This is a genomic window from Streptomyces sp. NPDC039462 (assembly GCF_055639375.1).
Map to the genome: position 1 here is coordinate 2,108,586 of NZ_JBVKAO010000001.1, position 108,330 is coordinate 2,216,915.

At 71.4% G+C, this 108,330-nt stretch carries 109 protein-coding genes and 3 pseudogenes (2 of these 112 running past the window's edge); 53 read left to right on the forward strand and 59 right to left on the reverse strand.

Going from position 1 to position 108,330, the window contains the following annotated elements; genetic code table 11:
- Both ACZ7LU_RS08515 and ACZ7LU_RS08520 read right to left on the reverse strand, forming a co-directional pair.
- Positions 1–105: the 5' portion of a class I SAM-dependent methyltransferase gene (locus tag ACZ7LU_RS08515; RefSeq protein ID WP_470977161.1), read on the reverse strand. The gene continues 624 nt to the left of window position 1, outside the view; the window shows 105 of its 729 coding nt (coding positions 1–105); its start codon is at positions 103–105; its stop codon lies beyond the left edge, outside the window.
- 1 nt (position 106) lies between these two features.
- Entirely contained in the window at positions 107–1,345 is a 1,239-nt protein-coding gene (locus tag ACZ7LU_RS08520; RefSeq protein WP_471916142.1) for a lycopene cyclase family protein, read from the reverse strand.
- Positions 1,346–1,541: 196 nt separating this feature from the next.
- Between ACZ7LU_RS08520 and ACZ7LU_RS08525 the strand changes: the two genes are divergently transcribed.
- On the forward strand, positions 1,542–2,306 hold the full coding sequence (locus ACZ7LU_RS08525; protein ID WP_471916143.1) for a ZIP family metal transporter: 765 nt from the start codon (positions 1,542–1,544) through the stop codon (positions 2,304–2,306).
- 10 nt (positions 2,307–2,316) lie between these two features.
- Here the strand turns inward: ACZ7LU_RS08525 and ACZ7LU_RS08530 are convergent, their stop codons facing one another.
- The gene (locus ACZ7LU_RS08530) at positions 2,317–2,706 is read right to left on the reverse strand and encodes a VOC family protein (protein ID WP_398304865.1); all 390 of its coding nucleotides are present in this window, start codon (positions 2,704–2,706) and stop codon (positions 2,317–2,319) included.
- Positions 2,707–2,858: 152 nt separating this feature from the next.
- Here ACZ7LU_RS08530 and ACZ7LU_RS08535 point away from each other — a divergent pair, with 152 nt between their 5' ends.
- The 6 genes from ACZ7LU_RS08535 (at position 2,859) to ACZ7LU_RS08560 (ending at position 7,755) form a co-directional block, all read left to right on the forward strand.
- Entirely contained in the window at positions 2,859–3,782 is a 924-nt protein-coding gene (locus tag ACZ7LU_RS08535; RefSeq protein WP_471916144.1) for a LysR family transcriptional regulator, read from the forward strand.
- A gap of 110 nt (positions 3,783–3,892) precedes the next feature.
- Positions 3,893–4,078 (forward strand): hypothetical protein, encoded by a 186-nt coding sequence (locus tag ACZ7LU_RS08540; protein WP_398304257.1) that lies wholly within the window; start codon positions 3,893–3,895, stop codon positions 4,076–4,078.
- Between the two features lie 11 nt (positions 4,079–4,089).
- Entirely contained in the window at positions 4,090–4,797 is a 708-nt protein-coding gene (locus ACZ7LU_RS08545) for a hypothetical protein (protein WP_471916145.1), read from the forward strand.
- Entirely contained in the window at positions 4,794–5,750 is a 957-nt protein-coding gene (locus tag ACZ7LU_RS08550; protein ID WP_471916146.1) for a DUF6895 family protein, read from the forward strand. The genes ACZ7LU_RS08545 and ACZ7LU_RS08550 overlap by 4 nt, the downstream gene beginning before the upstream one ends.
- The gene (locus tag ACZ7LU_RS08555) at positions 5,747–6,676 is read left to right on the forward strand and encodes a DUF6895 family protein (RefSeq protein WP_398304264.1); all 930 of its coding nucleotides are present in this window, start codon (positions 5,747–5,749) and stop codon (positions 6,674–6,676) included. Before ACZ7LU_RS08550 ends, ACZ7LU_RS08555 begins: the two co-directional genes overlap by 4 nt.
- Positions 6,673–7,755, forward strand: coding sequence for a serine hydrolase domain-containing protein (locus tag ACZ7LU_RS08560; RefSeq protein ID WP_471916147.1), 1,083 nt, complete (start codon positions 6,673–6,675; stop codon positions 7,753–7,755). Before ACZ7LU_RS08555 ends, ACZ7LU_RS08560 begins: the two co-directional genes overlap by 4 nt.
- A gap of 27 nt (positions 7,756–7,782) precedes the next feature.
- Here the strand turns inward: ACZ7LU_RS08560 and ACZ7LU_RS08565 are convergent, their stop codons facing one another.
- Entirely contained in the window at positions 7,783–8,937 is a 1,155-nt protein-coding gene (locus tag ACZ7LU_RS08565) for a SagB/ThcOx family dehydrogenase (RefSeq protein WP_471916148.1), read from the reverse strand.
- 94 nt (positions 8,938–9,031) lie between these two features.
- Positions 9,032–9,160: a hypothetical protein gene (locus ACZ7LU_RS08570; protein WP_471916149.1), complete on the reverse strand. Its 129-nt coding sequence runs from the start codon at positions 9,158–9,160 to the stop codon at positions 9,032–9,034.
- Between the two features lie 271 nt (positions 9,161–9,431).
- Here ACZ7LU_RS08570 and ligD point away from each other — a divergent pair, with 271 nt between their 5' ends.
- From ligD to ku, 3 genes are all read left to right on the forward strand, one after another.
- The gene (gene ligD / locus ACZ7LU_RS08575; RefSeq protein WP_471916150.1) at positions 9,432–10,379 is read left to right on the forward strand and encodes a non-homologous end-joining DNA ligase; all 948 of its coding nucleotides are present in this window, start codon (positions 9,432–9,434) and stop codon (positions 10,377–10,379) included.
- Between the two features lie 48 nt (positions 10,380–10,427).
- A complete protein-coding gene (locus ACZ7LU_RS08580) occupies positions 10,428–11,399 on the forward strand; it encodes a hypothetical protein (RefSeq protein ID WP_471916151.1) in 972 nt (323 codons plus the stop codon).
- A gap of 152 nt (positions 11,400–11,551) precedes the next feature.
- A complete protein-coding gene (gene ku / locus ACZ7LU_RS08585; protein WP_471916152.1) occupies positions 11,552–12,541 on the forward strand; it encodes a non-homologous end joining protein Ku in 990 nt (329 codons plus the stop codon).
- 16 nt (positions 12,542–12,557) lie between these two features.
- On the opposite strand, the gene ACZ7LU_RS08590 is transcribed toward ku, so the two are convergent.
- Positions 12,558–13,295 (reverse strand): NIPSNAP family protein, encoded by a 738-nt coding sequence (locus tag ACZ7LU_RS08590; RefSeq protein WP_471916153.1) that lies wholly within the window; start codon positions 13,293–13,295, stop codon positions 12,558–12,560.
- A gap of 113 nt (positions 13,296–13,408) precedes the next feature.
- On the opposite strand from ACZ7LU_RS08590, the gene ACZ7LU_RS08595 reads away from it, so the two are divergent.
- Positions 13,409–14,428: a helix-turn-helix transcriptional regulator gene (locus tag ACZ7LU_RS08595; RefSeq protein WP_468559772.1), complete on the forward strand. Its 1,020-nt coding sequence runs from the start codon at positions 13,409–13,411 to the stop codon at positions 14,426–14,428.
- Here ACZ7LU_RS08595 and ACZ7LU_RS08600 read toward each other — a convergent pair.
- From ACZ7LU_RS08600 to hemC, 7 genes are all read right to left on the reverse strand, one after another.
- On the reverse strand, positions 14,415–14,954 hold the full coding sequence (locus ACZ7LU_RS08600; RefSeq protein ID WP_468559770.1) for a hypothetical protein: 540 nt from the start codon (positions 14,952–14,954) through the stop codon (positions 14,415–14,417). The genes ACZ7LU_RS08595 and ACZ7LU_RS08600 overlap by 14 nt on opposite strands.
- Positions 14,951–16,453, reverse strand: a complete 1,503-nt coding sequence (locus ACZ7LU_RS08605) for an ATP-binding protein (protein WP_471916154.1) — start codon at positions 16,451–16,453, stop codon at positions 14,951–14,953. Before ACZ7LU_RS08605 ends, ACZ7LU_RS08600 begins: the two co-directional genes overlap by 4 nt.
- Positions 16,450–17,178, reverse strand: coding sequence for a response regulator (locus tag ACZ7LU_RS08610; RefSeq protein WP_471916155.1), 729 nt, complete (start codon positions 17,176–17,178; stop codon positions 16,450–16,452). The genes ACZ7LU_RS08605 and ACZ7LU_RS08610 overlap by 4 nt, the downstream gene beginning before the upstream one ends.
- A gap of 64 nt (positions 17,179–17,242) precedes the next feature.
- On the reverse strand, positions 17,243–18,538 hold the full coding sequence (locus tag ACZ7LU_RS08615; RefSeq protein ID WP_471916156.1) for an acyltransferase family protein: 1,296 nt from the start codon (positions 18,536–18,538) through the stop codon (positions 17,243–17,245).
- Between the two features lie 23 nt (positions 18,539–18,561).
- Positions 18,562–19,383: an SGNH/GDSL hydrolase family protein gene (locus ACZ7LU_RS08620; RefSeq protein ID WP_471916157.1), complete on the reverse strand. Its 822-nt coding sequence runs from the start codon at positions 19,381–19,383 to the stop codon at positions 18,562–18,564.
- A gap of 136 nt (positions 19,384–19,519) precedes the next feature.
- On the reverse strand, positions 19,520–20,461 hold the full coding sequence (locus tag ACZ7LU_RS08625; RefSeq protein ID WP_471916158.1) for a trypsin-like serine peptidase: 942 nt from the start codon (positions 20,459–20,461) through the stop codon (positions 19,520–19,522).
- 197 nt (positions 20,462–20,658) lie between these two features.
- Positions 20,659–21,594 carry a hydroxymethylbilane synthase gene (hemC, locus tag ACZ7LU_RS08630; RefSeq protein ID WP_471916159.1) on the reverse strand — a complete coding sequence of 312 codons (936 nt, stop codon included), beginning with the start codon at positions 21,592–21,594 and terminating at the stop codon, positions 20,659–20,661.
- 271 nt (positions 21,595–21,865) lie between these two features.
- Here hemC and ACZ7LU_RS08635 point away from each other — a divergent pair, with 271 nt between their 5' ends.
- A complete protein-coding gene (locus tag ACZ7LU_RS08635; RefSeq protein ID WP_471916160.1) occupies positions 21,866–22,378 on the forward strand; it encodes a GNAT family N-acetyltransferase in 513 nt (170 codons plus the stop codon).
- Positions 22,379–22,418: 40 nt separating this feature from the next.
- On the opposite strand, the gene ACZ7LU_RS08640 is transcribed toward ACZ7LU_RS08635, so the two are convergent.
- The 4 genes from ACZ7LU_RS08640 to ACZ7LU_RS08655 form a co-directional block, all read right to left on the reverse strand.
- Complete coding sequence (locus tag ACZ7LU_RS08640) at positions 22,419–23,963, reverse strand: MFS transporter (protein ID WP_471916161.1); 1,545 nt, start codon at positions 23,961–23,963, stop codon at positions 22,419–22,421.
- A gap of 12 nt (positions 23,964–23,975) precedes the next feature.
- Positions 23,976–25,535: an MFS transporter gene (locus ACZ7LU_RS08645; protein ID WP_468084629.1), complete on the reverse strand. Its 1,560-nt coding sequence runs from the start codon at positions 25,533–25,535 to the stop codon at positions 23,976–23,978.
- 185 nt (positions 25,536–25,720) lie between these two features.
- Complete coding sequence (locus ACZ7LU_RS08650; RefSeq protein WP_398304319.1) at positions 25,721–26,314, reverse strand: sigma-70 family RNA polymerase sigma factor; 594 nt, start codon at positions 26,312–26,314, stop codon at positions 25,721–25,723.
- 128 nt (positions 26,315–26,442) lie between these two features.
- Positions 26,443–27,162 carry a hypothetical protein gene (locus ACZ7LU_RS08655; RefSeq protein WP_471916162.1) on the reverse strand — a complete coding sequence of 240 codons (720 nt, stop codon included), beginning with the start codon at positions 27,160–27,162 and terminating at the stop codon, positions 26,443–26,445.
- A gap of 235 nt (positions 27,163–27,397) precedes the next feature.
- Here ACZ7LU_RS08655 and ACZ7LU_RS08660 point away from each other — a divergent pair, with 235 nt between their 5' ends.
- The gene (locus ACZ7LU_RS08660) at positions 27,398–28,243 is read left to right on the forward strand and encodes an alpha/beta fold hydrolase (RefSeq protein ID WP_471916511.1); all 846 of its coding nucleotides are present in this window, start codon (positions 27,398–27,400) and stop codon (positions 28,241–28,243) included.
- A 48-nt stretch (positions 28,244–28,291) separates the two neighbouring features.
- Here ACZ7LU_RS08660 and ACZ7LU_RS08665 read toward each other — a convergent pair whose 3' ends face one another.
- The 6 genes from ACZ7LU_RS08665 to ACZ7LU_RS08690 form a co-directional block, all read right to left on the reverse strand.
- Positions 28,292–29,548, reverse strand: a complete 1,257-nt coding sequence (locus ACZ7LU_RS08665; protein WP_471916163.1) for a cation:proton antiporter — start codon at positions 29,546–29,548, stop codon at positions 28,292–28,294.
- A 4-nt stretch (positions 29,549–29,552) separates the two neighbouring features.
- A complete protein-coding gene (locus tag ACZ7LU_RS08670) occupies positions 29,553–30,038 on the reverse strand; it encodes a cation:proton antiporter regulatory subunit (protein ID WP_398304328.1) in 486 nt (161 codons plus the stop codon).
- Between the two features lie 69 nt (positions 30,039–30,107).
- Entirely contained in the window at positions 30,108–31,652 is a 1,545-nt protein-coding gene (locus ACZ7LU_RS08675) for an ATP-dependent DNA ligase (RefSeq protein WP_471916164.1), read from the reverse strand.
- A 68-nt stretch (positions 31,653–31,720) separates the two neighbouring features.
- Positions 31,721–32,248, reverse strand: a complete 528-nt coding sequence (locus ACZ7LU_RS08680; protein ID WP_471916165.1) for a cupin domain-containing protein — start codon at positions 32,246–32,248, stop codon at positions 31,721–31,723.
- A 511-nt stretch (positions 32,249–32,759) separates the two neighbouring features.
- Positions 32,760–33,293 carry a phosphoribosyltransferase gene (locus ACZ7LU_RS08685; RefSeq protein WP_471916166.1) on the reverse strand — a complete coding sequence of 178 codons (534 nt, stop codon included), beginning with the start codon at positions 33,291–33,293 and terminating at the stop codon, positions 32,760–32,762.
- A gap of 124 nt (positions 33,294–33,417) precedes the next feature.
- Positions 33,418–34,605, reverse strand: coding sequence for a hypothetical protein (locus ACZ7LU_RS08690; RefSeq protein WP_471916167.1), 1,188 nt, complete (start codon positions 34,603–34,605; stop codon positions 33,418–33,420).
- A gap of 414 nt (positions 34,606–35,019) precedes the next feature.
- Here ACZ7LU_RS08690 and ACZ7LU_RS08695 point away from each other — a divergent pair, with 414 nt between their 5' ends.
- Positions 35,020–35,433, forward strand: coding sequence for an SsgA family sporulation/cell division regulator (locus ACZ7LU_RS08695; protein WP_468084637.1), 414 nt, complete (start codon positions 35,020–35,022; stop codon positions 35,431–35,433).
- A 15-nt stretch (positions 35,434–35,448) separates the two neighbouring features.
- Here ACZ7LU_RS08695 and ACZ7LU_RS08700 read toward each other — a convergent pair whose 3' ends face one another.
- The 4 genes from ACZ7LU_RS08700 to ACZ7LU_RS08715 all read right to left on the reverse strand — a co-directional run bounded on the left by ACZ7LU_RS08700 (position 35,449) and on the right by ACZ7LU_RS08715 (position 39,293).
- Positions 35,449–36,462 (reverse strand): Gfo/Idh/MocA family protein, encoded by a 1,014-nt coding sequence (locus ACZ7LU_RS08700; protein ID WP_471916168.1) that lies wholly within the window; start codon positions 36,460–36,462, stop codon positions 35,449–35,451.
- A gap of 94 nt (positions 36,463–36,556) precedes the next feature.
- Positions 36,557–37,780, reverse strand: a complete 1,224-nt coding sequence (locus ACZ7LU_RS08705) for a D-alanyl-D-alanine carboxypeptidase family protein (protein WP_468559740.1) — start codon at positions 37,778–37,780, stop codon at positions 36,557–36,559.
- A gap of 177 nt (positions 37,781–37,957) precedes the next feature.
- A complete protein-coding gene (locus ACZ7LU_RS08710; RefSeq protein ID WP_468084640.1) occupies positions 37,958–38,449 on the reverse strand; it encodes a glutathione peroxidase in 492 nt (163 codons plus the stop codon).
- A 67-nt stretch (positions 38,450–38,516) separates the two neighbouring features.
- Positions 38,517–39,293, reverse strand: a complete 777-nt coding sequence (locus ACZ7LU_RS08715; protein WP_471110163.1) for an ABC transporter permease — start codon at positions 39,291–39,293, stop codon at positions 38,517–38,519.
- Between the two features lie 118 nt (positions 39,294–39,411).
- On the opposite strand from ACZ7LU_RS08715, the gene ACZ7LU_RS08720 reads away from it, so the two are divergent.
- The 3 genes from ACZ7LU_RS08720 to ACZ7LU_RS08730 all read left to right on the forward strand — a co-directional run bounded on the left by ACZ7LU_RS08720 (position 39,412) and on the right by ACZ7LU_RS08730 (position 42,013).
- Positions 39,412–40,497, forward strand: coding sequence for an S-(hydroxymethyl)mycothiol dehydrogenase (locus tag ACZ7LU_RS08720; RefSeq protein WP_471110160.1), 1,086 nt, complete (start codon positions 39,412–39,414; stop codon positions 40,495–40,497).
- On the forward strand, positions 40,497–41,153 hold the full coding sequence (locus ACZ7LU_RS08725; RefSeq protein WP_471916169.1) for an MBL fold metallo-hydrolase: 657 nt from the start codon (positions 40,497–40,499) through the stop codon (positions 41,151–41,153). The genes ACZ7LU_RS08720 and ACZ7LU_RS08725 overlap by 1 nt, the downstream gene beginning before the upstream one ends.
- Before the next feature lie 143 nt (positions 41,154–41,296).
- Positions 41,297–42,013 carry a DUF2470 domain-containing protein gene (locus tag ACZ7LU_RS08730; RefSeq protein WP_468714247.1) on the forward strand — a complete coding sequence of 239 codons (717 nt, stop codon included), beginning with the start codon at positions 41,297–41,299 and terminating at the stop codon, positions 42,011–42,013.
- Here ACZ7LU_RS08730 and ACZ7LU_RS08735 read toward each other — a convergent pair.
- Positions 41,978–42,265, reverse strand: coding sequence for a YkvA family protein (locus ACZ7LU_RS08735; protein WP_471916170.1), 288 nt, complete (start codon positions 42,263–42,265; stop codon positions 41,978–41,980). The two genes, ACZ7LU_RS08730 and ACZ7LU_RS08735, sit on opposite strands and share 36 nt — an antisense overlap.
- Positions 42,266–42,340: 75 nt before the next feature.
- Between ACZ7LU_RS08735 and ACZ7LU_RS08740 the strand changes: the two genes are divergently transcribed.
- Positions 42,341–42,934: a cysteine hydrolase family protein gene (locus tag ACZ7LU_RS08740; protein WP_471916512.1), complete on the forward strand. Its 594-nt coding sequence runs from the start codon at positions 42,341–42,343 to the stop codon at positions 42,932–42,934.
- A gap of 67 nt (positions 42,935–43,001) precedes the next feature.
- Here ACZ7LU_RS08740 and ACZ7LU_RS08745 read toward each other — a convergent pair whose 3' ends face one another.
- Both ACZ7LU_RS08745 and ACZ7LU_RS08750 read right to left on the reverse strand, forming a co-directional pair.
- Entirely contained in the window at positions 43,002–44,393 is a 1,392-nt protein-coding gene (locus tag ACZ7LU_RS08745) for a HEAT repeat domain-containing protein (RefSeq protein ID WP_471916171.1), read from the reverse strand.
- A gap of 45 nt (positions 44,394–44,438) precedes the next feature.
- Positions 44,439–45,677 carry a lactonase family protein gene (locus ACZ7LU_RS08750; protein ID WP_471916172.1) on the reverse strand — a complete coding sequence of 413 codons (1,239 nt, stop codon included), beginning with the start codon at positions 45,675–45,677 and terminating at the stop codon, positions 44,439–44,441.
- Between the two features lie 250 nt (positions 45,678–45,927).
- On the opposite strand from ACZ7LU_RS08750, the gene ACZ7LU_RS08755 reads away from it, so the two are divergent.
- Complete coding sequence (locus ACZ7LU_RS08755; RefSeq protein WP_471916513.1) at positions 45,928–46,572, forward strand: TNT domain-containing protein; 645 nt, start codon at positions 45,928–45,930, stop codon at positions 46,570–46,572.
- Between the two features lie 5 nt (positions 46,573–46,577).
- A complete protein-coding gene (locus ACZ7LU_RS08760) occupies positions 46,578–46,811 on the forward strand; it encodes a hypothetical protein (protein ID WP_471916173.1) in 234 nt (77 codons plus the stop codon).
- A gap of 12 nt (positions 46,812–46,823) precedes the next feature.
- Here the strand turns inward: ACZ7LU_RS08760 and ACZ7LU_RS08765 are convergent, their stop codons facing one another.
- Both ACZ7LU_RS08765 and rpmF read right to left on the reverse strand, forming a co-directional pair.
- Positions 46,824–48,029, reverse strand: coding sequence for a GTP-binding protein (locus ACZ7LU_RS08765; RefSeq protein ID WP_471916174.1), 1,206 nt, complete (start codon positions 48,027–48,029; stop codon positions 46,824–46,826).
- A gap of 5 nt (positions 48,030–48,034) precedes the next feature.
- Positions 48,035–48,205: a 50S ribosomal protein L32 gene (rpmF, locus tag ACZ7LU_RS08770; protein WP_398304371.1), complete on the reverse strand. Its 171-nt coding sequence runs from the start codon at positions 48,203–48,205 to the stop codon at positions 48,035–48,037.
- 209 nt (positions 48,206–48,414) lie between these two features.
- On the opposite strand from rpmF, the pseudogene ACZ7LU_RS08775 reads away from it, so the two are divergent.
- Together ACZ7LU_RS08775 and ACZ7LU_RS08780 are read left to right on the forward strand one after the other, a co-directional pair.
- Positions 48,415–49,170: pseudogene (locus ACZ7LU_RS08775) on the forward strand (MerR family transcriptional regulator); the annotation flags it as partial.
- Positions 49,171–49,379: 209 nt separating this feature from the next.
- Entirely contained in the window at positions 49,380–50,609 is a 1,230-nt protein-coding gene (locus ACZ7LU_RS08780; protein WP_471916175.1) for a glycosyltransferase, read from the forward strand.
- 123 nt (positions 50,610–50,732) lie between these two features.
- On the opposite strand, the gene ACZ7LU_RS08785 is transcribed toward ACZ7LU_RS08780, so the two are convergent.
- From ACZ7LU_RS08785 to ACZ7LU_RS08795, 3 genes are all read right to left on the reverse strand, one after another.
- Positions 50,733–51,758, reverse strand: a complete 1,026-nt coding sequence (locus tag ACZ7LU_RS08785) for a glutathione S-transferase family protein (protein WP_471110141.1) — start codon at positions 51,756–51,758, stop codon at positions 50,733–50,735.
- A complete protein-coding gene (locus ACZ7LU_RS08790) occupies positions 51,755–52,057 on the reverse strand; it encodes a hypothetical protein (protein WP_471916176.1) in 303 nt (100 codons plus the stop codon). The genes ACZ7LU_RS08785 and ACZ7LU_RS08790 overlap by 4 nt, the downstream gene beginning before the upstream one ends.
- Before the next feature lie 85 nt (positions 52,058–52,142).
- Positions 52,143–53,642 carry a cytochrome P450 gene (locus ACZ7LU_RS08795; protein WP_471916177.1) on the reverse strand — a complete coding sequence of 500 codons (1,500 nt, stop codon included), beginning with the start codon at positions 53,640–53,642 and terminating at the stop codon, positions 52,143–52,145.
- A gap of 108 nt (positions 53,643–53,750) precedes the next feature.
- Between ACZ7LU_RS08795 and ACZ7LU_RS08800 the strand changes: the two genes are divergently transcribed.
- On the forward strand, positions 53,751–54,359 hold the full coding sequence (locus ACZ7LU_RS08800) for a TetR/AcrR family transcriptional regulator (RefSeq protein WP_471916178.1): 609 nt from the start codon (positions 53,751–53,753) through the stop codon (positions 54,357–54,359).
- On the opposite strand, the gene ACZ7LU_RS08805 is transcribed toward ACZ7LU_RS08800, so the two are convergent.
- Together ACZ7LU_RS08805 and ACZ7LU_RS08810 are read right to left on the reverse strand one after the other, a co-directional pair.
- Complete coding sequence (locus tag ACZ7LU_RS08805; RefSeq protein ID WP_471916179.1) at positions 54,349–55,029, reverse strand: HAD family hydrolase; 681 nt, start codon at positions 55,027–55,029, stop codon at positions 54,349–54,351. The genes ACZ7LU_RS08800 and ACZ7LU_RS08805 overlap by 11 nt on opposite strands.
- 4 nt (positions 55,030–55,033) lie before the next feature.
- The gene (locus tag ACZ7LU_RS08810) at positions 55,034–55,792 is read right to left on the reverse strand and encodes a DeoR/GlpR family DNA-binding transcription regulator (RefSeq protein ID WP_471916180.1); all 759 of its coding nucleotides are present in this window, start codon (positions 55,790–55,792) and stop codon (positions 55,034–55,036) included.
- Positions 55,793–55,865: 73 nt separating this feature from the next.
- Here ACZ7LU_RS08810 and ACZ7LU_RS08815 point away from each other — a divergent pair, with 73 nt between their 5' ends.
- Positions 55,866–57,059, forward strand: coding sequence for an MFS transporter (locus ACZ7LU_RS08815; protein WP_471916181.1), 1,194 nt, complete (start codon positions 55,866–55,868; stop codon positions 57,057–57,059).
- A gap of 137 nt (positions 57,060–57,196) precedes the next feature.
- The gene (gene murJ / locus ACZ7LU_RS08820) at positions 57,197–58,789 is read left to right on the forward strand and encodes a murein biosynthesis integral membrane protein MurJ (RefSeq protein ID WP_471916182.1); all 1,593 of its coding nucleotides are present in this window, start codon (positions 57,197–57,199) and stop codon (positions 58,787–58,789) included.
- A 61-nt stretch (positions 58,790–58,850) separates the two neighbouring features.
- On the opposite strand, the gene ACZ7LU_RS08825 is transcribed toward murJ, so the two are convergent.
- The 3 genes from ACZ7LU_RS08825 to ACZ7LU_RS08835 all read right to left on the reverse strand — a co-directional run bounded on the left by ACZ7LU_RS08825 (position 58,851) and on the right by ACZ7LU_RS08835 (position 61,550).
- Positions 58,851–59,984, reverse strand: coding sequence for a hypothetical protein (locus tag ACZ7LU_RS08825; protein WP_471916183.1), 1,134 nt, complete (start codon positions 59,982–59,984; stop codon positions 58,851–58,853).
- Positions 59,985–60,207: 223 nt separating this feature from the next.
- Positions 60,208–60,966, reverse strand: coding sequence for a cysteine hydrolase family protein (locus tag ACZ7LU_RS08830; protein WP_471916184.1), 759 nt, complete (start codon positions 60,964–60,966; stop codon positions 60,208–60,210).
- Entirely contained in the window at positions 60,966–61,550 is a 585-nt protein-coding gene (locus ACZ7LU_RS08835; RefSeq protein WP_471916185.1) for an isochorismatase family protein, read from the reverse strand. The genes ACZ7LU_RS08830 and ACZ7LU_RS08835 overlap by 1 nt, the downstream gene beginning before the upstream one ends.
- A 243-nt stretch (positions 61,551–61,793) precedes the next feature.
- Here ACZ7LU_RS08835 and ACZ7LU_RS08840 point away from each other — a divergent pair, with 243 nt between their 5' ends.
- Positions 61,794–62,792 (forward strand): GlxA family transcriptional regulator, encoded by a 999-nt coding sequence (locus ACZ7LU_RS08840; RefSeq protein WP_468084660.1) that lies wholly within the window; start codon positions 61,794–61,796, stop codon positions 62,790–62,792.
- Between the two features lie 46 nt (positions 62,793–62,838).
- Here ACZ7LU_RS08840 and ACZ7LU_RS08845 read toward each other — a convergent pair whose 3' ends face one another.
- Entirely contained in the window at positions 62,839–64,779 is a 1,941-nt protein-coding gene (locus ACZ7LU_RS08845; protein WP_471916186.1) for an ATP-binding protein, read from the reverse strand.
- A gap of 321 nt (positions 64,780–65,100) precedes the next feature.
- On the opposite strand from ACZ7LU_RS08845, the gene ACZ7LU_RS08850 reads away from it, so the two are divergent.
- The 4 genes from ACZ7LU_RS08850 to ACZ7LU_RS08865 all read left to right on the forward strand — a co-directional run bounded on the left by ACZ7LU_RS08850 (position 65,101) and on the right by ACZ7LU_RS08865 (position 70,376).
- Positions 65,101–66,870 carry an ABC transporter ATP-binding protein gene (locus ACZ7LU_RS08850; protein WP_471916514.1) on the forward strand — a complete coding sequence of 590 codons (1,770 nt, stop codon included), beginning with the start codon at positions 65,101–65,103 and terminating at the stop codon, positions 66,868–66,870.
- A 219-nt stretch (positions 66,871–67,089) separates the two neighbouring features.
- Positions 67,090–67,902, forward strand: coding sequence for a maleylpyruvate isomerase family mycothiol-dependent enzyme (locus ACZ7LU_RS08855; protein WP_471916187.1), 813 nt, complete (start codon positions 67,090–67,092; stop codon positions 67,900–67,902).
- A 245-nt stretch (positions 67,903–68,147) separates the two neighbouring features.
- The gene (locus ACZ7LU_RS08860) at positions 68,148–68,999 is read left to right on the forward strand and encodes an alpha/beta fold hydrolase (protein WP_471110118.1); all 852 of its coding nucleotides are present in this window, start codon (positions 68,148–68,150) and stop codon (positions 68,997–68,999) included.
- A 231-nt stretch (positions 69,000–69,230) separates the two neighbouring features.
- Complete coding sequence (locus ACZ7LU_RS08865) at positions 69,231–70,376, forward strand: serine hydrolase domain-containing protein (protein ID WP_471916188.1); 1,146 nt, start codon at positions 69,231–69,233, stop codon at positions 70,374–70,376.
- A gap of 85 nt (positions 70,377–70,461) precedes the next feature.
- Here the strand turns inward: ACZ7LU_RS08865 and ACZ7LU_RS08870 are convergent, their stop codons facing one another.
- Positions 70,462–71,382 (reverse strand): NADP-dependent oxidoreductase, encoded by a 921-nt coding sequence (locus tag ACZ7LU_RS08870; protein ID WP_471916189.1) that lies wholly within the window; start codon positions 71,380–71,382, stop codon positions 70,462–70,464.
- Between the two features lie 67 nt (positions 71,383–71,449).
- Positions 71,450–72,055, reverse strand: coding sequence for an NADPH-dependent FMN reductase (locus ACZ7LU_RS08875; protein ID WP_468560032.1), 606 nt, complete (start codon positions 72,053–72,055; stop codon positions 71,450–71,452).
- A gap of 271 nt (positions 72,056–72,326) precedes the next feature.
- On the opposite strand from ACZ7LU_RS08875, the gene ACZ7LU_RS08880 reads away from it, so the two are divergent.
- From ACZ7LU_RS08880 to ACZ7LU_RS08890, 3 genes are read left to right on the forward strand one after another with little or no spacing between them, the layout of a single operon-like run.
- Complete coding sequence (locus tag ACZ7LU_RS08880; protein ID WP_471916190.1) at positions 72,327–73,190, forward strand: ABC transporter substrate-binding protein; 864 nt, start codon at positions 72,327–72,329, stop codon at positions 73,188–73,190.
- Between the two features lie 39 nt (positions 73,191–73,229).
- Positions 73,230–73,559, forward strand: coding sequence for a DUF952 domain-containing protein (locus ACZ7LU_RS08885; protein WP_468307248.1), 330 nt, complete (start codon positions 73,230–73,232; stop codon positions 73,557–73,559).
- A 44-nt stretch (positions 73,560–73,603) separates the two neighbouring features.
- The gene (locus ACZ7LU_RS08890) at positions 73,604–74,239 is read left to right on the forward strand and encodes a M15 family metallopeptidase (RefSeq protein WP_471916515.1); all 636 of its coding nucleotides are present in this window, start codon (positions 73,604–73,606) and stop codon (positions 74,237–74,239) included.
- On the opposite strand, the gene ACZ7LU_RS08895 is transcribed toward ACZ7LU_RS08890, so the two are convergent.
- Together ACZ7LU_RS08895 and ACZ7LU_RS08900 are read right to left on the reverse strand one after the other, a co-directional pair.
- Positions 74,182–74,952 (reverse strand): MerR family DNA-binding transcriptional regulator, encoded by a 771-nt coding sequence (locus ACZ7LU_RS08895; protein ID WP_471916516.1) that lies wholly within the window; start codon positions 74,950–74,952, stop codon positions 74,182–74,184. The two genes, ACZ7LU_RS08890 and ACZ7LU_RS08895, sit on opposite strands and share 58 nt — an antisense overlap.
- Before the next feature lie 38 nt (positions 74,953–74,990).
- Entirely contained in the window at positions 74,991–75,605 is a 615-nt protein-coding gene (locus ACZ7LU_RS08900; protein ID WP_471916191.1) for a CGNR zinc finger domain-containing protein, read from the reverse strand.
- Positions 75,606–75,661: 56 nt separating this feature from the next.
- On the opposite strand from ACZ7LU_RS08900, the gene ACZ7LU_RS08905 reads away from it, so the two are divergent.
- Positions 75,662–76,048 (forward strand): PPOX class F420-dependent oxidoreductase, encoded by a 387-nt coding sequence (locus tag ACZ7LU_RS08905; protein WP_398304430.1) that lies wholly within the window; start codon positions 75,662–75,664, stop codon positions 76,046–76,048.
- Between the two features lie 30 nt (positions 76,049–76,078).
- Here the strand turns inward: ACZ7LU_RS08905 and ACZ7LU_RS08910 are convergent, their stop codons facing one another.
- The gene (locus tag ACZ7LU_RS08910) at positions 76,079–77,230 is read right to left on the reverse strand and encodes a hypothetical protein (RefSeq protein WP_470977014.1); all 1,152 of its coding nucleotides are present in this window, start codon (positions 77,228–77,230) and stop codon (positions 76,079–76,081) included.
- A 142-nt stretch (positions 77,231–77,372) separates the two neighbouring features.
- On the opposite strand from ACZ7LU_RS08910, the gene ACZ7LU_RS08915 reads away from it, so the two are divergent.
- Positions 77,373–79,340 carry a M13 family metallopeptidase gene (locus ACZ7LU_RS08915; protein WP_471916192.1) on the forward strand — a complete coding sequence of 656 codons (1,968 nt, stop codon included), beginning with the start codon at positions 77,373–77,375 and terminating at the stop codon, positions 79,338–79,340.
- 37 nt (positions 79,341–79,377) lie between these two features.
- On the opposite strand, the gene ACZ7LU_RS08920 is transcribed toward ACZ7LU_RS08915, so the two are convergent.
- Complete coding sequence (locus ACZ7LU_RS08920) at positions 79,378–80,247, reverse strand: alpha/beta fold hydrolase (protein WP_471916193.1); 870 nt, start codon at positions 80,245–80,247, stop codon at positions 79,378–79,380.
- A gap of 196 nt (positions 80,248–80,443) precedes the next feature.
- On the opposite strand from ACZ7LU_RS08920, the gene ACZ7LU_RS08925 reads away from it, so the two are divergent.
- The 3 genes from ACZ7LU_RS08925 (at position 80,444) to ACZ7LU_RS08935 (ending at position 84,045) form a co-directional block, all read left to right on the forward strand.
- Positions 80,444–81,283, forward strand: coding sequence for a VOC family protein (locus ACZ7LU_RS08925; protein WP_471916194.1), 840 nt, complete (start codon positions 80,444–80,446; stop codon positions 81,281–81,283).
- Between the two features lie 83 nt (positions 81,284–81,366).
- Positions 81,367–82,290 carry a SigB/SigF/SigG family RNA polymerase sigma factor gene (locus ACZ7LU_RS08930; RefSeq protein WP_471916517.1) on the forward strand — a complete coding sequence of 308 codons (924 nt, stop codon included), beginning with the start codon at positions 81,367–81,369 and terminating at the stop codon, positions 82,288–82,290.
- A gap of 147 nt (positions 82,291–82,437) precedes the next feature.
- Positions 82,438–84,045, forward strand: a complete 1,608-nt coding sequence (locus tag ACZ7LU_RS08935; protein WP_471916195.1) for a metallophosphoesterase — start codon at positions 82,438–82,440, stop codon at positions 84,043–84,045.
- Here the strand turns inward: ACZ7LU_RS08935 and ACZ7LU_RS08940 are convergent.
- Positions 84,035–84,679: a TetR/AcrR family transcriptional regulator gene (locus ACZ7LU_RS08940; RefSeq protein WP_471916196.1), complete on the reverse strand. Its 645-nt coding sequence runs from the start codon at positions 84,677–84,679 to the stop codon at positions 84,035–84,037. The two genes, ACZ7LU_RS08935 and ACZ7LU_RS08940, sit on opposite strands and share 11 nt — an antisense overlap.
- Positions 84,680–84,782: 103 nt before the next feature.
- Between ACZ7LU_RS08940 and ACZ7LU_RS08945 the strand changes: the two genes are divergently transcribed.
- Positions 84,783–85,247 carry a nuclear transport factor 2 family protein gene (locus ACZ7LU_RS08945; RefSeq protein ID WP_471916197.1) on the forward strand — a complete coding sequence of 155 codons (465 nt, stop codon included), beginning with the start codon at positions 84,783–84,785 and terminating at the stop codon, positions 85,245–85,247.
- The gene (locus ACZ7LU_RS08950) at positions 85,244–86,131 is read left to right on the forward strand and encodes an SDR family oxidoreductase (protein WP_468084676.1); all 888 of its coding nucleotides are present in this window, start codon (positions 85,244–85,246) and stop codon (positions 86,129–86,131) included. The genes ACZ7LU_RS08945 and ACZ7LU_RS08950 overlap by 4 nt, the downstream gene beginning before the upstream one ends.
- A gap of 33 nt (positions 86,132–86,164) precedes the next feature.
- Here the strand turns inward: ACZ7LU_RS08950 and ACZ7LU_RS08955 are convergent, their stop codons facing one another.
- Entirely contained in the window at positions 86,165–86,770 is a 606-nt protein-coding gene (locus ACZ7LU_RS08955; protein ID WP_468084677.1) for a Dps family protein, read from the reverse strand.
- Positions 86,771–87,012: 242 nt separating this feature from the next.
- Here ACZ7LU_RS08955 and ACZ7LU_RS08960 point away from each other — a divergent pair, with 242 nt between their 5' ends.
- The gene (locus tag ACZ7LU_RS08960; protein ID WP_468307223.1) at positions 87,013–88,380 is read left to right on the forward strand and encodes a dihydrolipoyl dehydrogenase family protein; all 1,368 of its coding nucleotides are present in this window, start codon (positions 87,013–87,015) and stop codon (positions 88,378–88,380) included.
- A gap of 5 nt (positions 88,381–88,385) precedes the next feature.
- Positions 88,386–89,534 (forward strand): low temperature requirement protein A, encoded by a 1,149-nt coding sequence (locus ACZ7LU_RS08965; protein ID WP_471916198.1) that lies wholly within the window; start codon positions 88,386–88,388, stop codon positions 89,532–89,534.
- Positions 89,535–89,597: 63 nt separating this feature from the next.
- Here ACZ7LU_RS08965 and ACZ7LU_RS08970 read toward each other — a convergent pair whose 3' ends face one another.
- Together ACZ7LU_RS08970 and ACZ7LU_RS08975 are read right to left on the reverse strand one after the other, a co-directional pair.
- Positions 89,598–90,320, reverse strand: a complete 723-nt coding sequence (locus tag ACZ7LU_RS08970; protein ID WP_471916199.1) for an alpha/beta fold hydrolase — start codon at positions 90,318–90,320, stop codon at positions 89,598–89,600.
- A 114-nt stretch (positions 90,321–90,434) separates the two neighbouring features.
- Positions 90,435–91,448 (reverse strand): alpha/beta hydrolase, encoded by a 1,014-nt coding sequence (locus ACZ7LU_RS08975; RefSeq protein WP_468307213.1) that lies wholly within the window; start codon positions 91,446–91,448, stop codon positions 90,435–90,437.
- A 330-nt stretch (positions 91,449–91,778) separates the two neighbouring features.
- Between ACZ7LU_RS08975 and ACZ7LU_RS08980 the strand changes: the two genes are divergently transcribed.
- The 6 genes from ACZ7LU_RS08980 to ACZ7LU_RS09005 all read left to right on the forward strand — a co-directional run bounded on the left by ACZ7LU_RS08980 (position 91,779) and on the right by ACZ7LU_RS09005 (position 98,538).
- Positions 91,779–93,683 carry an amidohydrolase gene (locus ACZ7LU_RS08980; RefSeq protein WP_468307210.1) on the forward strand — a complete coding sequence of 635 codons (1,905 nt, stop codon included), beginning with the start codon at positions 91,779–91,781 and terminating at the stop codon, positions 93,681–93,683.
- A 105-nt stretch (positions 93,684–93,788) separates the two neighbouring features.
- A complete protein-coding gene (locus ACZ7LU_RS08985) occupies positions 93,789–94,451 on the forward strand; it encodes a hydrolase (RefSeq protein ID WP_398304468.1) in 663 nt (220 codons plus the stop codon).
- Between the two features lie 10 nt (positions 94,452–94,461).
- Positions 94,462–94,992, forward strand: coding sequence for a DoxX family protein (locus ACZ7LU_RS08990; protein WP_471916200.1), 531 nt, complete (start codon positions 94,462–94,464; stop codon positions 94,990–94,992).
- Positions 94,973–95,710: a YoaK family protein gene (locus ACZ7LU_RS08995; RefSeq protein WP_471147566.1), complete on the forward strand. Its 738-nt coding sequence runs from the start codon at positions 94,973–94,975 to the stop codon at positions 95,708–95,710. Before ACZ7LU_RS08990 ends, ACZ7LU_RS08995 begins: the two co-directional genes overlap by 20 nt.
- Positions 95,711–95,934: 224 nt before the next feature.
- Complete coding sequence (locus ACZ7LU_RS09000; protein WP_471916201.1) at positions 95,935–96,852, forward strand: pirin family protein; 918 nt, start codon at positions 95,935–95,937, stop codon at positions 96,850–96,852.
- Positions 96,853–98,028: 1,176 nt separating this feature from the next.
- Entirely contained in the window at positions 98,029–98,538 is a 510-nt protein-coding gene (locus ACZ7LU_RS09005) for a hypothetical protein (protein WP_471147571.1), read from the forward strand.
- A gap of 271 nt (positions 98,539–98,809) precedes the next feature.
- Here ACZ7LU_RS09005 and ACZ7LU_RS09010 read toward each other — a convergent pair whose 3' ends face one another.
- Both ACZ7LU_RS09010 and ACZ7LU_RS09015 read right to left on the reverse strand, forming a co-directional pair.
- A complete protein-coding gene (locus ACZ7LU_RS09010; protein ID WP_471147573.1) occupies positions 98,810–98,989 on the reverse strand; it encodes a hypothetical protein in 180 nt (59 codons plus the stop codon).
- Between the two features lie 247 nt (positions 98,990–99,236).
- Entirely contained in the window at positions 99,237–99,572 is a 336-nt protein-coding gene (locus ACZ7LU_RS09015; RefSeq protein WP_471147575.1) for a hypothetical protein, read from the reverse strand.
- A 97-nt stretch (positions 99,573–99,669) separates the two neighbouring features.
- Between ACZ7LU_RS09015 and ACZ7LU_RS09020 the strand changes: the two genes are divergently transcribed.
- Positions 99,670–100,584, forward strand: a complete 915-nt coding sequence (locus tag ACZ7LU_RS09020; protein WP_469204387.1) for an MBL fold metallo-hydrolase — start codon at positions 99,670–99,672, stop codon at positions 100,582–100,584.
- A 210-nt stretch (positions 100,585–100,794) separates the two neighbouring features.
- Here ACZ7LU_RS09020 and ACZ7LU_RS09025 read toward each other — a convergent pair whose 3' ends face one another.
- The 3 genes from ACZ7LU_RS09025 to ACZ7LU_RS09035 form a co-directional block, all read right to left on the reverse strand.
- Positions 100,795–101,457 (reverse strand): TetR/AcrR family transcriptional regulator, encoded by a 663-nt coding sequence (locus tag ACZ7LU_RS09025; protein ID WP_471916202.1) that lies wholly within the window; start codon positions 101,455–101,457, stop codon positions 100,795–100,797.
- Between the two features lie 41 nt (positions 101,458–101,498).
- On the reverse strand, positions 101,499–101,669 hold the full coding sequence (locus tag ACZ7LU_RS09030) for a hypothetical protein (protein ID WP_470976957.1): 171 nt from the start codon (positions 101,667–101,669) through the stop codon (positions 101,499–101,501).
- Between the two features lie 619 nt (positions 101,670–102,288).
- Entirely contained in the window at positions 102,289–102,789 is a 501-nt protein-coding gene (locus tag ACZ7LU_RS09035; RefSeq protein WP_471916203.1) for a hypothetical protein, read from the reverse strand.
- 317 nt (positions 102,790–103,106) lie between these two features.
- On the opposite strand from ACZ7LU_RS09035, the pseudogene ACZ7LU_RS09040 reads away from it, so the two are divergent.
- Positions 103,107–103,307 (forward strand): annotated as a pseudogene (locus tag ACZ7LU_RS09040) (hypothetical protein); the annotation flags it as partial.
- Between the two features lie 24 nt (positions 103,308–103,331).
- A complete protein-coding gene (locus ACZ7LU_RS09045; protein WP_471916538.1) occupies positions 103,332–103,505 on the forward strand; it encodes a hypothetical protein in 174 nt (57 codons plus the stop codon).
- Between the two features lie 63 nt (positions 103,506–103,568).
- Here the strand turns inward: ACZ7LU_RS09045 and ACZ7LU_RS09050 are convergent, their stop codons facing one another.
- Complete coding sequence (locus ACZ7LU_RS09050; RefSeq protein WP_471916204.1) at positions 103,569–104,450, reverse strand: sigma-70 family RNA polymerase sigma factor family protein; 882 nt, start codon at positions 104,448–104,450, stop codon at positions 103,569–103,571.
- Positions 104,451–105,383: 933 nt separating this feature from the next.
- Here ACZ7LU_RS09050 and ACZ7LU_RS09055 point away from each other — a divergent pair.
- Together ACZ7LU_RS09055 and ACZ7LU_RS09060 are read left to right on the forward strand one after the other, a co-directional pair.
- Positions 105,384–106,334 (forward strand): alpha/beta hydrolase, encoded by a 951-nt coding sequence (locus tag ACZ7LU_RS09055; RefSeq protein WP_471916205.1) that lies wholly within the window; start codon positions 105,384–105,386, stop codon positions 106,332–106,334.
- Positions 106,335–106,436: 102 nt separating this feature from the next.
- Positions 106,437–107,279, forward strand: a complete 843-nt coding sequence (locus tag ACZ7LU_RS09060; protein ID WP_471916206.1) for an alpha/beta fold hydrolase — start codon at positions 106,437–106,439, stop codon at positions 107,277–107,279.
- Between the two features lie 324 nt (positions 107,280–107,603).
- On the opposite strand, the gene ACZ7LU_RS09065 is transcribed toward ACZ7LU_RS09060, so the two are convergent.
- Positions 107,604–108,008: a hypothetical protein gene (locus ACZ7LU_RS09065; RefSeq protein ID WP_471916539.1), complete on the reverse strand. Its 405-nt coding sequence runs from the start codon at positions 108,006–108,008 to the stop codon at positions 107,604–107,606.
- Positions 107,988–108,330: pseudogene (locus ACZ7LU_RS09070) on the reverse strand (YceI family protein) (its annotated part continues 42 nt past the right edge of the window); the annotation flags it as partial. The gene ACZ7LU_RS09065 and the pseudogene ACZ7LU_RS09070, both read right to left, overlap by 21 nt.

Sequence of the window (108,330 nt, forward strand, 5' to 3'; positions counted from 1 at the left end):
GCGCAGGTGGGCGTGGTAGCCGGGGTTGACGGCGACCAGCCGGTCGTAGGTGCGGGCGGCGTGGTCGAACGCGGCGGACAGGCCGTCGTCGCGCAGCACGGTCATGTCAGTTCTCTTTCCGGTCGGCTGGACGGCCCGTCGTGCCGGGGGAGCGGGCGAGAGTAGCGCGGTGCTTGGGCAGCAGAGGCAGTTCGAGGGCGGTGCGCAGCATGGGGCGCACGGGGGTGCGCAGTCCGATGGACAGATCTTCGCGGGTACTGGTGCGTCCGTCGAGGAAGCGGAGCAGCCGCTCCATGGGCACCTGGCGGAACAGGCCGGTGAAGAACTCCGCCCCGCTGACGCGTCCGGTGTGCAGGGCCCGCAGCAGGACGGCGTCCATGCCCCGTGACCAGGGTGAGTGGGCGGCGGGCGGCCGGGGAGTCCGGCCCTGCCGGCAGGCGGCGGCGATGGTGTGGGCCTGCCGTTGGACGGCGGCGAAGGTGTATCCGGTCGAGGGGCGTGTGGCTCCGCCCGCGGTGCCGATGCGGAAGACGGAAGGGCTGGTGCGGCGCGGGAAGCGCGCGTCGGTCATGGGAATGACGCCGTGCTCCACCCGCGTGACCTCGTAGCGCTCCAGGGCCAGTTCGTGGGACAGGTACCGGCGCAGGGCGGCGTCGTAACTCTGGTCGTCCAGGACCTGGCGGGAGAACTCGGTGTACTCCACCAGGGCCTGACAGGGGCTCATGGGCAGGGCGTAGACGAAGGAAAGACCGTGGGCGGGCTGCGGCGTGCGGAAGTCCATCAGGTCCGCGACCCGCGGGTCGAAGGCCGGGCGGTCGGTCGTGACGAACCAGCCGCGGAAGTGCTGCAACAGCGTGGTGCGCCCCGGCGGAAGGACCCGCAGGGGACGGGAGTCGAACACCCAGCGGGCCCGCAGCGCGCGGGGCTGCCCGGCCTGGGGACGCAGGTGGATCTCGGCGCCGCGCTCCAGTTCGCGGATGTTCTCGACCACCCCGTCGAGCCGGACCACGTTCGGTTCGACGGCCAGCCGGTCGCCGACGAGGGACTCGAAGGACGTGGAGCGCAGCATCTTGTAGCGCAGCGGGGCGGGCGAAGCGGCGACGGCGGCGCCGTCCGGGGCTCTGACCCGCAGGGTGTCCCAGGCGGCCGTCAGGGCGGAGTCGAACGCGCCGCCCGGCTCCTCCCAGAAGCACCAGGTGCGCTCGGCCGGCCTCAAGGGGCCCGCCGGGGCATCGACCAGCACCACCGAGGGCGTTTGGCCGCCGGAGCCGACGCCGGCCAGGTGGTACGCCAGCGAGAGCCCGGCCGCGCCGGCCCCCACGATGGCGATCTGCGTGTCGAGCATGAACCCCCTCGCCGGTCGTCCGGCCGGTCACTGTGCCGCGCACCCTGGAATGCGCCGTGCTGTGCACAGCATTCCGTACGAGATCGCCGCATGGATGCACCACCGCGGGCAAATCTCATCATCACGGGTGAATGGGGTCCGTGTGTGCCGTCAGTGCATGAGCGTGGCGGTCTATGTGTCGGGTACACGGGTCCGCATGGAAGACGTCGTACAGGCTGGACTGTGGGGACTCGTGGCGGGCTCCGCGCTGTTGCTCGGGGCAGGGGTGGGGTACGGGCTGCGGGTGCCGCAGAAGCTCGTGGCGACGGTCATGGCCTTCGGAGCGGGGGTGTTGATCTCGGCTGTCTCCTTCGAGCTGGTCGGGGAGGCGTACGAGCAGGCGGGGCTCGCCCCCGCGGTCATCGGCACGCTGGGCGGCGCCGCGGCCTACACCGCGGGCAACGCGTGGCTGGCGCGGCGCGGCGCCCGGCACCGTAAACGCTCGGGCCACCGGAGTTCCCAGGCGCAGCCCTCTGAGGCACAACAGGCCGGGTCGGGGACGGCGTTGGCGTTCGGTGCCCTGTTGGACGGAGTGCCGGAGTCCGCGGTGATCGGGGTCAGCCTGCTCGACGGTGGCGCGGTCAGTCTCGTGACCGTGGCGGCGGTGTTCCTCAGCAACGTCCCCGAAGGACTGTCGAGCGCGGTGGGCATGAAACGGGCCGGCCGCGGCCGCCTGTACGTCATGGGCGTGTGGGGAGCGATCGCCGCGGCGTGCGCCGTGTCCGCGGTGCTTGGTTACGCCGTGGTCGGTGGCTTCTCGACCTCCGTCATCGCGGCGGTGACGGCGGTGGCCGCCGGGGCGATCCTCGCCATGGTCGCCGACACGATGATCCCGGAGGCGTTCGAGGACACGCATCTGGCCATAGGGCTGATCACCGTGAGCGGCTTCCTGGTCTCCTTCGCGCTCTCCCACGCGGGCTGAGCGCTCCCGGTCAGTCCTCTTCCGGGTACCAGCGCAGTTCCACGGTGTTGCCGTCCGGGTCCTGGACGTAGAGGGAGATCGCGGTGCCGCGGGCGCCGAAGCGCTTGCCGGGACCGTCGACGACCGTGAAGACGCCGGAGTCGATGACCTGTTGCCAGTCGAGCGGCTCCACCACGAGGCAGATGTGGTCGACGTTGGAGCCCTTCGGCTCCCCGTCGGGTCCCTCGACGAGGTCGATGATGGTGGTGGGGCTGACCCGCACGGAGGGGAAGGGGACCTGGCCCGCGCGCCATTCCTCCACCCGTACCGGGTCCAGTCCCAAGGGGCCGGTGTAGAAGGCGAGCGAGCGCTCGATGTCGGCGACGTTGAGGACGAGGTGGTCGAAGGCGATCACACGCATGAGGGTCTCCGTGCGGTCGAGGGCACCGGGGTGCGAGGTGCGGGCCGGCCGGCGACTGCCGTGGCCCGTTGGTGAGTTCAGCATCGCCGAACGGCGATCCATCGGTCCAACGCATGTTTGTCATCCGATCCATCGTGAATCACGATGGATCGATGGATCTCCAGCAGATGCGTTATGTCCTCGCCGTGGCGGAGACCGCGAGCTTCACCCGCGCGGCCGAGCGGTGCCACGTCGTCCAGTCCGCGCTCAGTCACCAAGTGGCCAAGTTGGAGAAGGAGTTGGGGGCCCGGCTGTTCGACCGGACCAGCCGCCGGGTGCGGTTGACCGCCGCGGGAGAGGCGTTCCTGCCCGCGGCCCGGCAGGCGTTGGAGGCGGCGGAGCGGGCCCGGGCTGAAGTGGCGGCGGCCACCGGTGAGATACGGGGTCGGCTGACCGTCGGCTCGATTCCCACTGTCGCGGCCGTCGACCTGCCGGCCGTGCTGCGCGACTACCGCAAGCGCTATCCGGAGGTGCGGATCACGCTGCGGGCGGGCTCCAGCGAACGGCTGGTGGAGCAGGTGCGCGAAGGGGCGCTGGACGCGGCGTTCCTCGGCGTACAGCCGGGGTTTCGCCCCCAGGGTGTCCGGGACCACGAACTCGCCCACGGGCAGCACGTCGCCGTGGTCGCCCCGGAACACCCGCTGGCCGCGGAGCGGGAGGTGGACCTGCGCCGCCTCGTCGAGGAGGTGTTCGTCGACTTCGCCGAAGGCAGTGCGGCGCGCGCCCAGTCCGACGAGGCGTTCGCGGCGGCAGGGCTGCGGCGCGAGGTCGCCTTCGAGGTGTCCGGCGTCGAGCTGATGGCCCGGATGGTCCGCCACGGACTGGGTGTCGCCCTGTTGCCCGCGCTGTTCTCCGTCGAGCTGCACGGCCTGCGGAGCGTGCCGGTCACCAACGGACCCGTACGAGTGGAGCGCCTGGTCTGGAGCCGGTTCACGCCGTCACCGGCGGCCGCAGCTTTTCTCGCGCTGGTGGGGGTGGGTGGAACTACCGGCGTGCAGTGCGCGCCCGGACCCGGTCCGGTGAACTGGCCGGAATGAGCTTGAACGTTGTATGTCATTGCCGGTTTTGCGCCAGTTGCGTGTTGGGGACGGCTGCGGTCCACTGGAAGTGGAAGCAGACATTCCGTTCCGCATCAGGGGATGATGGCATGACGAACGAGTACGAGCTCCGGGACAGCACCAAGGTTTCGGAGACCGACATCGAAGAGGCCCTCAACCCGGGCGAAAGCCAGGGCTTTTACCGTGACAGCCGCGAGTGCGCAGCACTGGCCCTCGCCGGCGGCCAAGGCGGGGTGCTCCTGTCGCCCCCGACGCCACGGCCGAAGAAGCGCTGAAGGGCAACCAGATGGAGCAGCCCGGCACTTTGACGCCTTTGACGGGCGCGGTGCGGGAACTCGCCTCCAACGTGGTCTCCGCTCTGGAGAGCGGGGGCCACTCCCGGATGTCCGCCGGCCCGGCGGTCACCACCGGGGACGACGACCTCGGCCTCGCCGCGGTCCGCGTCCTGGGGGCGGACGTCCTGCTGCCGAGCGTTCTGCACGGCGCCCCACCCGCCCCTGTCGACCTGGCGGTCTGCGAGAAGGCGGTGCTCGCCCACCCGCCAGGCCCCGACGCCTCGGTCACCTCCCGCTGGACCCACTGGGCGATGACCCGCACGCTGCGGCGACTGGGCGCACCGGCGGCCGGCACTCCCCCCGGTGACATCGAGCCCGACGCCGCCTGGCTGGACGACCTCCCCTGGCAGGCGCTCACCCACCAGCTGTCCCTGCTGGCCCCGCTCGCCGTACCGGACGCCGACAGCGCGGTGGCCCGCGCCGCGGCGGGCCGCACCCTCGACATCGCCCGGGGCTTCGTACGCGCCGTACGACGCCGGGGCTGGCTCCAGGCGGCCGGCGTCGGACGCTGGCTGGCCCTCCTCGACGACGTGCCCGAGACGCTGGGCCTGGCCGCCGGGCTGGATTTCGTGACCCTCATGGGCGGCGACGACCCACGCGTCTCACTGCACCTGCACGCCGCCCGGCTCCTGCGCCCCGCGAGGCTTGGAGCGCCGTGACCTCACCGGTGACGACCGAGGTGCGACGGCTGGCCGACAGCGCACTCGGCTGGCTGTCCGACCACCGCGACGGCTTCCGGCTCGGCGACGACGCCCTCGAACCGGACGCCGACGTCAACGGCTCCTGGAAACCTGTCGGCGAACTGGCCCAGATGTGCCTGTGCGTCCGCCGCGCCACCCGGCCGGGCACGACGGCGCACGACACCGCCGCCGACCTGCTCCGGCATGCCTGGCGCGAGACCCGCGACGGTGCCCTGTTCCTCGACGTGCAACGGCTCGAACCCTGGGCCTCGTACCCCTTCGAGGTGTACGCAGCGTTCGCCTCCGCCGGCCTGCGCAACCCGGCGTACGAGCGCTTCACCGCCACCCTGGTCCGAACCCGGGCCTGGCGGACGACGGAACAGCTCCCGAACCGCCTGCTCAGCGTGCTCAACTCCGAGTTCCGCACCGGCCTCACGCCCCACGAGGCCACCTCCGCCGCACTCCGCCGCACCTGGCTGGGCGGCCTGCCCGAGCCGTGGGCCTTCGAGCGGACCGCCGGATACACCCTCACCCACGTCGTCTACCACCTCACGGACTGGGGCCACGCCCCGCACCGCGTGCCCGAGGACATCGCGGCATACCTGCACGCCTGGTTGCCCGCCTGGCTCGACAGCTGCGTGGAAGCCGGACTCTGGGACCTGAGCTGCGAACTGCTCGCCGTCGCCGCATCCCTCCCCGACCCCCCGGCGCCCGAACTCACCGACGACGCCTGGCGGGCCCTGGCACTGGCGCAGGACACCTCCGGAGCACTGCCGGAGACGGACCGCGGACCCCACGGTGAGGAGGTCCCGAGGGTCTTCGCCAACTGCTACCACTCCACACTCGTCGCGGCCTTCGCCGCCACCCTGACCGCCGCCCGTCGTGCCGAAGCACCGGACAGCGACGCGACCCACCGAGGAGTGCCGCAATGACCGCCGCCAGCACCCGTCTTGTCCACACGGTCGGAGTGAAAGCCATCGAATGGCTCTTCGCGCACCGCGACGGGTTCCGGCTGCAACCCGACGCTGACCCCGAGACCGGATTCCTCGAACGGTTCAAACCCGTCGGCGAACTCGCCTTCATCTGCACAGTGCTCTTCCGCGAAGGGGTCGCCGGCTCCCGCCAGGCCGACCTGGCCCGCCGGCTGATCGACCACGCCTGGCGGGAGGTCCTGGACGGCGGGCGGATGCTGGTGCGCGGCCAGCGCACCGAACCGATCTCCCCGATCCCCTTCGAGACCTACATCCCGTTCCGTGAACTCGGCTACAGCCAGCCCGAGCTGGAACGGGCGATCCTGCTCAACCACCGGCTGACCGGCTATGCCGCCCTCGAGGTCCTACCCGTCCGGAGACTCGCCCTCAGCGCGTTCGAACGGCGCTTCGGGCTCACGCCGACCCTGCCCGAGGACGAGGCGTTCCGCCGGACATGGCTGGCACGCCGCCCGGAGCCCTGGACCGTCGACACCCGCACCGCCTACGACATCACCCACACCGTCTTCCACCTCACCGACTGGGGCGAGCGACCGGAGGGCCTGCCGGCCGACGTCGCCGACCACCTGAGCCAGTGGCTGCCGGTCTGGCTGGACGACTGGCTCGACCTGGAACGATGGGACCTGCTCGGCGAACTGCTCGTCGTCGACGCCTGCCTGCCCGACCCCACCCTCGACGCGCCCTCCTGGGAGGGCTTCGCCGCCGCCCAGCAACCCGACGGGGCCATGCCCGCGGTGCGCGCCATGCCCGAAGGCGACCCCGAGGACGTCTTCGACGTCGTCTACCACTCCACCCTGGTCGCCGCCTTCGCCTCCGTCCTCGCCACCTCGCGGGCCATGGGCCGGCTCACCGCCGAGGCCCCCGCGTGAACCGCCCCGGCCACCAGCACGGCCGGTACAGCGACGACGCCCGACTCCTCGACGCGGCCGTCACGTCCGTCGACTCGCCCGACGTCGTGTTCGCGCTCTCCCGACACGGCCACCGCACCGTCCGCAGCGGCGGCACCGCGCCCACCACACCCGTACCGCGCGAGCGACTCCGGTACGAGATCGGATCGGCGTCCAAGACCTTCACCGGCCTGCTCCTCGCCGACCTCGTCCACCACGGCGTACTGTCCGGCAACGACCCGGCCGTCTCCCTGCTTGACCCCGCCAGACCACCGGGGCCGCGCCCCACCACCCTGACGCACCTCATGACCCACACCTCCGGACTGCCGCCGCTGCCCGCCGACTTCTACCCCCAGGCCCTGCCCCGCTGGTCCACCAACCCCTACGCCCACTACCCGCCCGAGCGGGTCGTCCGCGCCTTCCTGCGCGCCCGCCCGCGCCACCGGCCCGGCACCCGCTGGCGCTACTCCAACTTCGCCGTCGCCGTCCTCGGACACACCCTCGCGGCGGCCACCGCAACCCCCTGGGAACACCTGCTGACCGAGCGCGTCCTGCGCCCCCTCGGCCTCCTCGACGGAACCGCCCTGCGCCCCACCGGCCCCGGCATCGACGCCACCGGCCACCGCGCCGACGGCACCACCCCCACGCCGCCCCTCCGCATCGGCGGCTTCCAGGCGGCCGGCGCCGTCCGCGCCACCCCCGACGCCCTGCTCACCTTCCTCGAAGCACACCTGCGCCCCGACGGCTCATCGCTCGCCGCCGCCCTCCAGGAGGTGCGCCGCCCGCTGCTGCGCCGCGGCTGGAACCACGCGCACACCCACACCGCGGCCTGGTTCCACCACCCCGCCGACGGCGGAACCATGTACTTCCACATGGGAGCCACCAGCGGACAGACCGCCTTCCTGGGCTTCCGCCCCGACAGCGGCACCGCGCTCGTCGCCCTGTCCACCCGCCGCCACAGCCGCCGGGACACCCTCGTCCCGACCGCCTACGCCCTGCTCGGCTCGCTGACCGGCGGTCTTCCGTCGAACGCCGCTCCTTATGGCGTGAACGTTCGTTGATCCGTGGGGTCACCACCTTCGTGGACTTCAGCCTCCAGGCGGCCGTCGACCACCGGGCGTGACGAGACGCGTGGCGCCGAAGGTCCCGACGGTGGCGGTCGGCGGCGCCTCCGTGGGCTCCGGATGCGGAGGCCCTGCGGCGAGGACGTACAGCGGGGTGTGGCCGGTGTTGTCCAAGGTGCAGCGCTCGGCCAGCGCGGAGTCCCGGAAAGCGCCGGTCTGGGCGGGACCCAGGCCCAGCGCGGTCGCGGTCAGCGCGAACGTCTGCCCGAGATGGCCCGCGTTGAGCAGGGATACGCGGTAACAGCGCGGCGTCGGATACTTCACGCTCATCCGCTCCAGCCTGGCGGCCAGGACCACGAGGAAAGAGGCCGCCCCGGCCCACTCCTGGTCGGCGCACAGGTGGGCCGCCTCGTCGCGGGACAGGCCCTCGGTGAGCAGCTCCAGAGAGTGCTGGAGACCGTTGTAGTGATACCAGCCGGGCGCCACGCCGGTGACGTTGCGCACCCCGACGTAGGCGTCGAGTTCCTGGCGCGCGCCGCCTTGCGGGCTGGTGCGCAGGTACAGGGCGCCGAGTCCGCAGTCGATGAAGTGCACCGGGCCGAATGACGCGGCCAACAAGGTGGCCAGCACGTCCAGCGGCACGGGGGAGTCGGTGAAGTCCCGCACGGTGCGTCGGGCGTAGAGCACCTGCCCGTACGGAACCGACAGGTCCGCCGGGGGCCGGGGCAGCAGGACGCGGGGCGCGTCGGGGTATCCGGTGAATACCCCCACGGCAGCGGGCCCTTCCTGCCCTTCGTGCTCTTCTCCCTCGGTCCGCTCAGAAGTGGCCTGCTCAAGGTCGTCGTACACGTCCTGAGTGGTGTAGTGGAAGAACGACGCCTCGGGCGACCAGGTGCTCCAGTGCCGGGCGATCTCGTCGTCGCGTACCGCCCGGGGGTCGTCCTCGGCCAGCAGCACCCCGGCCTCGATCAGAGCCGCGACGGCGTCGGCGACGGTGTCAGGGGTGAGGTGGTCCAGGGCCTCGGCGGCCTCCTGGGGCGTCGTCCACTCCTCGAAGGCGGACAGGATCTCGGACACCGCCGGGTGCAGCGTGGTCGGTGTGCCGTGCGGGTAGGGGTGCAGCACGAACATGCCTGCGTGCCAGTAGCAGGTCAGACCGCGCGAACGACGCAGCCGCAAGGGGACTCCCGGAGGCGATGCGGGCGGATGAGGGAAACGGGGCCGGAGCCCGTGGGGGGAGCGCCGGCCCCTGGATCTGCCGTCAGGCGCGGAGCTACCGTCGGGCGTCGTTGCCGGCCGCCTTCGCCACCCAGCGCCAGCGCCACTGCCAGTGAGGGTTGTTGCCGTGGACCTGCCGGTCGGCGCGCACCATCGTCCGGGCCTGGATCGGGACCTTGCGCATCGAGTCGTCACCTCCTTCCCGCGAGTCGGCGTTCACCTGCGTGCTTCCCGCGTACGAGGGAGGAGAAAGGTCGACTGCCGCGAAACCCATCGAGAGGATGGACGGGAAGCATTGCTACGCAAAGTCGCGAGAGGATTACTCGGTGTGCGTAAACCGTGCGCCCCCGTACCACCGCCGCGGCGGGGACGGTGCCGGGGGCGGCGGGGCCGACCGGGCGAGATGGGCCGACGGCGCGCATGAACGCGACCGGATGGGGCGAGGGCTGACAAGCATGACCCCCCTGCCGCGCATCGCCCCCATGCTCGCCACCCCGGGTTCGCTGCCGCCCCCGCAGAGCGAGCACCTGTGGAGCACGGAGACCAAGTACGACGGGCAGCGCGCGGTCGTGTACCTGCCCGGCGACCACACCGTGCTGATCCGCTCGCGCTCCGGCGAGGACATCACCGCCGCCTACCCCGAACTCCACGCCCTGGCCGACGTCCTGGGCGACGTGCCGGCGGTCCTGGACGGGGAGATCGTCGTCTTCGACGAGGCGGGCCGTTCCAGCTTCGCGCTTCTCCAGCCCCGGATGGGGCTGGCCGGCTCCCCGGCGAAAGCCGCCCGCCTCGCCGCGCAGGCCCCCGCGCACCTCGTCCTGTTCGACGTGCTCTTCCTAAACGGCCAGGACCTCACCCGCATGCCCTACACCCACCGCCGCGCCACTCTGACGCAGCTGGTCGAGACCGGGCCGGGCTGGTCCATCCCCACAGCCGTCACCGGCCACAGCCGCGAGGCCCTGGAACTCGCCCACGCGCAGGGTCTGGAAGGCATCGTGCTGAAGCGGCTCGACTCGGTCTACGAACCCGGCAGGCGCTCACCGGCCTGGCTCAAGATCAGGAATGTGCGCACCGTGGACGCGGTCGTCGGCGGCTGGCTGCCGGGGCAGGGGCGCCTCGGCGGTCTGCCGGGCGCGGTCCTGGTCGGGGAGTACGAGGACGGGGTCCTGGTCTACCGGGGGAGTGTGGGCACGGGGTGGAGCGAGCGGGAACGCGCCGAGCTCGCCCGGCTCCTGGACGTCGCCGCCATCGACGACTGCCCCTTCACGCCCGCACCCGCCGTGCCCGGCGCCAGATGGGTCCTGCCCCGGCTGGTCGCCGAAGTCCGCTACGCCACCCGTACCCGGGCCGGACTTCTGCGCCATCCGGTATGGCACCGACTGCGCCCGGACCTGGCCCCCTAGGGGCGACCCGAAGTGCACGGAGACGCGGCTCGGGGGAGGCTGAGGAGGATGCGGCGCAAGAGTGCGAAGGACAGTGAAGAGCGCGACGTGGAGAGTGTGCTCGACGAGCTCTACGCCACCGCGCCGCCCCGCTTCGTCTCCCGCCGTGAGGAGTTGGCCGCGCGGGCCAGGACGGAAGGACGCGCGGCGGACGCCCGGCGGATCCGTGCCGCCCGCCGCCCGACCCTCGCGGCGTGGGCGGCGAACCTGCTGCTGCACTCCCGACCGGAAGAGAGCCGACGGTTCCTCGACCTCGGGCAGGAGTTGCGCGAGGCGTACCGCACCCTGGACGCGGCCGAGATCAAAGAGCTGTCCAAGCAGCGCGGCAGCGTCGTCGCGAGCCTGTCCCGACAGGCTGCCGAGCTCGCCAGGGACGCCGGGCACCGGCTGTCGGACGCGGCGCAGCAGGACGTCGCCTCCACCTTGCACGCCGTACTCGCCGATGAGGACGCGGCAGACCAGTGGGCGACGGGACGTTTGGAAAGCGCCCTCACCCCGCCCGCGGAATTCCCGCCCTCCGGCATCACCGGCACCGCAGGCGCGCGGCCGAAGTCGGCCCGGCCCAAGGGCACCGCGCAGCGGTCACGCGCAGGGACAGGGACGGACGCGGGGAAGCGGCCCGCCAGGGCGAAGGATGAACTCGCCGAGCGGCGCCGTCAGAAGCAGGAAAGGCGCGCACAAGAGGCCCGCGAGGCCGCCGAAGCGGCGGACGAGCAGCTGCGCGAGCGGCACGCCGAACACCGGGACGCCGAAGAGGTGCTGCAGGAGGCTCGCGACCGGCACGAGGAGGCACGCCGGCAGGTGACCGCGGCCGAGGAACAGCTGCGTCGGGCACGGGAGGAGCTGCGGCGGGCCGACCGGGCAGAGCGGGACGCCGAGGAACGGAGCCGGGAGGCGGCTGACGCCGTCGCCGGGGCCGAACAGGCGGCTCGGGACGCCGCCCGGGAAGCTGAACGCCTGCGCGGCGGCTCCCGTACGTAGGCGGCTCCCGCACGTGAGCGGCCCCCACACGTAGGCAGCCCTGCACATAGGTGGTCCCACTCGCCCACTCGCCCGCTCCCAGCGAGCGCTCCCCGCGCGGGAGTGCCAGCGTGGGCAGCAGGGACTTCGACACATGAGGGGAGCAGGCGCTCATGGCACGCGCGATCTGGACCGGGGTGATCACCTTCGGGCTGGTCAGCGTGCCGGTCGGCCTGTACACCGCGGTCGAGAACCACACGGTCCACTTCCACCAGCTGCAACGCGGCACCACCGACCGGATCCGCAACCGGCGCGTCAACGAACGCACCGGAAAGGAAGTGCCGTCCGAGGACATCGTGAAGGGCTACGAGGCGGCCGAGGGCGAGTACGTCGTCATCGAGCCCGACGAACTGGACGAGATCGCCCCGGGCCGCTCCCGCACCATCGACATCAGCGACTTCGTCGACCTGGACGACATCGAGCCGGTCTACTTCGACCGTACGTACTACGTCGCCCCGCGCGGCAAGGACCACGCCAAGGTGTACGGGCTGCTGCGGGAGGCGCTGGCGGAGGTGGGCAAGGCCGGGATCGCGACGTTCGTGATGCGCGGCAAGCAGTACCTGACCGCGCTGCGCGCCGACGACAAGGTGCTGGTGCTGCAGACCCTGCACTGGGCGGACGAGGTGCGCGACCCGGGCGAGGAACTGCCGGAACTGCCCTCGGGCCAGGTGGGCAAGGGCAAGGAGCGGGACATGGCGGTTCAGTTGATCGACGCCTTGGACGCGCCGTGGGAGCCGGCCAAGTACCACGACACGTATCAGGAGAAGGTGCGGGAGTTGGTGCGCGCGAAGGCGGAGGGCCAGGAGATCGAGGCCGCGGAGGAGGCGCCGCAGGCCACCAACGTCGTCGACCTGATGGAGGTCCTGCAGGGCAGCCTCGACCAGGCCCGTGGCACCAAGAGCAAGAACGCGGCGAAGAGCAGAGACTCGGCGAAGAGCAAGCCCAAGCCCGGGAAAGCGACCGAACTTCAGCAACTCAGCAAGAGCGAGCTGTACCAGCGAGCCACGGATCAGGGCATCGATGGGCGCTCCAAGATGAGCCGGGACGAGCTGATCGACGCGCTCGCCGGAACCGGCCGCCGCCGCGGCAAAGGCGCCGCCTGACCACGGCTGTTACATATCAGAGGAGCGAACGGCCCGTGGGCGCGAGTCGCAGGGTCCTGGGGGCTTCCGTCTGCTCCCGTTCGATGCCCGGCAGGATCTCGTCCCGAGCGAGCGGGTGAGCGAGCACGTCGGCGAGGTGCCGGCGGTACGCGCTCTCGTCGGGGTACGACGTGAGGACCACGGTGACGTTCGCCCCGGTGCGGACGGGCAGCCGGGCGAAGGTGTTGGGGGCCGTCTCCGTGGTGAGGGCGGCGAAGGGCGCGGGTCCCGTCGCGCGCAGCACGGGGAGGAGCCTGTCCCGTATCAGCGCGCTGCCAGCGGCCCGGCCGGGCGCGAAGGACCACACCGTGGCGCAGACGAACCGTTCGGGGGCCGGAGCGCCGATAGGAGCCCGCCCGGCGGGGGAGACGGCCAAACCGTCGTGATTCGACAAGGGGCGCAGCAACAGGACGTCGTCGGAGTCGGCCATGGTGTCGTTGGCCTGCGGGCCGTGCTCCGCCCAGACGGGGCCCCCGTAGAAGGCGGTCAGCGCGCGGCGCCGTGTCGCCATGTCCTGGAAGCCGCGCAGCCAGACGAAGCGGTCCGGGTCGTCGAGGTCACGGAACTGGCCGAGCACTCGCATCCCCGCCGCTTCCTGCGTCTCGACGAACTCCCGGTCGAACAGCTCGATGAGCTCGTCGCGACGGCCGGGGCGCAGCGTGTACTGGCGAAGCTCGATGACGGCGGGACGGCTGGAAGTCTCGGCGAGAGACACGCGGCAGGCTCCTTCGTGGCGTTCGATGCGGCGGTCAGTTGTTGGGGGCTGGGCACCGACGGTAGGGCGGCCTTGTGCCAGGGGCTGTCAGGGTTTACGGGGAGAATGCGGCCATGTCTGCCGGTCGACTGCTGTCAGTGCTGCTGTTGCTGCAATCCCGCGGCCGCATGTCCGCGCGGGGGATCGCCGACGAGCTGGGCGTGTCCGTGCGGACCGCGTACCGCGACGTGGCCCGGCTGCAGGCCGCCGGGGTGCCGGTCTACGCGGAGCCGGGCCGCAACGGCGGCTATCAGCTGCTCGACGGCTACCGCACGCGCCTGACCGGGATGAGCGAGGGCGAGGCAAGGGCGCTGTTCTTCGCCGGGCTGCCAGGACCCGCCGCGGACCTGGGGCTCGCGGAAGAGGTGGCCGCGGCACGGCTCAAGCTGCTGGCCGCGCTGCCCACGGGAGCGCGCGAGGAGGCGGCGCGGACCGCGGCGGTGTTCCACCTGGACGCTCCGGCCTGGTACCGGGAGCCCGAACCGGCGCCGTACCTCACCTTGTTCGTCGACGCGGTGCTCGGCCGTAACGTGGTGGACGTGCGCTACCGGCGGTGGCGCGCGCCGCAGGAAGTACGGCGTCGGCTCCGCCCGTACGGTCTCGTGCTCAAGTCGGGCGTCTGGTACCTCGTGGCCGCCACGGAGAGCCGGACCGCGACCTACCGCGTCACCCAGGTCCTCGACGCGGCCCTGAGCGACGAGCGGTTCGACCGACCGCCCGACTTCGACCTGGGCGCCTACTGGGCCTCCTATCTCGACGACTTCGAGAAGCGCCGTTTCACCGGCACGGCCACGGTCCGTCTCTCGCCGAGGGGACGCCGACGGCTGCCGGACAACCTTCCCCCGGAGGTGGTGCGGGCCGTCGAGTCCACCGCGACCCCTGTCGGCGACGACGGATGGACCGAGGCGGTCATCCCGACGGAGAGCACCGAGCACGCCTGCGGTGAGCTGCTGCGACTCGGTGTCGACGTCGAGGTCGTCGCTCCGGCGGAACTCCGCCGGGCCATGGCCGACACGGTGAACGCACTCGCCGGAACGTACGACGCCGACAGGGGCGAGGGGCCTGACGAGGTGCGGGACGTCATGAGTCGGTGAGGGGATGGGCGTTGCCGTTGGCGTCGCAGCGTACGGTCCACGGGCTCGGGGCGCGGCCGAGGTTCTCGTGGAAGCGGACGTCCACGGTCGTGGGAGCCCGGCCCCCGGGCACGTCGGCGTGGGCGGCGGTGCAGGTGAGCTGGCTGACGGCGGCGACCTGGAGTTCCTTGATGTTCACAGGGAGATAGACGTCGACCGTGCCGGTGGTCGCGGTCGCCGTCAGGCGGCCGTTCATCGAGGGGACCTCGCTGATCAGGCCGCGTTCGCGTTCCGCGCTGGTGGGGCCTTCCAGGAGGAGGTCCAGGGCCTGCTGCGGACTGAGCGGGCGGTCGGCAGGACGGGCGGCGGCGCGCAGGCCGTACGGGCCCACGAAGTAGAGGCGTGCGAAGTCGGCACCGGTGCCGGGGCGTTGGATCCCGGAGGCAGAGGCGCCCGCCTTCTCGGGAGCGGTGGGGCTGATCCCGCAGCCGGCCGCCAGCAGCAGCACCGGGACGAGCAGGGAGAGCAGGGGGAGGCGATTTCTCATGGCTGCTGTTCCTCCGCGTCGGGGACTGGGCCGGAGAGAGGGAGGGTCAGCGTGAACTCCGCGCCGCCCTCGGGCGAGTTGGCGGCGGTGAGGGTGCCGTGATGCAGGCGTACGTTCTCGGCGGCGATGGCCAGGCCGAGTCCGCTGCCCTCGGACCGGGCGCGGGCCGCGTCCGCCTTGTAGAAGCGGTCGAAGACGTGCGGCAGGACGTCGTGGGGAATGCCGGGACCGTGATCGGTGACGGTGACAGTCACCCTGTCACCGTCACCGTCGGTCCCCGCGGTCGCCCACGCCCGGACGACGACCGGCGGGGCCCCGTGCCGCAGCCCGTTGCCGATCAGGTTGGCCAGCACGACATCGATGCGCCTCGGATCGACGGATACGCGCACGTCCTCGGGCACCTCCACCACGACCTGCCCCGGCGGCGTCCGCCAGCCGCGCAGCTGCACGGTCTTCTCGACGAGCGTGCGCAGGTCGACGTCGTCCGGGTGCAGGGCGGCGGCGCCCGCGTCGAAGCGCGACACCTCCATCAGGTCCTCGACCATGCGGGCGAGCTTGCGGGTCTCGTCACTGATGAGGAGGACGGCGTCGGCGGTGTCCGGAGGCAGGACCCCGCTCTGCGCGTCCTCGTCGAGGACCCCGGTCACCGCGGTCATGGCGGCCAGCGGTGTCCGCAGTTCGTGCGCGACGTCGGCGGCGAAGCGGCGTGCGGTGGCCTCCATGCGGCGCAGTTCGGCGTCGTCCTTCTCCAGGTGCGCCGCCATCGTGTTGAAGGTGCGGGTCAGGTCGGACAGTTCGTCGTGGCCGGTCACCGGGAGCCGCGTGCCGAGCTCGCCCGAGGCGATCCTCTCGGCTCCGTTGCGCAGTCCTCGGACGGGGCGCAGGACCCGGCGGGCCGCGATCAGAGCCGGCGCCAGGGCGATGACCAGCGCGGGGACGGCGCCCGCCTGCGCCGCCGTGACCAGCGCCGAGATGTCCGCCTTGTCGCCGTCGAGGGAGAAGGTGGCGTACACGACCAGGCCGGACGCGGCACGCTCGTCGTCCGGGTGGTCTGCGGCGTAACCGACAGGCATGCCGATGACGAGCCAGGGGGCGCCGTCACGCTCGATCCGCTGTCGGACCGCCGAGTCCTGCCGCTCCCCGACCGCGGCGCGCAGGGCCGCGGGAATCGCCGTGCTCTGTGGGGCGCCCGGGGCCGTCACGGGTGGGCCGCCCCGGTAGGACGCGGCGGTGTGCCAGTCGCGGGAGCTGCCGGCCCTGTCGAGCTGGAGGGTGAAGTTCCGCAGGTCCTGTGCGGTCGGCGGGAAGGGCAGGTCGGGGGCGAGGGAATCGACCTGGGCACGCAGGTCGTGGACCGCGTTGTCCTGCGTACGATCGAGGATCGCGGACCGGGCCTGGCGGAACGTGAGAGCGGCGGTGATCAGCGCGCTGAGCGCCGACACGAGCAGGAAGGCGACGACGAGGCGTACGCGGAGCCCTCGCGGGGGGCGCGGCCTCATGACGGTACGGGACCGAAGCGGTAGCCGAAGCCTCGTACCGTCTGGATGTACACCGGATGGCGCGGGTCGTCCTCGACCTTCCCGCGCAGCCGCATGACGCAGGCGTCGACGAGGCGGGCGTCGCCGTAGAAGCTGTGCTCCCACACCTGTTCCAGCAGCAGCTGGCGGCTGAAGACCTGGCCGGGCGCGGCGGCCAGGAAGAGCAGCAGCTTCAACTCCGATGGCGCCAGCGGAACTTCATGACCGTTCTTGGACACCAGAAGCGCGCTGCGGTCGAGGGAGAGGTCACCGTGGCGTTCCGGAGTGACCGGTCCCGCGTACGCGTTCTGCCCGGCCCGCGGGGGATCGGCCACGGGGTCCTGCGGCACCACGCGCCGCAGGACCGCCTTCATCCGGGCCTCGATGACTTCCCCGCTGGCGGGCTTGACGATGTAGTCGTCCGCGCCCGCCTCCAGGCCCACGACCAGATCGATGTCGTCGCCACGCGCGGAGAGAATGATGATCGGCAGTTGCCGGGTCTCGCGGATGCGGCGGCACACCTCCAGGCCGGAGATGCCGGGCAGCATCAGATCGAGCAGCACCAGATCGGGCCGGAACCGCTCCAGAGTGAGCAGGCCGGTCTCGCCGCTCGCCGCCACCTCCAGTTCGTGCCCCCGGCGCCGCAGCGCCAGCGTCACCCCTTTCTGCACCGCGGGATCGTCCTCGATCAACAGAACTCGTGGCATGGCGATGCGCTCTTCTCCGGGTGCGTATTAAGGCGTGTGCATGTATTGATGTTTGCCTCCTTCTTTACCATTTGTCGCCGTGGGCGAGTTCCGGGGCGCAGGCGGCGAGCCGGGTGATGTCCACGGACCCGGCCCCGGACCGTGGCTCGGGAATCACCGCCCACAGAGCGGCCAGCGCGGCGAGGGCGGCCAGGAGTGCGAGCGCTCCGGAACGGCCATGTGCCCAGCGGGCGCGGAACCGCACGGGGTCTTCCACCAGGTACTTGGAGAGGGTGGCGGCCGCGACGGAGACGGCGACGACGATCGCGGTACGGTCCCAGCCCGCCGTGCCCAGGCGCTCTTCGCTCAGCAGGACGTACACCGGCCAGTGCCACAAGTAGAGGCTGTAGGAGATCGCGCCGAACCAGCGGAGCGGGGTGCTGCCCACGATCCGGCCGACAGGGCTGTCCGGGGTGTGCGCGAGGCAGCCGATGAGCAGGGCCGCGGCCAGCGCGTGGAGGAAGAGTCCGCCCCGGAACAGGGAGGGGGAGTTCTGCCCGTCGGCGAGCAGCCAGTACGTCGCGATCCCGCAGGCCAGGGCCAGGGCCGCCCAGGATGCGGCCCGCGCCCCGAGCCGCGCCACGAGGCGGGAGGCCGGCCCGGTCGCCATCAGCGCGCCGAGGAGCAGCGAGAAGGCGCGCGTGTCCGTACCCTCGTACACGCGCGTGGTGTCGACGGGCCCGGTGAAGGCGATCATGAGCGCCAGCGAGGCCGCGGCCCCGGCGGCGGCCACGACGGCGACCCGCACCCCCACGGCCCGGGGACCGCGGGGGCGCCGGCCGCGCGCCAGCAGCCAGAGGACCGGCGGCCAGACGAGGTAGAACTGCTCCTCGACCGCGATGCTCCACAGGTGGCTGAACACGCGGGTGTCGGCGGAGTCCCAATAACCGACCTGGTCGGCGATGAAGTGCCAGTTCGCGAGGTTGCCGAGCACCCACGGGGTGTCGTCGAGCCCGAAGCGCAGCAGGGCGGGCGAGCCGAAGGCCCACACCAGGAGCAGGGTTCCCGCGAGCGCCACGGCGAGGGCGGGGAACAGGCGGCGGGCGCGCCGCCCCCAGAAGGCGACCAGGTCGACGCGGCCGTCGCGGGCCGTCTCCTTGAGGAGCAGACCGGTGATCAGGAACCCGGACAGGACGAAGAACAGGTCCACGCCGAGGAAGCCGCCGCTGAACCGGCCGGCGTGGAAGAGCAGCACGCCGAGGACGGCCAGCCCGCGGAGACCGTCCAAGGGCGCGATATGACGGCGGGGCGGGGACGCCGCGGAGGCGGAGCCGGGGACGGCGGTGGATGCGGGGGACAGGGCAGGGGCGGGCGCGGGCATGGGCTTCTTTCCGGATGGCGTGACTACTTGCAGCCCAGCGAGCTGTAGACCTTGTCGCCGGTCCACGAACCGGTGGCCCACCGGTCGGCCGGGGCGGGCGTGAAGGAGTGCAACCGGCCCAGCTCCTTGCTCAGCCACTGCGCGAAGGCGGCCGAACCCTGCTGGCAGGAGTGGATGCCGTCCTTGCTGCGCTGCGCCTTGGGAGCACCGCTGTCGGTGCCCCACAGGGCGGAGGCGTCGAGGAAGCGGACCTTCCCCTGGTGCCGCTCGGCCACCGCTTGGGCCGATTTCGCGGCTGTCTTGATCTCGGCCTCGTGCGGCTTGTAGAAGTCGTCGATCTTGAAGGGCGGCGCGGTGACGAAGACGAGTTCGGCGCCGGCGGCACCGACCTTCTCGGCCAGCTTCTCGTAGGCGGCACGCTGTTCGCCGGGCTTGCCCCAGTCGTAGGTGGTGATCTGGTACGCGACGACGTCCGGCTTGAAGGACGTGAGCTCCTTGGGCAGCTGGTCCCAGGTCGGCTCGGCGATCTCACCGATGACGCCACCGCCACCGTCGGCAGCCATCGACTTGAAGGGCGCGCCGTCGGCCCGCAACGCTGCGCCGAGAGCCGGGGCCTCGGCTCCGGCGATGGAGTCGCCCATCCACAGGACCCTGGGTGCGTTCGCCTTCGAGTCCGTGTCCGTGTTCTTGCTCCGGTCGCCGGAGCCGGAGCCGGAGCCGGAGTCGCCGTTGCCGCCACCGCAGGCGGCGAGAGCGGCGATGCTCACCGCCGCCACGAGGGCGATCGCAGTCGTGCGCCACAGGGGGCGTCGGGGGCGGGGGGAAGGAGTGTTCTCGGTGTTCATGTCGTCCAGCAGAACCCGCAGAACCGCAGATCAGGGGCGCTGTCATCGTTTCATCATCTACCGGGAGCCCTCCCGTCACACCTGACGAGAAGTCCTGTCACACACCGCCGCCGCCCCCTCCGCACGTACGGCCGTGTCAGCTCTGCTGAGCCCGGTCGTACACCTTCTTGGCCGTGGCCCCCAGCACCTCTCCGTACATCTTGGTCGGCGTCAGGTTGTCCAGCGAGCTGTTGACCGAGACGAGGACGCCCTTGCCGGTGGTCGCGTCGAAGTCGGCCAGCCACGGGCCGCCGCTTGAGCCGCCGCTCATGTCGCAGGGGATGACCTGCTTGCCGTGCTCCTTCTTCGCCGTACCGACGCAGCGGAGGAGTTCCTCGCCGAGCTGCGGGCGGGTGGCGGAGTAGCCGAAGGAGGAGATGGTGCCGCCGACGGGACGGTTGAACGCGATGGGCTGGCCGCCCACGACGTCGGTGAGCTTCTTGCCGTCCTTGCCGGCGTCGACGGTCAGCGCGGACATGTCGTTGACGGAGTCCACCTGCCAGGTGCGCGGGGTCGCCGCCCGGCGGACCGCGAACGCGCCGTGCGGCGCCTTGCCCTTGCTGTAGCCGGGGACGAAGACCATCGAGAAGTTGGTGTTGTAGGGGGAGGAGCCCCGGCGTACGCAATGAGCCGCCGTCATGACGGCGGAGCGGTTGGCGCTCTTCACCGCGGTGGCCGTGCACCAGGTGTCGGCGCCGCTCGCGTTGACGAAGAAGAGCCGGCCCACCGTCTTCAGGGCGGTGCCGCGCCACGGCTTGGCCTTCGGCCCGGTGGGGCCGAGGTCCACCGACTTCCCGACGGCCTTCATGCGGGCGGGCGTCCAGTAGGCGAGGGCGTCCTTGCGCTCGTCGGCGGTGAACTTCAGGACGGAGACCGGGTCGGCGGCGGTGGTACGGGTCTGCGGGGTCGCGGTCGCGGTCGTGGCTGTGACGGCCGTCGCCGGGATCGTGACGGCGAGGGCCAGGGCCGTAACGGCCACGGCGCGTCCCGTGGCGCGGGCGCGCGGACGCCGGGGCACGGAAGCGATTGTCTCGGGCATGGTGAAGGTCTCCTCGGTGGCCGCACACGGCGGATCGCGGCGGACGGGCTGTCGGTCGGTCCGCCGTGCAAGAGGAGGCAACCGGCTGTCCGGTTGGCGCTGTCGTCGTTCTGTGACAGAAGCGCGGATCACCCGCCGCGCATCTGCCGTGTCTGCCGCATCTCCCGCGCCCCGTCCGCGGGTTCACCCGGCACCGCTCAGTGGGCGATACCGTCGATCAGCTCGCGGGCGCCCTGACGCAGCAGCGCCACGGCCACGGACGTGCCGAGCGTCGCCGGGTCGAGCGGGCCCGCCCACTCGTGCGCGTTGAGCACCGTCTTGCCGTCGGGCGTGAACACGCAGGCGCGCAGCGACAGGTCCCCGCCACGCTCCGAGCGCGCGTACCCGGCGATCGGCGAGTTGCAGTGGCCCTGCAGCACGTGCAGGAACATGCGCTCGGCGGTCGCCTCCCGCCAGGCGTCCTTGTCGCCCAGGTCCGTGACGGCGTCGATGGTCGCGGTGTCGTCCTCGCGGCACTGCAGCGCGAGGATGCCCGCACCGATCGGCGGGCACATCGTCTCCACCGACAGGATCTCGCTGGCCAGCTCGGGGCGGCCGATGCGGTCCAGGCCCGACTGGGCGAGCAGCAGGGCGTCGGCGTCGCCCGCGGCGAGCTTCTCCAGCCGGCGGCCCGCGTTGCCCCGCATCGGGACGCACTGCAACTCCGGGTGCGAAGCGGCGAGCTGCGCGACGCGACGGACCGACGACGTGCCGATGCGGGTCCCCGCGGGCAGCTCGTCGAGCGTGAGCCCGCCGGGGTGGATGAGCGCGTCCCTGATGTCGTCCCGCTTCAGGAACGCGGCGAACGTGGTGCCCGCGGGCAGCGGCCGGTCCGCCGGCACGTCCTTCACGCAGTGCACCGCGAGATCCGCCTCACCGGCGAGCAGCGCGGCGTCGACCTCCTTGGTGAAGGCCCCCTTGCCGCCGAGCGCCGCCAGATCGCCCATCCAGCGGTCCCCCGAAGTGGTGACCGGCACGACCTCGGTACGGATACCGGGGTGCAGCGCGGCGAGTTCGGTGCGGACGCGCTCCACCTGGGCGAGGGCCATGGGGGAGGAGCGGGAGACGATACGGATCAGCTCAGGAACGGACATGCGGTCCACGATAAGGGCTCCGAAGGGGTGCCTCGGACAGGCGTCCAACTGATCAAAGGACCTTCGGTGCGGGTGAGTTGGGATACGGGAGGCGGACGGTACGACCTTTCGGCCATTCGAGGGAGCGTTCCGACACCGCGTCGCGGCGCTTCGAGCGCGCCCACGGGGGTCGCTCCGGGCCGGTGCTTCGGCGTGCGCGAGCAGCGGCCGCCTCATAGCGTGAGGCGCAGAGAGCCGCGGCCCGGCGCCGCGCCCGCCCCCTGGAGGCCCCATGTCCCACTCCGCCGCGCCGGACCACCCCTCCGTGCCGGACCACTCCGCCGCGCCCGACCATCCGGCCGGAATCGGTCTCGCGCCGATGACGGCCGCCCATCTGGCCGACGTCCTCGCCCTGGGCCGCCGGGTCTACGACACGTCCGTGAAGCCGTACACCTCCTGGTCGCTCTCCGCGATCGCGAGGCACCTGGACAGCGAGGCGTCCGCGTGCTGGGTCGCGCTGGACGGGGACCACCTCGCGGGCTTCGTGCTCGGCTCGATGGGCTTCGACCAGCGCTCCGACTGGGGCAACCTGGAGTGGATCGCCAGCGCCCCCGAGTACCAGGGACAGGGCATCGCGAGCCGGCTGGTGAAGGCCTGCTGCGCGACGCTCACGGAGGCGGGAGCGAGCGCCGTCGTGACCGACGTCGAGTCCCGCAACACTGTGTCGTCGGCCCTGATGCGGCGCAACGGCTTCGAGGCGAGCGTGTCGGTGACGTTGTTCGTACGCGAGACACCGTCCCGCTAGCCGTGTCCACCAGTCACTGCGCGCACTCCGGTCACTCCGGTCACTCCGCGGGACGCTCCCCGGGCTCCAGCGGAGGCGCCTGAAGGTCGCAGCAGGTCTTGCACCGCGGTTCGTTGCCGCGTGCGCCGTGCCAGGCCGGCGGGCTCGGTCTGACGAACAGCGCGGCGGCCGCCGCCGCGAGGACGAACAGGGCCGCGCAGCCCACGGCGGCCTTGCCGAAGGCGGTGTCCAGCGCGTCAGGATCCGCGTACGCCGTGCCCGAAAGCCCGACCGCGAGCGGCAGTCCGGCGACGACGAGCAACTGCGCGATGCGCGCCGCCGTGTTGTTGACGCCGCTGGCGAGCCCCGCGCGGCTCGCGTCCACCGAGGCCAGCACGGTCGCCGTGAGCGGTGCCACGAACACGCTCATGCCGAGGCCGAGGACGACCACCGCGGGCAGCACGTCGGTGACGTACGCCGCGCCGGGCCGCACCCGCAGCATCAGGAGCACCCCGGCGGCCGCCACCAACGGCCCCGCGACGAGCGGCAGCCGCGGGCCGAGACGCCGTGCCAGGTCACCGGCGGACGCGGACAGGAGCAGCATCAGGACGGTGATCGGCAGCGTCGCCGTGCCCGCCTCCAGGGCGTCGTACCCGAGCGTCGTCTGCAACTGCACCGGCAGCATGAACAGGATCCCGCCGATGGCCGCGTACAGGCACAACGTCATGACGTTGGCCGCGGTGAACAGGCGGGAGCGGAACAGTTCGAGGGGCAGCATCGGATTCCGCCTGCGGTGCTCGACCACGATGAAGACGCCGCCCGCCAGGAGACCCAGCACCCCCGGCAGGGCCACCCCGCCCGCCGACGTGTCACCGGACGCGCCGATCAGCGAGAAGCTGACGCCGGCGAGGAACAGCGCCGCCAGGCACGCGCCGGTGACGTCGAACGGCCGTCGGGAGGCCGCCTCGTCGCGGCTCTCCGGCACGTGCCGCGCCGCGAACAGCACCAGCGCGGCCAACGGCACGTTGATCAGGAAGATCCACCGCCAGCCGGGCCCGTCGATCAGCCAGCCGCCGAGGAACGGGCCGACCGCTCCTGCCACACCACCGAGCCCTGACCACGCGCCCACCGCACGGGCCTGGTCCTCCGGGCGGTACGAGGCGCGGACGAGCGCCAGCGAACCGGGTGTCAGGAGTGCCCCGCCGACGCCTTGCAGGGCACGCGCCGCGATCAGCGTCCCGGCGTCCTGCGCGAGGCCGCACAGCGCGGACGCCGCCGCGAACCACACCACCCCGATGACGAGCGTGCGCCGCCGCCCGACGCGGTCGCCGAGCGCTCCGCCGAGCAGCAGCAGAGCCGAGAGCGTGAGCATGTAGGCGTTGACGACCCACTGGAGGGCGGAGATCGACGCGTCGAGGTCCCGGCCGAGCGTCGGCAGGGCGACGTTGACGACGGTGCCGTCGAGCAGGGCCATGCCCGAGGCGAGCACCGCGCAGCCGAGGACCCAGCGGCCGCGGGCGGAGGCGAGCACGACTCCGCCACCGTCACCACTGCCGGAGTCCGGGGCCGCGCCCGGAGCCGGAGCAGGAGCCGGGCCCGAAGTCATCGCGTCACCGCCCTACATGTGGACCGCGCCACTGCCTGTCTCCGTCGGCGCGGGCGGCCCCTTGCGATACAGGACGACGGTGACCACGAGGCCGATCGCGAAGAAGAGCGCCGACCACCAGTACGCGGTCGAGTATGACTGCATCGCCGCCTGCTCCTCCACCTGCGGTGTCGGCTTCCTGCCCACAAGGTAGTTGGACGCCGCGGTCGTGGCGAGCGTGTTGAGCAGGGCCGTGCCGATGGAACCGCCCACCTGCTGGCTGGTGTTGACCATGGCGGAGGCGACGCCCGCGTCGTGCGCCGCGACACCGGCGGTCGCCATGCTCATCGCCGGGGCGAAGATGAGGCCGAGGCCGAGGCCGGCGACCAGCAGCGGCGGAAGCACATGGGCGGCGTATCCGCTGCTGACGTCGAGGGCGGTCAGCCAGGCCATGCCGGCGGCCGAGAGCCCCATGCCGAGCGGCACGATCGGTTTCGCGCCCATCCGCGGCAGCAGGTTGTTGGTGGTCACCACGGAGGCCACCACCATCACCGCGACCATGGGCAGGAAGGCCAGCCCGGTCTTGACGGGCGTGTACTCCAGGATCTGCTGCAAGTAGTACGTGAGGAACAGGAACACTCCGAACATGCCGGCGCCCGAGATGAACATCGCGAGGAACGACGCCCCGCGGTCCCGGTCGAGAACCACCCGCAGGGGCAGCAGCGGATGGGCCGCGCGCGTCTGCCACCAGGCGAACACCGCCAGGAGTACGGCGCCGACGACGAGGAAGCCCCAGGTGAGCGCGTCGCTCCAGGCGTGTGTCTCCGCGTTGGAGAAGCCGTAGACGATGCAGAAGAGGCCGGCCGACACCAGCAGCGTGCCGGGCACGTCCAGCTTGGGCCGGTCCGGCGGCGCGCCCGCGTGCAGCAGGCGCGCGCCGCCCACCATGGCGACCGCGGCGAATGCCAGGTTCACGTACAGGCACCAGCGCCAGTCCAGATACTCGGTGAGTACGCCGCCGAGCAGCAGCCCCACCGCGCCGCCCGCGCCGGCGATCGCGCCGTAGATGCCGAACGCCTTGGCGCGCTCGCGGGGATCGGTGAACGTGGTCGTGAGCAGCGACAGGGCGGCGGGCGCGAGTAGCGCGCCGAACACGCCCTGCAGCGCCCGGGCCGCCACCAGCATCGAGAAGCTCGTCGCCGCGCCGCCGAGCGCCGACGCCACCGCGAAGCCGGCGAGACCGGCGAGGAAGACGATCTTGCGCCCCACCAGGTCGGCGATGCGCCCGCCGAGCAGCAGCAGGGAGCCGAAGGCGAGCGCGTACGCGGTGACGACCCACTGGCGGTTGCCGTCGGTGAACCCCAGGTCCCGCTGGGCCGAGGGCAGCGCGATGTTCACGATCGTCGCGTCGAGGACGACCATGAGCTGCGCGATGCCGACCACCGCGAGGATCAGCCAGCGGTGCTCGTGCCGACCGCCTCCGCTGTGTGGCACGGAGGCTCCCCCGGGTGGCACGGAGGCGGACGGTCCGGTGTCGCGTGCGGAGCCTGGCACCGGGGCGGGCTCCGGCGCGGGCACGGCTTCACGGTCCATGGCGATGGCCTCCAAACGCCCCCGAACCACGCTAAACGCCCTGCTCGGAGCCCGCGACCGGGATCGTCGCGGCACCGAGCCGGACCTGCACGGGGAGGCTCGTCGCGCACCGTGCCGGACCTCCACGGGGAGGCCCGGCACGGTGGTGCGGAACCGCCGAGCGGCGACCAGCGCGTGGCGGACCGCTATGCGGCGTGGTCCGCCGCGAGCAGCAGCTCGCTCACCCGCTCCCGGGCGCGGGCCACCCGCGAGCGGACGGTGCCGATCGGGCAGCCGACGGCGGCCGCCGCGTCCGCGTACGGCAGCCCGGCGAGCTGGGTGAGGACGAACGCCTCGCGGCGCGGCGCGTCGAGCGTCTCCAGGAGGTCGAGCAGGGCCACGCCCTCCTCGAACCCGGGCAGGCCGCGTGGCTGGGCCCGCTCAGCGGCCGCCTGCCAGTCGCCGGTGTCGGCGATCCGCGGCCGGGATGCCGCTGTGCGGAAACGGTCGGCGACGGCCCGGCGTGCGATGGCGAGCAGCCAGGTGCGCGCACTGGACCGGGCGGCGTAGCCGGGCAGCGCGGTGAGGGCCCGCAGGTACGTCTCCTGGGTCAGGTCGTCGGCGGCGTGCAGGTCGCCGCTGAGGTGGGCGACGAAGCGCCAGACGTCGCGGCGTGTGGCCTGCACGAACTCTTCGAATGCCCGGGCGTCGCCGTCGCGCGCCGCCAGCGCCCACTGGGTGATTTGGTCGTCACGGCTCCGGTCCGCGTCGGTCCGGGACCGCACAAGGGTATGGGTCATCGCAAAAGGTCCTTCGGTGAAGGGAGGAAGGAGTTCGGGAAGCGGCGTGGACGCACGGCGGGGGAGTGGATCCGCCCCGCGTGCGCGGACGCCGAAGATCCGCCCGGCACCGAAGGGTGCGGGCGGTGTCAGGAACTGGCCGGAAGGACCGGCGGACCTCTGCGTGAGACGACGTACTGGAGAAGGACCCCGCGCAGCCGCGGCACGGGTACGAGGGCGCCGACGTGGGGCGGCGCCGGCGGCAGGGACGCGACGAGGATCGCGAGAACGAGCCGCAGCGGGACGAAGACGGCCGCGGCGAGAGCGCGTCCGGTACGGAAGGCCGCGGCCTCACCGCGCCACAGCCACAGGGCGCAGATCAACGCGGCGACGACGTGGGCGAAGAACATGCCGAGGCCGCTGTGCCCGAACACGGACATGACCCAGTGGGAGATGCCCTCGTCCGGCATCGCGGCCCCGTACATGGCGGCGCCGGACGAGCCGGCACCGGACGGCGGCACGGTCGTCGGCATCGCGTGGTTGAGGTGGTTCATGCCGTCGTCGGGGTGGGCCCGCGCCGCGCCCGGCGGCCCGCTCCCGTCCGTCGGGGCAGCCATCCGCTGTGCCAGGCCGAACAGTTCGTGCAGGCACAGCTGGGCCGCGACCGTGGCGCCGGTGACGGCCACCGCGCCGCGCTCACGCCCGGTGAGCCACCACGCGGCGGCCACCGTGGCCGCGAACGCGTAACCCACCGCCCACCAGGGCAGCGCGGCACCGGACATGACCGTGTGGCCGAGGGCCGTCGCCACCACGCACACGGCCGCGAACATCGCGGCTCGTGCGAGACGGAACCCGGGCCCTGAGGTCATGGGGAGCATCGTGCCAGGCGGCGGCCCTGCGTGGGGCGGCGAGTCCAAGAGATGCCCGAAGTGCCCGTATAGCGCGCGCAACCGCCAAAACCCCTTGACGTGATGTGTACGCAACGAAAATGATCTCGTCCAGTGGTCGGCATTGCCGAACTGCGTTCGTCCATGCACCACTTGGCACGTTCACCGCGTGCCACCTCAAGAGATCACCACGTACCACCTCACGATGGGAATGCCGATGCACCTGCGCCCCGCCGTCCGGTCCCTGCTGACCGCCGCGGCCGCCCTCGCCCTCGGAGTCGTGGGCCTCGCCGCCCCCGCCCACGCGTCACCCGCCGCCTCCGCGCCGACCTCGGTCCTGGACATCCCGCCCCGCGGCGCCAACGACTGGTCCTGCAAGCCTGACCCGGCACATCCCGAGCCGGTCGTCCTGGTCAACGGCACGTTCAAGCTGATGGCGGAGAACTGGGCCACGCTCTCGCCGAAGCTGAAGAAGGCGGGCTACTGCGTCTTCGCGTTCAATTACGGAAAGCTGGCGACCGCTCCGGTCCCGCGGTCGGCCGCCGAGCTGAAGGACTTCGTGGAGGCCGTGCGCGGCGCCACGGGCGCGGCGAAGGTGGACCTCGTCGGGCACAGCCAGGGCGGCATGATGCCCCGTTACTACGTGAAGTTCCTCGGCGGCGCGGACAAGGTCGACGACCTGATCGGCCTCGTCCCGTCCAACCACGGCACGACCAACCCGCTGACCAAGCCGCTCGGCGACCTCGCGTGCCCCGCGTGCCTCGACCAGATGGCGGGCTCCGAGCTGCTCACAAGGCTCAACGAGGGCACCGAGACACCGGCGGGGCCCGACTACACGGTCCTCACCACGCGGTACGACGAGATCGTCATCCCGTACACGAGCGCCCTGCTGAACGGGCCGAAGGAATACGCCACCAATGTCGTCCTGCAGGACCGCTGTCCGCTGGACCCGTTCCTGCACGACCAGGTGACGAAGGACCCGGTCGCCGCCCAGTGGGTCCTCGACGCACTGGGCCGGAAGGGTCCGGCCGACCCGGACTTCCGGCCCAGATGCCTCGGCTAGCGGCGCCGCTCCTCGCGTAGGCGATCGCCCCCAGGGTGCCTGCGGTGCCTACGGCCGGTCGGCCACGTCCTGCCCGTCCAGGACCTCGACCGTGTCCCGGGACACCGGCACCTCGGGGGTTCCGCCGCCGACGGTGCCGCGGCGGCGTGCGAGGACCCCGCCGACGTACCCCGCGACGGGCTGCGTGTACCGGGCGGTCAGGGGGCCGACGATCACCAGGATCAGCACGTACGCCGTCGCCAGCGGTCCGAGCGACGGCTCGATGCCCGCGGTGACCGCGAGCCCCGCGATGACGATGGAGAACTCGCCCCGCGCCACCAGCGCACCACCGGCCCGCCAGCGGCCCTTGACCGAGATGCCCGCGCGGCGGGCCGCCCAGTACCCGGTGGCGATCTTCGTCAGCGCGGTGACGACGGCGAGCGCGAGCGCGGGCAGCAGCACCGGCGGAATGCTCGTCGGGTCGGTGTGCAGCCCGAAGAAGACGAAGAAGACGGCCGCGAAGAGGTCCCGCAACGGCGCGAGCAGCGTGTGCGCGCCCTCGGCGACCTCGCCGGACAGCGCGATGCCGACCAGGAACGCGCCGACGGCGGCGGACACCTGGAGCTGTTGCGCGATGCCCGCCACGAGGATGGTCAGGCCGAGCACCACGAGGAGCAGCTTCTCCGGGTCGTCGCTGGAGACGAACCGGGAGATGAGCCGCCCGTACCGCACCGCGATGAAGAGGACGATCCCCGCGGCGCCCAGCGCGATGGCGAGCGTGAGACTGCCCGCGGCCAGTCCCACACCGGCGAGCAGGGCGGTGATGATGGGCAGGTAGACGGCCATCGCCAGGTCTTCGAGTACCAGGACGCTGAGGATGACCGGGGTCTCGCGGTTGCCGAGCCGGCCGAGGTCTCCCAGGACCTTGGCGATGACACCGGACGAGGAGATCCAGGTGACACCGGCGAGTACGACGGCGGCGACCGGGCCCCAGCCCATGAGCAGCGCGGCGACGGCACCCGGCAGGGCGTTCAGCGTGCAGTCGACCAGGCCGGCCGGGTACTGCGTCTTGAGATTGCTGACGAGGTCGTTGGCCGTGTATTCGAGGCCGAGCATCAGGAGCAGCAGGATGACGCCGATCTCGGCGCCGATCGCGACGAACTCCTCGCTCGCGCCGAGCGGCAGCAGGCCGCCCTCGCCGAACGCGAGGCCGGCCAGCAGGTACAGCGGGATCGGCGAGAACCGGAAACGCCCCGCGAACCGGCCGAGCAGCCCGAGGGCGAGGATGATCGCGCCGAATTCGATCAGAAAGACAGCGGAGTGCATGCGATCACTCCCGCCCGAGTATCGTCGCGGCGGTCTCCACGCCTTCGCGCGTCCCGATGACGATGAGGGTGTCCCCGCCGGCCAGCCGGAAGTCGGGCGCCGGCGAGGGAATGGCCTCGGCCCGCCGCAGCACGGCCACGATCGAGACGCCGGTCTCGGTCCGCATCCGGGTCTCGCCGAGCAGCCGCCCGTTCCAGTGCGAGGTGGCCGACAGCAGCACGCGCTCGGCGACCAGGCCCAGGTCGGTGGTGTGCAGCAGGGTCGGACTGTGGTGGGAGGGCATCAGGGCGTCGATCAGCGCGTCGGCCTCGCCCGAGCTCAGCCGCAGCGACAGCGCGCACTCGTCGGGGTCGTCGGACCGGTAGGCGCTCAGCGTCCGCGCACCGTCCCGGTGCGCGACCACCGACAGACGCCGCTGTTCCCGGGTCGTGAGGTCGTACCGGATGCCGATGCCTGGGAGCGGCGTACGGCTGAGTCGTGAGGCGGGCACAGCTTTTCCCCTTGCGTGATGGATGATCTCCCCCGGCTGTCACCCTATCGGGGCCAAGGATTGGCAAAATCACGCCGGGGCGGGGCCGCCCCGAAGGACCGTCTCGACCGAGTCCGCCTCGTCGGGAGACTTGTCCTCGCGGTAGCGCACGACCCGGGCGAAGCGGAGCGTGACGCCCGCCGGGTAGCGGGTGGACTTCTGGAGTCCGTCGTAGGCGATCTCCACGACCAGTTCGGGCCGCACCGTCACGACGTAACCGTTCTCCTCGACCGCCAGCTCCTGGAGGCGCTCGGTCTGCCAGGCGAGCATCGCGTCCGTCATCCCCTTGAACGTCTTGCCCAGCATGGCGAACGTGCCGTCGGGCCGACGTGCGCCCAGGTGCAGGTTGGAGAGCTTGCCGGTGCGGCGGCCGTGGCCCCACTCGGCGGCCAGGACGACCAGGTCGAGGGTGTGGACGGGTTTGACCTTCAGCCAGGAGGCACCCCGGCGGCCCGCGCTGTAGGGAGCGTCGAGCCCTTTCAGTACGACCCCTTCGTGGCCGCGCCCCAGCGTCGCCTCGAAGAACTCCTGGGCCTCGCCGCGCTGCCGCTCGTCGGCCGGGTCCGCCACGAGCGTGCGCCGCACCCGCATCGGCTCGGGCACCAGCGCCGCCAGTTCCGCGTGGCGCTCGGTGAACGGTAGGTCGAGCAGGTCACGACCGGCCACGGACAGGGCGTCGAAGAAGACGGGGGAGAGCGGCAGCCCGGCCGCCGCCGTCGACACGTCGACGCGTGAACCGACGCGCCCCGCGATCTCCTGGAACGGCCGCGGCCGCCCGTCGGCGTCCAGCGCGATGACCTCGCCGTCCAGGATGAAGTGCGACCCCTCCAGACCGAGGGCCGCGGAGGTCAGCTCGGGGAGCCGGTCGGTGATGTCGTCCAGGGTGCGGGTGTAGACGCGTACGGCGTCCCCGTCCCGGTGGACCTGCACGCGGATGCCGTCCAGCTTCTCCTCGACCGCGCACGCCCCCAGCTTGTCGATGCCCTCCGCGACCGAGGCAGCGCTGTGCGCCAGCATCGGCAGGACCGGGCGGCCCACGGTCAGCCGGAACTCGTCCAGGGCCGCCGCCCCGTCCGCCAGCAGCGCCTGGGCGACCGGGGCCACGGAACCGGCGAGCATCACCGAACGCCGCACGGCGTCCGCCGGGGTCCCCGTGGCGAGCGCGAGCCCCTCGACCGCCACCGCGTCCAGCGCCCCCTGCCGGACCTCGCCGGTCAGCAGCCCGAGCAGGAACCGCTGCTCGTCGGCGGTCGCGGCGCCCATCAACTCGCCGACGAGACGCTTGCGTTCGGCCTGCGACCCGGCGCCCGCCACCGAACCGATCGAGGTGAGCGCCGCGTCCACTCCGCGTACCGTGAGCGTCGCCTCGGCGGCGGGCGGCACCGTGTGCTTGAGCGTGCTCCAGCCGATGCCGAGCCGGCCCTGGGGCAGCCGGCCCGACAGATAGGGGATGGCGATCGGCACGTCGTCCGGCTCCGCGGCCCGGAACAACTCGGCGAGCAGGGCGATCTTCCGGGACCGCGCCGAGGTGGCGGCCACTTCCTTGGACACGTGTGCGAGCCGGGCGAGCAGCATGAGGCCATCCTGCATCGCGACGGGGCGTGGCGCATGGCCGGACACGGCGCCCGACCGCACACGCAGAGTCACTCCGCCCCGGGCTCGAAGTCCTCGGTGTCCTCGGTGAAATAGCTGTCGTGCCGGATACGGAACTCCTTGAGCTCTTCGGCGCCGCGCCGCGCCACTTCCGCGACCTGCTCGAAGTACTCCTCGCGAGGGGCGCCGGGGGAGAACAGCATCAGCATGGACGTGGGCTCGTCGGTCACGTTCTTGAAGGCGTGCAGGCCGCCGACGGGGACGTACAGGAAGTCGCCCTCGCGGCCCGTCACCCACTTCTCGCCGTTGTAGAGCTCCAACTGGCCGGAGAGGATGTAGAAGGACTCCGACATGGCCTTGTGGAAGTGCGTCTTGGCTCCCGCGGACCGCGGAGCCAACTCCGACTTGTAGAGCCCGAATTCGCCGCCGGTCGACTCATGGGTGGCGAGGTAGTGCGTGGCCCCGCCCGGCGAGGAGATGTCCGGCGGGGTGTCGGCCGTACGGAAGGACGCGTTCACCTCGCCCTTGGTGCCGTGGTAGCGGGGCGGGGGGTACGAGAGGTTGTTCGGGTAAGACATGACGCACTCCAGTGCCGGGGGCCCACCGGGCGGCGGACCTTCACCTGCATGCTCGTCCCGGCGCCTGCGGGGCGGTATCCGGCCGGAGGTCGATCTTGTGACGGGGCGGGGAGGAGGACTGGGGGCTGGGGGGACGAGGACCGGCGACCTAGGACTGCGGGCTCGGTCGAGACCGGGGCCCCCACCTCCGGCACACTCCGCCATATGGGTACCCGCCTGGCGGCCGGAAACCCTTGGCTCAAGAAAACGACCGGTGGAGGAAGGCGGAAGGCGGTGCCCGCGCCAGCGAAGTGGTCCGGCACATCGTGGTGCACGACGTGCCCGGTGGACGGTTTGACACGGCGGACAGTGCCGGCCCAGGGGGCCACTATGTCCGGGGAGTGCCCGGCCGCCCACATGTCGCTGTGGGACCCATGGATCAAGAGCGTCGGGCAGGCCGCATGGACCGTCGCCCGGCGGCTCACCAACGGCGGGGCTGGTGATGTGACCGGAAGTATCCGCCGAGCTGGGACTACCCATGCCAGGGCGGAAGTTCAGCGGCGGTGACGATGCTGCGGACACCCAGGTTCGCCCGCTGGGCCGGGGCGGTCTGATCGACGACGACGGAGCAGCCGGCCCACTGCCCGCCGCACTCCTCAACCATCGACCGGACGGCCGACGCCTGGCTGTCCGTCTCGATCCAGTCGTCGACCAGCAACACTCGGTCCCCGGGGCCTACCGCAGTCCGTTGCAGACGCAGCTCCTGACGCGTGCCCCGGTAGTCGGGCTCGCTGCGTCGGGTGGCCTTCTCTCCCGGCAAGAGCCCGTCCCGCTTACGCACTGGCAAGAAACCGACGCCCAGTTCCACGGCCGCTGCCGCTCCGAGCAGGAACCCCCGCGACTCGACCCCACAGATCACCGTGACGTCGCCGTCCCTGAACGGGCAGATCAGCTCGTGGACAATCGTGGCGAGCGCCACGGAGTCACGGAAGATCCGCCAGACGTCTGCGTGGCCCTCGATCCACCGGAAGTGCTCAAGGGCGAGGGTGCGTGCGGAAGACGTCATGATCGAGAGTCTGCGGATGAATCAGGCGCTCAGGCAACCGGATTCCACGGGGCCGCCGGGTGGCTGCTCATCGGCATCGGCATCGGCGTCGCTGCGGTTGCCTGGCCGGGGTCCGCCCGCCCCGTCACACGGCGTGGAAGTTCTTGGCGGCGGGAAAGATGACGCGGGTGCAGCCGCGCCGGGTGGTGATGTCGTCGACGTAGGCGTGGAACAGGGAATTCAGCGCCTTGTGGCCGAGGATGTTGTCGTACAAGAAGTCGACGGTAAGGGTGTGCAGGGCGGGCTTGCCGTCGCAGATGGAGGATGCCCACCATATGCCGTCCCCGCCTCCCGCCGTTCCCGGCTTGAGCCTCTTGTCGTCGCTTCTCTCCTGGAAGCCCACGGATCCTGCCTCAGCACCGAAGTAGGACATCGTGCGCAGCCACCAGGGCGAGCCTGTGAGTGCGTGCCGGGCGTACTCGCGCTGGTCGACGTCCAAGGTCTCGGCGATGGCTCGCACCTGGCTGGGGCCCACGGCCAGCAGGCATCCTTCGGCGGGGTTCGCACTGCGGGCGGGGACCGTGAGGGCGCGGTCGGGCAGTCGGGCCTGTCCCTGTTTCTTGGCCAGTCGGCCGGCCCAACGGCAGGAACCAGTGGCCGAGACGGCCGGGCGCAGCTTCGATGGGGCCGGGATCATCTGCTCGGGCAGAGCCGGTAGTTCGGTTCGACAGTTGATCCGTTGGGTGAGCTGCTGCGTGGCCGAGCGAGCGAGGCGAGCCAGGCGCCGGCGGTCATCGGCGGAGACTTCCGGGTAGAGAGCCACGGCGGTGACATTCAGCAGTTTCGGCGCCGCTCGGCCGCTGCCGAGGCCGCACTCGGCACGAACCGTGGTGCGGAAGTTCGTGTACGAGCCCAGCCTGCCGTCGCCCAGCGGCCACTCTTCGGGTTTGCGGTCGGCGACCGCGGTGACGTCGCGCTTCGGGCGTCCCCCTTCGCGAGTGAAGAACGGGGAGCCCTTGTCGCCGATCTTGTTGACCGGCTCGGAGTCATCACTGCTCCTGACGATCAGCCGGAACAGTTCGGCGGGCCTGTGCGAGCCACTCACCCTGTAGACGGTGCAGGCGCTGGGCAGATGCCGCACGTCGAGCCGATAATCGTTGTCGTCGTCGGACTGCGCCCGCATCATGCCGCCCTGCAAATCCATCACCTGTGCCCCCGAAACCAGGTGGTCGCAGGCCGCGGCGATGTCGCGTTCGCCGGCAGATCGGTCGCGGAAGTCGTCGATGGTCAGCCAGCCCGCGTACAGGCTCAGCCCGATCCCGCCGACGGCCATCGTCAGCCACAGCCGGCGCCGGCCCGCACCCGTCATGGTTTTCCCCCGCCGCTCCCGTTCACGGCAACTGCCGTGCCGATCACCGAGCTTAGGGGCCTCGTGCCCGCCTCCGCGCCGAGATCGTCGGCGATCAGGCGTGGGGAGTGAGTGGGCACGCGTAGGCCGCGTGGCTGATGTTTCTCGGAGGCACGCGTGTACTCGCTTGTGGCGGGCACCCGACGGGCGTGTTGGTCGACTCCGCCGAGTTCGAGACTCCAGGTGCCAGATGTCCGGCCAATGAGAGAAGAGTGATGTAGGTCACATGGAAAATTCGACATCGTGGCGTAATACCGCCCCTCCCTGAGGGGTCATAAGGGCACAGGCGCCCGGAACCGCAAGACCGAGCACTGGAAACATCAGAAGTGGAGTCCGCTCATGGCCGTCACCCTCGAACAGCCCGCCCGTGCCCGTCTCGTCACCCCCGAGGGTCGTGAGCGTGCCCTGCCCGTGGTCCTGCGCTACTCGGCGGAGGATCCGCTGGCCGTCCAGATGACCTTCCCTTCGCAGGCCTCGCTCGATGGCGCGGAGGTCACGTGGATCTTCGCGCGGCAGCTCCTCGAGGAGGGCCTCACGGCGCCGGCGGGCAGCGGTGACGTGCATGTCTGGCCGTGCGGGAGGGCCCGCACGGTCCTGGAGTTCCACTCCCATCAGGGTCTCGCGCTGGTGCAGTTCGACAAGATCGCGCTGCGCCGTTTCCTGGTGCAGTCGTACGCCGTGGTGCCCGCGGGCGGCGAGAGCGAGGGAATCGACTTCGACGAGGGACTGTCGCGCCTGCTCGGCGGTGTCTGAGCGCTCCGCTGGACGTCAGTGGTACAGCGCGGGCCGCTGGGTCATCTCCACAGTCACCCGCGTGCAGGTGTTCAGCGCCGCGACGCCCGCCTCCGCGACGGCCGCGGCCGCGTACCCGTCCCACGCGCTCGGCCCCGTGACCCGGCCGTCCCGGGCGGCGGCGACCCACGCCCGCACCTCACGGTCGTACGCGTCGGCGAACCGGACCACGTAGTCCTGCGCGATCTCCTCGTGCGTGCGGCCCGCCGACCGGACGACCATCGTGTGCGCGTCGCCGAGCCGGGCGCTGCCGCGCTCGCAGACCGCCTCGCACGCCACCTCGTAACCGAATCCGCAGTTGACGAAGACCTCCACGTCGACGACGGCGCCCCCCGACGTCTCGAAGAGCACCAGCTGCGGGTCGAGCAGCCCGTTCGGGGCGTCCGCCGACGGCGTGGGCCGCACCGCCGTCACCGCGGTGATCTCCTGGCCGAGCAGCCACCGTGCCGCGTCGATCTCGTGGGAGACGGAGCTGCTGATCAGCATGGATGAGGTGAAGTGCGGGGGAGACGACACGTTCCGGTGACGGCAGTGCAGCAGCAGGGGACGGCCGAGGCGCCCGGAGTCGAGGAGCGTCTTCAGGGCCACGTACTCGGCGTCGTACCGGCGCATGAATCCGACCTGTATCAGCCTGCGTCCCAGCCGGGTCTCCGCCTCCACGACTCGCAGGGCCGAGGCGGAATCAGGGGTGAGGGGCTTCTCGCAGAGCACCGGGAGGCCGCGCGCGCACGCCGCGAGCAGCGCCTCCTCGTGCGCAGCCTCCGGCGATGCCACCAGGACCGCCTCCACCCCGGGAGCGCCGAGCGCCGCCGACGCCTCGCGGTGCACGGACACTCCCTCGCGTCCCGCCACCGCCGCCTCCGCCCGTGCCGTATCGGGATCCGCGACCGCGACCACGCGGGCCCCGCCCACCGTCTCGCCGATCCGCCGCACGTGATCGGCGCCCATGTGGCCCGCTCCCAGCACGGCCACCCCCAGCAGATCGCTCACCCCGAGCCCTCCCCGCGTCCGCGTACTGGACGACACCAGCCGCACCCGATCCACCTACACCCCCCACGTACCCCATGGATCCCGGGAGGCCGTCCTAGTCCACGGCGCGTTCGGGGTCCGTGCGTCGGGCCACCGTAGCCCTCCGGCGCCGGACTGTCCGCCGCCGGGCCGCCACGACACAGCCTGCGAGCAGGACGACGGAGCCCGCGACGACCAGCAGCACCGCCGGCCAGTCGGAGTCCCCCGGCTGCACGGCCAAGGCGGACTGTCCGGCCGCGTGCGCGGGACTCGCGGCCGGCGCCGTGCGGACCTTCTTCGGCGGCGGCTGCAGCGAGCCGACCGGCCGCACCTTCCCGGCCGCAGCGAACCCCCAGTCGAGCAGCGCCCTCGCCTCCTCGTACACGGCGCGCCCGCTTCCCCCTCTCGGGTTCATCACCGAGACGACGAGCGTGCGCCCGTCACGCTGGGCCGCGCTGATCAGCGTAGCGCCCGCGTGGCTGGTGTAACCGTTCTTGACGCCGAGCAGGCCCGGGTAGGGCGCCACGCCGTCGGCGCCGGTCAGCAGCCGGTTGGTGTTCTGGATGGGGTACGACCAGCCTCCCGCTGGGAAGTGCGCGACGCGGGTCGAGCAGTAGCGGGCGAACTCCGGGTCGGCGAGCCCGGCCCTGCCGAAGACCGCCAGGTCGTACGCCGACGAGACCTGCCCGGCGGCGTCGTAGCCGTCGGGCGACACCACGTGCGTGTCGTTCGCGCCCAGCTCGCGCGCCTTGGCCCGCATCTCCCGAACGGTCTTCTCCAGGCCACCGTTGAGACCCGCCAGAACGTGCACGGCGTCGTTCCCGGAGCTGAGGAACACGCCGCGCCACAGGTCGGCGACCCGGTAGGCGCGGCCCTCCGCCACGCCCACCATGCTGCTGCCCTCGCCCACCCCGTCCAGCTCGTGCTCCGCGACGACGTGCCGCAGCTCGGGGTCGAGCCGGGAGAGCGTCGACAGGGCGAAGAGGGACTTGAGCGTCGAGGCGGGCGGCAGCGGGCGGTGCGCGTCCCGTGCCGCGAGCACCTCTCCCGTACCGGCGTCTGCCACGAGCCACGCGCGGGCGGACACGTCGGCGGGCAGCGCGGGCGCGCCGAGGCCGGGCCTGACCTGGACACCGGGCCGGTCGAGCAGGGCGGACGAGTACGCGGGGAGCGGCCGCGGGGGCGCCGGTTCGGCCGGGACGTCCGAGGCGGCAACCGGTGAGGACAGGAGGACCAGAGCGCCGAGGGAGAGGGCCCCGGCGCGTACGGAGGAGGAGCGCGAAAGGTTCCTGATGACCATTCAGCCACCGTAGGAGCGCCGCCGGGAGTCCGCAGATCGGCTTGGCCCGGCTGGAGGTATCCCCGGACCGCCGCCCGGAGCGCCTGAACCGCCGGGACCCGAACCGCCAGGACCCGACCCGCCAGGACCCGAACCGCCGGGTGGACGCACCCGACGGTCCGGTCGTCCGGAGGTCAGTCAGGCCGGCAGGTGCTTCTCGACGGCCGCGACGAGCTCGGGGGCGTCGGGCTCGGTCTGGGGCGAGAAGCGGGCCACGACGTTGCCCGCCGGATCGATCAAGAACTTTTCGAAGTTCCACCGGATGTCGCCGGTGTGCCCCTCGGCGTCAGCCGTGCCCACGAGCTTCCCGTACAGCGGATGCCGCGCCTCGCCGTTGACGTCGACCTTCTCCGTCATCGGGAAGGTCACGCCGTACGTCGCCGAGCAGAACTCGGCGATCTCGTCGGAGGTGCCGGGCTCCTGCCCCATGAACTGGTTGCAGGGCACGCCGAGCACGCTGAAGCCCCGGCTCGCGTACTGCTCGTGGAGCCGCTCCAGACCCGCGTACTGCGGGGTGAGCCCGCACTTGGAGGCGACGTTGACGACCAGGACGGCCTTGCCCTCGTACTGGCGCAGGTCGGCGGGGCCGCCCTGCAGGCTTTCGATCTCTACCGCGTCGTAAACAGACATGGTGGCGAGCCTACGCCGACCGCGCGGAGTGGGTGAGTCCGATGCTGTCGGGGTCCGATTCCGTCGCCTACGTCTCGCGGTGCAGTCGGCCTCGCGCGACCAGTTCGACCGTGAGTGCCACGGCGATCGCCTGGACCGCCATCAGGGCGATCAGGACGAAGAGCTGGACGGCTCCGGCGAGTGCCGGGGACGCGCCGCCCAGGAGCATGCCGACGAAGGCGCCGGGCAGGGTGACGAGACCGACCGTGCGGGTCTGGTCGAGTCCGGGCAGCAGGGCGTCCGACGCGGCCCGGCCGATGACCTCGAGGCGTGCGTCGCGGTCGGGCAGGCCCAGGGCGATGCCGGCCTCGAACTCGCCGTACCGGGTGCGGAGTTCGTCGAGGGAGCGACGGCCCGCGAGGACCGTCGCGGTGAGCGCCCCGCCGATGAGGATGCCCGTCACGGGAATCATGGCGATGCCCTGTACGGGGAGCAGGCCCGCGAGGGTGAGGCCGGTCACCACGGGGGCGACGGGGCCCGCGATGGGGAGCGCCGCCCACCACCAGGTGCCGTTCGGGGTGATGCGACGGCCCGCGGTGCGCGTGGCCACGGCGAACATCAGGAGCAGGAAGGCGAAGAGCGCGGCCACGTGGTGCACGACCCAGGCGATCACCAGGGAGACGACGGCCAGTTGCGCGGTGGCGCGTACGCCAGCGATCAGGATCTCCCGCGCCCTGCCGCGCGAGCCGTCGGGTGCGAGCCGGCAGACGGCCGCCGTCGTCGCGGCGGCCAGCAGCAGCACGAGCAGGGCGACGGCGAGCGCCGTATTGACCGGCAGAAGGGCCTGGGCCGCGAGATTGCGCACGGGCTCACCCTAGATCGCGGGGGCCGTCTCTCCTGCGACTGCTCCACCTGCTGTATCACGGCGCTCGACCTGTAACGATGTGGTGGGAAAGACGTGTGGAGAAAGAAGGGCTGAAGTCATGGCGCAGCAGGTGCAGGGCGTGGTCGCGCGCGCGAAGGGCGAGCCGGTACGGATCGAGACGATCATCGTCCCGGATCCGGGCCCGGGAGAAGCCGTGGTGAAGGTCCAGGCGTGCGGGGTCTGTCACACCGACCTGCACTACCGGGAGGGCGGTATCAACGACGACTTCCCGTTCCTCCTCGGGCACGAGGCGGCGGGTGTCGTCGAGGCGGTGGGTGAGGGCGTCACCGAGGTCGCGCCCGGCGACTTCGTGATCCTCAACTGGCGCGCGGTGTGCGGCCAGTGCCGGGCGTGTCTGCGCGGCCGCCCCCAGTACTGCTTCGACACGCACAACGCGAAGCAGAAGATGACCCTGACCGACGGCACGGAGCTCTCCCCGGCGCTCGGCATCGGGGCCTTCGCGGAGAAGACCCTCGTCGCCGCCGGGCAGTGCACCAAGGTCGACCCGGCCGCCTCCCCGGCCGCGGCCGGACTCCTCGGCTGCGGAGTGATGGCGGGCATCGGCGCCGCCATCAACACCGGCGAGGTCGGCCGGGGCGACTCGGTCGCCGTCATCGGCTGCGGTGGCGTCGGCAACGCCGCCGTCGTGGGGGCCCGCCTCGCGGGAGCCGCGCGGATCATCGCCGTGGACATCGACGACAAGAAGCTGGAGACGGCGAAGGGCCTCGGCGCCACGCACACGGTCAACTCGCGCTCCGCCGACCCCGTCGAGGCGGTTCGCGAGCTGACCGGCGGCAACGGAGCCGACGTCGTCATCGAGGCGGTCGGCCGCCCGGAGACGTACGAGCAGGCCTTCTACGCCCGCGATCTGGCGGGCACGGTCGTCCTGGTCGGCGTCCCGACGCCGGAGATGAGGATCGAGCTGCCGCTGCTCGACGTCTTCGGGCGCGGCGGCGCGCTCAAGTCGAGCTGGTACGGCGACTGCCTGCCGTCCCGTGACTTCCCGATGCTCATCGACCTGTATCAGCAGGGGCGCCTGGACCTGGACGCGTTCGTCACGGAGACCATCGCGCTGGAGGACGTCGAGAAGGCCTTCGAGCGCATGCACCACGGCGACGTCCTCCGTTCGGTGGTGATGTTCTGATGGCGGCCGAAACCACGGCGGGCGCGTCCGGCGCGCGCGTCGACCACCTCGTGACGTCCGGGACCTTCTCGCTGGACGGCGGCACCTGGGACGTCGACAACAACGTGTGGATCGTGGGCGACGACAGCGAGTGCGTCGTCATCGACGCCGCGCACGACGCGGACGCCATCGCGGCCGCGGTGGGGGAGCGGCGGCTGGTCGCGATCGTCTGCACCCACGCCCATGACGACCACATCGACGCGGCCCCGGCGCTCGCGGCGCGCACGGGCGCGCCGATCCTGCTGCACCCGGCCGACACGGAGCTGTGGAAGCGGACCCATCCCGACCGTGCTCCGGACGGTGAGCTGTCCGACGGGCAGGAACTGGCCGTCGCGGGCACGACCTTGACCGTGCTGCACACGCCCGGCCACTGCCACGGCGCCGTGAGCCTGTACGCGCCCGGCCTCGGCACGGTGTTCACCGGCGACACGCTGTTCGCCGGCGGTCCCGGTGCGACGGGCCGTTCCTTCAGCGACTTCCCGACGATCGTGGAGTCCATCAAGGAGCGGCTGCTGACGCTGCCACCCGAGACGGTGGTGCGGACCGGACACGGCGACAGCACCACGGTGGGCGCCGAGGCGCCGCACCTGGAGGAGTGGATCGCCAGGGGACACTGAACGGTGCGGAACGCTTAGTTCCGCCGACTGGCACCGACTGCCTCATGGCCCCGCGTGGTTCGCCGCGCGGGGCCATGAGGCGTACTGGCCCTGTTCCGCAATCTTCGATAAGTTAGGCAAGCCTTACCTAATGGAGGTTGAGAATGGGTGTCCGTCACAGCAGCAGCACGACCGTGCCCACAGCGGCGGCACGCGCGCGTTCCGTGCTTGCCACCGCGTGGTCCTGCGCGGTGACCACAGAGATCGGCAGGGACGAACTCGTGGGCGCGCACACCGTCACCGAGGACGGCAGGCTCCTGCTGTCACCGCCCGAGGACAGCGCGCTCGCCGCCGCCCTCATCTGCATGCCGCGCGGCGAACCGTCCACCATGGTCGAGTTCGCCGACGTGGCGCCGGTGCCGCTCAGGGACCGGATCCGCGCGCGGCTCTGGCTCTCGGGGACACTGGCGCACGACGGGGAGCACCTCGTCTTCGAGCCGACGTGCGCCGTGCTGCACGACTCCACCGGGGAACGCCAGGGAATCGAGCTCGACGAACTGGCCCTGACGGTCCCCGACCCGCTCGCCGAGGCGGAGTCACGCCTGCTCACCCACCTCGCCGACGCGCACCCGGACGCCGTCGAGCAGCTCACCCGCCTCATCAGCCCGGACAGCCTCCAGGGCGTGGTGCGCGTCCGCCCGCTCGCCATCGACCGGCACGGGATCTCGCTGCGCCTCGAACGCGCCCGCGGCCAGGCGGACGTCCGCCTCCCCTTCCACCAGCTCGTCGAGGACGTCACGCAGGTCACGGAGTGCATGCACGCACTCCTGATGAAGGCCCGCCTCTCAACCACGCGGCGCGGGCGGCCCGTCGGAGGCTGACCGCATCGACCGCAACGCCAGCACCAGCACCCCGATGTCGTCGAGCAGCACCGGATCGGGCAACAGATCGGTGGGCAGTACGAGATAGGCGACCGCGCCCCAGAAGACCCACTGCCGCTCGACGGGAAGCCCGGCTCTGCGCAGGGAGCGGCGGGTCCGGACGAGACGTACGAGCAACACGACCGCGACGGCGAGGGTCGCGGCGACCAGAACGGCGGCGCCGACAAGGAATACGGTCAGGTCCGTGCTCATACCCACGCACGGTAATCCAGTTGAGGTTCCGCGTCCCGCAGGGATGATGGCGTGGTGACAAAGCCGCCGAAGCTCATGCAGCCCTCCTCTTCTCTCGTGCCCACCGAGCCCGTCCCGCCCGTTCAGGCACTGATCATCGTCGACATGCAGTCCGCTTTCGTCGCCGGCGACGACGCCGTGCCCGACGCGGAGCGGCTCCTTGACCGGGTGACGGGTCTCCTGGCCGAGGCCCGCGAGAACGGCGCGCTCGTCGTCCAACTGCAGAACGACGGAGAGCCCGGCACCCCCGACGAGCCGGGTACCCCCGGCTGGGAGCTCCATCTGCCCGTCGACACCGAGCGGGGCGAGACCGTCGTGCGCAAGACCGTCGACGACGGCTTCGAGGACACCCGGCTCGAAGAACTGCTGCGCGACGCCGGTGTACGGGACCTGGCCGTCTGCGGCGTGATGTCGGAGATGTGCGTCAGGGCGACGGCCAGTACCGCCCTGGAGCTGGGCTTCCGCGTCGTCCTTCCCCACGACGCGCACGCGACGTACGACATCCCGGCCGCGGAGGGCATCAGCGACGTGGTGCCCGCGGCGACGGTGTCGCGCGTGGCGGAGTGGACCCTCGGCGACGAGGCCGAGATCGTCGCACGGGCGGCCGATGTGAGCTTCATGAAGCCGTAGCGGCGAGCACGGGCGCGGCCCGGGGGCATGGGCGCACGGCCGCCCGGGCCGACCGTGCGACCTGGTGTCAGTCGGCGGCAGGGCCCGAGGGTGAGTCCGCCTCCTGCCTCCGCCACCTCCAGTTCCAGAGCTCGAGCGCCCGGTGATCGTGCTCGAAACCCGGGCCGAGCGGCCCCACGCGCTCGTACGCCTCCTCGGTCCGCGGGTCGTCGCGGCGGGCGAGACCCCAGGCGGCCTCCAGGCGCACGAGCAGGTCGTCTTCGTCCAGCAGCGACAGCAGGGCCTCCGCGACGGCGGGCGCCTGGTCCCGGGACGCGGCCAGGGCCACCGCCGCCCCGCGGCGCGCGGCGGCGTCCGAGCTCTCGGCCATGGGGAGCAGCGCCCGGGTCACCTCGGGCCACAGGGCCTCGTCGTCCGCTCCCACCTCGCAGGCCCGGAGCCGCACTTCCACGTCCGGGTCGCGGGTGAGGGCGAGCACCGCGTCCCGCGCGGCCGGTGAACGCAGCCCGTCGTTCGTGACGAGGGTGTACGGCACCTCGCGGCGTACGCGGGGATCGGGGTGGCCCGCGTGACGGAGTCCGACGGCCTCCTGATCGGGGTGCTCGTACTCGGTGAGGGCGTTGAGGACGGTGGCCAGGACCGCGCTGTCCGTCTCTTCGGCGGCCCAGGCGATCAGGAGCTCGGTCTCCTTCTTCCCGTAGTGATGACGCCCGGGGTCGACGAACGAACGCAGCCGAAGGTAGTCCGCCACGAACCGCCGGTGCGCCGGGTCGTGATGGTGGCGGTGGGCGACCACGGCCGACCAGGTCTCATGGCTGCGGCGCCCGGCGAGGACCCAGCAGATCGCCGACCAGTCGGCGTGCTGCTCGTCCGGGTGCCGCACGGCGCGGGCGACCAGGTCGTCGACGGGGGTCAGGATGCGGAAGGCCCATTCGAGCGCGGTCAGGATGCCGCCGTGCCCGGCCCGTACGACGAGCCCGCCAAGGGAGACCTGGTCGACCCAGTCGTACTCGCCGTCCGCGACCCGCTCCGTGACCGCGGGCCCCACCGCGCCGGTCCTCCGCCGCAGCTCCTCCTCGACGCCCGTCTCGCACCAGCCCCGGGCCAGGGCGATGAACCGGTCCCGCGTGGCTTCCGGCAGCCGCAGCCGCGGCTCCGTGCCGAGGACGGCCGAGAAGACCGAGTATGAACCGCCGTCGATCGCGCGCCACAGCGGTGTGGTCCCGTCCGGAAGCACCCGGTCGGGATCGGCCCCGCCCTCCACGAGCACGTCGGCGACCGCCGCGTCGTACGCCGCCACGGCGAGCCCCAGCACCGACAGCCCGCTCGCGTCAACGGCGTCCACCATGTCCACCGCGTCCGGATCGGCCCCTTCTTCCAGCAACGCCCGTACCGCGTCGGCGTCCCCCGCCCGCACCGCCGAAACGAGCCGTACCCCGAGCCCGTCCTCCGCGTCCATCCACCCGCCCCCTTGTTCCGGCCTACGCCGTACGTGTGTACGAGGCTAGAGAGGCAGCGCGCACACCGCGACCGGTGAGGCGAACGGTGTGCCCGCGAGTCGGAGTGTGCCGGTGCGGGCGTCGACCTTGAAGACGCTCACCGAGCCCGACTTCTGGTTCGCGGTGAACAGCAGGCGCTGCGACGGGGAGAACGCGAGCTGGTGGGGGAAGTCACCCTCGACGGGAACCGTGTCGAGGAGCCGGAGGCGGGCGCCGGCGCGCTCGATGGCGTACCGGGTGATGCTGTTGTGCCCACGGTTGGCGAGGAAGGCGAAACGGCCCTCGCGCGTCACCACGATCTGCGCCGGATAGCTGGTGCCTTCCCCGGTGCCGGTCGGCTGCGGCCTGCCCGGGGTGAGGCGGCCGGTGGCGGGGTCGTACGCGCAGACGACGACCGTGTTGTCCAACTCGGCGGCGAGGTAGGCGAAGCGGCCCGAGGGGTGGAAGGTGAGGTGGCGCGGACCCGCGCCCGGCCGGAACGTCGCGTGCGAGACGCGGCGGAGCGTGCCCGCCTTCTCGTCGAGGCGGTAGGTGTACACCGTGTCGTTGCCGAGGTCGACGGCGAGGATGTGGCGGCCGTCCGGGGACGTGATGATCTGGTGGGCGTGCGGACCCTCCTGGCCGGGCCCCGGCGGCGGCGCGGAGTGCGTGACGAGGTCCGTCCGCTCACCCAGCGCGCCCGACGCCCCGATGGGGTGCACGGCCACACTGCCGGAGTTGTAGTTCGCGCTCAGCAACCAGTTCCCGCCGGGGTGCACGGAGAGGTGGCAGGGGCCCGCGCCGCCGGTGTCCCGCGTGCCGAGGACGTCGTGCTTGCCGGAGGAGGAGAGCGCGACGGCGGTCACGCCGCCCTTGTTCCGCTCGTTGACGGCGTAGAGCGTACGGCCTGAAGGGTGCAGCGCCAGGTATGAGGGGTCGGGGACGCCGGTGAGCGTCCCGGTTCCGGTGATGCGGCCCGTCACGTCGTCGTACGTCGCCAGGCCGATCCCCGAACCGCCGCCTTCCTGCGAGGTGTACGTCCCCAGGAACAACTGCCCCTCGCGGCGCGGCCGGTGGGCGGCCGAGGTGGCGGGGTCCTGGCGTACGCGGTCCCGGCGCTCCGGGCCCGCTGGGTCCGACGACGCGCAGGCCGACACCGACGACAGAGCTCCCGCGCCGGCAGCCCCCACGAGTGCGCCGATGAACCGCCGCCGCCCCGGGCTGCCGCTCCCGGAACCCGTGGCCGACCCTGTTCCGCTGTTCATGCCTGCACCTCGTGCGTCGGTGGTGACGGATGTGGCCAACACAGTGCCCGGTGTCCGAGGAAAGGGACAAGAGGCACCCACGTCGGCACGGGGCGCGCACCTGTTTGCCGTACGCCGAGAGTCATCACTCCGATACGGTGTGCGAGCGATTGTTGTCGAATGCCCGTAGACGTACAGGAGTTGCCGAGTGGACCACAGCCGTCTGATCAGGATCAGCACCGTCCTGGCCGCGTTCGGAGCAGCGGGCACCATGGCGGCCGCACCCTCCGCGAGCGCCACGGCCACCGCGACCGCCACCGCCGCACCGGCACCCCCGGTGGCCGCCGGTGCCGTGCACGAGCCGTGCACGGGGGAGTTCCGCGGTGACGCCCGCCTCGGCCCCGCCTGGCTCCCCAAGAAGTGGCAGCGGCCCGTCGGCCCGCTCCTGAAGGACTGGAAGCGGACGGGCAAGCTGTCGCCGAAGGCCTTCCTGAAGAAGTACTGGGAGGGGTCGGCCGACACGGGCAGCTGGAAGTACCCGCCCAACGACGGCTTCGAAACAATCAACGGCCACGTCGACAAGCACCCCGAACTCCTGGAGAAGGGCGAGGAGCTGGACCGCTTCGGCTCGGAGTACGGCGGGTACCTCGCGCCCGCCGGGGACTCCTACGCGAAGCGCGCGCTGCCTCCGCAGAACCTCAACACCCGCGACGCCGCGTTCGCCTGCGACTACCGCGTCTACGAGGTCAACAAGCCCTTCTACGTCTGGCAGGGCCGCATCGCCCCCTGGTTCGAGCAGCCCGGCCGCGGCCAGCAGATCAAGCTGGACCCGGTCTTCCTGGACCCGGGCGAGGGCCAGCGCCTCAACGTGAAGTGGCTCCTGGACCACGGGTACCTCGAGCCCGCGAACGACTGACGCCCGTGGACGTCGGAGAAGCCGCGGCGGCTCTGCGCGCCGCCCACGTGGCCGACGGCTACTACTGGATCGAGGGCGTCCACGAACCGACCCCCACACCCCCAGACTTCGTCTACCTGCGCAGGACCGAGGACGGGGCGTGGGAGGTCGGAACGTACGAGCGAGGCGCGCACCACCCCCTCGCCCGGCACGCGGACGAGGCGGCGGCCTGCGCCCACCTGCTACACCAGTTGATCTGACCGTGCGTCGCGCTACCGGGCAGTCGGCAGCAGGCCGAGGGCGGCCTCCGGTCCGCTCTCGGCCTCGCAGGCGTCCACGCCGTGCGCGTCCCACGCGGGGAACGGATCGTACGACGGGACCTCCTCGCCATCGGCAAGCAGACACCGTTCCAGAGCCGCGCGCAGTTCCCGGGCGCGCAGGTCGACGCCGATGAAGACGAGCTCCTGGCCTTGCATGTCGTCCGTGGTGCGCGCCCCCGAGGGCTCGAAGCGGGCGACGGAGCCCGCCTGTGACCACAGCCCGGTGATCCTGGGCCGGCTCGCCAGCCAGAAGAACCCCTTGGAGCGCAGAATCCGCCCGAAGCCGCCGCTGTCCATCTCCTCCGTGACGAAGGACCACAGGCGGCCGGGGTGGAAGGGCCGGCGGGCGCGGAACACCGTGCTGGAGATCCCGTACTCCTCGGTCTCCGGCACGTGGTCACCGTTCAGTTCCCGCACCCAGCCGGGTGCCTGCTGGGCGCGCTCCAGGTCGAACAGGCCGGTGTCGAGGACCTGGGCGAGCTCCACCCGCCCCCGGGTGGCGGGCACGATGCGGGCGAGCGGGTTGAGGCGCGCGAGGGTGGCCGTGAGCCGGTCGGCGCTCTCCGCGTCGACAAGATCGAGCTTGTTGAGGACGATGACGTCGGCGAATTCGACCTGGTCCATCAGGAGGTCGCTGACGGTGCGCTCGTCGTCCTCGTACTGATCCAGGCCGCGCTCCACCAGGCCGTCACCGGCGGACAGTTCCGCAAGGAAGTTCGCGGCGTCGACCACCGTCACCATCGTGTCGAGGCGGGCGAGGTCGCCGAGCGTCGCGCCGTCGTCGCGCGGGAACGCGAACGTCGCGGCCACCGGCATCGGCTCCGAGATGCCGCTGGACTCGATGAGGAGATGGTCGAAGCGGCCCTCGGAGGCCAGCCGGCCGACCTCTTCGAGCAGGTCGTCGCGGAGCGTGCAGCAGATGCAGCCGTTGGTCAGCTCGACCAGGCGCTCCTCGGTGCGCGACAGCGCGGCCTCGCCGCCGCGCACCAGGGCGGCGTCGATGTTGATCTCACTCATGTCGTTCACGATCACCGCGACGCGCAGGCCCGCGCGGTTGGCGAGAACGTGGTTGAGCAGCGTCGTCTTGCCCGCGCCGAGGAAGCCGGACAGGACGGTCACGGGCAGCCGGCCGGCCGTCGCGGGTCGTGCGTGCGTCATGTGCGTCAGCTCTCCGGGCGCAGCAGACCGCGCTCGTACGCCTTGACCAGGCGCTGCGGCACCATGTGCGGCACGCCGTCGACGGTGACGGGCACCAGCTGCGGGGTGGTGGCCTTCCACTGGGCGCGACGGTGCCGGGTGTTGCTGCGCGACATCTTCCGCTTCGGTACGGCCATGAGGTCCTCCTGGTGGGGTGCGGGGGTGCGGGGGTGCGGGGGTGCGGGGGTGCGGGGGTGCGGGGGAGGCCCGCACGGCAACGCTATATGAAAATGAAACCCATTAACAACTTGCCCGGCTTCCGGGGTGCGGCGACTCCGGCCCGACCCTCGGTTGACCCTCACGTCACGTCAGGCTGCAGGCTGTGCGTCGACGAAAGGCGAGGTCCATGAGTTACACCGTCGGTCAGGTCGCCGGTTTCGCGGGGGTCACCGTCCGCACGCTGCACCACTACGACCGGGCCGGGCTGCTCACGCCCGGCGAACGCAGCCCCAGCGGCTACCGCCTCTACGGCGACGCCGATCTCGCCCGGCTGCAACAGATCCTCTTCTATCGCGAACTCGGCTTCGCCCTCGACGAGATAGCCGAGATCCTGGCCGACCCCCAGGCCAACGCCCTCGCCCAGCTCAAGGCCAGGCGCCGGGCGCTGCGCGAGCAGATCGACAAGCTGGAGCGCCTGGTGGAGGTCGCCGAGCGGGCAATGGAGGTGCAGCAGACCGGGGTGAGTCTCAGTCCCCAGGAGCGGTTCGAGGTGTTCGGCGAGATCACCTTCGACCTGAGCTACGCCACTGAGGCCGAACTGAAGTGGCAGGACAGCGCGGGCCATCGCGCGGCCATGAAAAGTGCCGCCGACCACTCCAAGGAGGACTGGGCGCGGCTCATGAGCGAGGCCGCGCTGTGGCGGGAGGGGCTGCTCGCCGCCTTCGACGCGGGGGAGCCCGCGGACGGCGCGCGAGCGCGGGAACTGGCCGAGGCCCACCGGCAGCACATCTCCCGCTGGTTCACGCCGTGCCCGCCCGAGATGCATCTGCGCATCGCGGACGACTTCGCCACGGACCCCCGCGCCTTCGCCCTCGTCGTGCCACCGCCCCAGCAGCGACCGGGGCTCGCCGCGTATCTGCGTACGGCGGTGGAAGCGAATGCCGGTGCTGGCTGCCGCGACATCCGCGCTGGCGCCAGCGCTTGTGCCGATGCCGACGGTGAGGCCCGCGTCAGGTCTCGGGCTGCTCGTGACGCCGCGGTAAACCCTGACGCTAAACCTGAGGGTGAGGCTGCCGCTCCCTCGCCCGCCATCCTCTGCACCCCCTCCACCCCCTCCACCTCCTCTGCCCCCTCTGCTCCCAAAGGAAGCCGATGACGCGCATCTTGATCGCTGCGGCCGGTTCGTACGGCGATGTCGCCCCCTACACCGGTCTGGGCTTCCGGCTCCGCGAAGCCGGTTACGACGTCGCACTCGCCACGCACGGCACCTTCGCGCCGCTCGTCGAGGCCGCGGGCCTGAGGTTCCGCGAGCTGCCCGCCGACTCCGGCGGCCGGCAGGGCGCGGGCGGGCGCAAGGAGCTCATGCGGGCGGCCTCCGTCTTCGTCCGCGACCTCGGCGGCGGCCTGGTCGACGCGGCCGTGCGGGGCGCGGACCTGCTGGTGCTCTCCACCACCACGGCGCCGCTCGGCTGGCACCTGGCCGAGGCGATGGGCGTGCCGACGCTGGGGGCGTACCTCCAACCCACGCATCCCACGAGAGAGTTCCCGCCCGTCATCGGCGGCACGCGGTCGCTCGGCGGCTTCGGGAACCGTGCCCTCGGCGGCTTTTCCCTGCGCATGGTCGACCGGGTCTACGCCGACGCGGTGCGTGCCTTGCGCGCCCGTCTCTCCCTGCCCGCCACCGCGCCCCGTGTGATGCGCGCCCGGCAGGAGCGGGCGGGCCTGCCGGTGCTGCACGGCTTCAGCCCGGCCGTGGTACCGCGGCCGGCGGACTGGCGCGCCGGACTCGACGTCGTCGGCAACTGGTGGCCGCACCACGATCCCGAGAACCCGCTCCCGCCGGAACTCGACGACTTCCTGCGGGCCGGGCCGCCGCCGGTGTTCATCGGATTCGGCAGCATGGCGGCGGGGGAGGGCGAGCGGCTGAGCGAGATCGCGGTGACGGCGCTGCGCGCGGCCGGGCTGCGAGGCGTGCTGCAGGCGGGCCGGGCCGGGCTCGCCGCGTCCGGCGACGACATCCTCACCGTCGGCGAGGTGCCGCACGCGCTGCTGTTCCCCCGGGTGGCGGCCGTGGTGCACCACGCGGGGGCCGGGACGTCGGCGGCCGCGCTGCGTGCGGGTGTCCCCGCCGTCCCCGTGCCGGTCACCGCGGACCAGCCCTTCTGGGCGGCTCGGCTCGCCTCCTTGGGAGCGGCGGCCGATCTGATCCCGTTCAGGCAGCTCACCGCACCCCGCCTCGCCGAGGCGCTCGGCCGCGCGGTGCGCGAAGACGCGTACGGGCGGGCCGCCGACCGCCTTGCGAGGGTGATGGCGACGGAGGACGGCGCCGGGGAGGTGGTGAAGGCCGTCGAGCGGATCCTTCAGCCGGCGCCTTGTCCGTAACGATCACTTTCCTTGCAAGGGTCAGCCTCCCTGCAACGGTCAAGCTCCCCGCAACGGTCACCTTCCCGGTGGCAGTCGCCTTCCGGGGCAGGCGGGCGGCCGGCTCGCGGGCCCCGGCCAGAATCAGGGGCGCCCCGTCGGCGGCACCTCCTCCCCGGCGGGCACGGGCCCCGGAGGCGTGCCGTCGCCGAACGGGCGGCCGCCCAGCTGCTCCCGGTGATGCGGCGTCAGCCACCCGGAGAGGTCAGGGCCCAGCGGCACGATGCCCGTCGGATTGATGCCGGTGTGTACTTCGTAGTAGTGCCGCTTGATGTGGTCGAAGTCGATGGTGTCGCCGAAGCCGGGGGTCTGGAACAGATCCCTGGCGTACGCCCACAGGACCGGGTCCTCGGCCAGCTTCCAGCGGTTGCACTTGAAGTGGCCGTGATAGACCGCGTCGAACCGCACCAGCGTGCTGAACAGCCGGATGTCCGCTTCCGTGATCGTGTCCCCGACGAGGTACCGGCGGGTCGCCAGGCGCTCGGAGGTGAGCTCGAGGCGGCGGAAGACATCGCGGCACGCCATTTCGTACGTGGACTGGTCCGGGGCGAAACCCGCGCGGTACACGCCGTTGTTGACGTCGCGGTAGATGCCTTCCATGACAGTGTCGATCTCGTCGCGCAGCGGCTCGGGGTAGAGGTCCGGCGCGCCCTCCCGATGCAGGGCGGTCCACTCCGTGGCGAAGTCCAGCGTGATCTGCTGGTAGTCGTTCGTGACGAGCTTGCCGCTCGGGACGTCCACGACGGCGGGGACGCTGACGCCGCCCGGATAGCCGCTCTCACGGGCCTCGTACGCCTCGCTGAGGAAGCGGATGCCGAGGACCGGGTCGCGGTCGTCGGGATCGAGGGTGAACCGCCAGCTCCGGTCGTCCTGGATCGGATCCGTGACGGCCAGGGAGAGCGCGCTCTCCAGGCCGAGCAGCCGGCGCGCGACGAGCGCCCGGCCGGCCCATGGGCAGGCCCGGCTCACCACCAGGCGATAGCGGCCCGCCTCGACCGGCCAGCCGTCTCCGCCGTCCCCGCCGTCCGCCGTGATGCGGTCGGCGAAGTGGCTCTTGGAACGCTTGAACTCCTTGTGCCCGTACGAGGCGTTGCCCTGCTCGGCGCTCATGACTGGCTCCCTTCCCGCGCGCGGGAGCGGGGCATCGGGGTCCGCCCCGCGGACGGCTCCGGATCGGCGGCTCGCGGGGGCGGCGCGAGATCGTAGATCCGGTCGATGAGCCCTGCTTCGTTGCCCGCGAGGCCCGCGCGGCGCAGCGCTTCGTCGGCCTCCGCGATCGGCCCCGCGAGCAGCGTCGCCGCGGCCACGGGGGAGACCGACGCGGAGTCGGAGAGCGCGGCGCGCGCCGTGTGCAGCAGGCGCAAGCAGGCCTGTGCGGCGAGCAGTTCCTCGGACGTCGTGCCGGTCATGTCGAGCGACTCCTCTGCGCTGGGTGCGTGGTCGGCATCGGGGGATGCCGTCTCCACTCTCGCGCACGGGTCTGACAATTGGCCCCTATGCCGCCCGGGCGCGGCGGGTGAGCCGCAGGGTGAGGCCGTCCGGCATGAGGGTGAGCCGCTCGGCGACGCGCAGCCGGTAGCCCGGATCGGCGTGCAGGTCGTAGCGGCGCAGCAGCAGGCCGAGCACCAAGGTCGCCTCGTGCAGTGCGAACTGACGTCCGATGCAGGCGCGTGCTCCCGTGCCGAACGGCTTGAAGACGTGGGGAGGCCGTCCGCGTACGGCCGAAGGGGCGAACCGGTCGGGGTCGAACTCCTCGGGACGCTCGCCCCACGCCGCGGGATCCCGGTGCAGCATCGTCGCGAGGACCAGAGCCCACGCGCCGCGGCGCATCGGGTGGACGCCGCCGAGCGTGGTGTCGACGCGGGCCTCGCGGGCGAACCCCGGAGCGGTCGGCCACAGCCGCAGCGACTCGTCGAGCACCCGGCGCACGTACCGCAACTTGGCCACCTGTTCGTACGCGGGTTCCCCCTCGGAGCCCCACACCTCGTCGACCTCCGCCCGCGCGCGGGCGAGCACTTCCGGAGAGCGTGACAGGTAGTGCAGCGCGAACGACAGCGCGCCGGACGTCGTCTCGTGGCCGGCGACAAGGAACGTGATGACCTGGCGGCGGATGTTCTCCGGAGTGAGCCGCTCGCCGGTCTCCGGGTGGGCGACCTCCAGCATGCGGTCGAGCAGATCCCCCTGGCCGCCCGACCCCGAGCCGGGGGTGGCCCGACGAGCCGCGATCACCGCGTCGACCGTGCGGTTGAGGTAGGCCATGTCGGCGTCGTTGCGCCGCCCGGCGCCGCGCAGCACCAGCGGGGTCAGCAGAGGCGGCACGACGTTGCGGCGCTGGGCGAAGGAGAGCGTGCCCACCATCGCCGACACGAACGGGTGCGGCGCCGAGCGCTCGAAGGAGCCGAAGTCGTGGCCGAAACCGGTGCGGGCGATCGTCTCCAGCGTCAGCTTGGTCATGTCGCCCGGCACGTCCACCGCCCGGCCCGCCGTCTCGCGTTCGTCCCAGCGGGCGGTCAGCTGCCGGGCGACGTCCAGCATCAACGGGTGGTAACCCGCCATCGCCTCGCGGCTGAACCCCGGCGCGAGGATGTCGTGCGCGAGCTGCCAGTTGGGCTCGTGGTTGTACGCGGTGAAGAGCCCGTCGCCCGCCACCGGACGGAGGTTGGCGACGCCGAGGCCCACGTGCTTGGCGAACCTCGACTCGTCGGCCATGTCGGCGGCGAACTCGGCGCCCCACACGAAGACGAACTCCTTGCCGAACGCCTTGCGCCGGAATATGGGGCCGAGTCTGCGGGCCAGCTTCATCGAATCCTGCAGCGGCGTGCGGACGTTGGCGCCGAGGATGTCGCCGAGCAGCGGCAGGCGGTGCGGCGGGTGCGGGATGCGGTGCAGCTCGGGCCAGCCGAGCTCGGCGCTGCGGAACCCCTTCGGGGGAGCAGGGGGCGCGGGCCGCCCGTCCGGACTGTCCGCCGCCGCGGACCGCGTCGTCTGCGCCATCTGCCCATCTCCCTTGTCCGACGGGCCCGTTGGGCCTGTTGTACGTGGATTCAATAGGAGCTCCCAGTGTGGTACCGCTATTGAATTCGCGTCAAGTAAGGTGCCTGCATGGCCGCGAACCCCCAGGAGCGCACGCGCCGCAGACTGAGCACCGAGGAGCGGCGCGAGCAGCTGCTCTCGGTCGGGGCGCGGCTCTTCGCGCAGAAGCCCTACGACGATGTGTGGATCGAGCGGGTGGCCGAGATCGCAGGCGTCTCGCGGGGCCTCCTGTACCACTACTTCCCGACCAAACGGGACTTCTTCGCCGCCGTGGTGCATCGAGAGAGCGAGCGCATGCTGCGCCTGACGGCGGCGGTGCCGGGGCTGCCGGTGCATGAGCAGGTCAGCGCCGGCCTCGATGCGTTCCTCGGGTACGTGGAGAGTCACGCGCAGGGCTTCCGCGCCTTCCACCGGGCCGAGGCCGCGGGCGACCCGCTGGTCCGCGAGGTCTACCGCAAGGGCCTCGCGGCCCAGGAGCGGCAGATCCTCGCCGCCCTGGCCGCGGACCCGTGCACTGCGGACATCACACGGGACGTGCCCGCACTGCGCCTCGCGGTGCGGGGCTGGCTCGCCTTCATGGTGGCGGTGTGCCTGGAGTGGCTGGAGGAGCCCGATCTGACACGGGAACAGGTGCGTGACCTGTGCGCCAAGGCGCTATTGGGCGCCATCACGCGCTGAGGCGGAGCACATCGCGCAGCCGGGCGGCGCTCGTGAAGAGGTGGCCTGCCACGCCGACGGCCTCGGCGGCGCGGATGTTCTCCTCGCGGTCGTCCACGAAGAGGACGCAGCCCGGCTCGGTGTCCAGCGCGTCCAGGCACCACTGGTAGGCGCCGGATTCGGGCTTGGCGTGGCCGATGCGGCAGGAGAAGGCGCGCACCTGGAAGTGCCCGAGCCACGAATGCCGCTCTTCGTAGTGGGCCGCCAGCTCCTCCGGAATGTTGGAGAGCAGGGCGATCGGCCGGCCGGCCGCCGCGAGTTCCTCGATCAGCGCGACCATGGTCTCGTCGACGCCGCTCCAGCTGGCCAGGTCGGCCTCGACGAGCCGCGCGACCCGGGCCTCGTCGAAGTCGGTGCCGAGCGCGTCGGCCACCCGCGCCCAGTACTCGGCGCCGGTCACGTCCCCGCGGTCGTACGGCTGCCGCAGCGCCCAGTAAGCATCCCAGAAGGCCTGTTCGGACCCGCCCGCTATACGCGCAAGCCGGGTCTTGCCGTCCTCGGACTGGTGGTGCGCGATGACGCCGAACATGTCGAAGAGCACGACGTCGTGGGCGGTGGCGGTGGCGGTGGCGGTGAGGGTGGCTGCCTGCCGGGCGGCAGGCGCGGCTGTGGGCTGAGGGCTGCGGCTCATGGGGTCACACCTTTCGTACGGTCACGCCCGCGGCGGCCAGCGCGTCGGTCTCCTCGTCCGGCGCCGCGTCGTCCGTGACGACGGCGTGCAGGGCGGTGGCCGAGGCGACGAAGGCCAGGGCGGTACGGGAGAGTTTGGCGGCGTCCGCGACCGCGATCACCCGGCGGGCCGAACCGATCGCGGCACGCTTGACCGCCGCGTCGTCCAGGTCGTAGGCGGTCAGGCCGTCCGCCGCGGAGAGTCCGCAGCATCCGATCACGGCCGTGTCGAAGCGCAGGGCGGCCAGGGACGCCGTGGTCAGCGGGCCGGTGAGGGCCAGCTCGCCCGGGCGGGGCCGGCCGCCGGGCACCAGCAGCGTCACGTCCGGCCCGCCCGTGAGGGCGTTCACCGCGTGCAGTGACAGCGGCATCACGGTCAGGCGTCGGTGCTCCAGCGCGCGGGCGACCTCCAGGCAGGTGGTGCCGCTGTCGACGACGACGGACTCCCCGTCGGCGATCAGCCCGGCCACCGCGGCGGCGATGCGCCGCTTGCCCGCGAGGCCCTCCTGCTCCCGCAGCGCGAAAGGCGGTTCCTCACCGCGCAGCAGCAGGCTCCTCGCGCCGCCGCGGTAGCGCTCGAGCACGCCCTGCTCGGCGAGGACCTCGAGGTCACGGCGGATGGTCATTTCGGAGGCGCCGGTGAGTCCGGCGAGTTCCGCGACGCCGATCCGTCCCGCCTCGCGCACGGCGTCGGTGATCTGCCTCAGTCGATCTGTACTGGCCACACCCAAGTCAAACATTCATCGTGTTCGATAAGCAAGCTTCCGAACATGGCTGATGTTCGTTATGTTCGAAGTCATGGACAGAACCTTGCGGGCCGGCCGAGTGGCCACCTTCGCCTACTTCGCGCTGAACGGCTTCCTCATGGGCATGTGGATCGTCCACATCCCCGCCGTCGGAGACCGCGCGGGGATCAGCCACGCCGCGCTCGGCTGGCTCCTGCTGCTGCTCGGAGCGGGCGCATTCGTGGGCATGCAGATCGTCGGGCCGCTCACCGACCGGCTCGGCGCCCGCACTGTCGTACCGGTCAGCGCGGCCCTGTGCGCCGGGGCCCTGGTCCTGTCGGGGCTCGCCACGGACGTATGGACGCTGGGCATGGCACTGCTGGCGCTGGGCTTCGGCAACGGCTGTCTGGACGTCAGCATGAACGCCCACGCCGTACAGGTCGAACGGCACTACCGACGACCCGTCATGTCCGCCTTCCACGCCACGTTCTCCATCGGCGGCGTCCTCGCCGCCCTGCTCGGCGCCGGCACCTTGAGCCGGGGCTGGAGCCCGGCGGCGACGCTCGGCGCGGTGGCGCTGCTCGGCCTCGCGGCCGCCGCGCTCTCCGCTCCCGCGCTGCTGCGGTCCGAGCCCCCGGCCCCGCACATGGCGGCGGCAGCGGAGGAGCCCGCGACGTCCCGCCGCTCAACTCCCCGGCGGATCTGGGCACTCGCGGCCCTCGCCTTCATGCTCATGCTCTGCGAGGGCGTGGCCAACGACTGGAGTGTGCTGCAGCTGCGCGACGTCCTGGACGCGCCCGCGGCGACCGCCGCGCTCGCCTACGGCGCCTTCGCCACGGCCATGACCGTCGGCCGCCTGCTCGCCGACCGGGTGGCCGCGCGGTTCGGCCCGGTGGCGATCCTCCGCCACGGTGCGACCGTGGCCGCGCTCGGTCTGACGGTGGCGGCCCTGTCACCCTGGATCCTGCCGGCCCTCATCGGCTGGACCGTGTTCGGCGCCGGGCTCTCCGGGTGCATCCCGCAGCTCTTCAGCGCCGCGGGCCACGCGGATCGCGACGCGGCGGGGGCCAATGTGTCCCGCGTCGCGGGCCTCGGCTACCTCGGCATGCTCGCGGGCCCCGCGGTCATCGGCCCGCTGACCCACCTCATGCCGCTCAACCTCACGTTCTTCCTGCCGGTGGCCTTCTGTGCGATCGCGGCCTGCACGGCGGGCGTCCTGCGGGACCAGCGCCAGGATCAGGAAGCGGCGAAACCCGTCCTGAAGTGATGCGGGAGCGTGCGGCGGGACTTGGCGGTGGACAGGTGCTTCCCCGGCCCACGCAGGCAAGCGCGGGCCCGGGGTCCGCTGTCAGAGGCGCGTGCGACGATCAAGCGCATGGAATTCGGATATGAGGTGCCGCCGACATGGTGACCCTCGCACGCTCCTCGCTTCTCATGGCCTTCGGGACCGTGGTCTCCCGCGCCACGGGCCTGATCCGGCAGGTCCTCCAGGGCGCGGCCCTCGGCACCGGCCTCCTCGCCACCACGTACAACACCGCCAACACCGTCCCCACCAGCCTCTACACCCTGCTGATCGGCGGTGCGCTGAATGCCGTCCTGGTGCCCCAACTGGTGCGCGCCCGGGCGAACGACGCCGACGGCGGGACGGCCTTCGAGCAGCGCCTCATCACGCTGGTCGTCTGCGTCCTCGGTGTCGGCACGGCCCTCGCGGTGTGGGCGGCCCCGCAGATCGTCGCGCTCTACATGCGAGACACGCCGGCCACCCACGAGGCCTTCCAGCTCACCGTGGTCTTCGCGCGCTTCCTGCTGCCGCAGATCTTCTTCTACGGGCTCTTCGGCATACTCGGCCAAGTCCTGAACGCCCGCGAGAAGTTCGGGGCGATGATGTGGACCCCGGTTCTGAACAACGTGGTGCTCGTCGCCATGTTCGGCGCCTACCTGAGCCTGATGACCGTGCCCGACAGCGTCCAAGGGATCACCGCCGACCAGGTCAGGCTCCTCGGGATCGGCACCACCTGCGGCATCGCCCTGCAGGCCCTCGCTCTCGTGCCGTTCGTGCGGGCCGCCGGCCTGCGCCTGCGGCCACGCTTCGACTGGCGCGGCACCGGCCTCGGCAGGAGCGTCAGGGCCGCCCGCTGGACGCTGCTGCTCGTCCTCGCCAACCAGGTCGCGCTGACCGTCGTCACGAACTACGCCAACGCCGCCGACCAGCGCCTGCCGCACGCCGGCGCCGGCTACACGGCGTACTCGTACGCACAGACCATCTGGCTCCTGCCCCAGTCCATCGTCACCGTCTCCCTGGTGACCGCGCTGCTGCCCCGGATGAGCAAGGCCGCGGCGGAGGGCCGCACCGCCGACCTGCGCGGTGAGCTGTCCCGCGCGCTGCGCGTCACAGGGACGGTGATCGTGCCGGCCGGGTTCTTCTTCCTCGCCTTCGGGCCGCAGACCGCCGAACTGCTCTTCGCCCACGGCGCCTCCGACGCCGCGGCCACCGAACCGCTCGGCCATATGCTCCAGGCGTTCGGCCTGGGCCTCATCCCCTTCTCCGCGCAGTACCTCCTGCTCCGCGGCTTCTACGCCTACGAGGACACCCGCACCCCGTTCTGGATGGCGGTCTGGGTGGCGAGCGTGAACATAGCCCTGGCCACCGCCTGCCACCTGCTGCTGCCCGCGCGCTGGGCCGTCACCGGCATGGCCGCCGCCTACACGCTCTCGTACGCCGTGGGCTTGCTGCTCACCGCGCGGCTGCTGCGCCGCCGTCTCGGGGGATACCTCGACGGACGCCGCCTGGTCCGCACCTACGGCAAGTTGACCCTGGCCTCCGGCCTGGCCGGAGCCCTCGGCTGGGCCGCCGCCCGCGCGGGCGGCGAGACCTCGCTCACCGGCACGGCGGCGACGGCTCTCGGTCTGGCGGCCGGCGGTGTGACGATGGTGGCGGGTTACCTCGCGCTCGCCCGGCTGCTGAGGATAGGGGAGCTGCGCATGCTGCGCCGGTGACCGGCGACTGACCGAACCACCGGCTCCGGGTACGCGCCCGGAGCCGGTGGGGTTTCGCGGGCTAGTGCGGGACCGGGCACACCCCTGAGCCCGAGGCGACCGAGTTGTAGTTGGGCGCGGCCATCGGAGTCGTCGTGTTGCTGCCGAGCTGGATGAGGATCTCGTCGGACAGCAGGTCCTGCTGGCCCTTCAGCGCGTCGGCGACCTTCGTGTCCTTGGGGAAGACCATCTCGGCGGCGATGTTGTCCTGCACGATCCGCGCGAGGTTGTCGAGCGCGGTGAAGACCGGGTCCGCCGGCGGCTCCAGGCCGGGCAGGTCGATCAGGTGGGTGGCGACCTTCGCCGCGTTCATGCAGTCCTTGATGATGATGGTGTTCTGGTTGAGGACGCTCGTCGTCCACTGCGAAAGGACCACGCAGTACAGGTCGGCCCACGCCTCTTCACCGACCTTGGCACGCCAGGTCTTCATGATGTCCTGCACGCCCTTGATCTGGGCCTGCGAGGCGTGCTCCATGTTGGTGCGGATGTCGGGGTAGACGCTGCCGGAGAAGGTCACGAAGGACGCCATGTCGAACTTCTTGGCCGAGACCGAGGCGCTGATGAACTTCTGGGCACCGTCGAGGATGTTGCCGCACGAGGTGGTCAGGGCCGTGGGCAGACCGGCGGAGGCGAGCTGGCGGCGGGCCGTGGCGAGTTTGGCGGCGTACGCCTGCAGCGGCTCGATCCACGCCGTGGACGTGTTGCTGTTGAACGCCACCATGACGAGGTCGTGGGCGTCGATGCGGTTGGCGTTCGGCAGGTTCGGCACCTTGTTCGCCAGGTAGGAGGCGATCACGGAGAAGATGCCGAGCGGGACGTGAGCGATGGACTTCGCCAGCTCGAACGTCTCCGACACGGGATTGGCGGACTGCTGTCCGTCCTTGGTCACCAGGGTGAACCGGCCCCCCTTGGCGTCGTTCTGCACGACGACCACCGGGGAGAGGTGTTTGATCAACTCTTTTTTCAGAACGGCGTAGTTGTCGCGCATTCCGGCGTTGACGGCGAGCATCGAGGCTCGCGCCGTCGTCTGGCTCACGGCCTCTGTGACGGTGCTGTCCGCCGCGGTGGCCGCGGAGCTCGGGGATGCCGAGTAGCCGAGCAGGGCCGCCGTACCGACACCGGTAGCGCCGCCTATGAATCCTCTGCGGGTAGCCATCTTCGTTTTCTCCATTGCGTTGTGCTGATCTGTTTCTGGTGGCTTTTCGATGTGGGGATCGAATTCATGGGGGGACCTTCGGGTTGGGGGGATGGGAGGTGAGGGGTGGGGTGGGGATGAGGGGTGTGGGGTGTGGGGCTTTGGAGGAGGGCGCGGGATGTCGCGCCCGTCGGCGGGGAAGGAACCGGAGTTCCTTCCCCGCCGAAGACAGTGGCCGGGACGGCTACTTGATGTCGCTCTGCTGGGGGACCACGACGCCGAAGCGGTCCTGGATCGTGGCGAGCGCGGACTCGTGCACCTGCTTGGCGGGGATGCCGTTGGGGTTGCCCTTGACCGGCAGCGGCCGGGTCGCGGAGGCGTCGCCCACCACGGTCGGGTTGTAGCCGTTGTAGACGGCTCCCTCGGTGGTGAACAGGGTGCACATGTGGGTCATGAAGCCGGCGATGATGACGTTCTTGCGGCCGGTCTTCTTGAGCTCCGCGTTGAGGTTCGTGTCGTGGAAGCCGTTGGGGACGGCCTTCTCGACGACGGCCTCTCCCTTGGCCGGCTTGAGAGCCGGAATGATCTGTCCGGCCTTCGACTTGAGGTCGTAGCCCTTTTCCACGATGTGGATGACCGGGGTGCCGGCCTTGCGGGCCCGCTCCAGCAGCGCCTTGGTGTTGTCCACCGAATCGCGCCAGCCGGTGAGCTCCATCGGGCCGCCGGTGTAGACGTTCTGGTAGTCGACGAGGACCAGCGCGGCGTTGGACAGCTTCGCCGGGGTCTCGTCGAGCTTCATGATCGTGCGAAGCGTCGTGGTGTCCTTCGCGACGTTCTGCTCGGCGGACGGCGACGGCTTCTTGTCGTTCCGGTCGGTGCGGGCGGCGGCCTCGGTGTCTCCACCGCATGCGGTCACGGTGGCCGCGAGCAGGGCGGCGGCACCCAGGACGACGAGCGAACGCAGCGGCTTCGAATGCAGCGGCTTCGAGTGCAGCGGCTTCATCAGACGATCTCCTTCTGGGAGGCGGTGACGACCCCGTACAGGTCGGCGATGGTGGCGAGGGCGCCCTGGTGCACCTGGTCGGCGGGGACGTCGGTGCCGGCGACGGGCAGCGAGCGGGTGGCGGTGGCATCGGCGGCGACCGTGGGACGGTTGCCGTTCAGAAACGCGCCCTGTGCCGTGAAGGCGACACACATGTGGGTCATCCACCCCGCGATGACGACGTCCTGGCCCTCCTTGAGGTGACTCGCCAGGTCGGTGCCGACGAACGCGTTCGGGACCTGCTTGACGACGACCGGCTCACCCTCGACAGGGGCGACCTTGGGGTGGATCTGGCCGATCTCCGCCCGGATGTCGTACGGGGTTCCCTCCCCGCCGTCGTTGATGACGTGCACGACCATCGTGCCGGCAGCGCGGGCCCGGGCCAGCAGCTGCGCGGCGGCGTCGAGGGACTGCTCCCAGCCGTCGAGCTCCATCACGCCCTGGGTGTAGGTGTTCTGGAAGTCGATCAGGATGAGCGTCGACTCGGCCAGCTTCGCGGGCGCCTGGACGAAGCCGTTCAGCTCGCGCAGCGTGGTCCTGGACATGGGTGTACCGCCTTTGCATCGCGTAGGAGAAACACAGCCCGACCTCGGCCCTTTGTCGGTCCGGGTGGCTGTGTCCACAACGCTATGAGCCGACGGCGGTGTCGACAATGACGTCTAACATGCAGATACCGACCTAGGGTTGGGTGGCGCGGCCTTACGGTTGGTTGGCCCAGCCCCACGGCTGGTTGGCCCGGTCCTACGGCTGGTTGGCCCAGCGGCAGCAACACCAGGGGGAAGAGAAGCGTGGCGGAAACCGCGAAACGACTCATCGTGATCGTGATCTTCGAGGATGTGGACCTGCTCGACATCACCGGGCCGCCGGAGGTGTTCGCCCTGGCCCGCCGGGAGACCTCGGACGCGGCCGCCTACGACGTGGTCCTCGCCGCCGAGACCATGGACCCGGTCACCACCGGCGCCGGTGTCCGTGTGCTGCCCGACCTCACCTTCGCGGAGGCCGCCGAGCGCGGCATCAACACCCTCATCGTGCCGGGGGCCGTGGACGTCGACGACGACGGGCGCGTCCACCCTCTCGTCGACCCCGCCCTGGTCGACTGGGTGAAGGTGCTCGCGGCGCGGACGCGCCGGATCACCTCCGTCTGCGTCGGGGCGCATCTGCTCGCCGCCGCAGGGCTGCTCGACGGCAAGCGGGCCACCACGCACTGGTCGACCGCGCCTCAACTGGCCTCCGACCACCCGGAGGTGGAGGTCGACGCCGACCCGATCTTCATCCGCGAGGGCAACGTGTGGACCGGCGCGGGGATCAGCGCCTGTCTCGACCTCTCCCTCGCCCTGATCGCCGACGACCTCGGCGAGGCCGTCGCCCTGCGGGTGGCCCGCCAACTGGTGATGTACCTCAAGCGCTCCAGCGGTCAGAGCCAGTTCAGCGTCCCGCTGGAGCAGGTCTCCACCACCCGGCGCATCGAGGACCTGCGCCACCACATCCTGGGGCACATCGCCGAGCCGCTCACCGTGGTGGACCTCGCCGCCTTCGCCCATGTCAGCGACCGTCACCTGACCCGCCTGTTCAAGAACGAACTGGGCATGACCCCGCACGCGTACATCGAATCGGTGCGCGTCGAGAAGGCCCGCCACGAGCTGGAGTCCTCCGACGCCACGCTGGACCGCATCGCGTCCCTGTGCGGCTTCGGCACGACCGACACGCTCGTCCGTGCCTTCCGCCGCCGACTGAACACGACGCCGACGGAGTACCGGCGCCGGTTCCGGGTGCCTCAGGTGCCCTGACCGGGCGTTTCGCCCCGTGGGACGGCGAACGCGTCCGCAAGGCCCGCTAGCGCCCGCCCGCCTCGATGTCCGCGATCAGCCGATGGATGAGTTCGGCGCCGGGCGGCCCCGCCATGGCGGCGACGGCCGGGACCTCGGCCGCTCCGACCACACCGACGGCTCCGGCGAGTGCCTTGCGGGCCCGGCGCCAGGCCCGGCTGCGGCGCCCCCGCGAATGGTCGACGAAAGCCTGCGCGTACTGCGTCATGGAACGCGTCCACAGATCGTGCCGCGGCTCCGGACCCGTGGAGGCGCGACGGACACTGCGCCACGCGTCGGCGGGTCTGCCGCCGGCCTGCGCCACGGCCAGCAGCGCCCAGCTGACCGTCGCGGGCGGGCCGTGCTGGGCGTGCACGGGAATCGTTTCGGCGGCCTCCCGCAGCCGGTCGATGGCCTCCTCGGTCCTGCCGGCCTCCAGGGCGAGCGCGCCGAGGACGTGCGAGACCCGTCCCACAGTGGCGTCGTCGCCCGCGAGCACGGCCACCCGCCATGCCTGGCCGAGCAGTTCGGCGGCCTCCGGGGAGCCGGTGCACGCGGCGAGCCAGCCGGACAGCCACAGCGCCTGCCCGCACACCCGGGTGTCCGACCGGGCAAGCGGCAGCAGCCGGCACAGCACGACGCGCCCCTCCTCGGCGTGCCCGCAGACCGCCCACCAGAACCACAGGTCGACGGCGAGCGCGAGGCTCGTCGACGCCTCGTCGCCGCCGCTCGGCTCCCGGTCGAGCGCGGCGCGCAGGTTGGCCTCCTCGTCCCGGACGAGTACGACGGCCCGTTCGTGTGTTCCGGTGCTCCACAAGTGGTGGGCGGTGGAGGCGACCTGCCCGTACCAGTGGAGGTGGCGGCTGACGGCCGCGGCCGTCTCGCCCGCCGACCGCAGCCGCTCGGCGCCGAAACCGCGGGCCGCGGCGGGCATCCGGTAGCGCGGCGTGAGAACGCCACCGGGATCGCGGACCGGTTCAAGGACCGAGGCGAGAACGAGGCGGGCCAGCGCGGCCGGCACGTCCTCGGGCTCGAGCCCGCCGCCCGAGCACACGTAGACCGCAGCGTCCTCGTCGAAGCCGCCGGGGAACACGCTGAGCCGGGCCCACACGGTCCGCTCCACCGTCCCGCACAGCTCGTACCCGGCGCCCACCGCGGCGCGCAGCGACCGGTGCCTGCGCAGCGGGGCGTCCGCCACGCCGAGCCAGCCCTGCGCGGACTCCAGCATCCCCGCGAGCCGCGCCAACGGATACCGCGCCGCCTGGGCCGCGGCCAACTCGACGGCCAACGGCACGCCCTCCACCAGCCGGCAGATGTCACGGGCGAGCCGCAACTCGTCGGCGGCCCGGTCCTCGGGGACGGGGGTGCGACCCCTGCTCGGGGAACTGGCGCGGCGCCGGGCGGCGTGCAACCGTTCCAAGAAGAGCGTCACGGCGGGCCCGACGGTGTCCGTATCGGTGGCCTCCAGTGGCCCGAGCCGCAGCACCGCCTCCTGGCCGAGGCCCAGCGGATGGCGCCCGGTGGCCAGGACCCGCAGGTCGGGGGCCGCGTCGAGGAGCTCTCGTACGAGGCGGACACACTCGCCCCGCACCGGGTCGAAGTCGTCGAGCACCAGCAGCATCCGCAGGGGGCGCAGCCGCGCCACGAGCTCCGCGACAGGTGCCGACGCGTCCGCCGTCCCGCCGTCCATCGCCGCGGTCACCGTCTGCGCGACCGTACGGCGACGCGGGGGAGTGCCGTCCCACCACCGCACCCGCACCATGCCGTCCGCCATCGAACTCCCCACCGCCGCGGCCGCGTGCTCGGCGAGGAGGCTCTTGCCGATGCCGGCGCCGCCCACCACGGTGACCAGCCTGCTCTGGGCGAGCATCCTGCGGAGCGCGGCCAGCTCCGCGGACCGCCCGATCAGGCCCCCGGCTCCTCGACCGGACCGCTCCGGCCGCCCGGCGCCCTCTCCCTGACCCCGCACTCGCACACCCATCCACTCCCGCTCGCGTACGTGCAGACTCGCGTACGTGCAGAATCGTCACTGCACCGAACTCCGCTGACCCGCTAACTTCCCTTCGGCGTCCGGGGTAGTGAAGTGCCGGGCCGAATCATGCGGGTCAGCGACTCATCGCATTCCTGTACGGGGTCCTTGCGCACCCCATGAACGCCCTGTGACATTGCTGTCAGGTGGATCACGCCGTGCTGCGTCCTGCCAGACGTGACCGACGCAGCCCCCACCCCAACACCCACCACCAGCACAAAGAACGCCGACAAGAGGAAGGGCGCCGAAAAGCCTGAGCGGCTGCCTGCCAAGGAGACCTGGCGCGCCCTCTACCGGCACTTCCGCCCGCACCGGGGCGCCGTCGCCCTGGGCGCCTTCCTGACTCTGATCGGTTCGGCCACCGGGCTCGCGCAGCCGCTGGCCGCCAAGTCGCTCGTGGACCGGCTCGGCGGCGACGAGTCCATCGCCGGTGTCCTGCTGCTCCTGACCGCACTGGTGGTGCTCGGCACCGCGATCGAGTCCGTCGGAGCGTACGTCCTTGAGCGCACCGCCGAGTCGGTCGTGCTGGCGGCCCGGCGCACGTTGATCGGGCGGCTGTTGCGGCTGCGTCTCGCGGAGGTGGAGCGCACCCAGCCGGGGGACCTGATGTCGCGCGTCACCTCGGACACGACACTGCTGCGAGCCGTGACGACACAGTCGGTGGTCTCCGCCGCGTCCGGCGGCCTCACCTTCCTCGCGACGATCGTGATGATGGGGCTGATGGACCCGGTGCTGCTCGGCGTCACGCTGGGCGTGATCGTGCTGATCGGCAGCGCGGTGGCCCTGGTCATGCCGAAGATCGCCCGGGCGACACAGCGTGCCCAGGAGGCGGTGGGCACGATCTCGACCGCTCTGGAGCGGGCGTTCGGCGCCTTCCGGACAGTGAAGGCCTCCGGCGCAGAGCAGCGTGAGGCGGCCGCGGTGGAGGCGGCCGCGCAGGAGGCGTGGCGCCATGGGGTGCGGTCCGCGAAGTGGCAGTCGGTGGCGTGGAGTTCGGTCGGTCTCGCCGTGCAGGTGTCGTTCCTCGCGGTGCTCGGGATCGGCGGCGCGCGGGTCGCGTCGGGTGAGATCACCGTCTCGACACTGGTGGCGTTCCTGCTCTTCCTCTTCTACCTGATCGACCCGGTGTCGCGCCTGGTCGAGGCGGCGTCGCAGTACCAGGTCGGTTCGGCGGCGATCGCGCGGATCGTGCAGGCGGAACGCCTGGAGACGGAGCAGACGGAACCGACGGAGCTGACAGAGCTGACGGAGCAGCCGGAGCAGCACCCCGGCAGCCACATGTCGGACGGCCCCGCGTCCGTGGCCTTCGACGACGTGACCTTCCGCTACCGCGACGACCTCCCGTACGTCCACCACGGCGTGAGCTTCGACGTGCCGGGCCCGGGCATGACGGCGTTCGTCGGTCCTTCGGGCGCGGGCAAGACGACCGTGTTCGGGCTGCTCGAGCGGTTCTACGAGGCGACGGGCGGCCGGATCCTGGTCGACGGCAGGGATGTGCGGGAATGGCCGCTGGCCGAACTGCGGGGCACCATCGGATACGTGGAGCAGGACGCCCCCGTCCTCGCGGGCACCCTGCGCGAGAACCTCCTCTTCGCCGCGCCCGACGCCACCGACTCCGACGTACGGGACGTGCTGGTGCGCGCCCGGCTCGACGCCGTCGTCGAGCGCCTGCCCGAGGGCCTGGACACGGTGGTCGGCCACCGGGGCTCCAAGCTGTCCGGCGGCGAGCGGCAGCGGGTGGCGATCGCCAGGGCCCTGCTCAGGAAACCCCGTCTGTTGCTGCTCGACGAGGCGACCTCACAGCTCGACGCGGTCAACGAACTCGCGCTGCGGGACGTGGTGGCCGAGGTGTCCCGGGAGGTCACGGTCCTGGTCGTGGCGCATCGCCTGTCGACGGTGACGCTGGCCGACCGGATCGTGGTGATGGACGCGGGAAGGGTACGAGCGGTGGGCACGCACGCCGAGCTGGTGGCGGCCGACCCGCTGTACGGCGAACTGGCGGCGACCCAGTTCCTGGCGAGTTCGGCGTGACACCCGACAGGAACAGGATTCGGCGTGACACCCCACAGGAACAGGATTCGGCGTGAAACCCGACAGGAACAGCATTCGGCGTGACACCCGCCAGGACCCGGCATGACACCCGACCGGACACCACCCTCACCGTCGGGCGCGAGAAGGCGCCTCCCGGCCGTGTTCGTCAGTCCCTGGTTCGTGCCCAGCACCCTGCAACCCGTGGTCTACCGTGACGACATGACGCGTCCGAGCCTTCGCGCGGTTCACGACCGCTATGCCGACCGAATCGTCGACCAGACAGCCCTGTTGACCTCAGCCATCGCCGGCGCGGACGCCACCGCGCCCGTGCCGGGATGCCCCGGCTGGACCCTCGCCCACCTGCTGCGGCACGTGGGCGGCACGCACCGCTGGGCCGAGACGGTGGTCCGGACCCGGGCCACCGGTCCCGTCCCGGACGAGCAGGTCAACCTCGTCACGCCGGAGGCGGATGACGACGTCCCGGCACTGTCCGCCTGGCTCGCGGAGGGCGCCGCCCGGTTCGCGGACACGCTGCGGGAGGCGGGACCGGAGGTCGAGGTGTGGACCGTGGCACCGGGCGGCACCCCGCTCTTCTGGGCTCGCCGCATGACGTACGAAACGGTGATCCACCGCTTCGACGCGACCGCGGCGGTCGGCGGAACGTACACCCTCGACGCGGACGTCGCGCTCGACGGCCTCGACGAGTGGATGGAGTTCAGCACACTGCCCCAGGCCTACGAGTCGGAGGCCGCGCTGCACGCCCTGCTGGGCCCCGACCGCACGGTCCACTTCCACGCCACGGACGCCCCGGAGGGGACGGGGGAGTGGCTGATCGACCTCACCGAGGCGCCGGTCACCTGGAGCCACGCCCACAAGAAGGCGACCACCGCCGTACGCGGCCCGCTCACGGACCTCCTGCTCCTCCTGTACCGACGCCGCACGCCGACTCCGGCCGACGGCATCGAAGTCTTCGGTGACGAAGCCCTGTTGGGTGACTGGGTCAGCGGCGCGGGTCACTGGCTGCGCAGGTGATGTGCGCGGGTCGCTGGCTGCACAGGTGACGTGCGCGGTGCGCGGCGCCGGTAAGCGGAAGAGTTCGTACCAGTAGTGCTGATGATCTTCCTCTGCGTAGGGTGACCAGCGGAAAGAGGGGCGGGGCGCCGGAAGACGACCCGCCCCGAAGCACGTGTGCCCGCAGCGCATGTGCCCCGAGTACGTAACCCGACAGCACACACCGCCGCCGCCCATGTCGCGCGGCTGAGAAAGCGAGCAGACGGATGCAACCGACCTTCGTGCTGGTGCACGGCGCCTTCGCGAACTCCTTCTCCTTTGCGCCGCTCCAGGCCGAACTCGGCCTCCTCGGACACCGTTCCGTCGCCGTCGACCTGCCCGGCCACGGCTTCCGGGCGACCTACTCGCGCGCCTACCAGGCACCGCAGGATCTCGAAGGGCTCGCCGCCGTGCCCGGCTCGATCAGGGGCGTCACGCTGGCCGACAACGTGACCCACTTGATCGGGACACTGGAGCGGGCCAAGCGGAACGGGCCGGTGATCCTCGTCTCGCACAGCCGCGGCGGCGTCACAGCCACCGCCGCGGCCAACGCGCGCCCGGACCTGATCGACCGCATCGTCTACGTCGCGTCATGGTGCCCGGTCGCCCTGGACGTCGGCGCCTACTACGCCGAGCCGGAGATGGCCACGGTCGACGCCGCTTCGCTGGCTCTGGCGATGGCGGGGAACCCGGCCGAACTCGGCCTGCTGCGCGTCAACTTCCGCACCGCGGACCCCGCTGCCCTCGCGGCGTTCAAGGCGGCCTTCCTCGCCGACGGCACGGACGAGGAGTTCCTGGCCTTCCTCAACACGTTCCAGCCCGACGAGAACCTCGACGTCGGCACCTCGGCCGACCGCGCACAGGCCGCGACCTGGGGCCGCATCCCCAAGACGTACGTGCGTCTCGCCGACGACGCGAGCATGCCGCTCGCCCTGCAGGACCGCCTGATCCGGGAGGGCGACACACTGACCCCTGAGAACCCGTACGACGTCCGCACCCTCGAAGGCAGCCACCTGAAGTGGCTGGTCGACCCCGCGCCGGCGGCCCGCGTCCTGGGAGAACTCGCGGCACTCGTGTGACGCGGGCCTGAGGAACAGCAAGGGGGGTGGGGTTCTCCGCACCGCCCTTCAGGGGGACTCCTCCATGGTCGGCAGCCGCCCTCCCATGGGTCAATGATCTTGGGACGGGGCGCATGGCCCGGTCGCCCGGTGTTACCGCAACTCCCTTGTGCGGCACGGGGGTTGAGGGCACCGCACGTCTTCCGACGAGGTGAGGGATCCACCATGACGCAGCTGCGTACCCTGGGAACCATGACCGCGATAGCCGTCACGGCGACGCTCGCGATACCGGTCTCCATCGCCTGGGCCGAGACAGCCCCCGCCTCCTCCGGCCATGGCCGGACGGACCTGCAGCGGGACCTGGACGACATCGTCCGCAAGGACGGAGTGGTGGGCGCCCAGGCCACATTGGTGAACGGAGAGCGGCGACGCTCCGTGCGCAGCGGCACCGCCGAACTCGGCACCGACCGGCCCATGCCGCAGCAGGGCCACTTCCGGATGGGCAGCAACACCAAGACGTTCGTGTCGACCGTCGTGCTGCAACTGGTCGGTGAAGGCCGCATGCGGCTCGACGACACCGTCCACCGGTGGCTGCCCGGAGTGGTCGATGCCAACGGCAACGACGGCGAGCGGATCACCGTCCGGCAACTGCTGCAGCACACCAGTGGGCTCCCCGACTACGACGACAGCCTGCCCCTCACCGACGAGAAGGAGTTCCAGGAGCACCGCTTCGACCATTACCAGCCGCGCGAACTGGTCGACCTGGCCCTGCGGAACCGGCCCCTCTTCGAGCCCGGCAAGGGCTGGAGCTACTCCAACACCGGCTACATACTGGCCGGGATGATCATCGAGAAGGTGACGGGCCGGCCCTGGAGCGAGGAGGTACGCGCCCGGATCATCAAGCCCCTCGGCCTCGAGCACACCTTCTCCGCGGGCAGGCGGACCGGTCTTCCCCAGCCGCACGCCAAGGCGTACCAGCAGTTCAAGCCCAAGGGCCGCCTTGTCGACAGCACCGAGCTGAGCATGACCTGGGGTGGCGCGGCAGGCGATCTCGTCACCACACCGAACGACCTCGCGCGCTTCTGGCAGAGCCTCCTCGGCGGCAAACTGCTCCAGCCGCGGCAGCTGGCACAGATGCTCAAGACGGTGCCGGCCCCTCGGGAGGACGGCGGGACGAGGGTGGAGAGGGCGGGGCTCGGCATCCTGTGGACCCAGCTGAGCTGCGGAGGCGGCTACTGGGGCCACGGCGGGACCACCCTCGGCCACCTGAACGCCAACGGCTTCGTCGACAAGGGCAAGAGGGGCGTCATGGTGATGCGCTCGACCAATGTGGCCGCGGAGGACCGGGACGACCGCACCGACAAACTCGTCGACGACGCCCTGTGTGAGAAGAAGTAGGCGCCGGGTCCCGTGCCCTCGGACGGCGAAGTGGTGCTGCGGCCGAGGCGCCACGGCGGTGCCGGGGGGCCGGTCGACCGCCCCTTCAGCCGACGGTGAGGACCACTTTGCCGCGACCGTGCCCGGTGGCCACGAGGCGGTGCGCGTCCGCCGCCCGCTCCAGCGGGAACGTCGCGCGCAGATGCACGTCCACCGCCCCCTTCTCGTACAGCGCGGTGAGCTCGGCCAGCCGGGCCGCGGAGCGGTTGCCGCCCCAGTCGGGCAGTCCGAGCCGCGCCGCTTCCTCCATGGCGACCATGGTGACGACGCGGTCGCGGTCCTTGGTCACGGCCAGGGCCGCCCGCAGCCCCTCCGGGCCCGCCGCGTCCAGCGCCGCGTCGACCCCGTCGGGCGCGACGGCCCGGATCCGGTCGACGAGCCCCTCGCCGTACGTCACCGGGATCGCCCCGAGCGCCCGCAGGTGGTCGTGGTTGCGCTCACTGGCGGTCCCGATGACGGTGGTGGCACCCCAGGCCCGCGCCAGCTGCACGGAGAACGTGCCGAGAGCACCGGCCGCCGCACCGATCAGGACGGTGTCCCCGGGGCCCACGCGCAGCCGGGAGAGGGCCAGATGGGCGCCCTGGCCGTTGCCGGAGAAGCCGCCCGCGACCGTCCACGGCATCGCGGTCGGCTTGTGCACCAGCTGTTCCGCGGGCACCGTCGTGTACTGCGCGTACGCGCCGAGGAGGGAATATCCGAGCACCTCGTCCCCGGGCGCGAAGTCGCCGACGTCCGCGCCGAGCCGGTCCACGACGCCCGCGAACTCGTTGCCGGGGACGACCGGGAACCCCGGTCCGGCACCCGGTGCCACCCAGCCCTCCCGGACCCCGAGGTCGAACGGCTGCACCCCGGCCGCCCTGATCCGGATCCGCACCTGACCGGGGCCCGGCTCCGGGACGCGGAGCTCCGTCGGCCGCAGGACCTCCGGCGGACCGTAGGCGGTGAGCGCTGCCGCGACCATCCTCATGACAACTCCCATGCTTCGTCCATGCTTTCCATCGATCATGCTTCGAGGCTGCTTCGACGGGAAAGCCTCAGGCGGCGTAGGGGCGGGCGGTCTTGCCGTCGCGCAGAGTGCGGCCCCACCAGCTGAGCTGGTCGAGCATCGTCTTGGCCGCCGTCTCCGGGCCGGTCGGATCGACCGGTGCGCCGGACTCGTCGAAGCAGCCCCACACGCCGTGGAAGCTGACCGTGTCGCGCACCGTCACCGCGTGCAGCTCCGCGAAGACCTGCCGCAGATGCTCGACGGCGCGCAGACCGCCCGAGAGCCCGCCGTAACTGACGAAGCCCACTGGCTTGGCACGCCACTCCTCGTAATGCCAGTCGATCGCGGTCTTCAGCGAGGCGGGGTAGCTGTGGTTGTACTCCGGGGTGATGACGACGAACGCGTCGGCCGCATCGATGCGCCGCGTGACTCCGGTGACCTCCGGGCCGGGACGCTTGGAAAGGCCTTCGGGGAGATGCGCCTCGGCCAGGTCGATCACATCGATGTCGAGGTCGGGCCGGTGCGTGGCCTGCCCGGTGAACCAATCGGTGATGGTGGGCGCGAAGCGGCCCTCCCGGGTGCTCGCGACGATGACGGCCACTTTCAGGCGCTCGTCGGCACCCGTCCCGCGTCCCGCGTCGCCCCGCTCGTTCATGGTGGTCCCCTGGATGTCGCTCATGTCCGCCTCCTGGTCCGGTGCATGTCCGGTGCTCGTCCGGTGCTTGTTTCCGACACCGACGAAGCTACGAACGCGCGCCCCGTCACCACATCTGTCGCGCGACGGGGATCGGCAGGGCGCAGGGACTAGGTCGACCGGCGGAGACCCAGCCGGTCCGTGTACTCCGGCGTGCGCCCGGGCAGGTAGCACCGGGACGGCCACGGCGGGAACAAGCCACGGCACGGGACGACGGGAGGGGCCGGACATCATGCCACAACACACGGACCGGGACTGGGAGTTCACCGACGACCGGGGCCACCTGGTGAGGACCGCGAGCCGCCCCTCCCGCCCGGTCGCCTACGTACCGACCGGCGCGGCGCTGCACGACCACGGCATACGGCCCGCCGGAGTCTTCGGCTCCGCCCACGACGACCCGGCCCTGCCCGACCCGGCCAAGGCGGGCAGCCTCCCCCTTGACGACCTGCCCTACTTCGGCGCGGGTTCCGCACTCGACCTGGACGCGCTCCTCGCGGCACGGCCCGACCTGGTCGTGGCGCTGACCTATGGCGGCGGCCAGGTCTACGGCATCGACCCGGAGGCCGCCAAGCACCTGGAGGAGCAGGTCCCGCTCGTCGTGCTCGACGTGGGCAGCGGCCGCAGCCTCGCCGGGATCAGGGACCGCCTCACCGCACTCGCCCGCAGCCTGGGCGCCGCTCCGCACCCCGAAGCGGACGCCGAACTCGCCGCCGCCGAGGAGAGGTTGACCGCCGCGGCTGCCCGGCCCGTACGGCTCCGGGTGCTCGCGCTCTCCCCGGCGGGCCCCGACTCCGTCCACCTGGCGAGGCCGTACGCCTGGCCCGACCTGGCCGCACTCGCCGGGCTCGGCGTCGGCCTCGTGGACCCGGCGCAGGGGCAGGGCGCCAACTGGTCCACGACGACCTGGACCGAGGCGGCCGCACTGGAGCCCGACCTCGTCCTCACCGACGTACGCGGCAATGCGGCCGCGCTCGGCGACGCCCTGGGACCGGGCATCCCCACCCTGCCCTGGAACCCCGAACTCCCGCCTAGCGCACGGCACCACGCCCGCTTCCACACCGCGGTCGCCGAAGCCCTGGAGGCCGCCCGACCCTGACTCCGCACTCCGTCGCGAGGCCCCACGTACCGTTGATCCATGACGAAACTGCTGCACATCACCGAGCGCGCCCTGTGGGACGCCGCCCGGAGAGCCGGGACCTATGAGATGTCGACCCGCGGAAAGACGCTGAGCGAGGAGGGGTTCATCCACTGCTCACTGCCTGAGCAGCTGCGGGGCGTGGCCGACTTCCTCTACGGGGGCTACGAAGGCCCCGACGAGCTGGTCGTCCTCACCATCGACAGCGAACGCCTCACCGTGCCGGTGCGCTTCGAGGCCCCCGAGCCCGGAGGCGTCGAATACCCGCACATCTACGGGCCGTTGCCCGTGGACGCGGTGACCGAGGTCTCCCCGTGGCCCGCCTCATGACCGCCCCGCACACCGTCGCGGACGAGGCGGACGAGATCGTCCTCATGTCGGACCCGCGGGTCGCCGCCGTCCCCGTGCGCGAGTGCGGCGAGCGGCTCGTCGACGTACGGGAAGGCACGGGCCTCCTGGTCGACGTGCGGGAACAGGCGGGGGACGGGGACGATTTCGCGCTGCTGCGCGAAGGCGTCCTGCGGCGCCTCCAGCGGGCCGAGGAGCTGCTGCCGAGCGGGCTGCGGCTGTTGTTCGTGGAGGGCTACCGGCCGCCGTCGCTGCAACGCGACTACTTCGAGGAGTACGCCGAGCAGCTGCGCGCCCTCCACCCGCGGTGGCCGGCCGCCGAGATACACGCGGCGACCAGCCGCTACGTCTCCCCGCCCGACATCGCCCCGCACAGCGCGGGCGCGGCCGTCGACCTGACGCTCGCCGACGCCGAAGGGCGCGAGCTCGACCTGGGCACCCGGATGAACGCCGACCCCGAGGAGAGCGCGGGCGCCTGCTACACCGGCGCGGACAACATCAGCGCCGAGGCGCGCGCCCACCGCACGATCCTCGGGGCCGCCCTCACGGGCGCGGGCCTCGTCAACTACCCCACCGAGTGGTGGCACTGGTCGTACGGGGACCGCTACTGGGCGCTGGCCTCGGGGGAGCCGGCCGCGCTGTACGGACCGTCCGTGAGGTAGCGGTGCAGGTGGGCCGCGCCCTCCAGCATCGCCCGCGCCCGCAGGTCCAGCGCGGCCCCGCGCTCCGCGAGGGCCGTGCGCAGCGCGCCGACGCCGCCGCTGCGGCGCAGGTCGTCGAGGACGGGGCCGATCTGCGGCAGGAGGTAGTGGCTCTGCCGCAGCATGTGGACGATGCGTGCGTCGCGGACGTCGGCGGGGAGGTAGGAGCGGTAGTGCGTCACCGGATCGCGTGACGGCGTCAGGAGCCCGGCGGCCTCCCAGACCCGCAGCGCCGAGGTGCGCACGCCGAGGTGGGCGGCCACCTCCCCGATGCGCAGCGGCGCCCGCGGCAGCGCGGGGGCGGCGGGCCCGCCCTCCGCGACCGCCTCCAGCGCTTCCCCCGTCGTCCGCAGCGCGTTCCGCTGTTCGTGCAGCAGGGCGTGCCCGGCGTCGACCAAGACCAGCGCCTCCGGCACGTTCCCGGCGTGCACGGCCCGCATCACGGCCCGTGCGGCGCCCGGACCGTACCCGCGGGCCAGGGCCCGATAGGCGAGCAGGGCCTCCCGATGCCCGGCGTGGAACCTGCGGTATCCGGCAGGGGAGCGGGGCGCGGGCGGCAGGATGCCCGCGTCGGCGTAGTTGCGGATCTGCTGCGGGGAGACACCGGCCGCGCGCGCGAGATCGACAGGGCGGAGCGCAGGAGCTCCGTCGGCCCGCTCCACTCCCGTCTCCATGCCCTCTCCCGCGTTCTGTCGGCTCATCGATGTGCTCGTCAGTGGTCCTCGGAACGGCGCGCGCGGAGCGTCCGTACCTTGTTGCGGTTGCCGCAGTGTTCCATCGAGCACCAGCGGCGCCGGCCGGGGCGTGAGGTGTCGACGTAGATCAGAGAGCAGTTCCCGGCCGAGCACATGCGTATGCGGTGGGCGAACGGTCCCGTGAGGAGCTCCACGGCGTCGCGCGCGACGGTGGCGAGCAGCCGGGTGCCGTCGGCGGTCCCGGCCCAGCCGCGCTCACCGCCCGGCCCGATCGCGGGGACGAGCGGGGCGTGGGCCGCCGCTTCATTGATCGTGCCGATGTCGGCGACATCGGCGGGATCGGCCGCCTCCGCAAGATTGTGCAGGGCCCGGGCGGTCGTCACGCGGAAGAGCGCGTCGCGCAGCCCCCGGGCCGCCGCCACCTCGGCGTCGGACACCGCCAGGGAGGGCGTGGGCGTCAGCCGTGAGCGTTCGGCCCAGGCGGTGAGGTCGCCGGGCGCGTGCAGCACCTCGTACCGCCGGAACTCGCCCGGGCCCCCGGTGGTGAGCAGCTCCAGGCAGAGCGCCCCGGGGTCGAAGCGGTAGGTGGATCCGCTGTGGGAGCGCATCGGGATGCCGGGGGACTGGGCCATGTAACCAGAATAGGAGGTTACGGAAGATCCTCCCCCTGGAGCCCTAGACTCTCGGCATGGTCGACACCCTGGCTGCGCGACTCAGCGCCGGAAAGTACCTGCTGGTCAGCAGCGCCCGCAAGGACGGCACCCTGGTGCCCACCCCCGTGTGGGTCGTCGGGGACGGCGACGCCCTCGGCATCTGGACGCCCGTGGACTCCTGGAAGGTGAAGCGGATCCGCAGGTGCGCGGACGTCATGGTCGGCCCGTGCGACCGGCGGGGCAACCCGACGGGCGAGCAGGTGCCCGCCACCGCCGAGATCTGCCCGCCGGACGTCACCGCCGCGTACCGCACCCGCATCCTTCACAAATACGGGGTGACCGGCTTCCTCACGCTCCTCGGCAGCAGGATCCGCCGCGGCCTCAAGGGGACGGTCGGAATCCGGATCACGCTCACGCACTGACGGCACGCGCGCCGGCTGCGGAAGGCCGGGTCAGGACGCGTCCCACTCGTCCGGCAGGCTCTCGACCTGGTCAGCCTGGGTGGCGGGCGACGGCGTCGTCTCCTGAGCGGGCGGCGTGGCCGTCGCCGTCCGGAGGGCCGCGATGCACGCGCCGATGGCCTGCTGAAGGTCTTCGAGGCGCTTCACCATGTCGTCCTCGTAGATGTCGCGGATCTCCTCGGCGGCGTCGACATCGTCGAACGTCAGCTCCTCGAAGACCTTCGTGGCCTTCTGCAGGCTGCTGTAGAACTTCGCGCGCCGCTCCTGCACCCGCAGCTCCGGGTCGCTCTGGACGGTCTGCGCCACCATGTCCCGCACCGTGTCGTACGCCTCGCGCGCCCACTCGCCGGACTCCTCGCCGTCGTCCAGTTCGTCGATGAGGGAGAGGTGGCGCTCGGCTTCCTCGCGCAGTTCGGCGGGTGCGTCGATCATCTGCCCGGCGGGCGTCTTGACCTGGCCCTTCTCGACGATCTGGCGGACGTAGTCGACCCGGTCGCCCGCCTTGGACTCGGCCGCCACGGCCTTCTTCAGGTCGTCGGCGCGGACGATGTCACGGACCAGCTCCGTGCGCAGCGCCGGATCCTCGCCGAGGCGGTCCATCAGGGCCTTCCGTGCCGCCTCCGCGGTGCCGGGGTCGGCGAGGATCGCGGCGCGCAGCGCGGTCGGGTTCTCCGCGACCTCCAGGGCCTTGGTGGGGCGGATGCCCTCGGCCTCGGCGGCCTCCGTGATCGCCTCACCGCGCTGGGTCAAAGCGCTGGAGCGGGAGGTGTAGTACGACAACCAGACGTCGGCGTCCGGCAGTTCGACCTCCATGCCGGGGGAGAGCGCCTCGAAGTGCGGCACCATGCCGTCGTCGGCGGCCTTGTCCCAGGCCTTGTAGTAGCGCATGACGCGGTCGGCCGAGCAGCCCGCCAGCTCGGCGAACTCCTTGGCGGACACCTTCGGCGTCTCGCCGGCGCTCTGCCCGCCCGGCCGCACGCTGCGGGCGACCTTGAGGCCGAAGGCCCAGCCGCCGGTGCGGGCGTAGGCCCCGAAGTCACGGGCGTCCTCGGCCACCAGGGCCGCCGCGTCGACGGCTTCCGCGGCGGGAACGGCGTCTCCGGCGGGAGCGGCTTCCTGGGACGGGACGATGGCTACGCTCACGGATGTGCTCCTGGGTGTCACAGGCGTACAGAGGTTGACGCGATACTTTATCGCTCCTATTGAGACGTTTTGCACGCGAGTTGACGTGTCGGTCGGCGGCGGACGGCCCGGGGCCGGTCGGCCGCTCGCATAGGCTGCCTGGATGAGCATTCTGGATGACGCCCGCCCGGGCATGAACCCCGAGATCCGGCCGCAGGACGACCTCTTCGGTCACGTCAACGGCGCCTGGCTCGACACCGAGAAGATTCCCGAGGACCGCTCCAGCTGGGGCCCCTTCGTGCAGCTGGCCGACACCGCGGAGCAGCAGGTCAAGACGATCATCCAGGAGCTGGCGGAGCGGGCCGCCGCCGATCCGGGCGCGACCTCCGAGGACGCCCGGAAGATCGCCGCCCTGTACGCCTCCTTCATGGACGAGGAGACCATCGCCGCCCGCGGCCTCGCCCCCGCCCAGCCCCTGATCGACGAGGTCGCCGGCCTGCGCGACACCCGGGAGCTCGCCGCCTTCCTCGGCCGCTTCGAGCGGATCGGCGGCTCCGGCCTCTTCGGCTCGTACATCGACTCGGACGACCGCGACTCCGACCGCTACCTCTTCAACATCCTCCAGGGCGGACTCGGCCTGCCCGACGAGTCGTACTACCGCGACGAGAAGTTCGCCGAGATCCGCGAGAAGTACGTCGCCCACCTCACCGAGCTGCTCACGCTCGGCAAGCACGCGGACCCGGCGGGCGCCGCGACGACCGTCCTCGCGCTGGAGACGAAGCTCGCGACGGGCCACTGGGAGCGGGCCGAGACCCGCGACGTCCTGAAGACCTACAACCTCACCACCCTGGACGAACTGACCGCGCTGGCCCCGGAGTTCGACTGGCGCGGCTACGCCGCCGCGCTCGGCGGCTCGGACGCCACCATCGCGGAGACCTGCGTCCGCCAGCCGTCCTACCTCACCCACCTCTCCGCGGTCCTCGCGGAGGTGCCGATCGAGCAGTGGCGCGACTGGGCGCTGACCCGCGTACTGCGCGCCTGCTCGCCGTACCTGCCGGACGAATTCGTGCGGAACAACTTCGAGTTCTACGGCCGCACCCTCAACGGCACCCCGGAACTGCGCGCCCGCTGGAAGCGCGCGGTCGCGTTCGTGGAGGGTTCCATCGGCGAGGCCGTCGGCAAGGAGTACGTCGCACGGCACTTCCCGCCGTCGTCCAAGGCGATGATGGACGACCTCGTCGCCAACCTCCTCGAGGCCTACCGTCAGTCGATCGCGCGCCTCGACTGGATGACCGACGAGACGAAGGAACGGGCGTACGAGAAGCTCGCCACGTTCCGCCCGAAGATCGGCTACCCCGACACCTTCCGCGACTACTCCGCGCTCCAGGTCTCGCCCGACGACCTCCTCGGCAACGCGCAGGCGGCGGCCGCCTTCGAGTCCGACCGGGAGCTCGCCAAGATCGGCGCGCCGGTCGACCGCGACGAGTGGTTCATGCTGCCGCAGACCGTCAACGCCTACTACAACCCGGGCACCAACGAGATCTGCTTCCCCGCGGGCATCCTGCAGAAGCCGTTCTTCTCGCCCGACGCCGACCCGGCGGAGAACTACGGCGGCATCGGCGCGGTCATCGGCCACGAGATCGGCCACGGCTTCGACGACCAGGGCGCTCAGTACGACGGCGCGGGCAACCTCAACGACTGGTGGACCGCCGCCGACAAGACCGCCTTCGAGGGCAAGTCGAAGGCGCTCATCAAGCAGTACGACGCGTTCTCGCCCCGCAACCTCCCCGGCGAGTTCGTCAACGGCTCGCTGACCGTCGGCGAGAACATCGGCGACCTGGGCGGCCTGACCATCGGGCACACCGCCTACCTCATCGCGCTCGACGGCGCGCCGATGCCCGAGAGCGACGGCCTGACCGGCTCGCAGCGGCTCTTCATGAACTGGGCGTACTGCTGGCGCACCAAGCGCCGCAAGGAGCAGGAGCAGCAGTACCTCACCATCGACCCGCACTCGCCGCCGGAGTTCCGCGCCAACATCGTCCGCAACCTCGACGAGTTCCACGAGGCGTTCGGCACAGCCGAGGGCGACGGGCTGTGGCTCGACCCGTCGGAGCGCGTCCGGATCTGGTGACGCCCGGCGACCCGGCCGGGGAGATGCGGTGCGGCGGTCAGGCGAGGAACGCCGCCGTGGCCGCCACGAACCCGGCCGGGTCGTACAGCCAGGGGAAGTGTCCTGCGCCGGGCTGCACGACGAGCTCGGCGTCCGGGAACAGCTCCGCGACTTCGGCCACCGCGGCGGGCGGCGAGTTGAGGTCGGCCTCCCCGGCCAGCACCAGCACCGGGGCCCCGTGGCGTGCGAGCGCGGCGCGGGTGGCCTCGGGGTCGTAGGCGCCCTCGGCGCCGTAGGCGGCCGCGGCCTCGTCGTTGCGCTGCCGGCCCTCGGCCGCCCGATGGGCCCGCGCCGCCGCGTCCCAGCGGCCGTACGCGAACGGCGCGATGGCCTCGAAGGAGTCGGCCGTCGCCCGCCCCGCCACGATCTCCTCCAGGGCCGCGAAAGCCGTCGGGAACCACGGCTCGTCCCGCCGCAGCAGCGCCGCCTCCCGCCGCAGGGCGCCGTCGACGGAGACTCCCACCGCCATGACGCTCGGCGTGATCAGCGCCAGCTTGCCGACGCGCTCGGGGTGGCGGGCCGCGTACAGCACCGCGAGATTGGTGCCGGCGGAGTGCGCGAGCAGGTCCATCGTGCCGAGACCGAGGTGCCGGCGCAGCGCCTCCACGTCGTCCACGAGCCGGTCGCAGCGGTACGAGGCGGGGTCCTCCGGCACCGCTGAGCCGCCGGTGCCGCGCAGGTCCAGCATGATCAGCGGGCGGTGCGCGGCGAGTCCGCCGAGGTCACCGAGGTACGCGGAGGCCTGCATGGGGCCTCCGGGCAGACAGACCACGGGAGGGACGCCGCGGGCGTCCGGGCCGACGCCTCCACCGTCTCCGAGGACGTGATAGGCGAGCTGGGTACCGTCCGGCGCGGCGAAGGCAGTCATGGGGTGACCTTGCCAGACCGGAGCGAAGGCAGGTCTTTGGCCCCTCACGTGAGTGAGGAAAGTCCCGGTATGCGGGCTTCCGTCTGCGGAATCACCACTCGCGAGACCGCACGAACCGCGTGGGGGAAGCGAGTGAGATGAGGGTGCCGTGACAGTGCCTAGGGACACACGACGCGTATGGGCCGGGGAGAGCACCTTGCGGAGGGTCGGCGGAACGCGGCTGATACCCGTCGGCGACCGGAAGCCGGCCGCGTCCGCCGGGAGCCTGCCCCCGGAGGCCCTGCGGAAAGCGCGTGGTGCGCCGTGCTGGCTGAGCCTGGCCTCCCGGGACCTGCGGGCCGCCGAGGAGTTCTACGGCCGGGTCCTCGGCTGGTGTCACGTCCCGCTGCTCGGGTCGCCGCGCAGGCCGCGCTCGCTGGCCGTGCGGGCGGGCGCGCCGGTGGGCACCATCAGCGAGACGACGTGCGACCTGGGCGGCCACGCGGCCTGGACGCCGTACTTCGCCGTCGACGACGTGGACGTCGCGGTGACCCGGCTCCGCGAGCGCGGCGCCACCGTGGCGGTGGGCCCGCTGCTGACCGGCGCCGGGCGGATCGCCGTGGTGGCGGGTCCCGAGGGCGCGGTGTTCGGTCTGCGCCAGGAGGCTCCCGACCAGAACTGGAGGGTGGGGGACGGCCCGATCGCCCGGCTCGAACTGCACACCCGGGACATCTTCGCCGCGGCCCTCTTCTACGGGGGCGCGCTCGGCTGGGCCGACGGGTCGGGCGACAGCTGCGAGGTGGAGTACGCCCACGGGCAGATCCTGGTGCGTGACGGGCTGCGCACGGTCGCCGCGCTCAGTGACGGAACATCGCCGGGCTTCGAGGGCCGCCACCGCTGGCACGCGTGCTTCCGCGTGGCCGACGTCGACGCGGCCGCCGCCGCTGCCCCGGTCTGGGGCGGGCGGGTCGTCGCGCCGCCGCAAGGGCCCTCCCACCGGCGTGAGGCCGTGCTGGAGGACCGCGAAGGCATCCCCTTCACGGTGGTCGCGAGCTGAGCTCGCGAGTGGAGTCATCGCCGGCGCAGGCAAGTCGCGGGCAAGTCGAGAGCATGGGGAGTCTGACGATGTTTCTTGGGGCAATGGGCGTGGACGCGACCGTTGAGCCGACCCGGCCGGCCGAGCCGGTCCCGCCCGCCCGGCAGGACGGGCCCGTCCTGCCGGCCCAGCCGTCGCGGGACGAGGTCGTCGGACTGCCGCGGATCGAGGCCGACCAGGTCGCGCCGAAGGACGCGCGGGAGCTGTCGAAGCTCTTCTTCGAGCGGCTGGAGACCCTTGAGGAGGGTTCGCCGGACTTCTTGTACGCGCGCAACACCCTGATCGAGATGAACCTCTCGCTGGTGCACTATGTGGCGGGCCGGTTCCGCAACCGCGGCAACGGTCACATGGAGGACATCGTCCAGGTCGGGACCGTCGGCCTGATCAAGGCGATCGACCGGTTCGACCCGAGCCGCGGGTTCGAGTTCGTGTCGTTCGCCGTCCCCTGCATCCTCGGGGAGATCAAGCGCCACTTCCGCGACACCAGTTGGGCCGTGCACGTGCCGCGCAGGCTGAAGGAGCTGCGCTCCGAACTCGTGAAGTCCAGGGAGCAGCTGTTCGCCGAGCTCGGCCGCGAGCCGACGGTCAACGAACTCGCGGCGGACCTGGACGTGACCCAGGAGCAGATCCTCGAAGTGCTCGTGGCCGCCAACGGTTACGCGGCCGGGTCCCTGGAGTCCCAGCACGGCGGGAGCGACGACGGCGACGCGCACCGGAGCAGCCGCTCACTCGCCGACGTCATGGGGGAGCCGGACTCCGCCATCGAGGTCTTCGAGAACGTGCACGCCCTGGCGCCGCTCCTGGCGGAGCTCGACGAACGCGAGCGCCGCATCATCGAGATGCGCTTCGGGCAGGAGATGACCCAGGCCGAGATCGGCACCGTGCTGGGGATCTCGCAGATGCACGTGTCACGGCTGCTCGCCCGCACCCTGGCCCGTCTGCGCACGGGCCTGCTGGCGCAGGAGTAGCGGTGGAAGTGGTTCACGGGTGAGTCACCAAAAGGTAACTGGTCTGGCCTTGTTACCTCACCAAGGGGATCTAGCGTCGCGGGAGTTCACGCGAGTTCACGCCGGGCGGCGCGCACCGCAGCCCCGGCCAGAGACAAGGATCCCCCCGTGAGACGCACCCCCTTTGTGATCACCGCCGCCTGTGTGGCGCTGCTGCTCCCGGCCGCCGCCGAGGCGTCGGCTCCGGCGACGGCCGGAGCGGCGGCACCCTCCTTCAGCAGCGCGGGCGGCCGCTATGAGCGTCCCGTCTCGCTGACCCTGCGGGCCGAGCGCGGCAGCGTGATCCGCTACACCCTGGACGGCACGACACCCACGCGTGCGAGCCGTGTGTTCGTGCCGGGCCGTCCGCTGCGTATCGCGAAGGACACCAACGTCACGGCTGTCGCGTTCCGCGGCGGCCGGGCGAGTGCTCCGGTGTCGGCCGGGTACCTCGTCAGGACAGCGGAGAAGCCCTTGGCGCGTCTCGTCGTCATGTCCGACGTGCACATCGGGGACCACAAGAACAACGACAAGAAGTACGAGAGCTTCTTCGACACCATCGCGTCGGTCTTCCCCGAGCCGGACGCGATCCTCTCCAACGGTGACATGATCAACGACAATGGCGACGGCCGCGGCGCCGACCACCGCATCGTGTCCGAGATCTTCCGCGCCAACCTGGAGCGCAAGGGCATGGACGACACGCAGGTCCTGCTCTCCAACGGCAACCACGACGCGAGCCTCGCCGACATCCGCGCCCACTACCCGCGCGACTGGTTCCCCGACTCCGGCGGCGGCTACTACGAGTCGACGGTGCGGGGCCTGCACCTGTTCACCGTGAACACGGAGACGTACGACTCCAGCGCCGCACAGCGCTCCTGGCTGAAGAAGCGGCTCGCCGAGCTCACCGCCGACCCGGCGAACGCGCGCACGCCGATCCTCGTGCAGGGCCACCGCCCCGCGCCCGGCACCGCGATGGACGGCCAGCAGGCCTCGAACCCGCGGCTCACCGAGGACCTGAGCGCCCACCCGCAGGTGATCTACTTCTCCGGCCACTCGCATCTGAACATCAACGACGAACGCTCCGTCCACCAGCGTGACTTCACCGCCGTCAACGACGGATCGATGTCGTACGTCGAGATGGACCACGGCTACCAGGCGGTCACGGAGACGGGCCTGGCCGACCGCTTCGAGGCCCCGACCGCGCAGGCTCTGTTCGTCGAGGTGTACCGCGACCGCACGGAGATCGCGCGCGTCAACATGGCCGCGGACAAGCACGACATCTACACCGGAGGCAAGTGGTCCGCCAACTGGCAGCCCCCGTACGCCAGCGCGGGCACCCTCAGCGGACCGACATGGACCGTCCGCCTGAAGGGCAGCACTCCCCAGCAGATCAAGGACGGCTTCACCTACACGGACGCCCGGCGCAACACGACCGCACCCCGTTTCACCACCCGCCGCCCGCTCGGCCTGGTAGGAGCGCGTCCTGCCCTGCGCGTCCAGCAAGCCCACGACGACCAGATGGTGCACCACTACCGAGTCGACATCGAGGACACGGCGAGCGGCGCGAAGCTGCTCTCGACGAAGGTCCTCGCCGAGTACTACTTCATGCCGCGCCCCAACTCCCTGGACATCCCGCTGCCCGCCACCCGGGACGGCGCCCGCTACGTGGCGCGGGTGCGCGCGGTCGACGCGTACGGGAACACGTCGCCGGAGATCAAGCTCGCGTTCAAGGGCTGACCGGGGGCTCAGCGCGCGCGGCGTCGCCCGCCAGCGTCGCGCGCGCGAGGGCGGCCACCCCGTCATGGATCCGGCGCCGCGGCACGCCGTTCGCGCACAAGTGCTCGATGAGGTCGCTGCGCACGGCGGCGAGCAGGGCGTGCGCGAGGAAGTCGGCGTCCTGCTCGCCGCGGGCCTCGGTGAGCAGCGCGGTGAGTTCGGCGTGCCACAGCGCGTAGGTGTCGTTGCGGTAGGGGCTGCCGCTGCCGGCGCTCTCCAGGGCGAGCATCAGCGGGCGGGTGTCCAGTTTCAGGCACAGCAGGGCGTCGAGGAGGGCAAGGGCGCGTTCGTCGGCGGGGGCGCCGGGGCCCAGGGGCGGGGGACCGGAGACCACGTCGGCGCGCAGCTGTTCGGTGCGCTGCTCGACGAGCGCCTTGACGAGCCCGACGCGGTCGCCGAAGCGGCGGAAGAGCGTGCCCTTGCCGACCCCGGCGGCCGCCGCGATGTCGTCCATGGAGACGCGGTCGGGGTCGCCGCGCTCGGTGAACAACCGCTCCGCGGCGGCCAGTACGGCCTCGCGGTTGCGCTGGGCGTCGGCCCGCTCCTTGCGCGGCTCCTTGCGCGGCTGTGGTTCTTTGCGCGGGGGTGGTGTCATCGTGCCTCCACTGGAAAAACGGACCAGTAGTCCGTATCGTCGATCCGGACCGCTGGTCCGCATATTAATGCGGGCCGGACCACAGCCGTGGAAGGGCACCACCATGCCAGGCACCTCCATGCCGGACGTGACACCACTCGACAGCACGCCCGCAGGCGTCTTCCTGCACGGAATCGAACTGCTCCTCGCCAAGGATTTCGCGGGGTGGATCGACCTCTGGGCCGAGGACGGAGTCTGCGAATTCCCCTTCGCCCCACCCGGCGCCCCGCGCCGCCTCGACGGCAAGCCGGCCGTCCACGCCTACATGACCGCGTATCCCGACCACATCGACCTCGTCGCCGTCCCGCACGTGGAGATCCACCGGACCGAGGACCCCGATGTCGTCATCGTCGAGATGCGTGCCGAGGGGCGCTCGGTGCGTACGGGCCGGGACTTCGAGATGTCGTACATCGTCGTCGTCACCGTCAAGAACGGGCGGTTCACCCACTACCGCGACTACTGGAACCCGCTGACCGCCCTGGAGATCGCCGGCGGTTCCGACGCCCCGTTCGCGGGCGGTGCGCGATGAGCGCCGCCCGGGCGGACACGACGACGGACGAGCCGATCCTGGTGACCGGCGGCACCGGCAACACCGGCCGCCGCATCGCCGCGCGCCTCACCGCGTGGGGCCACCGGGCGCGGGCGGCGAGCCGACGCCCGGAGCCACGAGCGGACGTCACGGCCCGCTACGAGACCGCCCGCTTCGACTGGGACGACACCGCGACCCACGACCCGGCCCTCGACGGCGTGCGCCGCCTCTATCTCGTCCCGCCGACCGCCGCCCCCGACCCCGCCGCCCACCTGCTCCCGTTCCTCGACCGGGCGCGCAGTGCGGGGGTCGACCGGGTCGTGCTGCTCGGCTCGTCGGCCATCGCGGAGACGGACGACGGGCTCGGCGAGGTGTACCGCGCGATCCGCGAGCGGTTTCCGCAGTGGGCGGTGCTCCGGCCCTCGTGGTTCATGCAGAACTTCACCGGCGACCACCCCCACGCGCACAGCGTCCGGGAAAGCGGTGAGATCGTCACGGCCACCGGCGACGGCCGCGTCGCGTTCGTCGACGCCGAGGACATCGCCGAGGTCGGCGCGCGGGCCCTGACGGACGAGCGTCCGCACAACACGGACCACCTCATCACCGGCCCCCGGGCGCTGAGTTACGCCGACGTCGCAGAGGTCATCTCCCGTGTCGCGGGCCGGCAGGTCCGCCACCGGCCCGTCTCGCGCACGGCGATGCGGGACCGGCTGGCGGCCACCGGCATGCCGGTCCGGTTCGCGGACCTCCTCGCGGGCATGGACGAGTCGATCGCGGCGGGCGCGGAGGACCGGACGAGCACGGCGGTGGAACGCGTCACGGGCTGCGCGCCCCGCTCGTTCGCCGCCTTCGCCGCGGCACACGCGACCGTGTGGCGGCGGTGACGCGCCGGCTCCGTCACCGCCTCGGGGGAGCGCTCAGGCGCGGACGAGCGGGGTGTCGACCAGGTGCTCGGCCAGGAACCACGACTGCAGTTCACCGGTCCTGATCACCTGCGACACCAGCAGGTCGTTCGTGCCGTCGTCGCCCAGCTCGGCGGTCCGCGCGGCCGCGTCGTGCGCCTGTACGAGGATCGCCTCGTGGGCCTCGAGGAGTCGCGACAGCATGGCGGGCACCTCCTCGACGCCGTCCGGCGGGCGCGGGATCGACGTGAGTTCCGCGACGTGCCGCGGATCGCCCACCGCGACGCCGCCGAGGGACTGGACGCGCTCGGCGACCGCGTCGACGATGTCGAGCTGGTCACCGGCGTGCTTGTCCAGGACCAGGTGCAGTTGGTAGAACGTCGCGCCGCGCATGAGCCAGTGGTGCTTCTTGTAGAGGCCGTAGAGGATCTGCGTGTCCGCGAGGATCCGGTTCAGCCGCTGGCAGGAGTACATCCTCGCCTCGTACGACAGGCCGATCGGGAACTGCTTGACCGTGCCGTACTCCTGGATCACCTCGCCCTTCTGGTGCAGCCACGGCTGGCTGCTGCCGTTCACCGCCGGATGGGAACTGCTGCCCGCGGTCCGGATCTTGTCGGTCATGTGTGCCTCCTGCGGCGCTGTGCTGTGTGTGCCGGAGGAACGCTAGGCGCGTCCGCACGGCCCTTCTTGACCGGCAGCGCACGCCGTGCTGCCGATCAGTGCACTGGCGGTGACCTGCGCTTCTGTCGTTCGCTCTCGGGCCAGCATCCGTGCACTGACGGGCAGGGGAGCCGACGCCGCCCGACCTAGCGTCGGCCGCACCGCCCCGACCGTGGGGCGGACCGAGCGGAGAAGAGGCAGACATGAACGCACACGAACGGGCGGACGTCGTGGTCGTCGGGCTGGGACCGGGCGGCGAACACGTCGCGGGGACACTCGCCGAAGCGGGACTCGACGTGGTGGGGGTCGAGGCGGAGCTCGTCGGAGGGGAGTGCCCCTACTGGGGATGTGTCCCCAGCAAAATGATGATCCGGGCCGGCGATCTGCTCGCCGAGGCGGGCCGGGTACCCGCCTTGGCCGGGACGGCGGCCGTGACCCCGGACTGGAACCGGGTCGCCGCACGCATCCGTGACGAGGCCACCGACGACTGGCACGACCAGGTGGCGGCCGACCGCCTCACGGCGAAGGGCGGCCGCCTCGTCCGGGGCACCGGCCGTCTCGCCGGGCCGCGCCGCGTGAGCGTCGGCGACCGTACGATCGAGGCCCGGCGCGGCATCGTCCTCGCCACCGGCACCCGGCCCCGCATCCCGTCGGTGCCCGGCCTGCGGGAAACCCCCTACTGGACGAACCGCGACGCCATGGCGGCGAAGGAACTGCCCGAGTCGATGGCCGTGCTCGGCGGCGGCGCCATCGGCGTCGAACTCGCCCAGGTCTTCGCCCGGTTCGGCTGTGCGGTCACCGTGATCGAGGGGCAGGACCGACTCCTTGCGCAGGAGGAGCCCGAGGCCGGGGAACTGGCCGCCGCGGCACTGCGGGCGGACGGCGTCACCGTGCTGACGGGCGCCCGCGTGCGGGAAGTCGGCCACGGCGACGACCTGTTCACCCTCCACCTGGAAGGCGGCGCCGAGCCGCTGCGCGCCGCACGGCTCCTGGTGGCCACCGGCCGCATCGCGGACCTGGGCGCGCTCGCCGTCGACACCGTGGGGCTCGACCCCACGGCCCGGGCCGTGCCCACGGACGGGCAGCTGCGGGCGGCGGAAGGGCTGTGGGCCGTCGGTGACATCACCGGCCGCGGCGCCTTCACCCACGTCTCGATGTACCAGGCGCAGATAGCCGTCCGGGACATCCTCGGTGAGCCCGGCCCCGACGCCGACTACCGGGCACTGCCGCGCGTCACCTTCACCGACCCGGAGATAGGGGCCGTCGGCCTGACGGAACGCCAGGCACGGGAACAGGGACTGCGGGTGCGCACCAGCGTGCTCCCCCTCGCCTCCTCCACCCGGGGCTGGATCCACGGACCGGGCAACGAAGGCTTCGTCAAACTCGTCGAGGACGCGGACCGGGGCGTGCTCGTCGGCGCCACCTCGGCGGGCCCGGCGGGCGGCGAGGTGCTCTACGGACTGAACGTCGCCGTCCACGCCGAAGTGCCCGTCCACACGCTCCGACACATGATCTACACCTACCCCACCTTCCACCGCACGGTCGAGGCCGCGCTCGGAGCGCTCCGCTGAGCGGCATGCGGGGGCGTGACCCGGAAGAGCGGCACCGGACCGCCACTTCGCTGGAACTCCTCTTCGACCTGTGCTTCGTCATCGCGGTGGCGCAGGCCTCCGCGAGCCTGCACGAGGCGCTGACCCACGGGGCGTCCGCCACCGGGGTCCTGCGCTTCGCGCTGGTCTTCTTCACCGTCTGGTGGGCGTGGATGAACTTCACGTGGTTCGCCTCCGCCTACGACCCGGACGACGTCCCGTACCGGCTGACGGTGTTCGTCCAGATCACGGGGTCCCTCGTGCTCGCCGCAGGTGTCCCCCACGCGTTCGCGGAGGGGGACCTGCGGGTCATCACCATCGGATACGTCGTGCTGCGCACCGCGCTGGCCGCCCTGTGGCTGCGCGCGGCACGCGCCGACCCCGCACGCCGGACCACCGCCCTCCGCTTCGCCGCCGGAGTGACGGCGTGCCAGGCCGGCTGGGTGGCGCTGCTCGTCCTGCCGGACGCGGCCCGGCTGCCCGGCATCGTCGTGCTGATCGCCGCCGAGGTCTCCGTACCGGTGTGGGCCCAGTCCGCCGGGATGACGCCGTGGCACCCCCGCCACATCGCCGAGCGCTACGAGCTGTTCACCCTCATCGTCCTCGGCGAATCCGTCGCGGCCGCCACCGTCGCCGTCCGCTCGGCGTTCGAACGGCACCAGAGCACGGGAGAGCTGTACGCGACGGCGGCGGGCGGCCTCCTGACGGCCTTCGCCCTGTGGTGGCTGTACTTCGCAAGGCCCGCGCACACACTGCTGGCCACCACGCACCGCGCGCACCGCCGCCGCTTCGTGTGGGCCTACGGCCACTACCTGGTCTTCGCGTCGGCAGCCGCCGAGGGTGCCGGTCTGGCCGCGTACGCCGACCATCTCACCGGCCACGCGCAGACCTCGTCCACGGCGGCCGGCGCGGCGGTCACCGTCCCCGCGGCGGTCTTCCTGACCACCGTCTGGGCCGTACACCTGCGGCCCCACCTCAAGTCCGTGGCCGAGTGCGCTCCGTACCCGCTCGCCGTGCTCGGCGTTCTCGGGGCCACCTGGTCCCCGGCGCCCGCTCTGGCGACCGGTGCGGTGCTCGTCGTACTCATTACGGCCTCGGCCTCGGCATCGGCCTCGGCTCCGGCGCCGCGTCGGTGACCAACGCGAGAACGCCCCGACCGTGTCCGTCCGTCGGGCACCGTCGGGGCGTTCTGCCTTGCGTCAGGCCGTGGCGCGCACCGCTTCACGGATCAGGTCGGCGACCTCCTTGGGCCGGGACACGGCGACGGCGTGCGACGCGCCGTCGAGCTCGACGACCGTCGCTCCGGCCCGCTCCGCACCGAAGCGCTGGACGTCGGGGTTGATCGCCTGGTCCGCGCCGGCGACGAGCGCCCAGGAGGGCTTCGTGTGCCACGCGGCACTCGCGGCCTTCTCCGTGAACGCGGCGGCGGCCAGCGGGCGCTGCGCGACGGCGAGCACCTCGGTGACGGCGGCCGGAACGTCGGCGGCGAAGATCTCCGGGAAAGCCTCGGCCTCGACGGTGAACTCGACCGCGGGCTCGGCGCCTTCGACGGGGTACGTCCACTCCGTCAGGTTGCTGCCGAGCGGCGAGAGGGGGTAGCGGTCCTGCAACTCGCCCAGGCTCTCGCCCTCTTCGGTGACGTAGGCCGCGACGTAGACGAGGCCGGCCACGTTCTCGGCGGCACCGGCCACGGAGATGACCGCGCCGCCGTAGGAGTGGCCGACGAGCACGACCGGGCCGTCCGTCTGGCCCGCCACGGAAGCGATGTACGCGGCGTCGGACGCGAGGCCGCGCAGCGGGTTGGGCGGAGCGATCACGCGGATGCCGTCGTTCTTGAGTTCCTTGATGACGCCGGTCCAGCTGGACGCGTCGGCGAACGCGCCGTGGACGAGCACGACGGTGGGGGTGGGCTGAGCGGTCATGATGGGTTCTCTTTGTCGGTAGTCGGTAGTCGGTAGTCGGTAGTCGGTTGTCTGTGGTCGGTAGTCGGTAAGTCGGTAGTCGGTAGTCGGTGGTCGATTGCGTCTCGGGTGCCGTCAGGCGTCGGCGCGGTGGAGAGCCGCCCGCAGGGTGCCTGTGGCCAGCGTGATCGCGGCTTCCGCGGCGTGGGTCTCGCGCAGGGCGTTGAGCATGACGAAGTCGTGGATGATGCCCTGGAAGCGGACGGCGGTGACGGGAACGCCGGCCTCGCGCAGCTTGTTGGCGTAGGCCTCGCCCTCGTCGCGCAGCACGTCCGCCTCACCGGTGATGACCAGCGCCGGCGGCAGCCCGGCCAGCTGCTCGGTGGAGGCACGCAGCGGTGACGCGGTGATCTGGGCGCGCTCGGACTCGTCGGTCGTGTACTGGTCCCAGAACCACTGCATGCCGTCGCGGCGCAGGAAGTACCCCGTGGCGAACTGGTGGTAGGAACCGGTGTCGAAGCGCGCGTCGGTGACCGGGTAGAACAGCACCTGCTGGACCAGCGGCACGTCACCGCGCTGCTTCGCCATCAGTGTCAGCGCCGCGGTCATATTGCCGCCGACGGAGTCACCGGCCACGGCGAGCCGGGCGCCGTCCAGGCCCTTGGCCGCACCCTCCTGGACGATCCACCGGGCGACGGCGTAGTTCTGCTCGATGGCCACCGGGTAGCGGGCCTCGGGGGAGAGGTCGTACTCGGGGAAGACGACCGCGGCGTGCGCGCCGACCGCGAGCTCACGGACCAGCCGGTCGTGCGTGTGGGCGTTGCCGAACACCCAGCCCGCGCCGTGGATGTAGAGGATCACCGGCAGCGTCCCCCGGGCGCCGGCCGGCTTGACGATGCGAGCCCGGACGGCGCCGGTGGGGCCGCCAGGGACGGTGATCCACTCCTCATCGATCGCAGGCTTCTCGATGTCGCCGGACTGCACCTCGTCGACCGCCTTGCGGCCTTCGGCGGGCGGCAGTTCGAAGAGGTAGGGCGACTGGGCGGTCGCTTCGGCGAAGGCGGCGGCCGCCGGTTCCAGGACCGGCTGCACCGGCTGGACCGGCTGGGGAGATTCGACCGGCTGGGGCGACTCGACGACGTCGGACATGTGGTTCTCCTGAGTGTCATGTGATGCGATGCGCCGGTTTTCCGGCGGAAGCCCCGAGGAAAAGCGCGGTGGGGCTGTGGGTCGCCACGCTAAAAGCGGCCGGGTGCCGCCAATTGACCACCAGCGCACCGACGCTGACCCGACAGCGCACGGCAAGAACGGCAAGAACGGCGAGAACGGCAAGAGCTGGAGTGAGTGCACTGTCGGACCGAGAACAGTGCACTGCTGGAAAACACGGCGGATTCGGCCCGCCATAGCGTTGCGGCGAAGCGATGGAGCAAGCGACGGAGCGGTTCCGACACATCAGGAGGTTGTCGAAAGGTGTCCACGATGCCGGTCGGTGGGCTGGTCCCCAGCACCACGGCCAACGCGACGGACCATGCCGCGGGCGACGCCGCGGATCTCGTCGTCCGGAACGCGAATATCCACACCGGGGACCCCGGCCGTCCCCGGGCCGAGGCCCTGGCCGTACGGAACGGCGTCATCACGGCCGTCGGGGACGACAAGGACATGGCGGCCCTGGTCGGCCCGGCCACGAGGGTGGTCGACGCCCTCGGCCGCCGGATGATCCCGGGCCTGAACGACTCGCATCTGCATGTGATCCGGGGAGGCCTCAACTACGTACTGGAGCTGCGCTGGGACGGCGTCCCCACCCTGCGCCAGGGTCTCGCGATGCTGCGCGAGCAGGCGGCCCGCACCCCGAAGGGCCAGTGGGTGCGGGTGGTCGGCGGCTGGTCGGCCGAGCAGTTCGCCGAGCGGCGGCTGCCGACCGTCGCCGAGCTCAACGCCGCCGCTCCGGACACCCCGGTGTTCGTCCTGCACCTCTACCAGGCGGCGGTCCTGAACCGCGCCGCGGTCAAGGCCGCCGGCTACACCAGGGACACTCCCGACCCGAGGGGCGGCCAGATCGTACGGGGACGGGACGGCGAGCCCACCGGCATGCTGCTCGCCGCGCCCAGCGCCCTCGTCCTCTACTCGACCCTGGCCAAGGCGCCGGCCCTGGAGGGCGCGGACAAGAGGACGTCGACCCGTCACTTCCTGCGCGAACTGAACAGGTTCGGCCTCACCTCCGCGATCGACGCGGCCGGCGGATTCCAGAATTTCCCGGACAACTACAGCACGGTCGTCGAACTCGCCGAAGCCGGCGAGTTGTCGCTCCGCATCGCCTATCATCTGTTTCCGCAGACGGCCGGGCAGGAAATCGCCGATCTGAAACGCTGGATCGAGATGGCCCGCCCGGAAGACGGGGACGAATGGCTTCGGCTCAACGGCGCGGGTGAGAACCTCACCTGGGCGGCGGCCGATTTCGAGAACTTCGCCCAGCCGCGTCCGGAACTCGCCCCCGACTACGAAGGGGAATTCGAGACCGCCGTACGCCTTCTCATGGCGCACGGCTGGGGATTCCGGCTGCACGCCACCTATGACGAGACGATCAGGCGCGACCTCGCGGTGTTCGAGAAGCTCGCCGCGGAAGGGCTCTTCCCGGCCGGGAACCAGTGGCTGTTCGACCACGCGGAGACGGTCTCCGCCGACAGCCTCGACCGCGTCGCCGCCCTCGGCGGAGCCATGTCGGTGCAGAACCGGCTGTCGTTCCAGGGCGAGGCGTTCCTCAGCCGTTACGGCCCCGGTGCCGCCGCGGACGCCCCGCCGGTCCGGGCCATGCTGGAGCGCGGCCTGACCGTCGGCGCCGGTACCGACGCCACCCGTGTCTCCAGCTACAACCCCTGGATCGCCCTGCACTGGCTGATCACCGGCCGCACGATCGGCGACCTGGTGGTCCGCCCGCCCCACAACCGCGTCGACCGGCGCACCGCGCTGGCGATGTTCACGGAGGCGGGCGCTGCCCTCACCGGCGAACAGGACGTCAAGGGCGTCCTGCGACCGGGCTGCCTCGGCGACTTCGCCGTCCTGTCCGAGGACTACTTCACGGTTCCCGAGCAGGACATCGCCCATATCGAGTCCCTGCTAACGGTCGTCGGCGGGCGGATCGTCTACGCCGCCGGGGAGTACGAGGGCATCGACGAGGAACTGCCGCCGGTCAGTCCGGAGTGGAGCCCGGTCGCGCACTTCGGCGGCTACCAGGCCGTGCCCCGTACGGGCCGGTCGGGTGCCCGGCAGGCCGAGCTGCTCGGCCAGGCCGTCGCCGAGTCCGAGCAGCACCGGCAGTGGCGTGCGCGGCGCGGCCTGACCCCGGAGACCGAGAACCCCGTCTTCGACCCCTGCTTCAACCTCTGACCCCGCCCCTTGCTGCGGCCTCCTGCCGCTACGGGGCACCTCACCTCAATCCAATCCGTCGCGGACGCCCGTCCGCGGTCACATCACGCCCAGAAAGGCACCCTCATGATGGACATCTCCCAGGTCACCCCGGCGCCCGGCCCCGACCTGCTCACCCCCGACAACTGCGCCGTCCTGTTCATCGACCACCAGCCGCAGATGTTCTTCGGCACCGGCAGCGGTGACCGCACCGCGATCATCAACTCGACCGTGGGACTCGCGAAGGCCGCCAAGGTCTTCGACGTCCCGGTCGTGCTCAGCACGGTGGCCGCCGAGTCCTTCTCCGGTCCGATCCTGCCGCAGCTGACCGAGGTCTTCCCGGATCAGGAGGTCGTCGACCGCACCTCCATGAACGCCTGGGAGGATGCCCCCTTCGTCGAGGCGGTGAAGGCCACCGGCCGCAAGAAGCTCGTCATCGCCGGGCTGTGGACCGAGGTCTGCGTCGTGCTCCCGACGCTCTCCGCCATCGCCCAGGGCTACGAGGTGTACGTCGTCACGGACGCCTCCGGTGGCGTCAGCCCCCAGGCGCACGAGCACGCCGTCCAGCGGATGGTGCAGGGCGGTGCCATCCCGGTGACCTGGGTGCAGGTGCTCCTCGAGCTCCAGCGCGACTGGGCGCGGACGGACACGTACGTCCCCGTCACCGAGGTCGTGAAGGAGCACGCCGGCGCCTATGGCCTCGGCGTGGTGTACGCCCAGGCCGTCATCGGCGCCCACGCGGCGGGCTGATCCGAACCCGATGGACAACGGACTGTTGGTCCTCCGGCTGGTGGTGGGCCTCCTCATCGCCGGACACGGAGTACAGAAGGTGAGCTTCCGGCTGGGCGGCAACGGCCTGGCCGGCGGCACGGAGGAGTTCCGCCACGACGGCTTCCGCGGCGGCCGGCTCACCGCGCTCGCCGCGGGCGGCAGCCAGATCGGCGCCGGCCTGTTCCTGGCCGTCGGCGCCCTCACGCCCGCGGCGGCGATGGCCGCCATGGGCGTGATGACGGTCGCGGCCACCGTCAAGTGGCGCAACGGCCTCTGGGTGCAGAACGACGGCTACGAGTACCCCCTGGTGCTCGTGGCGGTCGGGGCGGTCCTGGTGCTCACCGGGCCCGGCCGCTGGTCGGCCGACCACGCCCTGGGGCTGACCCCTTGGCCGCCCTGGGTGCAGGCCGCGGCTCTCGTGGTCGGCCCGGTGAGCGGACTGCTCACCCGCGCGGTGCTGCACCGCTCGTCCAACACCGGGGCCGGCAGGAGGAGTTCGTATGCGCGCGCTGCTGACTGACGCGGCCCACACCCTGGTGCCGCCGAAGGGCGACCGGCACGGCCCGCTGCCGCCGCTCCTGCTGGCGCTGACCGTGGTGACCGGCTTGGTCGACGCCGTGAGCTACCTGGCGCTCGGGCACGTCTTCGTCGCCAACATGACGGGCAACGTCGTCTTCCTGGGGTTCGCCCTGGCGGGCGCCGACGGCCTGTCGGCACTCGCGTCCGTGGTCTCGATGGTGGCGTTCCTCGCGGGCGCGCTCGGGGGAGGGCGGCTCGGCGCCCGCTTCGCGGCGCACCGCGGGCGGCTGCTGGCCCTCACCGCGGCGCTGCAGGCGGTGCTGGTCGCCGCGGCCCTCGCCGCGGCCGCGGTCTCGCACGGCCGGGTGACGACGCCGGTCCAGTACACCCTGATCGTGCTTCTCGGCCTCGCCATGGGGCTGCAGAACGCGGTCGCCCGCCGCCTGGGCGTCCCGGACCTGACGACGACGGTACTGACCCTGACCCTGACGGGCCTCGCCGCGGACTCCGCACCGGCCGGCGGCGCGGCCCCCCGGCCCGGCCGGCGGATCCTCTCCGTCCTGGCCATCTTCGTCGGGGCATTGGCCGGTGCCGCACTCCTGGCGCACGACGAACTCGCCCTCACCCTGGGGCTGATCCTGGCCGCGCTCGTGGTGACGGCGCTGACCGCCCGACGCGTGTCGTCACCGGAGGCGAGCTGGGCGGGTCCTGTGAAGTGACGGCGGCGCCGCCTCACCCGCTCGCCATGCGGGCCTCTATACGGGGGCTTCCCGTACCGGGTGCTGGGCGGCGCCGCAGGCGCTCTCCTGCGCGTCGGCGTCGCCGGGCGTGGCCTGCTGACGTGTCGCTCAACCTGGACGCCATGGCCGTATCATCAGCCATGTTTGTTGAAAGTAAAAATACCGTCATGTCTTGGTGGGGTGGAGTAACTGTGGAGAGCTCGATGAGCAATGCCGTACAGGCCGAGGTCCTGTCCGCCCGTGACGTCCCGCTGGGCGGCCCGCGCTCGATGACGGTGCGTCGCACGCTGCCGCAGCGGGCCCGGACCCTGATCGGCGCCTGGTGCTTCGTCGACCACTACGGCCCCGACGACGTCGCCGACACCGGCGGCATGGACGTGGCGCCCCACCCGCACACCGGCCTGCAGACGGTGAGCTGGCTGTTCACCGGGGAGATCGAACACCGCGACAGCCTGGGCAGCCACGCGTTCGTCCGCCCCGGCGAACTGAACCTCATGACCGGCGGGCACGGCATCAGCCACACGGAGGTCTCCACGCCGCGCACCACCGTGCTCCACGGCGTCCAGCTGTGGGTGGCGCTCCCCGACGAACACCGGCACGCCGACCGGGACTTCCAGCACTACGCGCCGACCCCGGTCCAGGTGGACGGCGCGGAAGTCCGGGTGTTCCTGGGAGAGCTGGCGGGCGACACATCCCCGGTGCGAACCTTCACGCCGCTGCTCGGCGCCGAACTCGTCCTCGAACCGCACGCCACGACCACGCTCACCGTGGACGCCGGGTTCGAACACGGCCTCCTGGTCGACCAGGGCCGGGTCACCATGGCCGGAACTCCCCTGAGCCCGGCGGAACTCGGCTACCTCGCTCCGGGCCACGACACCCTGACACTCACGAACGAGACGGACATCGCAGCGAGACTGATCCTCCTGGGCGGCCCGCCGTTCGGCGAGGAGATCATCATGTGGTGGAACTTCATCGAAAGGTCACACCAGGATATCGCGCAGGCGCGTTCAGACTGGATGACCGGGGCCCGGTTCGGTGAGGTCAAGGGTTACGACGGAGATCCGCTGCCCGCTCCAGAACTCCCGTCCGTGCCCCTGAAACCCCGGGGGCGGGTGCGCTGATCTGCGCGGATGCGTGTTGCAGGCGGTGCCTGAGTGGCGCATAACTTGGTGACGGAGCCGATCGATCGCCGTTGAGACCAAGACCTTGAACGAGGCTACGGGGGGTGGCTCTGGGGTCCAGGGTGTGATCTTGTGTGGCAGGGTCTGGCAAAGCCAATGCTGGCCCAATGCCGACCTACCTGATGGGGCGTCAGGTCAGCTGATGACCCTGTGCTCGTAGGTCCAGTGCGTCTGGGTGTCGCCGTCGGCGGGAGAGGCGCGCCTCAATGCTGACCTCTCTCGCGGCTGCGGTGGACAAGATCCACAAGAGGGCCCCGTCAGCTGCGCCTGATGTACCAGCTGACGTGGCTAGTTGTAGACACTCAATAACCTCAGTCGCCCAGCAGCTTGACGGGCGCCCGCCTTGCCTCCCCCGGCCTTCCTTTGGCGTCCCGCATCGAGATTCGATGCTGCCCCAGTTGGGGGTGAGAAGCCGCTGCTGAGGCGGCCATACCAAGAGGGTGAAGATCGGACATGTGAGTCCCTGGCGTAGAGGAAATGAGCTGTCCCGGTCCGTTTTGCCCCCTGTCGGGAGAGGAGGGTGGGGGTAGGACGTTCCGGCCGTGTCGAGCTCCCCTCCATAGCCGGTGCAGTCCGACCGTGGGTGTCGGCGTTGCGGGAATGCGTCGGCACCCACGGAATACGGGCGGAACAGGGGCATGGTCACGAGCGCGGGACCGGACCATGTCCGCTGCCCCGCATGGCATCCATCGCGCGGACAGGGATGAGCGGTGGTGGGACGATTCCAGGGTCCGGTCGCCGCCGGGTCGCGGCGGCGACCGGAGGGCGCGAGGCATCGAGGCTCCCCTGGGCCGCGCTTCGCGCGAGGCGCCCTCAGGGTGGCAGGGCCGCGGGAGTTGCCCCGCCGCCACCTGGAGAGGGGGCTGGAGCCACGTGGTCGGTGATGCGGCTCCAGCAGGCCTCACAAAGACGGTCATGTCTCGGGGGCTGGGAGCCTGGGGCGAGAGTAGAGGGGCAGCCGCTGGTAGTCCCCCTCGGTACCCCGACCTTTCGCGAGATCACCGCCGAACCGCCGGCCCTTGCCGTGACACTGGCGAGTTGCCGACCTGCCACAGACGAGTCGTCGGCAACTGATCACCGCCGATGGCCGAGCGAGCTACGAGGGAGACTGCTGAAATGGCTTCTGCAATCTTCGGCTTCGTGGGAGTCCTGATCGGCTCCCTCATTACGTCCGTCTTGACGATCTACAAGGACAGACTCGCAGCCAGGCACGAGATCAAGATTCGCGACGAACAGTACGAGCGAGATCGCCAAGTCGCTCGGGATGCTTTCCATAGAGAGAGCACTCTCGCCCTGCAGACAGCAGTCTCGAACCTGTTCAAGGCTGTCTACGAAGAGCTTGACCGAATGCTCGCTGAACTTAACGAATCAGGCTCGTGGCCTACCCGCCAGTGGGAGACACCAACGGCTAAAGGCTGGTCGGAGGCTGTGCTGCAGCTTCAGCTCTCGGCAGCCCGGGTCCATGACGAGAGCCTGCGTGAACTCGCCAAGGAAATTCAGCTTGTTGCAGGTGACGCAATCTGGGCGCCAGACCCCGCCACCTCGCGCCAGCACTGCGAGCGCCTGGAGCCGTTGCACGTTCGGCTCAACGACACCGCTAACAGGATCTTCGCTTCGCTCTTCTGAACTCATCCTGGCAGGCTGACAATTGTGTTGGCATCGCCATGACCCGAGCCACGGTTCTGGCGATAGGTCAGAGAAGGCTTGAGGACCGACCATTCCTCATCGTTGGCGTCCGAGGGATAGTGCCGCTGCCGCATCCGCGCGCCCCCTTTCAGGGCATCGGGTCGAGGGTGGCCTCGACCGCCCTGATCTGGGTGACGATGTACTGCACCCGCTTGTCCTCCGGAGCGTGTGCGGCCTGCGGGGCGATCGTGGCGTCGCCAGACGGAGGGCCTTATAGGAGACGCCGATGTCCGGCGAACATCTCCAGCGTCGCCCGCACCCGTAACGGTTCTTCCTCCGTGGCGGGCTGCGAGCCGCCGTGTGGACGCAGCGGCTCGATCTCCAAGGCGTCGTCCCCGGGTTTGAGCTGGATCTTCCTCTCGTCCAGGACGAGCTGCCGGTCCTCGGCCACGAACTCCTCGCACCGCTAACGCGTCAAGCTCCCGGCTTTCAATGCCTGCGGACATCGCACCCACTGCACAACAGGCCGGAGCACGGCATCTCTTGGCCGTGGAGAGGACCTCCGGTCCGTCCGCCACTGGCAGAACCCGACTGCCGGCCCCCCGGCGGAAGGCGCACCACCAAGGTGCGTGGGGCACCCGCAAGCTCCCCGCAGAGCCCCTGCCACATCCCCGTGACCCAAGCGCGCACACAAGCCCCTACTGATCGCATCCGTTCGAGCTCGTGCCGTCGCAGTGCGGTGGCCGTGATCGACGTGCTGTTCCGGCTCCGGCGACGACCGACAGGGTGGCGACCACCTGTCTGTCGGAGTTGAGGACATGGGTGGCCACGGACCCGGCACCGCGGGAGGTCTCGCCGTGGACGATCGCCACGCCGGAGCCGAGCTGGTTGGGGTGGTCGGCGCCCCGGTGGGCCATCGAGAAGTGCTTCCAGGCCGCCAAGAACGAATGAGGCCCGGACCATACGAAGTCCGCGTCCGCGCGGAAGACGAGCAGTCGGGCGAGGCGGGAGCCAGGGAGCAGGACGGCTGTCACAAACCGGGCTGCTGTCCGGTCCTAGTGGATGACTGAACGGTGTGACCCATTCGCGCCGTCGATGTCTTCGGTCAACGCTCTTCAAGAGGAGAACAACATGAGCCGGGTCAACATCGCACGCCCCGATGCACCTAGGTATGACGAATTGGTTCCGTCGCGCTACGCGCTGAAGGTCGGCGACATCGACGTGATGGTGATCAGCGACGGGGTGCTGCCGATACCCGCCGTGACGATGGCCACCAACGCCGCCAAGGCCGACCTGGCGGCCTGGCTGCAAGACATGTTCCTGCCTCCGGAGATGCTCGACTGGCCACTGAATGTGGCCGTGGTGCGCAGCGGCGGCCGGACCATCCTCATCGATTCCGGGCTGGGGACAGAGTTCCCGGGCTTCCCGCGGGCCGGGCAGTTGGCCATGCGGCTGGACGCCGCCGGGATTGATCCCGCATCCGTGACCGACGTGGTGCTCACCCACTTGCACATGGACCACATCGGCGGACTGCTCGTCGACGGGCTGAGGGGACGGCTGCGCTCCGACCTACGGGTCCACCTGGCGTCCGCCGAGGCAGAGTTCTGGGAAGCGCCTGATTTCTCGCACACCGCCATGCCGGCACCGGTGCCGGACGTGCTTCGAACCACCGCCTCGCGGTTCCTGGACGTGTACCGCAGCCAGTTGCGGCCGTTCGAGACGGAGTACGAGGTGGCGCCGGGAGTAATGGTCTGTCGCACCGGCGGTCACACCCCCGGCCACAGCATCGTCCGCCTGGAGTCCGGCGGCGACCGGCTCACGTTCGCCGGAGATGCCGTGTTCCAGCCCGGGTTCGACTGCCCCGACTGGCACAACGGCTTCGACCACGACCCCGAGGAATCAGCCCGCGTACGGATCCGTCTCCTGAATGAGCTGGCGGCGAGAGGCGAGCAACTGGTGGCCACGCACCTACCGTTCCCGTCCATCTGCCGCGTGGCGGCCGCTGGGGATGCCTTCCGTTTCGTACCGGCCGTCTGGGACTACTGACCGCACTTCTAGCGGTCTGGATGAGGTGGCCGGGGCTGGTGAAAGTGACGTTGCTGAGCCAGCCTCGCCGCAGCAGAGACCTGCATCGGGTGCGGATGCAACGACTTGGGGAGCCCCCCTCACTCCGAGTGCCGAATTCAAGATCAGGTGGCTCGGTACGCTCAAGGCTGACCTTCAAGCCCCACAAAACGGTCCCTGGCGACTATGGCATCAAGAAGGAAAGCCCGGAAATGTCAAGGCTGTCCAACTTGTCGGTGGGCACCCGGTCGCGGGCCTGGACCGTCTGGCCGGGGTCCGCCGGCGTATCGAGCACCACGCCACTCTTGGGACCGTCGCCCACACGTTCCTGGCCGAACAACGCCTGCGAGGGGTCTCACCCTCTACCAAGTCCTCGACGCCCACCAGGGCACACACAACCTCCGGGAGTCGGCTCGGCCGGTTGGCGCGTAGTGCGTCCAGGGCCAGTTCGAAATGGCGGCGCCAGGCTTGTGGCTGCGCGTCGAGGAGTTCCCCCGCCACTCCGGCGAACGGGTCCAGCAGGCGGAGCATGATCGCGGACAACAGGTCCTTCTTGGTGGGAAAGTGCCGGAACATGGTGCCCTTGGCGAGGCCTGCGCGCTGGGCAATCGCGTTCCTCGACGCGTCGAGGCCCTGCTCGGCGAATGTCGCGGTCGCGGCGTCGAGCAGGAGGCGTCGATTGTGCACCACGTCCGCCCTCGGGCCGGGGGAGGGGGGAGCTGTTGTCGCCGTCATCCGTGCCTCCTTGCTGGTGCAGGGGCGCGGTCGCGGCGCGGGCCTCCGTGGAGTCGACGGGACCTGGTGGCGGTCCTCCTGGACGGACAGTACTGACGTCGTCAGGCCGGTCGATGGCATGCGCCGACGCCCGCCCCGCCGGAGGTGCCCTACTTGCTGAGTCAGAGGTCGCCATGGACCGCCTGCATGAACGGCAGCGGGCCGCAGAGGGATGCGGTGGTGGCCTGATGCGGCGTCAGGTCGGTGGCGTCCGACCAGCCTTCGCGCACATGCGCCATATGGTCCTCCCGCTCACCCGGTTCACCGGCGACGGCCCCGTACCCCTCGCTCACGCCGTGCCTCGTACCACAGGTGTAACGAGGCACGGGCCAGCCGGCCCACGAGCTCGGACAGCTCCAGCGGTGGGTGCGATGGGTGGGGGAGCGGTCAGCATGGATGACGACGACGGGCCGGTCGGGCGAAGGACAGGGAGACCTTGATGGCCTGACCCGCTCGGGTATGGGCGTGCAGCCAGGAGGACACCTCTCCCTCGGGGATACGTCCGTCGGCGAGCTCTCCCGCTTGGCGGTGCTGTGCCAGGTCTTGTGGCCAGGAGACGTGGAGATGTACTGCCCGGGCAGGAAGGGATCGGTGGGGAGTCCGTCGGGGCGGCGCAGGACGAAGGGAGCGGGTCGGCGATTCCTCGGTGCGCTCGGCGATCTCCATGTCCCGCCACACGACGCCGGCCTCGACGCCGGACGCCGGCCTCGGCGGTACAGCCGGGCCTCCACGGCGATGAGCGCGTTGGTCATCAGCCAGTACACCTCGTCCCAGGCGGGCGCCAAGGCCGGAGTGACAGCGTCACCGCTCGGCGTGTTCCCCAGCACTCGTCGGGGTGTGTCACGAGCGCGGTGTGGAGAACAATGCCCCTACGATGTCGCACCGCAGGGGGAACGCGCCTCCGGAGGGCACTTACACGGCGCGGTACAGGCCGCGGCCTGTACGGCGGATGCGGGAGGTGCCGACCAAGCGGTCGAGGGTACTCCGCACGGCGTTGATGCTGCTGCTGTCGGTGGCTCGGCCGAGCGCCGAGGCGACATCGCGCGCGCGTACGTCGACATCACCGAGCCCGGCGAAGTAGTTGAGGATCTGCTCGGTGAGCTTGCCGTAATTCTTCTCGGCGCTCTCCTTGTCGGACGGCTCCGTCGCGGGTCGCGCCGGTTCCACGTGTGCTGCGGCCTCGGTTGCCCGAGGGGGAGCGTCAGGGGTGCCGGTGGAGTCGGAAGTGCCCGGTTCGGCGGGCGACATGAGGGCCTGAAGGGCGCCGAGAGCCCGCTGGACGGAGCTGAGATGGGCGACGACCGCGGCCAGTTCCCTTTCCAAGGCCTGCTTCTGGACTTCCAGGCGGGCCAGGTCCGCTTGGAAGCTCTCGGCAGTGACCTCAATGTGATGTGCCGCGTGGGTGACAGACACCTTGTGTTCCTCTCGTCCTCAACCCTTGTGGTCGCGTCCGCGCTCGGCTTGCCTCGGATTGTCGTCCGGCTCCTAACAGATACCACTTCACATCATATGGGGGAGCCCTATGTGCTGTGGTGTGATCGGATCACCCCCCCCACGTGGTGCTTCGTCACTGCCGGATTGACAGTCCGAGTCGGTGGTGCCACGGTTCATGCCGATGTGTACGTGGTCGGCGCCCGAAGGTTCCTTGAGCGAGCTGCCCTATGGGTACACACTGTCGCCGACGGTGGTTCGGGCGATGATCTTCGCGCTGAGGCCGGGGCCGCCCGGGGTTGCGCGGACTGCGGTGGCAGGGAGGCGAGAGCGGCGAGCGCTGCGCTGATTGCTCCCCGACGCGACAGGTTGCGCATGAGGGTCCCTTCAGAGAAACGGGCGCCCAGCGGGCGGAAGCACCTGAGCTCGCGCTCCTCCTCGTACTGGAGAGGCTGACCCCCACGGGGCGGGCCGTATACGTCCTGAGAGAAGCGTTCGACTATGCCCACGCCGAGACAGCCGAGATGCTCCAACTCACGGTGATCAACGTCCAGGCCTTCGTCACGGCCGCACAGAGCGGGGACATCGCCTCGTTGGAAGCGATGACGGCAGCGGCTTCCGGTGAAGGCATTCTCAGGGGCATGCGGGTGTTCAACCCGAGCAAGACCGACGCCTTCCTCAACTCGCCCTCACGGTGAGAGACCGCACTTGGAGCCTGATGGGAGGGCTTACGGTCCGCGTCGGCGTGACGGTCGGCATCATCAGCGATGGCTGGGAGAGGTCCGGTTCCAGGGGCGCAGTTTGTCGGGATTGACGACGACCCAGACTTGGACAATGCGCCGGTTGGCGATGTCGAGACTGATGACCGCCGCGACCCGCTGGTCGTACCGCACGACCATCCCGGTTCGGCCGTTGACGGAATGCGAGTCCACCGTCGTGCGCGCACGCGGGGCCAACAGCGTCAGCAGGCTCCGGGCCACCCGTTCCGAGCCGTGCACCGGCCGGACCTGTGCCCGCACCTTGCCACCTCCGTCGAAGAACGCTGTCACATCCGATGCCAGAAGCACCATCAGGCGCTCCGCATCCTGCGCCGCACATGCCTCGCGCGCCCCGCGTACTGCCGCGTCCTGCTCCGCCGACGTCGTGGGCCGCCCCCGCCGGGCCCGCAGACTCTGCCGTGCCCGCTCCGCCAGCTCCGAAATCTCCGGCTCGGACTGGCCCACAATGTCGGCGACCGTACGTGGTGCCATCCCGAACACATCGTTGAGGACGAACGCTGCCCGTTCAGCCGGGGACAGCGCGTCGAGCACCCCCAGCAGCACCTCGCTCACCTCCCGTTCCAACATCCGCCGCTGTTCCCCGGCAGCGTCGGCCGACTCGAGGCCGAGGCCGCCGGGCCTCCGTCGTCCCGGCCGCGCCAACCGCTCCAGACAGATTCCGCCCACCGCTCGAGAGAGCCACGTCCGCGGGGCGTCGAGCGCCTCCCGCTCCGGCCTCGGCAGCGCGTACCACCGCTGATACGCCTCATCCACCACCCCGTCGGCCTCGCCGGCACTGCCCAGCATCCAGAAGGCCACATCGAGCAGGTGCCGACGTTCGTCGACCAACTCCCCGATCGGCAGCGCCTCATCGGCGAACTCCACGCCCCTACCTCCTTCTCCCACAGCACCCCGCCACCCCACCTTCAGGTGGCCCCGGCTTTCGGCCGACGCGTGGGCAGGCGCCCTGTCCTTCGCGATCGGGAAAGGCGATGCGCCAGCCGGCGATGCGGCCCTGCGCGCAACGCCTTCTCCTTGTGCAACTGCTCGACAGACGAGACCGGACAGGCACGGATCTTGTGACATCCGGGTAGCCGGGCCGGGGCGTCTCGGTTGTGAACCCGGTTTTCGGAGACGCCCGGAACGGTTGCTTCCGGCCCGGCCACCGCCCCCGGTGTCACATAAGTGCCGAACGCCCGGTCTCATCTGCCAGAGACCGTGACGTGGCTCATAGGGGTACCGCACCGGCAAGGACACACCCCAAGCGTCTGCTTCCGCGTCACCCCGGGCCCTGTGCTCGGCGTCGTCGTGGTCCGGGGCGCACCGCCCGCGTCGGACGTTGCAAGCCCACTCACCTTTCCGCGCAGACGGCAGCGGAACGCCGAGGGCCTCGTTGACCTGGGCTTCCCTTCCAGGCGTATGTGGTGAAGGCGGCCGGGTTGCACTGGGTGCGTACCCTCCGTCGAGTCCTGGCTGACCAACGATCGTCCGCGCCCTTCTTGACCGGGCGACCGCGTCCGGGTGCTGCGCGGACGTGAGACCGGTGTCATCAAGCCCCTCTCGCACGGGGAGTTCGCCGCAGTGCAGCAACCGCTCAGCCAGGAGCACCTGCACGAGCTGACGGCCCATGAGCAGTACGAGCCCCTATCGCTCGCCCAGGTGGGCAGTGAACGGCATGCCCACCCGCGTGCAAAGGCAGTCGCCTTGCCGACAGTAACGCTGAAACACACTGTCTCCTCCTGATGTCACACCTTCGAGGGCCCAACTGTCATGACAGTAAACGCAGCCCACAATTTTGCTGATAAGAGGAGCAACGCCATGAACCAGCCCATTCTCGAACCTGCCGCTCAGGAGATCGCCGACGCGACGGCCACCCCGCCCTACCTGTACGAACTCGGCCCGGACGGCGCCCGGAAGATCCTCGACGACCTCCAGGCCGCCCCGATCGAGAAGCCCGACGTGCAGGACAAGTGGATCACGGTGCCCGCCGAAGTCGGTGATGTCCGGGTCCGCATCGTCAAGCCGCTCGACGCCGACGACATCCTGCCGGTCGTCCTCTACATCCACGGCGGTGGCTGGGTCATCGGCAACGCCGGAACCCATGACCGCCTCGTGCGCGAACTCGCCGTCGGCGCGCAGGCCGCCGTGGTGTTCGTCGAGTACGACCGGTCACCGGAGGCCGCGTACCCCGTCGCGATCGAACAGGCATACGCGACTGCCCGGTGGATCACGGAGAAGGGGGCCCAGACGGGTCTCGACGCCTCCCGACTGGCAGTGGCAGGTGACTCCGTCGGCGGCAACATGACAGCAGCGCTGACTCTCATGGCCAAGCAGCGCGGCGATGTCAACTTCGTCCACCAGTCGCTCTATTACCCCGTCACGGACGCGGGCCAGGACACCGCGAGCTACCGAGAGTTCGCAGACGGCCCCTACCTCTCCGCGAAGGCGATGGCCTGGTTCTGGGACAGTTACACCACTGATCCGGCACAGCGCGCGGAGATCACCGCGTCACCACTGCGCGCTACTGTGGAGGACCTCCAGGGACTGCCGCCCGCGCTCGTGCTCGTCGACGACAACGACGTCCTGCGCGACGAGGGCGAGGCGTACGCCCGCAAGCTGACCCAGGCCGGTGTGCCGACCACCAGCATTCGCTACAACGGCACCCTGCACGACTTCATGATGCTCAACCCTGTGCGGAACACCCGGGCCACCGACGCCGCGGTGCAGCAGGCCATCCACACTCTGCGCACCGCCCTGCACGAGGGATGAGAGCCCGACGGCGCCTGTGGCACGCGCCGGGCGCCACCCGCACCCCCCCACTCCGGTCCGGCCGGTCCAGGCCGAACCAGAACTCTGATCCGAAAGGCTGTCATGAACCGATCCTCACTGTCCCGACGTACCCGCGGCCGCCTCTCCCTTCTCGCGACGGCGGGCGTCGCCGTGGCCCTGCTCGCCACGTCGGTCGCGCCGGCGAGCGCGGGCAAGGGCTCCTCGTCGCCCGGCCACAAGCCCACGGTTGTTCTCGTCCACGGTGCGTTCGCCGACTCCAGCAGCTGGAACGGCGTCGTGAAGCAGCTGCGGCGGCAGGGCTACCCGGTGGTGGCCGCGGCCAACCCGCTGCGCGGGCTCGGCAGCGACGCCGCCTATCTGAAGGAGATCTTGGCCGACATCGACGGGCCCGTGGTGCTGGCCGGGCACTCCTACGGCGGGGCCGTCATAAGCGATGCCGCCCAAGGAGCCACGAACGTCAAGGCCCTCGTCTACATCGCCGCGTTCCTGCCAGACAAGGGCGAGAGCGCGGTCGAGCTGTCGGGCAAGTTCCCCGGCAGCACCCTCGGCGAAGCCCTCCGTCCCGTCCCGACCACACTGCCCGGCGGTACCCAGGGCACCGACCTGTACATCGAACAAGCCAAGTTCCACCACCAGTTCGCGGCCGACGTGCCCAAGAGCATCACCGACGTCATGGCGGTCACGCAGCGTCCGGTCACCAGTTCCGCACTGGAGGAGGGCGCGTCCGAGCCCGCTTGGAAGACCATCCCGTCGTGGGTGCTCGTGGCCACCGAGGACCTCAACATTCCAGCGAAGGCCCAGGCCTTCATGGCCGAACGCGCTCACGCACACACCACCGAAGTCCGGGCGTCGCATGCCGTGAGTGTCTCTCGGCCGCATGATGTCAGCCGCATCATCGAGGAGGCGGCGCGCACGGTCCGCTGACTGGGCGCAGAGTCAGAGTCAGGGGCGGGGTGGCCGGGTGCCACTCCGCCCCTTTCGTTGTCCGAGGGAGCGGTGGCGGGGGCCGCATGTGGGTTCCGGGCCGAACGACGGCGTGGAGTTCATCCGCCAGGCTGAGGCCCCCGTCCGGCCATGGCATCCACGAGGCCATTACCTTCGCCTGCCGAGGAGCCCGTTCCTTCCGCCGGGGCTGTTCCCGCGAGTTCCGAGCACCGCCGAACGGCCCGGAAACGCAGTGTTCCCGTCCGATCGAACCGATCGGACGGGAACACCGGAGCCGCCTGGGCGCTGGCTCGTGACGGGAGCTCAGGACCCCACGGAGGGGTGCGCGGACGCGGGCGCGTGCTCGGCGCCGACTCCTCGGAACCGGTGCAGAGAATCGGACACGGACTCTATCTGCAGGTCGAGCAGAGCGAGCGTGTCGCGCAGTTCGGTGATGCGGGCCTGGAGCGCGACGGCCTCAGCGGCCAGGCACTGCGCGGCGGCCGCGAGGGCGGGCGTGGTTTCGGAAATGGTGGTCATCACGCATCCTGTGTCGGCGGGCGGCGGGCGGCGGGCGGCGGGCGGCGGGCGGCGGGCGGCGGACGGCGGACGGCGGGAGGCGAACGTCGGGCCGATGCGTCGGGAGCCCGGGAACGGGACGACGCGCCGGCGGATGTGGGGTCGGCCGTCGGTCTGGGCGACCACCAGAACCGCGGAGATGTCGAGCATCAGTGTCACCTTGTCGCTGACGAGGACACCGCCCGGCTCCAGCGCCGTGTTCCAGGCCAGACCCAGTCGGAGCTCCGGAGCGTGGCACGTCCCTCGAAACCGACCCGGTTCTGCCCATAGGCGTCACGGGCGGCACCGCCGAACTCGATGTCGAGAGTGAGGGGCCGTTCGCGTCGCGTTCCTTGATGCCCGTGTCCGGGCTCGCGGTCTGCACGCTCACGTACTTTCCGCGCACATTGGAAATCATGGCGTGGCGGACGGAGAAGTCGAGTGTGCTGTGGACCGGATCAATGGCGTGGGAGCCGGTCAGCTGCTCGTAGGG

Excerpts from the sequence above, each read along its gene's own strand:
- ACZ7LU_RS08765 (WP_471916174.1), bottom strand. The coding sequence starts at position 48,029 with ATGACGCACGCACGACCCGCGACGGCCGGCCGGCTGCCCGTGACCGTC.
- ACZ7LU_RS08885 (WP_468307248.1), top strand. The coding sequence starts at position 73,230 with ATGACGAAACTGCTGCACATCACCGAGCGCGCCCTGTGGGACGCCGCC.
- ACZ7LU_RS08710 (WP_468084640.1), bottom strand. The coding sequence starts at position 38,449 with ATGTCTGTTTACGACGCGGTAGAGATCGAAAGCCTGCAGGGCGGCCCC.
- ACZ7LU_RS08855 (WP_471916187.1), top strand. The coding sequence starts at position 67,090 with ATGACGCGTCCGAGCCTTCGCGCGGTTCACGACCGCTATGCCGACCGA.
- ACZ7LU_RS08570 (WP_471916149.1), bottom strand. The coding sequence starts at position 9,160 with ATGCGCAAGGTCCCGATCCAGGCCCGGACGATGGTGCGCGCCGACCGG.
- ACZ7LU_RS08860 (WP_471110118.1), top strand. The coding sequence starts at position 68,148 with ATGCAACCGACCTTCGTGCTGGTGCACGGCGCCTTCGCGAACTCCTTC.
- ACZ7LU_RS08730 (WP_468714247.1), top strand. The coding sequence starts at position 41,297 with ATGGGTGTCCGTCACAGCAGCAGCACGACCGTGCCCACAGCGGCGGCA.
- ACZ7LU_RS09020 (WP_469204387.1), top strand. The coding sequence starts at position 99,670 with ATGAGCCGGGTCAACATCGCACGCCCCGATGCACCTAGGTATGACGAA.
- ACZ7LU_RS08830 (WP_471916184.1), bottom strand. The coding sequence starts at position 60,966 with ATGAAGCCGCTGCACTCGAAGCCGCTGCATTCGAAGCCGCTGCGTTCG.
- ACZ7LU_RS08920 (WP_471916193.1), bottom strand. The coding sequence starts at position 80,247 with ATGACTGCCTTCGCCGCGCCGGACGGTACCCAGCTCGCCTATCACGTC.
- ACZ7LU_RS08745 (WP_471916171.1), bottom strand. The coding sequence starts at position 44,393 with ATGGACGCGGAGGACGGGCTCGGGGTACGGCTCGTTTCGGCGGTGCGG.
- ACZ7LU_RS08650 (WP_398304319.1), bottom strand. The coding sequence starts at position 26,314 with ATGACCCATACCCTTGTGCGGTCCCGGACCGACGCGGACCGGAGCCGT.
- ACZ7LU_RS08815 (WP_471916181.1), top strand. The coding sequence starts at position 55,866 with ATGGACAGAACCTTGCGGGCCGGCCGAGTGGCCACCTTCGCCTACTTC.
- hemC (WP_471916159.1), bottom strand. The coding sequence starts at position 21,594 with ATGTCCGTTCCTGAGCTGATCCGTATCGTCTCCCGCTCCTCCCCCATG.
- ACZ7LU_RS08985 (WP_398304468.1), top strand. The coding sequence starts at position 93,789 with ATGATGGACATCTCCCAGGTCACCCCGGCGCCCGGCCCCGACCTGCTC.
- ACZ7LU_RS08680 (WP_471916165.1), bottom strand. The coding sequence starts at position 32,248 with ATGTCTTACCCGAACAACCTCTCGTACCCCCCGCCCCGCTACCACGGC.
- ACZ7LU_RS08750 (WP_471916172.1), bottom strand. The coding sequence starts at position 45,677 with ATGAACAGCGGAACAGGGTCGGCCACGGGTTCCGGGAGCGGCAGCCCG.
- ACZ7LU_RS09065 (WP_471916539.1), bottom strand. The coding sequence starts at position 108,008 with ATGCTCGACATCTCCGCGGTTCTGGTGGTCGCCCAGACCGACGGCCGA.
- ACZ7LU_RS08580 (WP_471916151.1), top strand. The coding sequence starts at position 10,428 with ATGCGGCGCAAGAGTGCGAAGGACAGTGAAGAGCGCGACGTGGAGAGT.
- ligD (WP_471916150.1), top strand. The coding sequence starts at position 9,432 with ATGACCCCCCTGCCGCGCATCGCCCCCATGCTCGCCACCCCGGGTTCG.
- ACZ7LU_RS08955 (WP_468084677.1), bottom strand. The coding sequence starts at position 86,770 with ATGACCGACAAGATCCGGACCGCGGGCAGCAGTTCCCATCCGGCGGTG.
- ACZ7LU_RS08555 (WP_398304264.1), top strand. The coding sequence starts at position 5,747 with ATGACCGCCGCCAGCACCCGTCTTGTCCACACGGTCGGAGTGAAAGCC.
- ACZ7LU_RS08735 (WP_471916170.1), bottom strand. The coding sequence starts at position 42,265 with ATGAGCACGGACCTGACCGTATTCCTTGTCGGCGCCGCCGTTCTGGTC.
- ACZ7LU_RS08835 (WP_471916185.1), bottom strand. The coding sequence starts at position 61,550 with ATGTCCAGGACCACGCTGCGCGAGCTGAACGGCTTCGTCCAGGCGCCC.
- ACZ7LU_RS08825 (WP_471916183.1), bottom strand. The coding sequence starts at position 59,984 with ATGGCTACCCGCAGAGGATTCATAGGCGGCGCTACCGGTGTCGGTACG.
- ACZ7LU_RS08790 (WP_471916176.1), bottom strand. The coding sequence starts at position 52,057 with ATGACCGGCACGACGTCCGAGGAACTGCTCGCCGCACAGGCCTGCTTG.
- ACZ7LU_RS08895 (WP_471916516.1), bottom strand. The coding sequence starts at position 74,952 with ATGGAGACGGGAGTGGAGCGGGCCGACGGAGCTCCTGCGCTCCGCCCT.
- ACZ7LU_RS09045 (WP_471916538.1), top strand. The coding sequence starts at position 103,332 with ATGCTCCAACTCACGGTGATCAACGTCCAGGCCTTCGTCACGGCCGCA.
- ACZ7LU_RS08740 (WP_471916512.1), top strand. The coding sequence starts at position 42,341 with ATGCAGCCCTCCTCTTCTCTCGTGCCCACCGAGCCCGTCCCGCCCGTT.
- ACZ7LU_RS08655 (WP_471916162.1), bottom strand. The coding sequence starts at position 27,162 with ATGACCTCAGGGCCCGGGTTCCGTCTCGCACGAGCCGCGATGTTCGCG.
- ACZ7LU_RS08530 (WP_398304865.1), bottom strand. The coding sequence starts at position 2,706 with ATGCGTGTGATCGCCTTCGACCACCTCGTCCTCAACGTCGCCGACATC.
- ACZ7LU_RS08930 (WP_471916517.1), top strand. The coding sequence starts at position 81,367 with ATGGGCGTGGACGCGACCGTTGAGCCGACCCGGCCGGCCGAGCCGGTC.
- ACZ7LU_RS09005 (WP_471147571.1), top strand. The coding sequence starts at position 98,029 with ATGGCTTCTGCAATCTTCGGCTTCGTGGGAGTCCTGATCGGCTCCCTC.
- ACZ7LU_RS08875 (WP_468560032.1), bottom strand. The coding sequence starts at position 72,055 with ATGAACGAGCGGGGCGACGCGGGACGCGGGACGGGTGCCGACGAGCGC.
- ACZ7LU_RS08660 (WP_471916511.1), top strand. The coding sequence starts at position 27,398 with ATGCACCTGCGCCCCGCCGTCCGGTCCCTGCTGACCGCCGCGGCCGCC.
- ku (WP_471916152.1), top strand. The coding sequence starts at position 11,552 with ATGGCACGCGCGATCTGGACCGGGGTGATCACCTTCGGGCTGGTCAGC.
- ACZ7LU_RS08905 (WP_398304430.1), top strand. The coding sequence starts at position 75,662 with ATGGTCGACACCCTGGCTGCGCGACTCAGCGCCGGAAAGTACCTGCTG.
- ACZ7LU_RS08795 (WP_471916177.1), bottom strand. The coding sequence starts at position 53,642 with ATGGCGCAGACGACGCGGTCCGCGGCGGCGGACAGTCCGGACGGGCGG.
- ACZ7LU_RS09060 (WP_471916206.1), top strand. The coding sequence starts at position 106,437 with ATGAACCGATCCTCACTGTCCCGACGTACCCGCGGCCGCCTCTCCCTT.
- ACZ7LU_RS08690 (WP_471916167.1), bottom strand. The coding sequence starts at position 34,605 with ATGGCCGTCGGCGGGATCGGGCTGAGCCTGTACGCGGGCTGGCTGACC.
- ACZ7LU_RS09055 (WP_471916205.1), top strand. The coding sequence starts at position 105,384 with ATGAACCAGCCCATTCTCGAACCTGCCGCTCAGGAGATCGCCGACGCG.
- ACZ7LU_RS08595 (WP_468559772.1), top strand. The coding sequence starts at position 13,409 with ATGTCTGCCGGTCGACTGCTGTCAGTGCTGCTGTTGCTGCAATCCCGC.
- ACZ7LU_RS08725 (WP_471916169.1), top strand. The coding sequence starts at position 40,497 with ATGGCGGCCGAAACCACGGCGGGCGCGTCCGGCGCGCGCGTCGACCAC.
- ACZ7LU_RS08785 (WP_471110141.1), bottom strand. The coding sequence starts at position 51,758 with ATGAGCGCCGAGCAGGGCAACGCCTCGTACGGGCACAAGGAGTTCAAG.
- ACZ7LU_RS08880 (WP_471916190.1), top strand. The coding sequence starts at position 72,327 with ATGCCACAACACACGGACCGGGACTGGGAGTTCACCGACGACCGGGGC.
- ACZ7LU_RS08520 (WP_471916142.1), bottom strand. The coding sequence starts at position 1,345 with ATGCTCGACACGCAGATCGCCATCGTGGGGGCCGGCGCGGCCGGGCTC.
- ACZ7LU_RS08900 (WP_471916191.1), bottom strand. The coding sequence starts at position 75,605 with ATGGCCCAGTCCCCCGGCATCCCGATGCGCTCCCACAGCGGATCCACC.
- ACZ7LU_RS09000 (WP_471916201.1), top strand. The coding sequence starts at position 95,935 with ATGAGCAATGCCGTACAGGCCGAGGTCCTGTCCGCCCGTGACGTCCCG.
- ACZ7LU_RS08995 (WP_471147566.1), top strand. The coding sequence starts at position 94,973 with ATGCGCGCGCTGCTGACTGACGCGGCCCACACCCTGGTGCCGCCGAAG.
- ACZ7LU_RS08870 (WP_471916189.1), bottom strand. The coding sequence starts at position 71,382 with ATGAGGATGGTCGCGGCAGCGCTCACCGCCTACGGTCCGCCGGAGGTC.
- ACZ7LU_RS08705 (WP_468559740.1), bottom strand. The coding sequence starts at position 37,780 with ATGGTCATCAGGAACCTTTCGCGCTCCTCCTCCGTACGCGCCGGGGCC.
- ACZ7LU_RS08605 (WP_471916154.1), bottom strand. The coding sequence starts at position 16,453 with ATGAGGCCGCGCCCCCCGCGAGGGCTCCGCGTACGCCTCGTCGTCGCC.
- ACZ7LU_RS08610 (WP_471916155.1), bottom strand. The coding sequence starts at position 17,178 with ATGCCACGAGTTCTGTTGATCGAGGACGATCCCGCGGTGCAGAAAGGG.
- ACZ7LU_RS08865 (WP_471916188.1), top strand. The coding sequence starts at position 69,231 with ATGACCGCGATAGCCGTCACGGCGACGCTCGCGATACCGGTCTCCATC.
- ACZ7LU_RS08685 (WP_471916166.1), bottom strand. The coding sequence starts at position 33,293 with ATGACGTCTTCCGCACGCACCCTCGCCCTTGAGCACTTCCGGTGGATC.
- ACZ7LU_RS08755 (WP_471916513.1), top strand. The coding sequence starts at position 45,928 with ATGGCGGCCGCACCCTCCGCGAGCGCCACGGCCACCGCGACCGCCACC.
- ACZ7LU_RS08950 (WP_468084676.1), top strand. The coding sequence starts at position 85,244 with ATGAGCGCCGCCCGGGCGGACACGACGACGGACGAGCCGATCCTGGTG.
- ACZ7LU_RS08525 (WP_471916143.1), top strand. The coding sequence starts at position 1,542 with ATGGAAGACGTCGTACAGGCTGGACTGTGGGGACTCGTGGCGGGCTCC.
- ACZ7LU_RS08625 (WP_471916158.1), bottom strand. The coding sequence starts at position 20,461 with ATGCCCGAGACAATCGCTTCCGTGCCCCGGCGTCCGCGCGCCCGCGCC.
- ACZ7LU_RS08940 (WP_471916196.1), bottom strand. The coding sequence starts at position 84,679 with ATGACACCACCCCCGCGCAAAGAACCACAGCCGCGCAAGGAGCCGCGC.
- ACZ7LU_RS08915 (WP_471916192.1), top strand. The coding sequence starts at position 77,373 with ATGAGCATTCTGGATGACGCCCGCCCGGGCATGAACCCCGAGATCCGG.
- ACZ7LU_RS08890 (WP_471916515.1), top strand. The coding sequence starts at position 73,604 with ATGTCGGACCCGCGGGTCGCCGCCGTCCCCGTGCGCGAGTGCGGCGAG.
- ACZ7LU_RS08980 (WP_468307210.1), top strand. The coding sequence starts at position 91,779 with ATGCCGGTCGGTGGGCTGGTCCCCAGCACCACGGCCAACGCGACGGAC.
- ACZ7LU_RS08720 (WP_471110160.1), top strand. The coding sequence starts at position 39,412 with ATGGCGCAGCAGGTGCAGGGCGTGGTCGCGCGCGCGAAGGGCGAGCCG.
- ACZ7LU_RS08675 (WP_471916164.1), bottom strand. The coding sequence starts at position 31,652 with ATGCTGCTCGCCCGGCTCGCACACGTGTCCAAGGAAGTGGCCGCCACC.
- ACZ7LU_RS08545 (WP_471916145.1), top strand. The coding sequence starts at position 4,090 with ATGGAGCAGCCCGGCACTTTGACGCCTTTGACGGGCGCGGTGCGGGAA.
- ACZ7LU_RS08800 (WP_471916178.1), top strand. The coding sequence starts at position 53,751 with ATGGCCGCGAACCCCCAGGAGCGCACGCGCCGCAGACTGAGCACCGAG.
- rpmF (WP_398304371.1), bottom strand. The coding sequence starts at position 48,205 with ATGGCCGTACCGAAGCGGAAGATGTCGCGCAGCAACACCCGGCACCGT.
- ACZ7LU_RS08990 (WP_471916200.1), top strand. The coding sequence starts at position 94,462 with ATGGACAACGGACTGTTGGTCCTCCGGCTGGTGGTGGGCCTCCTCATC.
- ACZ7LU_RS08535 (WP_471916144.1), top strand. The coding sequence starts at position 2,859 with ATGGATCTCCAGCAGATGCGTTATGTCCTCGCCGTGGCGGAGACCGCG.
- ACZ7LU_RS08695 (WP_468084637.1), top strand. The coding sequence starts at position 35,020 with ATGGCCGTCACCCTCGAACAGCCCGCCCGTGCCCGTCTCGTCACCCCC.
- ACZ7LU_RS09025 (WP_471916202.1), bottom strand. The coding sequence starts at position 101,457 with ATGCCATCGACCGGCCTGACGACGTCAGTACTGTCCGTCCAGGAGGAC.
- ACZ7LU_RS08965 (WP_471916198.1), top strand. The coding sequence starts at position 88,386 with ATGCGGGGGCGTGACCCGGAAGAGCGGCACCGGACCGCCACTTCGCTG.
- ACZ7LU_RS08635 (WP_471916160.1), top strand. The coding sequence starts at position 21,866 with ATGTCCCACTCCGCCGCGCCGGACCACCCCTCCGTGCCGGACCACTCC.
- ACZ7LU_RS08620 (WP_471916157.1), bottom strand. The coding sequence starts at position 19,383 with ATGAACACCGAGAACACTCCTTCCCCCCGCCCCCGACGCCCCCTGTGG.
- ACZ7LU_RS08640 (WP_471916161.1), bottom strand. The coding sequence starts at position 23,963 with ATGACTTCGGGCCCGGCTCCTGCTCCGGCTCCGGGCGCGGCCCCGGAC.
- ACZ7LU_RS08665 (WP_471916163.1), bottom strand. The coding sequence starts at position 29,548 with ATGCACTCCGCTGTCTTTCTGATCGAATTCGGCGCGATCATCCTCGCC.
- ACZ7LU_RS08615 (WP_471916156.1), bottom strand. The coding sequence starts at position 18,538 with ATGCCCGCGCCCGCCCCTGCCCTGTCCCCCGCATCCACCGCCGTCCCC.
- ACZ7LU_RS08780 (WP_471916175.1), top strand. The coding sequence starts at position 49,380 with ATGACGCGCATCTTGATCGCTGCGGCCGGTTCGTACGGCGATGTCGCC.
- ACZ7LU_RS08600 (WP_468559770.1), bottom strand. The coding sequence starts at position 14,954 with ATGAGAAATCGCCTCCCCCTGCTCTCCCTGCTCGTCCCGGTGCTGCTG.
- ACZ7LU_RS08975 (WP_468307213.1), bottom strand. The coding sequence starts at position 91,448 with ATGTCCGACGTCGTCGAGTCGCCCCAGCCGGTCGAATCTCCCCAGCCG.
- ACZ7LU_RS08960 (WP_468307223.1), top strand. The coding sequence starts at position 87,013 with ATGAACGCACACGAACGGGCGGACGTCGTGGTCGTCGGGCTGGGACCG.
- ACZ7LU_RS08540 (WP_398304257.1), top strand. The coding sequence starts at position 3,893 with ATGACGAACGAGTACGAGCTCCGGGACAGCACCAAGGTTTCGGAGACC.
- ACZ7LU_RS08945 (WP_471916197.1), top strand. The coding sequence starts at position 84,783 with ATGCCAGGCACCTCCATGCCGGACGTGACACCACTCGACAGCACGCCC.
- ACZ7LU_RS08645 (WP_468084629.1), bottom strand. The coding sequence starts at position 25,535 with ATGGACCGTGAAGCCGTGCCCGCGCCGGAGCCCGCCCCGGTGCCAGGC.
- murJ (WP_471916182.1), top strand. The coding sequence starts at position 57,197 with ATGGTGACCCTCGCACGCTCCTCGCTTCTCATGGCCTTCGGGACCGTG.
- ACZ7LU_RS08970 (WP_471916199.1), bottom strand. The coding sequence starts at position 90,320 with ATGACCGCTCAGCCCACCCCCACCGTCGTGCTCGTCCACGGCGCGTTC.
- ACZ7LU_RS08805 (WP_471916179.1), bottom strand. The coding sequence starts at position 55,029 with ATGAGCCGCAGCCCTCAGCCCACAGCCGCGCCTGCCGCCCGGCAGGCA.